Origin of the sequence: Actinoplanes sp. TBRC 11911, from assembly GCF_012933445.1 — a bacterium.
Lineage (GTDB): Bacteria > Actinomycetota > Actinomycetes > Mycobacteriales > Micromonosporaceae > Actinoplanes.
Window position 1 is genome coordinate 56,417 of the sequence record NZ_JABBNC010000001.1, and the last position, 115,343, is coordinate 171,759.

The window sequence follows — 115,343 nt, forward strand, 5'->3', positions numbered from 1 at the left end:
AGGCGTTCCTCGACGAGCAGGCGGCCCAGTGCGGTTACTGCGTCACCGGCATCGTCATGTCCGCGGCGGCCCTGCTCGACCGCGAGCCGCATCCCGACGAGCGCCGGGTGGCCGAGGCACTGGACCGGCACCTGTGCCGGTGCGGATCGCAGCAGCGGATGGTGCGCGCGATCGTGAAGGCGGGCCGCGATGGCTGAGCCACGCAACGACCCGAGCGCACACCCCCGCCATGGCAGCCCGGCCCCGGCGGACCCGAGCGCGGAGCCACGCACGGACCCGAGCGCGGAGCCACGCACGAAAACCAGCGCGGAGTCACGCACGGACCTGCCCAAGGACCTCGCGGCCAACCCGATCCTGTCCCGCTGGATCCGCGTCCAGCCGGACGGCGTGATCGACGTCCAGGTCGGCAAGGTCGAGCTCGGCCAGGGCATCGTCACCGCCCTGGCGCAGATCGCCGCGGACGAGCTCGGCGTCGGCATGGACGCCGTCCGCATGGTGCCGGCCGGGCCGGGCGGACCGGACGAGGGCATGACCGCCGGCAGCATGTCGATCATGGATTCGGGCTCGGCGCTACGCGTCGCGGCCGCGAACGTCCGGGCCCTCTTCGAGGCTGCCGCGGGCACTGCCGATTTCTCGTACGCGGAATGGGCCGATCGCGTCGACCTCAACGTGTGCGCCCTGGCGGACGTCCCGCTGCGCTCCGAGGCGGTGCTGGTCGGGCAGGACGTCGCGCGGCTCGACCTGCCCGACAAGATCTTCGGACGGCCGCGCTACATCCAGGACATGCGACTACCCGGGCAGCTGTTCGGGCGGGTGGTGCGGCCGCCGTCGCGCGGCGCCCGGCTGCTCTCGGTGACCGGCGACCTGGCCGACGGCGTGTCCGTGGTGCGCGACGGCTCCTTCCTGGGGCTGGTGGGGGCCGACGAGGCGCGGGTGGTCCGATGCGCCGAATCGTTTCGCCGCGGGTCGCGCTGGGCCGAGCACGACTCCCTGCCCGACGAGAAGGAGCTGGACAAATTCCTGCGCGCCGGGCCGCACGAGACGATCGAGGTGATCGACGACGCGGCCGAAACGCACGGCGGCGACCGGTTGGTGCGGGCGACCTACAGCCGGCCGTTCGTCGCGCACGCCTCGATGGCGCCGAGCTGCGGGGTCGCGGTCTGGCGTGGCCCGGCCGAGGTCGACGTCTGGTCGCACAGCCAGGGTGTCTTCCCGCTCGGGCGGGCGATCGCGGCCGCCCTGGGCCTCGACCCGGCCGGGGTGCGGGTCGAGCACGCCGAGAGCGCAGGCTGCTACGGGCACAACGCCGCCGACGACGCCGCGTTCGACGCGGTGCTGCTCGCACGGGCCGTCCCGGGTACGCCGGTGCAGGTGCTCTGGAGCCGGCAGGACGAGTTGTCGTGGGCCCCGTTCGGGTCGGCGATGACCGCGGACGTCGCCGCCACGCTGTCCGCCGACGGCCGGCTCACGTCGTGGCACTATGACGTCTACAGCCAGGGGCACACGGCCCGGCCCGGGTACGCGGGCGGGGTGCCCGGGCTCCTCGCGGCGACCTTCCTGAAGGAGCCGGCCGACTATCCGGCCGCGGTGGATCCGTCGGCCGCCAGCGGGTACGGCGGCACGCGTAACGCGCTGCCGGGCTATGACCTGCCACGCCGCCGGATCACCGGGCATCGGCTGACCGAGTCGCCGATCCGGAGCTCCGCGATGCGGGCGCTCGGCGCGTATCTGAACGTTTTCGCCATCGAGTGCTTCATGGACGAGGCCGCCGAGCACGCCGGCCGCGACCCGCTGGAGTTCCGGCTCGCGCACCTCAGCGATCCGCGCGGCCGGCGCGTGCTCACCGCGGCTGCCGAGGCGGCCGGCTGGGGAAGCCCGCAACCCGAGGGAGTCGGTCTGGGGCTGGGGTACGCCCGGTACAAGGGCCGAGGTGGCTACTGCGCGGTGGTGGCCGAGGTGGAGGCGGAGTCCGAGGTGCGGCTGCGCCGGCTCACCATCGCGGTCGACGTGGGCCGGGTGGTCAATCCGGACGGCGTCCGCAACCAGATCGAGGGCGGCGCCCTGCAGTCGGCGAGCTGGACGCTGGTCGAGCGGGTCCGCTTCGATCGGCGCCAGGTCACGAGCGACACCTGGGAGACCTATCCGATCTTGCGCTTCTCCCAGGTCCCGCGCGTCGACGTCACCGTGCTGGACGGCGGCGGCGAGAAATCGGTCGGCGCCGGGGAGGCCGCTCAGGGCCCGACGGCGGCCGCGATCGGCAACGGCCTCGCGGCCGCGATCGGCGTGCGCGTGCGGGATCTCCCCTTGACGAGCGAGGCGGTAATCACGGCGATAGAACGCGACAACTGACTACCAACTGCGGTTGGTGGTCGGGTTAGACATGCCCGTCGACCCGCGGGCGCGGATCGCGCCGCGGCGGCCCGTAGGCGATCGGCGACCTGGGCTACGGGTCGTGGCTGCCCCTGGCTGGAGACCGCCGGGAAAATCTTCACCGTTCCCGGCGCGGCCCGCCCCAGCCCAACCCGGTGCGACCCGGTGCGGCCCGGTGCGACCCGGTGCGGCCCGGTGCGGCCCGGTGCGGCCCGGTGGCCCGCGACCTGACCGCCTCTCCCGTTCCGCGAACGAGCGTTCGTTTCTCATCGAGCCGAACACCGCGGTGCAGGCCTGGGTGGGACGGCGCATTCGCGGTGCCGAACGGAGCTAAACGTTCACGGGACATCATATACACCTTTTCACCCGGCTTGGACCGCTTCAATGTCCACATCGGTCGGCTGCGCGCGATCGGATTTCCGGACCTTGGAGAGTTGTGGTTCATATATGGGCGTAACTCTCCAAGGTCTCGAAATCGCCCGGCCAGCAGCCCGCCCAAAAGCCGCTAACCCGGGTAAAACCACTGTCCTATTCGAACGTCCATCCCGGTATGCAGGAATCCGCGACCGCATACTGAGAGCGCGGCCGGACGCGGACACCATTCGCCAGCACCCGCGCGACCGCCGAGAGCGCGGGCGTACCTTATCAGTATTTATCGGATATCGGGCGCGCGCCGCTGGGCCTCCCGCGTTGCTCGCCGGCCCCGGCACCGCGCTGCCAACGAGCGCACGGCCCGACCTCGCGCAGCACCTCGAGCGCGACCGGCACTCCCCTGAGCCGTGGCCCGGCGACATGTCTCGGCCGGGCGGTGCAGAATCCAAGAATTACTCGTCTGGCTGGTCCTGCCGGTCTCGCTATCCGTGCCGGGCTGGCAAGAGCGCGGACGCGAATGGCACCCGGTCGCGGCCGAGGTCCGGTCGTACGGCGTCCGGCCGCGCCACCAAGGCGACCAAGGCCACGAAGACGACCGGAACCCGTACGCGCCGAAGCTGATTCACGTTCAGGTCGCGGTGCGCGGGGTCCTGCGGACCGTCGAATCACCAGTCGACGGCGATGTACTTCGACTCCAAATAGTCCAGCATTCCCTCGTGGCCGCCCTCCCGCCCGAGCCCGCTCTGCTTGACCCCGCCGAACGGCGCGGCCGGGTCGCTGACCAAACCCCGGTTCAAGCCCACCATGCCGGCCTCGAGAGCCTCGCTCACCCGCAGGCCGCGGGCCAGGTCGCCGGTGTAGACGTACGCCACCAGGCCGAACTCGGTGTCGTTGGCGAGCCGTACGGCCTCGTCCTCGGCGGTGAACGTGACGATCGGCGCCACCGGCCCGAAGATCTCCGAACGGAGGATCGCGGCGTCCGGAGCCACCCCGGTCAACACAGTCGGCGGGTAGTAGTAACCCGGGCCGGGCAGCCGCGTGCCACCGGTGACCACGACGGCCCCGCCGGCCAGGGCCGAACGGACCAGCCCGTCCACCTTCGCCACCGTGTCCTCGTTGACCAGCGGCCCGACCTGCGTGTCCGCGGAGACACCGGGCCCGACGCGCAACTCTGCCATCCGCGACGACAACCGTGACGCGAACTCGCCTGCGACCGACGCGTGCACGTAAAACCGATTGGCCGCCGTGCACGCCTCCCCCGCGTTCCGCATCTTCGCCACCATCGCACCCTCAAGAGCCGCGTCCAGATCGGCATCCTCGAACACGAGGAACGGCGCGTTGCCCCCAAGCTCCATCGACGTATTCACCACGTTGTCCGCCGCCGAGGCCAGCAACACCCGGCCCACTTCGGTCGACCCGGTGAACGACACCTTCCGCACCCGCGGATCGTGCAGCATCGCCGACACGACGGCCCCGGAACGCCGCGAGGGCAGCACATTCACCACCCCGTCCGGCACCCCGGCCTCGGCCAGCAGCGCCGCCATCGCCAGCGCGGTCAACGGCGTGTCGCTGGCCGGCTTCAGCACCATCGTGCATCCCGCCGCCAGCGCCGGCCCGATCTTCCGGGTGGCCATCGCGGCCGGGAAGTTCCACGGCGTCACCAGCACACAGACGCCGACGGGCTGCCGCACCACCAGGATGCGGTTCGCCCCCGACGGAGCGGTGCCGACCGTGCCCGACCCGCGCACCGCCTCCTCCGAATACCACCGGAAGAACTCCGCGGCGTAGGCCACCTCGCCGAGCGCGTCCGCATACGCCTTGCCGTTCTCCAGGCTGATCAGTTGCGCGAACGCGGAGGCCCGGGAAGTCATCAGCTCGAACGCCGCCCGGAGAATCGCCGATCGCGCGCGCGGCGACGTGGCTGCCCACGAGGCAGCCGCCGCCGACGCCGAGTCCACCGCGGCGAGAGCGTCGGCGACCGAGCCGTCCGAAACCGAGGTGATCACGCCCCCGGTGGACGGGTCGATCACGTCGAAACGGGACGCGGCGGCCACCCATTTGCCACCGATGAATAGGTCAGTGTCCACAAACCACTCCTCAGTACGGGTTCGCCACTACCAGGTCCTGCGCCGGGAACAGCGTCAGAATGCGCGGCCCTTCCGGCGTCACCACGACCTCTTCCTCGATCCGCGCCGCCGAGAACCCGTCACTGGCCGGGCAATACGTCTCCAGCGCGAACACCATCCCCACCTGCAACTCCACCGGCGCGGTCATGCTGTTGAGCCGCGAGATGATCGGCCGTTCGTGCAGCCCCAGCCCGAGCCCGTGGCCGAATTGGAGTCCGAAGGCGGCCATCTCGTTCTCGAAACCGAATTCCGGCGCCGTGGGCCACACCGCCGCGATCTCGTCGGTACCCACCCCGGGCCGGACGGCCGCGATCGCCGCGTCCATCCATTCCCGGGCTTTCCCGTACGCCGACCGTTGCGCCTCGGTCGACCGCCCCACCCCGAGCGTGCGGTAATAGCAGGTCCGATACCCGTTGTAGGAATGGATGATGTCGAAGAACGCCTGATCCCCCGGCCGGATGATGCGATCGGAGAAATTGTGCGGGTGCGGATTGCACCGCTCCCCGGACACCGCGTTGATGGCTTCGACCTGGTCCGAACCCATGTCGTAGAGGCGCTTGTTGGCCAGCGCCACGATCTCGTTCTCCCGGATCCCGGGCTTGAGCACCTCGACGATGTCCTGGTACACCCCGTCGACCATCGCCGCCGCCTGGTTCAGCAGCATGATCTCGTCCGGCGACTTGATCAGCCGGGCGTCGAGCATGAGCTGCTGGCAGTCGACGACCCGCAGGCCCTGGCGCTGCATCTCGAACAGGAACGGCGGCTCCACGATGTCCACGCCGACCGGCTGATCGGCCACCCCGGCGTCGACGAGCATGCCCTTGATCTCGCGGACGGCGGACTCCATGAGCCCGGCGGACGGCGCGATCGCCCCGCGCATCCCGAGCATCCCGGCCCGGCAGTCGTCCGGGTCGAGCCACGGCGCGTACAGCTTGTGGTGCCGCGCCGCCGAGCCGAAGTCCCACAGCGTCGGCTTCGCGGAGCGGGTGAGCAGCGCGTACCGGGTCATCTTGTCGCCCAGCGCACCACCGATCCAGGTCTGCGTGGTGTAGCGGATGTTGTAGAAGTCGAACAGCAGGAACGCCCCGCACTCCGATCCGGCCAGCGCTTTCTGGGCGCGTTCCAGCCGGTAGCGCCGCAGCCGGTCGAAGTCGACCCGCTCCTCGTAGTCGACGCCCATGTGCCCCGGCGCCGCGAGAGGCCGGCTCATGAGCCCAGCCCGTCGTCGACGAAGACGTCGGACGGCTTCAGCGTCAGCCCGGCGGCCGCCGCCTGCTGGTCGAGCAGGATCGCGAAGTCCTCGCTCACCCGCCCGGACGCGACCGCCTGGTTCACCAGCTGGGCGGTCAGCCCGGCCAGCGGCATCGGCACGTTCAGTTCGTGCCCGGCCGCCAGCCCGAGGTCGAAGTCCTTCTGCAGCAGCACCGGGGTGAAGGTGGGCGTGTAGTCGAGGTGCACGAAGGCCGGCGATTTGTACCGGGTGAACATCGACCCCATCACGCTGTCGTTGAGGAACTCCAGGAACGCGGCCCGCGACACGCCGCCCCGCTCGGCCAGCACGGTGATCTCGGCCAGGCACTGGGTGACCACGCCGAGCATCAGGTTGTGGCAGATCTTCACGAGCCGCGAGACATCACCCTCCCCCACGTACGTCACCGAGCGCCCGATGTGCCGCAGCAGGTACTCGACACGCTCGAACGCGGAAACCGGCCCGGACACCGCGATGCTCAGCTTCCCGGCCGTGACCACCTTGCCGTTCCCGCTGACCGGAGCGGCCAGGAACGGCACGCCGCGCAGCAGGCACTCGGCCCGGACCAGCGCCGACCCCTCGGTCGAGACGGTCGAGCAGTCCACCACCACGCCCGGCAGCCGGGCCGGGTCGGCGAGCAGCCCGTCCTCGCCGAGGAGCACCGCCTGCAGGTCCGCCTCGGTGGCCACCATCGTGAACACCACGTCCCGATCGCGCAGGTCGGCCAGCGAGTCGGCGACCGAGCAGCCGTGCTCGACGGTGGCGAGGGCCTTGGACCTGGTCCGGTTCCAGACGGCCGGGGGCGCACCGGCGCGGGCCAGCCGGGTCGCCATCGCGGCGCCCATCCGGCCGGCGCCGATCCAGCCGACGGTCAGTTCGTTGTCTGGCATGTGATCTCCCAGGAAGTTCAGGTGGCAGGGGTGGGCGAGGGCGTGGTGCCGCCCAGGTACAAGGAGGCCATCTCCGGGTGGTCGCGGACCTCGGCCGCGGTGCCGGTGAGCCGCACCTTGCCGCCCTCCATCACCACGCCGTGGGTGGCCAGGCCGAGCCCGAGCCGGACGTTCTGTTCGACCAGCAGCACGGTCGTACCGCCGGAGTTGAGGCTCTGGATGAGCGCCGCCACCGCGGCCAGCGACCGCGGGTCCAGCCCCAGCGACGGTTCGTCGAGCAGCAGCAGCTTCGGGTCGAGCATCAGGCAGCGGGCGATCTCCACCATCCGCCGCTGCCCGCCGGACAGGTTGCCGGCGTGGTCCGAGGCGCGTTCCGCGACGAGCGGGATCCGCGCGACCACCGCGTCGTACCGGGCGGCGAGCAGCTTGCGGTCGCGCCGGATCAGATAGCCGCCGAGCAGCACGTTCTCGCGCACCGACATGCCGGGGAACAGCGCCTGCGACTGCGGCACCTGGGTGATGCCCAGCTTGAGGATCTCCTCCGGGGCCAGGCCGTCGGTGCGCACGCCGTCCATCTCGATCGAGCCGGTGCCGCACCGCAGCAGGCCGCTGATCACCCGCAGCACCGTCGACTTGCCCGCGCCGTTGGGCCCGACGATGCACGTCACCGTCGACTCCGGACAGTGCAGGTCGACCCCTTGCAGCACGTTCCCGCCCCCGTACCCGGCGGTGACGTCGCTAAGCGTGAGCATCGAGGCTCCTCTCCACCGCTGTCGCGCCGGGCCGCCAGTCGTCGCCCAGGTACGCGTCGAGCACCACCTGATCCGAGCGGATCCGCGACGGCGGGCCGGACGCGATGCACGTGCCCCGGGCGAACACGTAGATCGGGTCGCACAGCTCCAGCACCAGCGGGATGTTGTGCTCGACCACCAGGAACGTGACGCCGGCGCGGTTCAGCTCGCGGATCACCGACGTGATGCGCCCGACCAGCGACGGGTTGACCCCGCCGGCCGGTTCGTCGAGCAGGATCAGCTGCGGCTCCAGCATCAGGACCTGTGCCAGTTCCACGAGCTTTTGCTGCCCGTACGACAAAGCCCCGGCCTTCTGTGCGGCAAAGGCACCCAGCCCGACGACGTCGAGAAGATCGCGGGCACGGGATGCCTCGGCGCCACTGACCGCGTCCGCGAACATCGTGCGCAGCTTGCCGTCGGGCAGCGGCGCGACCACGTTCTGCAGCACCGTCATGTCCTTGAACAGCCGCGTCACCTGGAACGTGCGGCCCAGCCCGAGGTGGCCGCGCGACCACGGCGGCAGCTTCTCGATCGGCTTGCCGGCGAACGCGATCGTGCCCGCGTCGGCCTGCATGTTGCCGGTGATCAGGTTGAACAGGGTGGTCTTGCCGGATCCGTTGGGCCCGATCAGCGCGGTGATCGATCCGCGCTCGACGGTGAGGTCGGCACCGTCCACCGCGGTCAGCCCGCCGAACCGCTTGGTCACGCCGCGCACCTCGAGCAGCGGCCCGGCCCCGGACGGCGACGGGACACGCTCGCGGACCGTGATGGTGTGCGCGAGCGCCCCGGCCTGGTCGGTGTATTCCGTCGAGACCGGGTGCCGCTTGCGCCACCACCCCTGGAACGTCGGCAACAGCCCGGCCGGCAGGAACAACACGACCGCGACCAGGATCAGGCCGAGGATCAGCACCCGGGTCTGGGTGTTCCCGCCGTAGACGGTGGCGCCCTCGTTGACGAGCGAGATGATGAACGCGCCCAGCACCGGCCCGTACAGCGTGCCGCGGCCGCCGACCAGCGCCGACAGCACGATCAGCACGCTGCCCAGGATGGCGAACGCGCCGACCGGATTGAGGAACGTCTGGTAGTACGCGTAGACGCCGCCCGCCACACCGATGAAGAAACTGCTGCAGGCGTACGCAAGGATCTTGAAGATGGTGGTGTTGACGCCGATCGCCGCGGCCTTGCCCTCGTCCTCGCGGATCGCGATCAGGCCGGTGCCGAACTTGGTTCGAGCGATCCAGCCGCTGAACAGCACGGTCAGCGCCAGCAGGAAAAGGAACGCGTAGTAGAACGGGATGTTCTGGAAGTCGGCGTTCCAGAACGGCAGCTCCAGCGTGATGCCGTCGGAGCCGTTGGTCAGGCCGGACAGGTTGATCGCCAGGATCTGCGCGGACAGCAGCAGCGCGATGGTGATGATGACGAAGGCGTGCCCGCGCGTGCGCAGCACCACCGAGCCGGCCAGCACCGCGACCACGACCGCGGTGACGCCGCCGATCGGTGCCACCCATAGCGGGTTCAGGCCGGTGTGCAACGCGATGATCGCCGCGGTGTAGGAGCCGAGGCCGAGAAACATACTGTGGCCCAGCGAGACATAACCGGCATATCCGGAAATAATGTTCCAGCTCGACGCCTGAATGGCCAGCAGGAACATCATCAGGAGGACGGCTTGCGGATAGGGCTGCCACGGGTTGATCAACGGGTAGAGAGCAAGGGCGAGAAAGACCACGCCCGCGATCAGATGGGGCCGGGACAAGAACCTCATGCCGCGTCCTCCCGCAACCGAGCGCCGAACAGACCCTGCGGCCGGACCAGCAGCACCGCCATGATCACCAGGTAGAAGACCAGCGTGGACCACTGCAGGCCGCCGTACGTCGCGGTCAGCGTCTCGGCCAGCCCGAGCACCAGGGCGCCGACCAGCGCGCCCGGCAGGCTGCCCATGCCGCCCAGCACCACGATGCCGAGCAGCCGGGAGATCCAGTCGTAGTGCGACGCCGGGAAGAACGGGTAGAGCACCGACAGGATCGAACCGCCCACGCCCGCGCTGGCGCTGCCGAGCGCGAAGGCCAGCGCGGCCGTGGATGTCGCCCCGATGCCGACCAGCGCGGCCGCCGACGGGTTCTGCGAGGTGGCGCGGATGGCCCGGCCGGTCCAGGTGCGGGTGAGCACGAGATACAGCACGCCGAGCACGGCGACGGCGGCGAGGAACCCGTACACCTGGGCCTTGGGCAGCAGGATGTCGCCCACCCGGAAGCTCTCCTCGAAGTACGAGGGTGTGGCCGACTTGAACCGGTTGCCGGTCACCACGTTGAGAAAGCCCTCGATGACCAGCGCGATGCCGAAGGTCAGCAGCACCGACATCGACGGCGCCTGCCCGCGGATCCGCACGACGACGAACCGGTAGAGCACCCAGCCGAGAGCGCCCATCAGCGGCGTGGTGATGAACGCGGCGAGGATCGGGTCGATCCCGATCGCCCGCCACATCCACCAGGTGAACGTCGCGACCAGGATGAGGAACGCACCCTGGGCGATGTTGATGATGCGCAGCACCCCGAAGATCAGGGTCAGGCCGGAGGCCATCAGCGCGTAGATGCCGCCGATCAGGACCCCGAGGGTTACCGCCTGGACGAACTGGGCCATGTCACTTCCAGCCGGGCTTGGGGTTGACGACCGTGTCCGAGGTGGCCGCCGCGGCCGGGGCGACGATCTGGGCCTTGCCGGACTGCCACTGCCCGAGCAGGAACTCGCCCTTCGGCTCGCCGGTCGCCTCCCAGCTCAACGGTCCGAGAATGGTCTGCACAGAGTTGGCGTGCAGCCAGTCACGGATCTTGGGCTGGTCGATCGAGCCGACCTTGGTGACCGCCTCCTGCAGGACCTCGGCTGCCGCGTACGCGTCGGCGGCGTCCTCGGCCGGGTCGGCGTTCTGGAACATCGCCTTGTAGCCGCTGACGAAGTCGGTGTTGCGCGGTGTCTTGGCGTCCGGGTGCCAGCTCACCGTGTAGAAGATGCCCTCGGTGCTGGCCTCACCGACGCCGGAGCTGTACTGGCCGGCGTTGCTCGGCGCCGAGGTCTGGAACAGCATCTTCGGCGAATACTGCAGCTGCTTGAGCGAGCGGACCAGACCGACGCCGTCCTCGAAGACCGCGCCCTGGGCGATCAGGTCGGGCTTCTTGGCGGCCATCTGCGACGCGATGGACTGGAAGTTCGTGGTGTCCGGCGGATAGACCGAGGAGTAGACGGTCTGCACGCCGAGCGCCTCGAGCTGCTTCTGCATGCTCTCGATCACCGGCTTGGTGAACGGGTCGTCCTGGGTCGGATAGGCGGCCGTCTTGGGCTGCTGGTCGGCCGGCAGCGACTTGATCCAGTTGACGAACACGTCGGCCTGGTGCGGCGCGGTCGCCTGCTGGGCGAAGAACAGGTACTTGAAGCCGCGGGTGAACATGTTCGGCGCGCCGCCGGCCGGCTCGACGAAGACATAGTTGTTCTTCTCGGCGACGGCCGACGCGGCGTAGTTGAGCAGCGACGAGAAGGTGCCCAGGACCAGGTCGACCTTGTCCTGCGTGATCAGCTTGGTGTAGTCGGTGACGACGGTGTCCTGGCTGCTGGCGTCGTCGACGATCTTGAGTTGGACCGGGCGGCCGAGCAGCCCGCCGGCCTTGTTGATCTGGTCGGCCCACACCTCGTACCCGCGTCGGGCCTCGGTGCCGGGCTGGGAGAAATCGCCGGTCAGCGGCAGCGAGATGCCGATGACCAGGGGTTTATCGCTGGGCTGTTCCGCGGCCTTCTCGGACGGGCGGGACCCGCAGGCCGCCAGGCCGAGGCTGAGCGCGGTAGCGATGCAAGCGGCTAAGACGGAACGTCGATTGATCATCAAGGCCCTCCAAGTGGAAGCCGAGGCCGCAATCGTTTGCGATGCAAGGATGTATGGATCGTCACATGTGTGTCAATGGTGCTAACCCAAGCTGCTCGCAGCGTCGAAATCAAGACTTGCGGTTATGCAATCGGTTGCGGCTATGCTGCCGTCATGGCTGACACCGTCCGACTCGGAGCGTTCACGCCGTCGGTGCTGCTGCGGGTCGCGCGCCGCCTCGGATACCTGGACGGCGAGGTCACCGAGGAGCTCGTGCCCTCCTCGCCGGCGCAGTTCCGGGCGCTCTTCGACGGCGCCTACGACGCGGTGCTGACCAGCCCCGACAACGTGCTCGCGTACCGGTACAGCCCGATCAACCCGCTCGGCCGCCTCGGCGACATCGAGATGATCACCGCAATCGATCGCGGCATGGGCCTGGCGCTCTACAGCGCCCGCTTCGATCTCCACGGGATGACGTTCGGCGTCGACGTCCCCGGTTCGGGCTTCGCGTTTGCCATGTACGCCTTGGCCCAGCACCTCGGCCTGCACCGCGACGACTATCGGGTGGTCGCGCTGGGCTCCACGCCGAAGCGCCTGCGCGCGCTGCTCGCCGGGGAGTGCGACGCGACCATGCTGAACGCGGGCAACGAACTGCACGCCGAGGCGGCCGGCTTTCGGGCGGTGGCCAAGGTGGCGGACGTGTGCACGCCGTATCTGGGCACGGTCCTGGCCGCCCTCGACCCGGCGCCGGTCGCGTGGCTCGGCCGGGCGCTCACCGCCACGGCCGCCGAGATCGTCGCCGGCCGGCACGACGCGATCGTCCTCGCCGAGGCGGGCGCCGCGCTGGGCCTCGACGAGCCGCTGGCGGTCCGTTATCTGGACCGGTTACGCGATCCGGACGAGGGCCTCGTGCCGACCGGCGTCGTCGACCGGGCCGCGCTCGAGACCCTCGTCGGCCTGCGCCGCCGGTTCGGGCCGGCGCTGGACGGCGACCCGCTCGCCGCGGCCCTGACGTGAGCCGGAGGCTGTTGCAGGCGACCACGTTCGTCAGCACGATGGACCGGTTCGCCATGCCCCCGATGTTGATCGTGATGGCGCACTCGCTGGGCGTGCCGCTGGCGTCGGTGGTGCACACGGCGAGCGTTTACTTCCTGGCGTACGGGCTGATGCAACCTGTCTGGGGCATCGTCTCGGACCGGCTCGGGCGGGTCCGCACGCTCCGGATCACTCTGGCCGTGGCGGCCCTGGCGACCGCCGCGTCGGCCGCGGTGAGCACGGTGACCCAGCTCGGCGTCGCCCGCGCCCTGGCCGGGGCCGCGTTCAGCGCCGCCATCCCGGCGAGCCTGATCTACGTGGGTGACACCGTGCCCGGTCCGCGGCGGCAGACCGAGGTCACCAACCTCATGATCGGCGTCGCGATCGGCACGGCAGTCGCGTCCGCCGGGGCCGGGGCGCTGGCCCAGCTGATCAGCTGGCGGGTCGCGTTCGTGGTGTCCGGGATCTGCGCGCTGGTGCTGGTCGTCCTGCTCCGCGAGCTTCCGGAGCCGGCCGGCGCCCGGCCCGCCGAGCACCCCCTGGCCCCCGTCGGTCGCGTGCTTCGGTCCGGCCCGGCGCTGCTGGTCCTGGTGCTCGCCTTCGTCGAGGGCGGCGTGGTGCTGGGCGCGATCACCCTGCTGCCGCCGGCCGTGCAGTCGACCGGGGTGAGCGCCGCGGTGGCCGGTGCGGTCACCGCGGTGTACGGGGTGGCGGTGCTGATCTTCGCCCGGACCGCCGGGGCGTTGTCGCGCCGGTGGCCGACGTGGCGGCTGATCGCCATCGGCGCGCTCGCGATCGTCGCGGCCTGCACGCTCGCCGCGTTCTCGCAACGCCCGTGGGTGGCGATCGGCGTGGCCACGCTGATCGGCCTGGCCTGGGCCGCCATGCACTCCTCGCTGCAGACCTGGGCGACCGAGGTGCTGCCGTCCGCCCGCGCGACCGTCGTCTCCGGGTTCGCCGGCTGCTTGTTCGCCGGTTCCGCGCTGTCCGCGGCGCTGATCGCCGGGCCGGCCGAGGCGGGGCGCTACGGGATCGCGTTCGCCGCGCTGGCCGTCGCCGCGGCACCGCTCGGCGTCGTCGCCACCGCGACCCGGGCGCGGTGGCACCCCGCGCCCATCAGCCAGGGGGCACTATGAGCGCGCCCGTCAACCACGGGAACGCCACGAGCGCGCCCGCCAACCAGGAGCACGCCATCAGCGCGCCCGTCGACCGGGGGATGCCATGAGCGGGCCTAAAATCGTGCGCATGACCACCCCGACGCTCCGGGACGTCGCGCAGCTGGCCGGGGTGCATCCCGCGACCGCCTCGCGGGCGCTCAATCCGCAGACCCGGCCGTTGGTGAACGCGGAGACCGCCCGGAAGGTGCTGCGTGCCGCCGAGTCGATCGGCTATCAGCCCAACCCGATCGCGCGCAGCCTCAAGACGGCGCGCAGCGCCACCGTCGGGCTGGTCATCCCGGACCTCACCAACCCGCTGTTCCCGCCGATCGTGCGCGGCATCGAGGACGTGCTCACCACCGCGGGGTACAACGCCTGGATCGTGAACACCGATAACGATCCGGGGCGCGAGGAGCGACAGGTCGAGTCGTTGCGCTCGCGGCAGGTCGAGGGACTGATCGTGGCGACGGCCCGTCGTGATCATCCGTTGCTGCTCCGGCTGCATCGTCAGGGCGTACGGCTGGTGCTGGTGAATCGTCGGGTGGACGGCCTGGAGCTGCCGTCGGTGACCGCCGACGACGATGCCGGCATTGCCATGGCGGTGGCGCATCTGGCGTCGCTGGGGCACACGAAGATCGCTCATCTGGCCGGGCCGCAGCAGACGTCGACCGGGGTGAGCCGGGCGCGGGCGTTCCGGCACGCGCTGCTCGATCAGGGACTGGCCGACGATCCGCGGCTGACCGTCGAGTGTGGCTACTGGTCGGAGGCCGAGGGGGCGCAGGCGTTGCGCCGGCTGCTCGACTCGGGTGCTGAGTTCACCGCGATCGTGGCCGGCAACGACCTGATCGCGCTGGGCTGCTACGACGTCTTCGCCGAGCGCGGGATGACCTGCCCGGACGACATGAGCGTGGTCGGCTTCAACGAGATGCCGTTCCTGGACAAGATGCGCCCGCCGCTGACCACGGTGGCGATCCCGCACTACGAGATCGGGGTGGAGGCGGCCCGGCTGCTGCTGGACACCATCGAGGAGCCGGACCGGCATCCGCGCTCGGTGCTGCTGGCGCCGTCCTTGGTGGTGCGGGCCTCCACCGCGCCGCCCCGCTGAACGAGGAACGGGCGGGCACCGAAGTGCCCGCCCGCCCAGGAAATCCGGCTACTTGCCGCCCTCGACGCCCAGGGCGTCGAACTGGTACTGGCCGTAGGCGTTCTCGACGAAGACGTTCGTCAGCCGCGGGTTGCGGTAGTTGAGCGCCTTGTCGAACACGAAGGGCAGGAAGTACGCGCCCTCCATGATCTTGTGGTTGATCTGGCTGTAGTCGGCCGCGGCCTTCGCCGGGTCGGTCTGGTTCTGCGCGTCGTCGAACAGCGCGTCGATAGACGGGTCCCTGATGATCGAACGGTTGTAGTTACCGCTCTGCTGGATGTTGCGGCTGTCGGCGATCGCCTTCAGGAAGCCGGAACCCGTCGGGTAGTCGGCGCCCCACGCGGTGATCAGCAGGCCGTAGCCCTTCTTGCTCACGTTGTTCGGCGAGCCGGCGACCGCGGTGTCCTGCGAACCGTCGTACTGGTCGATCGTCGCGTTGATGCCGACCTGCTTGAACGCGGCCTGCAGCGCGGTGGCCGAGGCGACCTCGGTGGGCCGGTTGTTGCGGACCGCGATCTTGAGGTCGAAGCCGGTCGGGTGGCCGCACTTGGCCAGTTCCTGCTTGGCCAGGTCGATCTGCGGCTTGCCCTGACGCAGGTTGTACGGGTCGTAGCTGGCGTCCGAGCCCTGGATGTTCAGCGGCAGCATGTTGCCGGCCAGGTCACCGGCGGCCAGCGGACCACCGCGAGCCGTCTGGACCGTGGTCGGGTCCATGGCGTACAGAAGCGCCTTGCGGCAGTCGATGTTGTCGAGCGGCTTGGTCGTGGACACGATGTCGGCGAACCGCATGAAGCCGGTCGTCATCGCGTCCGCGTTCGCCTTCAGCGTCGGGTCCGTGAGGATCTTGGTACGCGCCGCGGCCTGCACACCGGTCTGACCGGCGTCGACGTCCGCGGTGCCCGCGACGAGGCGGTCGTCCAGGTCGTTCTGGTTCGTGGTGATGGTCAGCACGACCTGGTCCGGCAGAGCCTTGCGGATCGGGTCGCTCGCCTGGTCCCAGTTCGGGTTGCGCGTCAGCGTGTAGGTCTTTCCGATCTGTACCGCGGACGCGTCCTTGAACATGTACGGGCCCGAGGAGGCCGGGTCCAGGTTGTACTTCTGGCCGGTGTCCCGCTTCTGCGGCACCGGGGCGGCGCTCGGCATCGCCAGCAGGTAGAGGAAGTCCGAGTTGGGCGCCGGCAGCTTGAAGACGATGGTGCTGTCGTCCGGCGTCTGGATGGACTTGAGGCCCAGCTTGTTCGGGTCCTTGTCCTTGTACGGGCCGGGGTAGTTCTGGCCCTCGTCGAGCAGCCCCATCAGGTAGGTCGGGCCGCCCGCGAGGGTGTCCTGCGCCCACTCGCGCTCGATGCCGTACTTGACGTCCTGGGCGGTGATCGGCGTGCCGTCGTCCCACTTCAGACCCGAGCGCAGCTTGAACGTGTAGGTCTTCTTGTCCGCGCTGATCTCCGGCGCCGCGGACGCCAGGTCGGGCTGCAGCTGCAGACCGGCCTCGCCCGGCGCGTCCGGGTAGGCCATCAGCGTGCGGTTGTAAAGCCGCATGGTGTTCCAGACGAAGGAGTAGTACGAGCTCGCCGGGTCGAGCGAGTCGACGTCCTGCGATGACCAGAGGTTGAGCGTGCCGCCCTTGGCCGTGCTGGGGTTCACGATGCCCGTGGTCGCGGCGTTGAATGCGCCCTTGCCGCCCGACGAGCTGCCGCTCGAGCCGTTGGAGCCACCGCACGCGGCGGTGGTCAGCCCGAGCGCGATGGCGACGCCGGCGCTCGCCATCACCCTTGTCTTGCTTGGCAACCTGTTCTCCTACCTATTAATACAGCGGGACCGTTCGGGCCCTTGGAAGACGCGGTAAGTCACCGCTCCCCGAAGGCGGCTCGTCGTCGAGCTTTCGGGTGGATCAGGCGGCCTCAGCCGCGGTTATTTATGGAAGCAAATTGCGTCGTGTGGCAAGCGATAAACATGGTTGAATAGAGGCGTCGGTCACGTCGTCGTCAATCATCGATATAACGGCATCGGGACGACGTCGGCCCTGGTGCGAAGCAATTTGGGAGAGCACTCTAGCGTGTCGTGACGTAGGGTTCGCCACACCCCCAGCACGATCCACGAAGCCTAGAGCCGTTTGTATAAACAGACGACAACAATTCGTGCACGAAAGAAGCGATCCGTTGCGGGCGCAGTCGATCATGCGGCGATTCATTGCGTCCCGACCAGGATATGAGAATAACTTCCTCGATCGAGTCTCAGATCTCAGTGATCTCGGTCTCCGAATAACACAATCTTGTTGCCCGGGACACATTTGTCAGCGCGATGGATCCATCACGACGCGCGGATCGAGACCCAGATCACGCATTATCGTGCGGGCCGCGTTGCGACCTGGGCGGCCGCTGACGCTTCCGCCGGGGTGGCTGGTCGAGCCGGTGAGGTAGAGACCCGGGATCGAGGTGGCGTAGTCGGGCCAGCCCACGAGCCAGTCGCCGTTCAGCTGGAACTCGCCGCCGTGGCACGACCCGCCGAGGTTGTGCACATTGTGCGCGGCGACGTCCACCGGCGATTCCGCCCGCATCGCGAGGATGTCGACCTCGCCGACCCGCTCGCGCACCCGGTCGACGATCCGCTCGGCGTACTCGTGCTTGGCCTCGCCCCAGGACCGCCCGTCGGCCCGCTCCCAGGGTGCCACCGTGAGGATCTTGAAGGTGCCGTGGCCGTCCGGCGCACGCCCCGGATCGACCACCGTCTGGTTCACCACGAGCAGCCAGGGGTCGGTCGCGTCGGTCTCGCCGCGGGCGAACGCGTCCAGCTGCCGCGCCAGCCCGTCGGTCCCGCCGAGACCGACGGCCGCCGCGCGGGTCGGGAGGTCGCGCTGGAGGGCCGCGTGCACCGCGAACACGCTGAGGCCGGGCCGCCAGGCGGATCGCGCCGTGGCGATGTCCGGGGGTTCGTCGGAGAGCATCGCCCCGAGTTGGGCCAGGTGGCTGCCGGCGACGATGGCGCGGTGGGCTTTGATCACGCGGCGGGTTTGGTGGGCTTTGATGTGCACGGCGACCGCTCGCCCGTCTCGCACCTCGATGTGCTCCACCACGGCGTCGCACTCGACCGTTCCCCCGCGCGCCCGCAGCAGCCGGATCAACGCGTCCGGCAACGCACCCGACCCGCCGATCGGGGTGGACCAGCCATACCGCAGACGCCCGGCCGTGATCGACGCGGGCAGCACGCCGGTCCCCTTCCGCCGCGGGTCCTGAATGGTGGCAAACGACAACCACATCATCAGATCCCGTACGCCCGGATGCCCGAACCGTTCGTGGATCACGTCCCAGGCCGACCGCGCCCGCAGCTCCCGATACGCGCCGGCGGCCGCCGAGTCACCGAGCTCCAATCCGGACGACCAGCGCCCGTGCACCGCCGCCAGCCCGCCGTGCCACTCCTCGACCAGCTTCCGGAACGCGGCCGCGTCCGCCGCCGACCACCGTCCGATCTCGTCGGCCGTGGCATCGAGGTCCTTCCGCACCGTGATCGTCGCGCCGTCCGCCCGCGGCAGCACCACCGCCGGATCCGTATGCACGTACCGCAGGCCCCACCGTTCCTTGAGCCCGAGCTCATCGTCCGCAAGCAGCGGGTTCGACTGAATCAAAACGTGCGCCGACGAACACGAGTCATGCGCGAACCCCGGCAGCGTCAGCTCCTCGGTGATCGTGTTCCCGCCGGGCCGCCGGGCGGCCTCCAGCACGACGACCCGCAGGCCGGCCTCGGCCAGGTACGCGGCACAGACCAGCCCGTTGTGCCCCGCACCGACGACCACGACATCAGCTTCCTCGGCCCCCGCCATGGCGCCATGATGCGTCCCGCCGCCTCCGCAGGCAACACACACCGTGCACGCCACTCGCCACCGCCTCCATCCGGGCCGCGTGCCGGGAGAGCCGGCTGCTGACGCCGCCGCCCTCCGGTCAAGACCCAGCGGCCTTCGCGCGGGCCCGGCCTGCTCAGTCGCCACCATCGCCGGTCTTTTATCACCTTTGCCCGCATTCCACAGCTCCTCTTCGGGCCGTCCAGAGCCGTTTTTCGAGACCTTGGAGAGTTATGGCTCGTATATGGGCGTAACTCTCCAAGGTCTACAAATCAGTCAGAAAATGGTGGCCACAAAAGCGGTATTACGGACTAATCGACCGTCCTTTTCGGACCCTCGTCCACGATACGGCCAGTTGGTATCGGATAGTGAGACAGCTGCAGGTGGCTGGACGGAAGGCGTTCGTTTTCCGGCGTTGTTGGCGCCGGGCGTGGGGAGCCCGCTCACTACAGGGTGTGGAAGCCGGAGCGCCAGGACGGGAACTGCGGGGTCCACGCCAAGTCGAGGCGGGCATGCAGATTCGAGGCGCCCCGGGCCCAGCCCTGCCGTTCGGGCGAGCTCGACGCCGGCTCCGGCACGCCGACCGAGCGGCAGAACTCGGGAACCCAGGCGGTGCCCGGCGCGGGCTCGTCGTCGCAGATGTTGACCGCGCCGGTCGGCCAGGACAGCGCCTCCACCGCCGCGGCGGCCGCGTCGTCCACGTGCACGAAGCTGAAGACGTCGCCGGTGGCGGGCAACTCGCCGGCCTGGGCCAGCCGGGCCATCCGGGCGCCACGCGCATACCAGGTGCCCGGCCCGTAGAGCCGCCCGTACCGCAGCACGACCCACTCCGGCGCCGCCCGTACGGCTTCCTCCAACGCCATGATCGCGGCGACGTTCGCCGACCGCGGTGGGAGCGCCTCGGTGTCGAACGGCGTCTCCTCGGTGGCGGGAGCTTTGCCCGGCTCGTACGCCCAGGAGTGGCTCTGCGCGATCACCCGAGCGACGCCCGCGGCCACGGCAGCGTCCATCAGGTGCGGCGTGCCCTCCCTGCGCAGCTCCGAGTTGCCCGAAATGTCACTCTCGCTCAGGTCCGTCACCTGGTGGAAAAGCACGTCGGGCCGCGCGTTCAGCACCGCCGAGCGGACCGCGTCGGCGTCTCTGATGTCGGCCGACACCGCATCGCCGCCGGCGCGCCGGACCGCTGCCGCGTCACCCGGATCGCGGACTAAACCGGTGACCTGGTGGCCCTGCTCGATGAGAAGCGGCACCATTCGCCGGCCGATGACGCCGGACGCCCCGGCGAGGAAGATACGCATGGCGGTAGATCCTTTCGACCCGATCAACGGTATGCCGGACTCCCCGCGCCCCCGAAAAAGGGCCAGGATGAGGGCGTGACCGGACCGGAGTTATCCCTGCTCGACACCAACGGCATCCTGCGGCAGCCGGGGGTCCGGCCGCGGCGGACCAGCGCCGGTCTCGGCTGGCCCGGCCTCTACGTGTCCACGCAGCGCGAGCAACCGTACCGGGCCGCGTTCGACGGCGCCCGCAGCCACCTGCTGATCCTGCACCTCAACGGCCCGGTCCGGGTGCGCCGCGGGCATCTGGGGCTGACCTCGTCGCGTACGGTGCCGCCCGGTGGTTTCTTCGTGCACCCGGCCGGCAAAGACCTGACCGTGGAGCTCGGCGGCGTGCTCGACACGGTGCATGTCTACCTGTCCGACGAGTTGCTTCAGCAAGCACACGACGGGCCGCCGCTGGTGCCGGCCGAGGAGCTGGGCGCCGTCGACCCGCTGCTGGAACAACTGGTGCTCACGCTCGACGGGGTGTTACGGCGCTGGGAGCCGTCCGCGCGAACGTATCTGGATCAGATCACCGGACTGGTCGCCGGTCAGCTCGCACTGCGCCACAGCACGCGAGGGTCCCGCGACGACCCGGAGCCACGCGTCGCCGGGCTGAGCAGCCGGCAGCTCATGGGCGTACGGGAACTGCTGGAGCAACGCCTGGCCGAGCCGGTCCCGCTGGCCGACATGGCCGCGGTGGCCGGGTTGAGCGTGAGCCAGTTCTGCCGGCAGTTCAAGGCGCGGATGGGTGTGGCGCCGCATCAATATCTGTTGCGCCTGCGGGTCGACACGGCGTGCCGGCTGCTGCGCGATCGCACGACGCCGATCGCGGAGGTCGCCACCCGTTGCGGCTTCTCGCATCAGGAGCACCTGACCCGGGTGATGCGCCGCCAGCTCGGCACCACACCGGCGGCGGTCCGGCGCGACACGTAAGAAGTTCGTGTCCCCCGGACAGCACGATCGTGCAGGAAGTGCTCCCGGCATCGGTCCGATACTCGGTCGAGATTCACCGAGCGCGCGTTCCGACCGGCGGAGGACAACGCATGAACGATGTGGAAACCGATGTGCTGATCGTCGGCAGTGGACCGGCCGGAGGCGCGGCGGCCCTGCTGCTCAGCACGTACGGCGTGGCGAACATCGTGGTCACCAAGTACAGCCGGCTGGCGGACACGCCCCGCGCGCACATCACCAACCAGCGCACCATGGAGGTGCTGCGCGACGCCGGCGTCGAGGACGAGGTGGTCGCGCTGGCCACCCCGCAGGAGCTGATGGGCGAGACACCGTTCTGTACCAGCCTGGCCGGCGAGGAACTGGGCCGATTACGCACGTGGCACACGCATCCGAGCCGGCGGGCAGACCACGACCTGGCGTCCCCGTCGTCCATGTGCGACATGCCGCAGCACCTGATGGAACCGGTGCTCATCAACGGGGCGATCGCGCGCGGCACCCACATGCGGTACGACACCGAGTACCTGTCGCTGGACCAGGATGAGGACGGCGTCACCGCCACGGTCCGGGACCGGCTGCTGGGCATCGAGTACCGCATCCGCGCGAAGTATCTGATCGGCGCCGACGGCGGGCGCAGCAAGGTGGCCGAGGACATCGGTCTGCCGATGGTCGGTCAGATGGGCGTGGCCGGCAGCATCAACATCGTCTTCGAGGCCGACCTGAGCCGCTACGTCGCGCACCGGCCCAGCACCCTGTACTGGGTGCTGCAGACCGGTTCCGAGGTCGGCGGCATCGGGATGGGCCTGGTCCGCTGCGTGCGGCCATGGCACGAATGGCTGATCGTCTGGGGCTACGACATCAACGGCGAACCGCCGGACCTGACCGAGGAGTACGCCCGGCAGGTCGCCCACCACCTCATCGGCGACCCGTCGATCCCGGTCACCATCAAGTCGTCGTCGGCGTGGACGGTCAACCACATGTACGCCGAGCGGTACCACGTGGGCCGGGTGTTCTGCGCTGGCGACGCGGTGCATCGGCATCCGCCGTCCAACGGGCTCGGCTCGAATACGTCCATTCAGGACGCCTACAACCTGGCGTGGAAGCTGAAGATGGTGCTGTCCGGGGTGGCCGGGCCTGGTCTGCTCGAGACATACCACGATGAGCGGGCGCCGATCGGCAAACAGATCGTGGATCGGGCGAACAAGAGCATCGGCGAGACCTCGCGGTTCTTCTCGGCGCTCGGCCTGTTGTCCACATCGGATACGGAGCAGATGCGCACGAACATGGCGGCGCGCAAGCTGCCCGGCGACGAGGCGGAGAAGCAGCGGCAGTTGTTGCGCGAGGCGGTCGAGTTCAAGAACTACGAGTTCAACACGCACGGTGTCGAGCTGAATCAGCGCTACGAGTCGGCGGCGGTGGTGCCGGACGGTACGCCGGCGCCGAGTTATTCGCGGGACGCGGAGCTGTACCACCAGGCGACCAGTTATCCAGGTGCGAAGGTGCCGCACGCCTGGGTGAGCCGTGGCAAGACCAAACTGTCCACTCTGGATATCGGCGGGCACGGCCGGTTCACGCTTCTCACCGGTCCGGGTGGCGAGGCGTGGCAGAACGCGGCGGACGCGGTCGGGGATGCTTTCGGCGTCGAGATCTCCGCGGTGACGATCGGCCCCGGGTGCGACTACGAAGATATTTACGGTGACTGGGCGAAATTACAGGAAATTTCGGATAGTGGCTGCCTGCTGCTGCGGCCGGACAACCACGTGGGGTTCCGCGCCGACGTCGTGCACGCCGAGCCGGAAAAGGCACTGGCGGCCGCGTTGGGACAGATCCTGGCACGCGAACACCGCGCGGGCAGCGAGGCCTTTTGAGAGTGTGGCCCGCGAATCCTGGCGCGCGCGGCGAGCAGCCTTTTGAGTGTGTGCCCCGCGAATCCTGGCGCGCGCGGCGACGCCCTTTGAGTGTGTCCCGGCGCGTTCCCCCACGCGCCGGGACACATTTCAGCGCTGCCACCTGATCCCCGCAGGCGCCCCCACCAGCGCTGGCCTCGAAGCGTGGCCCGGCACCCCCCTTGCGTGCCGGGACACGCCGCGAGTTGGGGTTCGCTTTGACGAGCGTCCCGCCCACGCTCACCGCGAACCACTTGCGCCCGTCAACGTCGCCGTCGCCCGCTGCCGACACCTTGGACCGCGCCGCACCGGCACCCGCCGTAACGGTCGTTTCGCCGAGCAATACCGGCCAGATGGCGAGGCAAAAAGTCGCGCACGCGCTGTCCCATTCTTGTCATCGGTAAATGCGCCGAGCACACCCAATTAATAACGTCCAGGCGGAACTGTTGCCAGAGGCCGCAACGCCGCCGACGGCACCCGCTCCGACCAGCTCAGACATCCTTCTGGGAAGCCGCATCGTTTTCTCCCCCGTCGTTCGTCAACAGCTCACACACGTACGGCCGAAAGAATGCGTTCAGCGTGTGAGCGGCGTCACCTCAGCCGAATCGATCGGGCCTTTCCCACCGATGTCGCAAAAGGCGGGGTCCACAGTGGGCTGCCGCGATGGCGGACAATTGACCGGTGACCTTCCCGATCGACGGCTACCTGCGGCGGCTCGGCCTGACCCGGCCCGCCGAACCCAGCCTCCCGGCCCTGCGCGCCCTGCATCGCGCGCACGCCGAGCGAATCCCGTACGAGTGCCTGGAAATTTGGCTCGGCCGCCCCACCACGATCGACCCGGCGGAGTCGGCGGCCCGGATCCTGCGCGGCCGCGGCGGCTACTGCTACCACCTCAACGGCGCCTTCTCCGCGCTGCTGCGCGCCCTCGGATACCAGGTCAGCCGGCACGTCGGCGGCGTACAGGGCAATCCGGAACGCCGGGCCGGCGCCGATGCCAGCCACCTGGTCCTCACCGTGTCCGGCCTGCCGTCACCCGAGGCGCCGCACGGCGAGTGGCTCGTCGACCTCGGCATGGGCGACGGCCTGTACGAACCTCTGCCGCTCACCCCGGGCACCTACGATCAAGGCCCTTTCCGGTACGCCTTGCGGCCCTCCGGCACCGAGCCCGGCGGATGGCGGTTCGACCACGACCCGCGCGGCTCGTTCCTCGGCATGGACTTCCGTGGCGAGGCGACCGAGATGACCGCGTTCGAGGAGCGGCACCACCACCTGTCGACGTCGCCGGAGTCGGGTTTCGTGCGCACGCTGGCGCTCTCCCGGCGGGACGCGGGCGGCGCGGACATCATGCGCGGCCTGGTGCTGACGCGCGTCGGGGACACGGAATCTCGTACGGTCATTGAAGAAGAGCGCGACTATTTCGCAGCGTTGGCCGACGTCTTCGGCATCACCCTCACCGCCGCCGAGCGCGATCACCTCTGGCCGCGCCTTCGTGCCGCACACGAGCGGTGGGTCACAGGATGACCGTCGATGCGGTGGCGGCGGCCGTGCGCACCGCCTCGACCGCGGCGGCCTGGGCGACCGCGTCGGCCCGGCCGAACGCGGGCTCGGCACCGGTCTCGATGGCCTGCGAGACGGTCTCGAACTCGATGCGGTAGGGGTCGCCCGGCCTCGCGGGCACCGACTCGGTCACGCCGTCGCGGACCAGGTCGAGACGGCCCGGACGGCACAGCCACGGATCCGGGACGGTGATCCGCCCGGCGGTGCCGACGATTTCCAGCTCGTCGCGGCGCGGATAGTCGAGGGCCACGTCGAACTGGGCCAAGGCGTTGCCGGGCAGGGTGAACGTGGCGGCAAGGCGCAGGTCGGCGCCGTCCGCGCCGGGGACGGTGTCGGTCACCCGGGCGGCCGACACCGACACCGGCTGGCCGCCGAACAGGCGGATCGCGCTGATGCAATAGCAGCCGAGGTCGAGCGAGGCGCCGCCGCCGAGCCGCCCGGTCCGGCGGATGTCACCCGGCTCGACGCTGACGCTGAGCGCGGCCCGGACGAAGGCGACCTCGCCGATCGCCCCGTCGGCGATCAGCCGCTGGGCGAGCAGGGTCTGCGGGTGATGGCGCCACATCAGGCCTTCGAAGCAGCGGCGGCCGTTGTCATCGGCGGCGTCGAAGCACGCGGAGGCCTCGGCGGCGGTCATCGCGAAGGGTTTCTCGCACAGCACGTGCTTGCCGGCGTTGAGGGCCCGGACGGTCCACTCGGTGTGCAAGGCGATCGGCAGCGGCACGTACACGGCGTCGACCTCGTCGCAGGCCAGCAGGTCGTCATAGGTTCCGAAGCTGCGGGGCACGCCGAGCGAACCGGCATACCGGGCGGCCTTGGCGGCATCGCGGCCGGCGACGGCGACGAACGAGGCAGCGGTCGAGCCCTTGATGGCGGCGGCGACCTCGCGGCCGATCGAAGCGGTCGACAGCATCCCCCAGCGCACGCCCATCAGAAGGTCCCGATCGCGCCCAGGGCGACCATGACGAAGACCAGCAGGTCGGTCCAGGTCGCGACCGTCTCGTCCCGGTTCTTGCCGCGCTTGGCGACGTGGCGGATCAGCGTCTGCAGGAGGACTATCACTGGGTACACGGCTGGCCGCCTTCACTATGTGAACCGACCTTCGTAAGGTAAAGCCTTGCGCTCGGCACGTCACGCCTGGGCGGTCAACGGGCTCAATGCGGGTAGGTCTTGAACTCTGGGCCCAAGGCCAGGCCGGCCGAGCACGGGAGCTCGCCGGGGGACAGCTGGGTGTGGGAGGGGCGCCAGAGCTGGACGTCCTTCGTGGTGATGCGGATGATGATGCAGTCGTACTGGGTGGCGCGCAGGGCGACGCCGACCCTGTTGTTCTGGGTGATGACGTCCTGGTGGATTGCTGGGTCCAGGTGCAGGGCAGCCAGTGCCGCGCGGACGGCGGGCTCGTGGGGGCCCGCGGCGCGCAGGGCTGGGGGTAGGCGGTTGTCTACGCCGTCCAGGGATGGGTCCTTGGTGATCTGCAGCGGGGTGGTTGGGGGGCAGGTGATGTCGTTGTCGCGGTCGTCTGTTTCGGGGCCCAGCTGCAGGCGGAAGCAGATCGGGGCGTCGCGTTCGGTGATGAGCGAGCCGTCGGCGCCTCTCTCGGTGCCGTGGCCCGTTACCTTCAGCACCAAGGTGACGCCGCTCTGCCAGTGCGTCTGGCCGGTAACCGAGAGAACCGCGATGCCGGGCTGCTGGCCGGCGGTGTGCACGTAGTCGTCGGCCTTGTACAGGTGGTCGTAGGCGAACTGCTGGAGCAGGGCGTCTACCTTCTTCGACGCGTCCGATGCCGCGGTGACGTGCAGTTCCGTCGGCGGCTCAGCTAGGACGGCATGCTGGATGTAGCGCTTTGCCGCCACCGTGGCGACGCCGAGCGCGCCGACGCCGAGCACCGCCGTCGCGGCGTACACCATCCATTGAGTTCTTCTCCGCACGCGCGGCATTATGCCGCTCGCGTCCCGGTCAGCCGCGGCGCAGGACCTCGGCCGCGGTGGCCATGGCGCGCATCTTGCCGGTGGCGGACTCCCACGGGAGGTACTTCATGCCGCAGTCCGTGGCGATCACGACGTTCTCGGGGGCGACGTGGGGTAACGCGCGGCGGACGCGCTCGACGACGGTGTCGGTGGACTCCACGGCGGGGTCGGACAGGTCGATGACGCCGAGCATGATGGTCTTGCCGGTCAGGTGTTTCAGCACCGACGTGTCCAGATGGGACTGGGCCGTCTCGATCGAGATCTGGTCGCAGGTGCAGTCGGCCAGTTCGGGCAGGAACGAGTAACCCGACGGGCGGTCGTGGATGATCGCGGCGTAGCCGAAACACAGGTGCACGGCGGTCGTGCCGGACACGCCGGCCAGGGCCCGATTCAGGGCATCGACCCCGTACGCGCGTGCCGGTTCCGGCCGTGCCTGCAAATACGGCTCGTCGAGTTGCACGATGTCCGCGCCGGCCGCGAAAAGGTCACGTACCTCCGCGTTGACGGCTTCCGCGTAGGCGTACGCGAGGGTCCGCGGGTTTGCGTAGTGGTCGTCCTGAGCCTGCTGCGACATGGTGAACGGGCCCGGCACCGTGACCTTGATGGTGCGGTCGGTGTGCTCGCGCAGGAAGCGGACGTCGGCCACCTGCACCGGACGCGGCCGGCTCACCTCGCCGACCACGCGGGGAACGGGATTCGGATGCCCGCTGCGGTCCAGCGCCTCGCCCGGATTGTCCAGGTCGAGCCCCACCAGCGCGGTCGCGAAGTGGTTCGAATAGCTCTCCCGCCGGATCTCGCCGTCGGTCACGATGTCGAGCCCGGCGTCCTCCTGCGCCCGGATCGCGAGCAGCGTCGCGTCGTCCTGCGCGCGCGCCAGATGCTCCGGCGCGGGCCGCCACAGCTCTCGCGCCCGCACCCGCGGCGGGAACCGGCCGGCGAGCTTGGCGCGGTCGATCAGCCACTCGGGTTGCGGAAAGCTGCCCACGAGCGTGGTCGGAAACAACGGAAGTGCCGGCATGACAGTCCTCCCGAGGCCGGAGCGGTCACCGTCGCGCCCTCAAGATAAGCCATAGACGCATCAGAGACGCGAAGGTTCAACGGCGTGAGAACCGTTTACCTCCCCGTCCGCGCCTGAACCCGCCCTTGGCTGGTCCGTTTATCAGATCGGATACCAATGCGCGCTGCGCGCGATCGGGAAAGGGGCTGGCTCGATGGGCACGGCCTGGACTGCCAACAGTGATGCATCGGAAAATCGGCTGACGTCCGAGGAGCGGGCGTTTTTCGAAGACCTCGTCTTCAAGGCCTCGACCGTTCAGCGTCAGGTCGACCACGACCTGGTCCACGAGAAAAGCACGACCCTCAGCGAGTACACGACCCTGCAACGGCTGTCCGAGACGCACGGCGGCCGTCTTCGCATGAACGAACTGGCCGCCGCCACCAACCTGTCATTAAGCCGGATCAGCCGGATCGTCGAGAAACTGGAACGCCAGGGCCTGGTCTCCCGCGAGCAGGCCGCCGACGACCGGCGCGGATGGAACGCCGTCCTCTCCCCCGCCGGGCGAGCACACCTGCGGCAAAGCGATTACTCGTACGCGGCGAGCGTGCGCCGCAATTTCCTCGACCATCTGGACCTGCGCCAGTTGCGGGCCCTGTCCGAGCTCGTAGACCGCATCCCGGAGCTGACCGAGCCGCGCGGCGTGGTGAGCCCGGACGACGACGTACCGGAGCGGTCTTTTCCGGAGAGCAAGACGCACCTGCTGCTGGTGCGCAAGTCGCCGGACGCACTGCCGGCGGCCCGCGGCCGCACCAAGCGGCGCCGCGAGCGAAACGGCCGTTAGGCGCAACGGCCGGTAAGCCCCCTACCGGCCGAGCCGCTTCACCACGTAGCGCGCGTCCCCGGCCATCCCGCTCAGATAGCCGGACCCCACGGTGTTCTGCCGGGGCAGCCCGACGAAGCCGAGCCCGGGAAGCGCGTCCGACACACCCCGGCGCTGCCGGGGCCACCCGTCCGGCCCGACCGCCCGGCCGTCCAGCCACCCGAAATCGGGCCGGAATCCGGTGCACCAGATGACGTTCGCGACGTCCAGGACACGCCCGTCCGCCAGCAGCGGCTTGCCGTCGCGGACACCCACCATCTCGGGCGCCCGGCCCACCCCCGCCACGCGCAACGTGGCCTCGGACTGCCGGACCAGTGGCGCCCCGTGTGCGCCGAACGCCCGGCGCACCCGCTTGCCGAGCGCCCCGGACGGGATGCGCCGCTGGTAGACCAGCCGGCGGAACGCCGGGCTGCTCATCAGGGCGAGCGGCAGCTGCCCGGTCGCCGGACCGGCCAGCCACACGTCACGGTCCAGGGCGAGCGAGGCCGAGATGTCGGCACCGGACGGTCCCGCGCCGACGACCAGCACCGGGCCGGACTTCAGGTCGGCCTCGTCGTGGTACTGGCCGGAGTGCACCTGCCGTACGTGGCCGCCCAGTTCGTCGGCGAAGGACGGAATGTTCGGCGCGCCGTGCGCACCGGTCGCCACGATGACGCGATCGGCCGAGATCGAGAAGTTGTCGCCGGTCAGCCGATGCGCGCCGGCGCCCGTCAGGTGGTGTTCCCGCACGGCCGCGTTCAGCCGGATCGGGAAGTCGCACCGCCGGGCGTACCGCTCCAGATAGTCGGCCACCTGGTCCTTGTCCGGATAGTCCGAGTCCGGCATCGGCATCGGCAGGTCCGGCAGGGCACAGAAGCGGGCCGGCGTGAACAGGCGCAGCCCGCTGTATCGGTGCCGCCACGAATCGCCGATCCGGTAGCCCGATTCCAAGATGATGAACCGCCGGCCGAGAGAGCTCAGGTAGCGGCCCGCGGCCAGTCCGGCTGCGCCGGCGCCGACCACGGCGAATTCCACGTGCTCCCCCGTCGGCGGGGATATCCCCGCTGTCACGATCAACAAAACGGAAAGTTCGCGGCCGGGTTCATTCGTGTGAGCCACTTCCCATCCGGTGCCGCAGCGACCGTAACGCGTAATGGGCCCGGGATTTCACCGTCCCGACCGGCACGCCGAGCAGTTTCGCGGTTTCCCCGGGGGTGCGGCCCCGCCAATACAATTCGGCGAGAACGGTTCGATGATCTTCGCTCAGGGAATTGACCGCGTCGCGGATCGATTCCAGCGCGACCACCGTCTCGACGGTGTCCTCGGCCGGTGGCGGCGTCGTCATCTCGAGCAGATTCACCTCGTACGGATGTGAACTCCGCGCCCGCAGCTTGTCGATCGCGGCGTTGCGGGCGACGGTGAACATCCAGCGCCGGGCGCGATCCGTTTCGAACGGCACGCTCTCCAGGTTCCGCCAGGCCCGGATCATCGTCTCCTGCAGAAGATCCTCGGCGGCTTCCCGATCGCCGTAGGTGTAGCGCAGCAGAAATCGCCGCAGCATCACCGAGTGTTCCGCCTGAAGGCCCCGCAACCGCGCGGCCGCAGTATCCGTGGTCATTTGCCGACTCCCTCCACGCGCCGACGCTAAGTCGCACCGGTGGCGATCGAGTGGGCCGCGAGTGGAGACCGAGTGGAAATCGAGTGGGGCCGCCCGGGGGTCGGACCCGGCTTTTTTCTAGACGTAACCGGGGCTCTGCTGTTCACCGGCGAAGCGAATATCTCAAATATGTTGCCGTCGATTAGGACCGCGCTATCTTGGGCGGCGCTGTGAATCACACAATGGATTCGATCGAGGTCGCGCGGCCGGTCCCGCCACCGTTGCGGATGGCGGTGATGGGACCGGTTCGTGCCTGGCGCGGCGACGAGGAGCTCAACCTCGGGCCGCGTCAGCAACGGCAGGTTCTAGGGCTGCTGATGGCCCGCGCCGGCCGGTACGTCACGATCGGCGAGCTGGTCGATCTGCTCTGGGGGCGGTCCGCGCCGGCCAGCGGCACGAACAGCGTGCACCGCTTCATCGGTTCGCTGCGCCGCATCCTCGAACCCGACCTGGCGCCCCGCTCGGACGGGCGCTGGATCGTGCGGCGCGACGCCGCGTACCGGCTGATCGCCCCGGAGAGCAGCCTCGACCTGCTGGAGTTCCGGCGGCTCGCGGACGAGGCGCGCGAGGCCGAGAACCTCGGTTTCGGCGAGGTGGCGATCGCACGCTACATCGAGGCGCTGCGGCAGTCGCGGGGCCGGTGCGCGGACGACGGCACCGGCGAAACCCGGCGGCACGCCGCGTTCGTGGCGGTCGACGAGGAATACGCGGCGGTGGCCCGCGATGCGGCGCGAGCGGCGGTCAACCTCAACGGCGTCGGTCCGCTGCTGCCGCCGATCCGGCGCGCGGCCGAGATGAATCCGCTCGACGAGGCATTGCAGGCCCGCATGATGCTGCTGCTGGCCGCCGACGGCCGGCAGGCCGACGCGTTCGCGCTCTTCCAGGAGGTGCGCGAGGCGCTGTCCCGCGAACTCGGCGTCGACCCGGGACCGGAATTACGGCACGCCTACGACGAGGTGCTCAAGCCCCGCGAGCAGCCGGCGCTCGCCGGCGCCACGGCTGCCACGGTAAGTCCCGCCCAGCTGCCGCGCGACCTGCCGTCGTTCACCGGGCGCCGGGAGCAGCTGAACGAGCTCACCACGCTGCTGACCCGCGCGGAACGCGACGGGGTGATGCCGATCGTCGCGATCGACGGCATGCCCGGCGTCGGCAAGTCCACTTTGGCCATTCATTGGGCGTACGAGATCGCCGGCCGTTTCCCGGACGGGCAGCTCTATCTGGACCTGCGCGGGCACGACCTCGTCGCGGAGCCGATGAGCACCGCCGAGGCGCTGCGCTCGTTGCTGGCCACGGTGGGCATCGAGTCGGTACCCGCCGATCCGGGCGTGCAGGCCGCGCTGCTGCGCAGTCATCTCGCGGGCCGGCGGCTGGTGATGCTGCTGGACAACGCCGAGTCCGACGCGCAGGTGCGCGGGCTGCTGCCGGGCGGTGTGTCCTGCCTGGTCGTCGTGACGAGCCGGGTACGGCTGGCGGCGCTGAACGCGCGCGACGGGGCGGAGCTGGTCACGCTGGAGCCGCTGTCACCGGCCGAGGCCCGGTCGTTGCTCACCCGCCGGCTGTCCGCGGCGTTCGACGACCAGAATCTGGCGCTGGACGAGCTGGTCGAGCTCACCGGGCGGCTGCCGTCCGCGCTCGCCGCGCTGAGCTCGTACATTCTGGCCTGCCCGCAACCGAGTTTCGACTCGGTCCTGGCCGACCTGCGCGGCCGCGACAACGCGCTGGACCTGTTCGGCGAGCAGGGGGTGCTGGACGTCCGGGAGTCGTTCGCGACGTCCTACCGGCGGCTCAGCGAGCCGGCCGCCCGCCTGTTCCGGCTGCTGCCGCAGACGGCCGGGCCGGACGTCGCGCACGCGGCTACCGCCAGCCTGGCCGGCCTTCCGCTGTCCCGGGTACGCCCGTTGCTCGTCGAACTGGATCGCTCACATCTGCTTCGCACGTCGCGAGTCTCCCGGCTCTCGCTGCACCCGCTGGTTCGCCGGTACGCCTCGGAGCTGTCCACGGCCGGCGACAGCGCCGCCGATCGGCTGGCCGCCCGGCAGCGCCTGTTCCAGCACTACCGGCACACCGCCCACGCCGCCTGCGCCGCGCTACGCCCGCTGCTGCCCGCGATCGACCCCGGCCGGGTGCCCGCCGACGTGACGGTTCCGTCGGTCACCGCACACCGCGAGGCGCTCGCCTGGTTCCGGGCCGAGATCGCCGTCTTGGAGGACCTCGTCGAGCGGTCCGCGGACTTCGGCGCCGGGGCGGGCGGATGGCAGCTGGCCACCACGCTGATCCCGTATTACCAGCGCGACGGCCGGGCGCCCGCCTGGCTCGCCACCATGCGCCACGGGCTGCGCGCGGCGGAACAACTCGGCGACCGCGCCGGGCAGGCCCACCTGTATCGCGGGCTGGCCGCCGCGTACAGCCGGCTCGGCGATCAGGGCCGGGCCCGCGACGACCTGCGCCGGGCCCAGCGGTTGTTCGCCGAGCTCGGGCTGACCGCCGACCAGGCGTACGTGCACCACGGCATGGCCGACGTCCTGGCGGCCACCGGCCGATACCCCGAGGCGATCGCCGAGTTCGAGCGCGGGCGGGCCTTGTTCCGCGCGGCCGGCCACCGCAAGGGCGTCGCGGCGGTGCTGACCGGCATCGCGTCCTGCCGCACCCACCTCGGCGAGCACGAGGCGGCGGCCCGGCTTTTCGAGCAGGCGATCGCCCTCTACCTGCGCCTCGGGGACGACAACGGGCTCGCCGACGACATGCGGGGGCTGGGCGATCTGTGGCGTGGGATCGGCGACAACGGCACCGCCGCGGACTATCTGCGGCGCGCCGTCGAGCTGTACCGGGAGGTGGGCGATCGCGCGGGTCAGGCGCAGTCGCTGGTCTCGTTGGGGGACGCCCGCTCGGCGTCCGGGAATCCTCGTGATGCCGTCCCGGCCTGGCGCGACGCGCTCGACATCCTCGACGACCTGCGGCTGCCGGCCGCGGTCGCCGTCCAGGACCGGCTGCGCTCGGTGTGAGCGCGGCGAGTTTGAACAAACGCCCCCGTACTCCGTCTCTTCGTAGAGACGCCCGAACGGGTGGCCGGAGGGAAATGGCCATGAATGCCGAGACCGTGATCGTCGATGTGGTCTCCCGGAACACGATCATCCGGGGCGGGCTCATGCGGGTGCTGGCCGAGGCGCCCGGCATCGCCGCGCGGCACGAGCTGGACAGCCTCGCCGCGCTGCGCTCGGAGCCGGAGCCGCCGGACATCGCCCTGGTCGACCTGTACGAGACCGAGCCCACCGACCTGCGGGCGTATCTGCCGGACGGATGCCGGGCCGTGGCGCTCTATCCGCCGGAGCACCCGCCGAGCCTGACGGCCGCGCTACGCGGTGGCGCGCACGCCCTGCTCACCCGCCGGACGACGACCGGAGAGCTGCTCGCGGCCATCGAGACGGTGCGCCACGGCGGCATCCACATCTGCGCCGAGCTCGCCCGCGAGATCATCGGACGCGACCATCCGGCGACCGCCGAGCGCGGGTCCGAGCTGACCCCGCGCGAGATCGAGACGCTGCAGTGGGTGGCTCTCGGCCTGACACACACGCAGGTGGGCCGGCGCCTGGGGCTGACCGAGTCGACGGTCAGCACGTACATCCGCCGGATCCGGACCAAGCTGCACGCGTCCAACAAGGCCGACCTCACCCGCCGCGCGATCGAGCTGGGATATGTGTCGCCCCGCTGAGCCACGGCGGATTCGCGACTACGCGGGGGAGGCGGTTCGCGGCGCCGCGCGGACCGTGCACGTGCCCGGCGAGTTCCGCTACGACGAGGCCCGCCGCACCCGGTCGCCCGGCACGGATCTGCGCCCGGCCGCGGTGGCCTTTCCGGACAGTCTGGCCGAGGTCAGTTCCCTCGTTCGCGCCGCCGCCGAGGCCGGCCTGCGGGTGGCCCCGATCGGGACCGGGCACAACGTCTTCCCGCTCGGCGATCTGAGCGAGACGGTGCTGCTGCGGACGTCGCGGCTGGCGGAGGTCAAGGTTTATCCCGAGGCGGGCCGCGTCCGGGCCGAGGCGGGGGCGCTGTGGCTGCCGGTGACCGAGGAGGCCGCTCGGCACGGGCTGGCCGCCCTGCACGGCTCGCCGGTCCAAGGGGTGGCCGGACATCAGCTCGGGGGCGGCATCAGCTGGTACGGGCGGCGGCATGGTCTGGCGGTCAATCACATCACCGCGGTCGAGCTGATCCTGGCCGACGGCACCTACGTGCGGACCGACGCGGACAACGAACCCGACCTGTTCTGGGCGGTGCGGGGCGGCGGGGCCAATTTCGGGGTGGTGACCGCGATCGAGTTCGAGCTGATCGAGCTGGCGACGGCGTACGCGGGAATGTTGGTCTGGGATCTGGTCTCCGCGCGGGAGGTCCTCCCCCGATGGCTGGCCTGGAGCACGCAGGCGCCGGAGGACGTCACGACGGCCTACCGCCACGTGCGTTTCCCGGTGGAGCCGGGGGTGAGCGAGCCGTTGCGCGGGCGGGATCTGGTCATCGTGGACGGCGCGGTCCTGGGCGACGACGAGCGGGCCGAGCGGATTCTCGCGCCGCTTCGCGAGTTGCGGCCGGAGCGGGACACCTTCGCCCGGATGCCGGTGCCGGCCGTGCGCGGCATCCGCCCGGATTCGGCCGGCCGGCGTTCCGTCCTGCTCGGTGACCTGCCGCCGGAGGCCGCCGCGGAGTTTGTCGAGGCGGCCGGGCCGCACACGAACGTCGACGCCGGACTGCGGCAGCTCGGCGGCGCCCTGGGCCGGGCGGTGGACGGCGGCGGCGCGCTCACCCACCTCGACGCGGCATACGAGTTGCGCACCGACGAGGGTGGGATCCTGGCGTCGCTGGATGCCTACCGCCGCGGGCGGCCGGTGGACGAGGTCACCCGGCGGCGGCTGACCGAGCTGCGCACCTTGTACGACCCCGCGGGTGTCCTGCAGGCCGGCGACGAGATCCCGGTCAGCCGGTGCGGGTAGCGGCGGCGAGCTCGCGGCGCGAGCTGATGCCCAGCTTGGCGAACACCTTGCGCAAATGCCATTCCACCGTACGCGGGCTCAGGAACAGCGCGGCGCCGATCTCGGCGTTGGTGCGCCCGGCCACGGCGAGGCGCGCGATCTGCGTCTCCTGAGCGGTGAGCTGGTCGAAGGTGGCACGGCCCCGGCGGCGGACCGTCTCGCCGGCCGCGAGCAGTTCCCGGGCCGCGCGTTCGGCGAACCCCTGGGCGCCCATCACGGTGAACGACTCGTGCGCCTGCAGCAGCACCGTGCGGGCCGCACCCCGGCGGTTCTCCCGTCGCAGCCACTCGCCGTAGAGCAGGCGCGCCCGGGCCAGCTGGGAGTGGATCCGGGTCTGCGCGAGCCGCTCGACCCCCTCCCGGTAGTTGTCCTCGGCATGCCGCGCCGGACCGGTCAGCGCGTCGGCGATCGCCTGCGTGCCCAGCGCCCAGTCGGTGCCCGCCACCGTGGTGCGTTCGCGCAGCCGCTCGGCCGCCTCCGCCGCGGCCGCGGTGTCGCCGGAGCGCGCGGCGGCCTCGACCAGTTCGCCGAGGGCCCAGTTGAACACGCCCACGTCCTCGTACTCGCAGGCCCGCCGGGCGGCCTCCAGGGCCACCGAATACTGGCCGAGGCCGGCCGAGAGCACGGCCTGCGCGTGGGCGGCCAGGGCCAGCAACCGGCCCTCGCCGCGCTGGTGGGCGTCGGCGACGGTCGCCTCGACCAGGTCGGCGACGGCCGTCGCGTCGCCCTGATGGGCGACCAGGGTCAGCAACGTGGACGGATGCGGCGCCACCCCGGTCGTGCGCCGCAGGGCGTCCGCCTCGTCGAGCAGTCCCGCGGCGTCCGCCATCCGGCCGGCGTGCAGCAGCGCGCCCGCCCGGTACACCAGAGCGGTCGGCAGCAGCGACAGAGCACCGGTCGTGCGGGCGAAGCCGACCGCCTGCTCGGTGAGCCGGTGCCACGCCGCGTCGTCCCAGACGTGGTGCGCGACCGGCGACGCGATCCACAGCAGGCGCGAGTCGTGGTCCATCCGCACCTCGCTCAGCGCGCGCCGGAGCAGCGGCACGGACTGCCGGTATCCGTCCAGATGCCAGGCGGTGACGCCGCGCAGGAGCAGGCAGGCCGGGTCGTCGCTGTCCGGTAGCTCACGGGCGGCCGTGGTGGCCCGGCGCATCAGATCGCCGCCGAGCCGCCCGGCGTGCACCGCCACCCCGATCGCCGACAGGTATGTCTCCCGGGCGGCGTCCGTGTCCAGGGTTTCGAGCCGTTTCGCGGTCGCCAGCAACGGTTCCGCCGCGGCCGTGCCCGGTTGCACCGCGAACGTCACGCGGGCCCGCAGGCGCTCCACCTCGGCGCGCTCCCGCGGCCCGAGCGGGCCGAGCTCGGCGGCCGCGAGCAGATTGGGGACCAGGGCCGGGAAACCGGCGTCGAGCCGGATGCGGGCGGCCGCGAGGGCACGGCCGGCGCGGCGTTTGGAGTCCGGCGTGAGCTCGGCGGCGCGCTCCAGGAACGACGCCGCGGCGAAGCAGCCGCCGCGTTCGGCGGCGCGGCCGGCGGAGCGTTCGAGTTCGCTCGCGACCTCTTCGTCCGGCACCACCGCGGCGTGCGCGCGGTGCCAGGCGTGCAGGTCCGGTTCGGCGGCCGGGTCGCGGACGTCGGCCAGCGCGCGGTGGACCAGGCGCAGATCGGCCGGGGCGGCCGAGCGCCACGTCGCCGAGCGCACCAGCGGATGCCGGAACCGGACGCGGGTGCCGACCTCGACGAGGTCGGCGGCCTCCGCGGCGGCGACCGCGGCCGGGCCCACGCCGAGCCGCTCCAGCGCGCGCCACAGCAGCGGCACGTCGCCGACCGGTTCGACGGCGGCGGTGAGCAGCAGCAGGCGGGTGTCGGCCGGGAGCGCCGCGATGCGCCGCTGGAAACCCTGCTCGACCAGACCGACCACCGAGGCGGTGCCGGCCGCGCCGAAGCCGAAGGCGAGCTCGGTCGGGGACAGTCCACGCGGCAGTTCGAGCAGTGCCAGCGGGTTGCCGCGGGTCTCCGCGACGATCCGGTCCCGGACGCGGGCGTCCACCGGGCCGGTCAGCACCGATTCGAGCAGCGCCCGCGCGTCGGCGTCCGGCAGGCCGTCGACGCGCATCTCGGGCAGGCCGAGCATGAGCTGGTCGCCGGCCGGGCAGCGGGACGCCAGGATGAGCCCGACCGACTCGGCGTCGAGCCGGCGCGCGACGAAGGTGAGGATGACCTCGGACATCCGGTCGAGCCACTGCAGGTCGTCGATCACGCACACGAGCGGCTGCTCGGCGGCCGCCTCGGCGAACAGGCTGAGGACCGCGAGCCCGACGAGGAGATGGTCCGGCGGGCTGCCCTTGCTGAGCCCGAACGCGGTCGCGAGGGCCTCGCGCTGTGGCTCCGGCAGCGCGCTCAGATGGCCGAGCAGCGGTGCGCAGAGCTGTTGCAGCGCCGAATAGGTGATCTCGGATTCGACCTCGACGCCGGAGGCCCGGGTCAGGCGCGCGGGAGCGGATCGGGCGGCCGCGTAGTCCAGCAGGGCGGTCTTGCCGGAGCCGGCCTCGCCGCGCAGCACCAGCACCCGGCTGCGCCCGTCCCGGACATCGCTCAGCAGGCGATCGAGCGTGTCCTTCTCCTGCTGCCGCCCGCGAAGGGCCCGTCCGCCGGTGCGTGGCACGTCATCCTCCCAGCTAGAAGGCTACCCGGCGCCGACGGACGGGCCGGTCGCTACTTGAGCTCGGGCGCGCCGGCGTCGGAGAGCCAGGTCTTCTCCAGCACCGTCAGCGTGCCGTCCTGGCTGAGCTGATCGACCGCCTGGCTGACACACGCGGTGAGCGCCGAGCCCTTGTCCAGGACCAGGCCGAACTGCTCGGGCGCGCCCACCTGCGGAAGCTGCCCGACGATCACGCCGTCCTTGATCTCCGCGGCGGTCATGAAGAACCCGGTCGGCAGGTCCACCACCCCGGCGTCGACGGTGCCGTTGGCCAGCGCGGCCTTCAGGTCGTCGTTGTTGTTGAACACCTGCGGCTTCGCGCTCGGCTTGAGCACGTCGGTGATCTCCTGGTAGCTCGTGGTCCCGACCTGCGCGCCGATCTTGGCGGTGCGCAGATCGGCGATCGACTTGGCGCCCGCGGCCTTCGAACCCTTCGTGGTGATCACGACCTGCCGGACCGAGTAGTACGGCGCGGAGAAGTCGACAGCGTTGCGCCGCTCCGGCGTGATCGAGAATTCGTTGATGTCGAAATCGAAATTCTTCGGACCCGGCGCGATCGCGTTGTTGAACGTGACCGAGGTCCACATCACGCTTTCCCGGGCATAACCCAATCGCTGCGCGACCTGGTACGCCACCGCGGACTCGAAACCCTTGCCGTCGCTGGGGTCATTGTTGTCGAACCAGGGCGGATAGGCCGGCTTGTCGGTACCTATGGTGAGTTTTCCCGCCGTTTTCGTGGGCAGCGATCCGGGCGCGCATGCGGCCGCGGCGGCGGACGTGTTCCCGCTGTTCGGCGGGCTGTCGTCGCTCGTCGCGCAGGCCGCGACGGAGCCGATCAGCAGAGCCGCGAGCACCACGGCCGGGAGGGTATTTCGGGTGAACATGATCGGCAGCATAGGGATTGGCGGCGCGAACAAAAGATCCCGCTTCGGAGACCCCAAGGTTAGGCGAAAACACAAACAACAGTCCCGCACGGACAGTGGCGACGCGACCTTCGCCACGATTTCCTTGTCAGCGGCAGTCCGTCTCCGTACCGTTTCCGGCGACCGCGACCCGCCGACAGCGAGAGGTAACCAAAGGCATGGACCTCGGACTCGCCCGTCGCGTCTTCATCCTCGATGGAGATTCGAGCGGCCTCGGCTTCGCCACCGCGCGCGAACTCGTCGGCGAAGGCGCCCGGGTGGTGATCTCGGACCGCGGCGAGGCCGGCGTCGCGGCCGCGGTGGACCGGCTCGGCGGCCCGGAGCACGCCGCCGGGGTAGCCGGCGACCTGGCCGATCAGGACATGCCGCGTCAGCTCGCCGGCCTCGCGATCCGGCGGTTCGGGCGGCTCGACGGCGCGTTGCTCTCGGTGAGCGGGCGCGAGCGGTGGAAACCGGCGCTCGGGGCGGCGCGTGCCCTCGCCGACGACTTCGGTAACGACGGCGCGATAGCGATGTCGCTTCCGGCCGGCCCTTGTCCGCGCCTGAGCGGGGTGGCCGTCGAGATCGCCGGCGAATTCGCGGCGCGGCAGGTCCGGTTCCTGGGCCTGATTCCCGGCCGGATGAGTCCGATGCCGGCCGCGGAGACGAGCCGGATCCCGTTGCGGCGCGGGGGCCGGCCGAGCGAATTCGCCCGGGTCGCGGCGTTCGCGCTCTCCCCCGCCGCCAGCACCCTGACCGGCGTCATCATCCCGGTCGACGGCGGCGCCTCGTCCGCCACATAGTGCGGTGCCCGACCCGACAGTGTGCCCGCCGTCACCGCGTGAGCTGGGCAAAGGCGCCAGGGCACGGGCTTCGAGCACCAGTGACGACTACTGGGGCCAGCCGCCCCCGCCCGCAACGATGCTGGTCTCCGCGACGACGTCCCCGTTCTAGGAGGTCAGAAATGCCGGAAACCGCCCACGGACCGATGGCCGGGAGCGTCCTCGCGGCCGTACGAGGCTGACGCGGTGCCATGCCAGAGCTTCGGTTGAGCATCCTGGGCCCCTTGCGGGCCCAGTCCGGCGACCACGACCTACCGCTCGGCGGACGCCAGCAACGACTGCTGCTGGCGCTGCTGCTCGCGCGCGCCGGAGCGGTGGTCAGCCTCCCCGAGCTGATCGACGCCCTGTGGGACGGCGAGCCGCCGTTGAGCGCGGCCAACAGCATCCATCGTGCGGTCGGCCAGTTGCGCCGCCTCATTCAGCCCGGCCTCGCGGTGCGCGCGGCCGGTGACCGGCTGGTCCGCCACGCCTCCGGTTACCGGCTGCGGCTGGACGAGGAGATGTCCGACCTGCTCCGCTTCCGGGCACTGGCCCGCCGCGCGGCGACGGCGCCGGACGCCGAGGCGGTGGATCTGTTCGGCTCGGCTCTCGCGCTGTGGACCGGGCCGCCGGGCGCCGGGCTCGAGTCACCCACCCGGACCCATCCGATCTTCGTGGCCCTCGACGCGGAGCTGGCCCGCACGGCGCTGCAGGCGGCCGACGTGGCGTTGCGCTCCGGGGACGCCGCCCGGGTGCTGCCCGCGCTGCTGCGGATCAGCGGCTGGCGTCCGCTGGACGAGTCGCTGCAAGCGCGGGTCGTCCTCGCGCTCGCGGCGCAGGGGCGGCAGGCGGAGGCGCTCGACCGGTTCCGCACGGTCCGCCGGCGGCTGCGCGACGAGCTGGGCCTGGATCCCGGCGCGGAGCTGCGCCAGGCGCAGGATCGGGTGCTGCGGCAAAGCGTCGGCACCGAGCCGGAGCCGGGCATCGTCGTCCCGGCGGCACCCTCGCGGCTGCCCGGCGACCACCCGTTCTTCAGCGGACGCGTCGAGCTGATCGCGCGCGCCGAGGCGCTGATCGCCGAGGACCGCCGGCAGGGCCGGGCCACCACGCTGGCGTTCGACGGCATGCCCGGGGTCGGCAAGACCACCCTCGCGGTGCACCTGGCACACCGGCTCGCGGACGACTACCCGGACGGGCAGCTGTACATCGACCTGCGCGGCTACGCGGCCCAGGGACCGCCGATGACCGCGCTCGAGGCGTTGCACAGCATGCTGAGCTCGCTGGGGGTGCAGCGCGCGGACCGGCCGGACGAGCTGAACGCGGCGGCCGGGCTGTACCGCGGGCTGATCGCCGGTCGCCGGATGCTCGTCGTGCTGGACAACGGCTTCGACTACGCGCAGATCCGGAACCTGCTGCCGGCCACGCCACAGAGCCTGACCCTGGTGACCGGCCGCGCGCGGATCAACCCGCTGATCATCGGAGGTGCGCGGCCGCTGGAGGTCCCGTTGCCGCCGGTCGCGGAGATCTGGGAGGGCATGCGGAAATGGCTCGGCCCGGACCGGGTCGAGGCGGAGCCGGAGAGCGTCGGCCACATCATCGAGCGGTGCGGCCGGCATCCGCTGGCGATGGCCATGGTGGTCGCCCGCGCGATCGCGATGCCGGAGGTCCCGCTGCGTCAGATCGTCGAGGACATGGCGCTCAACCGCGGGATCTACCAGTTCGGCGACGGCACCGAGAACGACCTCACGTCGGTCTTCTCGTGGTCGTACCGGGCGCTGACGCCGGCCGCGGCCCGCCTCTTCCGGCTGATCCCGTTGTCCACCGACCCGGAGATATCGCCGGAGGCCGCGGCCGCTCTGGCCGGCGTCGACCGGCACGCGGCGGCCGCGCTGCTGCGCGAGCTGAGCGCCCAGATGCTCACCCAGGTACGCGCCGGGCACCACCAGATGCACGACCTCCTTCGCCGGTACGCCGCGGAGCTCAGCAACAGCATCGACTCGGCACCGGAACGGGCGGCCGCGGCGGCGCGATTATCGAGTTGCCGGCACGACCCGGTGCTCAGTCCGGCCGTCTGAAAACGGGCCCGGCAAATGCAATTCCGCCCTGTGTCCGCGGCCTCATTGAAAGCCGCGTCACAGCGTCCTGAAATAGTCGTTCGGCGACGTCAAAGGGGCTGCACGGAGCGTGCCCCTGGCGTCACACCGCGCACTCCAGTCGGGTGCCACAAGGGTTTCGCCTGGCCCGGCCGGAATCGAATCGACGGGCCAAACCTGAGTTACCGCCGGAGACCCATTCAGCCTCCATCCGGAATCCACGCGATATCCCTAATGTGCGACACAGGGGGGCTTGCCACGCCGTACTCGAACGGCAGATGCCTCGAAATTGTTGGTTTTGCAGTCCGGCCCGATCGTGCCGCCGCCGGGGGGAAGCGCGGCAAGGGGGGCGATCGGTCCGGGGGAAGGCATCAGCATGACAATTCCATCCGTTGCCCCGGTGGGCGACCCGCAGGCACGAATGGCCGCGTTGCACTCGGCCCATTCCTCGACGCTTTTGAACTTCCTGCACGCGCTCACCGGCGAGCGGCACACCGCGGAGGACCTGCTGCAGGAGACGATGATCCGCACGTGGCGCAGCATCGAAACCGTGCCGGACGAATACGAGAACGCGCGCCGCTGGCTGTTCAAGGTGGCGCGCCGGGTCACGATCGACGCGTTCCGCATGCGGCAGAGCCGGCCGATCGAGACGCACCTGCTGGACTACTACGTAACCCACTTCTCGGCCGCCGACGACACCACCGAGACGGTGGTGGCAGTGGACTCGCTGCTCCGCGCGGTGCACGACCTCAGCGAGTCGCACAAGACGGTGATCGCCGAACTGTATTTCGCGGGGCGTTCCACGCTGGAGACCGCGGACCGGCTCGGCGTCCCGATCGGCACGGTCAAGTCCCGCGCGCACTACGCGCTACGCACGCTCCGTGAGGCGGTGACCGCCCCGGCCTGAGCCAGCACATCAGCACGGTCGGCGCCGGGCGTCGTCCCGGTCACCGACCGGAACGCCCGGCGCAACTGGGTCTCGCTCGCGAACCCGCAGGCGGCGGCGAGGCCGGTGACGCCGTTCGCGGGCCGGGCGCGGATCAGCCGGCGGGCCTCGGCGACCCGGATCCGGCGCAGCTCATCGGCCAGTGAGAGCGGCTCGCCGGCGAACAGCCGGAAGAGCTGCCGCCGGGACAGATGACAGGCGTGCGCCACGCTTTCCGCGTCCAGGTACGGATCGCGGAAGGCGTGGCGCAGGTAGTCCAGGACGCGTTCGCGGTCGAGTGCCGGGGTGGGCCGGCCAGCCCCGGCGGCCAGGTCGAGCGCGGCGTCGAAAAGGCTGAGCGCCTGGCTGCCGAGCGGCGCCGGGTCGTGCCCGGCCAGCGCCCGGAAGAAGGCGACGATCGCCGACGCCGGGCTCTGGTCGCCGACCAGCACGGCGGTCCCGCGCCGCAGCACCCGTTCGTCGACCCGGGTGCGGGGCACCTGCACGACGATCTGCTCGAAGCCCTCGCCACAGGTCAGGCCGAAGGGCCGAGTGCTGTCCGCGAAGACCAGGTCGCCGGGGTTCAGCAGCGCGGTGCGGCCGTCCTGCACCAGCGTGCAGCGACCGGCGACCTGGATCGTCGCCAGCGTGAAACCCTGCTCGGCGTCATCGATCAGCGTCTCGGTGCGCCGCACCCGCTGCGCGGACGCGCGCACCCGGGTGATCTGCAGGTCGAAGCCACCCCGCGGGTCCAGGTCGGCGTGGAACGGCTCGGCGCCGAGCGGCGTGGCGGACAACGGCACGAAGGTCTCGTTGATCGCTTCCCGATACACCGGGAACGCGCTCGTGCGAAGGGCCATGACCCAAATCATGCGTCGGCGAGCAGGCTCCGCACAGTGCTCACGACCGTGGCCGGCGCCGGAAGCGCGGGGTTGTCGACCAGGGTGCCGGAGTGGACGTCGTAGCGTTTCGCCCATTCGGGTTCGACCACGTGGTAGCCGTCCGCGCGCAATTGGTCGATGTTTCGCGCGATGGCAGGTTTCGCCCACATGCCGGCGCTCATCACCGGGAAGAAGACCACCGGACAGGTTGCGGCCAGGATCACACCGGCCAGCAGGTTCGGTGCCGCCCCGGTCGCGGCCGCGGCCAGCATGTTCGCGGTCGTCGGCAGCACGATCACGATGTCGTGGGTGGCGGCGAGCGCGTTCTGGTTGTCGGTCGGCCAGCGGGCCGGGTCGTCGCCGGTCACCACCCGGTTGGCCAGCAGCCCTACGGTCTGCGCGGGCAGGAACCGCTGCGCCGAGTGGGTCATCACGACCGTGAGCGAGGAGGCCAGTTCCTGGTGCAGGGCGGCCAGGTAGGGCGGCAGCGTGGTCACCGACATGGAACCGGACGCGCCGAGGAGCAAACGTTTCTTCGCGGGATCTGTCATGCCCCGACGATGGCTCCCCGGAACCCGGGTTTCCACACGATGAGTGCCCGGACGGGAACGACGAGTGCCAATCGGTGGGGGACGTGATGTGAACGGCACCGGAGATCGCCTCCGGCGGTGAACTCGGCGCCGCGGCAGCCGTCAGCTAATACGCCTTATCAGGTGCGTTCACGTTAATGGGGAGACGGTCATGACTCATCTTATCGGGCAGATCACTGACGACGCGCCGCTGCTGGTGGTCGCTTTCGAGGAGGAAGCCAAGTATCTCGGCACCGATCACCCGATGCTGATCACCGGGGTCGGCAAGGTCAACGCCGCGATCAGCCTCACGCAGGCGCTCGCGAGCAGCGGGTCCAAGCCGTCACTGATCGTCAACGTCGGCACCGCGGGCGGGCTGCGCGACGGCGACAACCAGAGCGGGCTGCACGTCGTATCCGAGGTGATCCAGCACGACCTCGACACCGGGCTGCTCGAGTCGCTGACCGGCGAGATCTACGGCGCGCCGATCACCTTGTCCGATCGCGACGGGGTCACGCTGGCCACCGGCGACACGTTCGTCTCCGACTCCGCGGTGCGCGAGAAGCTCGCGCAGCGGGCCACGCTGGTCGACATGGAGGGCTACGCGGTGGCCGCGGCCGCGGGCGCGTTCGGCATCCCGATCCGCATGGTCAAGCACGTCAGCGACAGCGCCGACGAGAGTGCCACCTCGACGTGGCGGTCCGCATTGGAGCACTCGGCACGGCAGCTGGCGGACTGGGTACACGCGAACATCGGGTGATCGCAAACACGGTTCGATACCTGAACTGAAGCGGACCCGATTTCGTCTGTGCAACGCGGGAGGTCCGATCTCCGGAGCTTGAGGTGCTGTTGGGGCATCGCGGCATCCCGGCCACGCCGTCTGCGACGCGTGGCGGTCTTGTCCGGCTCGGCCGTCGATCCTTCGGGCCGGACAAGACCCCGGCACCTTTCTCCTGGAGGACGACCGAATTTTGATCGACTTCGCGGCCCGGATCATCGCCGCGGCCCTGCGGTGCGCCGGCTTCGTCTACTGGCATTCCTGGCGCCGCCGGCGGGGGTGACCTTCGCCTAGGGAGTAAGTCCTAACCGTGGTGGTAGGCGGTGAGTGATCTGGTCACGGTGTAGTTCCGGTGGTACGGCGCTGTAGCGATTCGTTCGCGGCTGGGCGGTCCCGCTCTGCGGGACATCGCGGTCACATCGTGGATTTTTGTGAACCTTGGAGAGTTGCGCCCACATACGAGCCATAACTCTCCAAGGTTCACATTCGGCCGGAACAATCTGCCGGGCGAAAGCCTCGTTACGTGACAAAAGTATTCTCTACAATGGACGCGAGTCTCACATTGCGGACGGTGGGTCCACGATGTGGGCATTGGGTCTCAGCAGGCGGTCGCCCGTCTCACGGAATGGAAGCGCCGCGCAGCCACGCGCCGAGCCCGCCTATTCAGCGGCCCAGCCGATCCGACAATCTCGGGAAATGTCGGATATGCGGGATCGGTGGCGGGGCTGGCGAACGGACGGCGATCAGATCGCTGACTCGCCTACGGCCACTGACTCGCCTACGGCCACCGACTCGGCTGAGGACCTACTCGCCTAGTGCCACTTCTGGTTCGAGGTGCCGCCGCACTCCCACAACTGCAGCTTCGTGCCGCTGGCGGTGCCCTCGTCGACGGGCGTCCACACACCGGTTGCTGCGGGTCAGGTCGTGGGCGGGGTTGAGGACGAAGTGCTGGGACGCGCTGCCGTCGCAGTTCTGCAGCACGATCCAGGTGCCGTTGGTGAGTGAGCCGTTCTGCGCGGTCATGCACCGCTGGAAGGCGCGCACCGTGCCGTCGTCGTAGAAGGTCCACTGCTGGTTCCGGTCACCGGGGGTGCAGGTCCAGATCTGCAGGCGGGGGATGTCGGCGTAGTCACCGTCGGTGACGTCGATGCAACGGTTGCTGCCGTAGCCGATGATCGTGGTCGCGTCGCCCTGCGGGCTGGGACTGGGATCCGGCTCCTCCTGCTGCTGTTTCACCTGCTGACCGGCGGCCTTGGTCGGGCGCGTGGTGGTGGTTCCCTCCCGGACGCCACCCGCACCGGCCGGGGCCACGGGGGCGCCCGCCTCTCCGGGCTCCCCCGGCAGTCCCGGGGCGCCAGGGGCTCCAGGCACCCCCGGCGCCCCGGGCACGTCGCGCTGAACGGGCTTACCCGAGGCCGGCGGCGCGGACGCCGCCGGTAACGGCGTGCCACGACCGGGAGCCGGCGCGGTCGCGTCGGTGGTGTGCCGGCCGCCGCCGCTCAGCAGCACGCTGGCGCCGACTGTGATGCCGGCGACCACGACCGCGACGAGCACGGCGAGCAACGCCTTGCCGGCCGGGCCGCGCAGGAGGCGCCGGGGTGCGGGCTCACCCACCGGGAACCGCTGCGGCATCAAGCACCCCCTGGTACGCGAGTTCGTCGGACTTCGTATCTAGGCACACGCGCCCACCAGCCCGGAAGGTCTCCGTTCGGGGACGCCAGCGCGATGTCAGCCGCGTATCAGCGGCATGTGCGCCCGATGTCAGCGGCGCCCGTCAGTGTCTGTCCCCGAGGGCCGCACCCGGCCCGACACGGAGGGGACATCATGACGGATCTTGTGGTGCGTGCGGAGGGACTCCGCAAGCGGTTCGGGAAGACGCAGGCACTCGACGGGGTGGATCTGGCCATGCGGCGCGGCACCGTGCTCGGCGTGCTGGGCCCGAACGGCGCCGGCAAGACCACCGCGGTGCGGGTGCTCGCCACCCTGTTGCGCCCGGACGCCGGGACCGCCGAGGTGGCCGGCATCGACGTGCTGCGCCAGCCGCAGCGGGTGCGCCGGCGGATCGGGCTCACCGGCCAGTACGCCTCGGTCGACGAGGACCTGACCGGCACCCAGAACCTGGTGCTCATCGGCCAGCTGCTCGACCTCACGACGAAGGACGCCAAGCGGCGCGCGGCCGAGCTGCTCGACTGGTTCGACCTGTCCGAGGCCGCCGGACGCCCGGCCAAGACGTATTCGGGTGGCATGCGCCGCCGCCTCGACCTGGCCGCGAGCCTGGTCGGGCACCCCGAGGTCATCTTCCTGGACGAGCCGACCACCGGTCTCGACCCGGCCAAGCGCGAGGACATGTGGGGCGTCGTGCGCACCCAGGTCACGCAGGGTGCCAGCGTGCTGCTCACCACGCAGTACCTGGACGAGGCGGACGCGCTCGCCGACGAGATCGTGGTGATCAACCAGGGTCGCGTCATCGCGCACGACACCCCCGACGGGCTCAAGCGCCGCGTCGGCGGACTGACCTTGCGGGTACGCCCGACCGACCCCGCCCGGGTGCCGGACGCGATGCGGGTGCTCGACAAGGTGGCGGCCCCGGGCACCGCCGCCTCGGCCGACGGCTCGGCGGGCTCCCGGCCGGGCGCCGTCTCGGTGCCGGTGATCGGCGACATCGCCCTCGACGACGCGGTCCCCGCGCTGCGGCAGGCCGGCATCGAGGTCACCGAACTGGGGCTGCACCTGCCCAGCCTGGACGAGGTTTTCCACGCCCTGACCGAGACCAAGACGATGGAGGAAGCACTCTCATGACCACACTCGACATCCCGGTCTCCGCTATCGGCCCCGACATCGACCGGCCCCGGGGCGGCGCCCTGGCTGCGCTCGTGCGACACAGCGTGGCGTTAGCCCGACGCAGCCTGATCAAAACGGTTCGCACGCCCGAGGCCCTGATCGACGTGACGCTGCAGCCGGTGATCTTCCTGCTGCTGTTCACCTACCTGTTCGGCGGCGCCATCGCGGGCGGCGACCGGCACGCGTACCTGCAGTTCCTGCTGCCCGGCATGCTCGCCCAGTCGCTCGCGATGGGCGGCATCGCGCTGGGGCAGAACCTCAACGCCGACATCCAGAAGGGCGTCTTCGACCGTTTCCGGTCGCTGCCGGTGGCCCGGTCGGCGCCGCTGGTCGGCGCGGTCGCCGCGGACGTCGTGCGCTATCTCACCGTGTGCGTCGTGATGCTCGCGTTCGGCACCGTAATGGGCTTCCGGGTGGAGACCGGCTTCCTGCCGGCGGTCGCGGCGGTCGCCCTGTCCATCGGCTTCGGCCTGTGCTTCTGCTGGATCTCGGTCTGGGTCGGCATGCTGGTGCGCACGCCCGGCGCCGTGCAGGGCGTGATGTTCCTGCTGGTCTTCCCGCTGTCGTTCGGCAGCAACGTGTTCGTCGCGACCAACACGCTGCCCGGCTGGTTGCAGGCGTTCGTGCACGTCAACCCGATCACGCCGCTGGTGGGCTCCATCCGTGGCCTGCTCGTGGGTGGTCCGGTCGCCGGGCACCTGGTGGTGACGCTGGCCTGGATGGCCGGTCTGCTGGTGGTCTTCGTGCCGCTGGCGCTGCGCGCCTACGCCCGCCGCGCCTAGGCGGACCGCCTTCAGTCCGCTTCTGGGTGGTGGGCGGGGCGGTTGGATGGAAGCTGGGGGCGCAGCCGGGGGTCGATCTGGGCCGAGGCCGCCTTGCTGTCGAGCTGCCAACCCGTTTGGTACGCCTCGGCGCTGGCGTCCTCGCCCAGCGCGTCCCGGCTGCGTCCGAGCATCTCTTTGATCCGCAGGTCACTGAGGTCGTGGGTGCCACGCAGCCGGGCCGCGGCGCCGAGCAGGAAGGCGACGTCGCGGTGCCGGCCGTGCGCCTGGGCGACGGCGGCCGCGGCCACCGCCACCATCGACATGATCGGCATGTCCCGGGTCTCCACCGCGGCCGCGTAGGCCGCGGCCAGCGCGTCCTCGGCGCGGGCCGGATCACCCCGCTTCAGGCTCAGCCAGGACCACGCGGCGTGGACCAGGGCCCGGCCGTGGTCACCGCCGAACGGGACGCCGCTGGTCATCCCGGCGTCGGCGCGGCGCAGCAGCTCCTCGGCGCGGTCCAGCTCGCCGACCTGCAGCAGCACGGTCGCCTCCATGGCGCTGACCAGCACGTCCATCTCCGGTGACGATGCCCGCAGCGACCGGTCGCGGGCCGTTTCGAGCACGGCGAGCGCCTGGTCCTCGTCGCCGCGCCGCATGTGCAGGTCGATCCAGCGCATATCGATGAAGATCTCGTCGCCGAGGCTCAGCGACCCGAACTCGCGGGCGTTCGCGCGAGCCTCGTTCAGGTCGCCCAGCGCCCCGTCGAGGTCGCCGTCGTACTGGCGCATCAGGGCCCGCATCGGCAGCGCGGTGGCCACGCCCCAGCGGTCGCCGGCCCGGGTGAAGCAGTCCAGCGCGGCGTCCACGTCGAGGCGTACCTGGTCGAGGTTGCCTTCGTTCTCGAAGACCTGGGCCCGGAACATGTGCGCCAGCCCGGACAGCCACACGTCCGGACCCTCGATGAGGCGATCGATGATGACCAGCGCCCGCTCGACCTCGCGCGGGAAGAACAGCGACACCGCGGCCAGGGCACTCCCGAAGGCGGGCAACGCCGAGTACGTGAGCAGCCGTTCGGCACGCTCCCGCAGCTGGGCCTCGCTCGCCTGCACCGCCTCGACGGCCGCCGCGGACCGCGAGCCGATCTGGTTGAGCAGCAGCACCGCCTCGGCGCTGTCGCGCACCGGCGTCCGCTCCGCGCCGGGCAGCGCGAGCACCTCACCCAGCCAGTAGGTGGCCTCCTGATGGCGGCCGAACATCTGCCAGTACCAGGAGAGATTCATGCCCAGCGTGATCGCGCCGACACCGTCACCCGAGTCGCAGAGGTGGCGTAGCGCCGCGAGCGCGTTGTCGTACTCGGCGGCCATCTCGCGCAGGGCGTCGAGCTGGCCGGCGCCGCGCAGCTGCGGATCACGGCGGGCCACCAGCCGCGCCAGGTGGTGCGCGGCGAGGTCGCGTACGGCGTTCAGCTCACCGCGCTCGGCCAGGCGCTCGATGCCGTACTCGCGCAGGGTCTCCAGCATCCGGTACCGGCCGGGCTCGGGCGAGAGCTGCAGCAACGACTTGTCGACCAGCGCGGCGAGCAGGTCAGCGATCTCGGCGGCCGGCACGTCGGTGCCGCCGCAGACCGCGGTGGCCGAGGCCGGCGTCACGCCGCCGGGCAGGACCGAGACACGTTCCGCAACCGTACGCTCGTGCGGGCCGAGCAGCTCCCAGCTCCACGCGATGACCGCCCGCAGCGTCCGGTGCCGTGGCAACGCCGTCCGGCTCCCGGTGGTGAGCAGCCGGAACCGGTCGGACAGCCCGGCCGCGAGATCGGCGAGCGTCAGCGTCCGCAGCCGGGCCGCGGCCAGTTCCAGGGCCAGCGGCATGCCGTCCAGACCGCGCACCACCTGCAGCACGTCGCCCAGCGTCCGATCGTCCACATCGAACCCGGGACGCACGGCCGCGGCCCGCTCGGTGAACAGCCGCACCGAGGCCGTCCGGCGGGCCTGCACCACGCCGTCGTCCACCGAGGGCAACGCGAGCGAGCCCAGCGGCACCAGCGACTCGCCGTCGACGGCCAGCGGCTCGCGGCTGGTGGCGAGCACGCGCAGCCCGGAGCAGCGCCGCAGAAGAGCCTCGACCACGTACGCCACCGCGTCGATCAGATGCTCGCAGTTGTCCACCAGCAGCAGGCTCTCCCGGCCGCTGAGCTGGTCGGCGAGCACGTCGAGCTCGTCGTCGCCGACCCGCATCCGCCCCTCGAACAGCGCCGACCCGCGCAGCCCGATGTCGGCCAGCACCGCACCGGCCACCTTCGACGACTCGGTCACCGCGGACAGGTCGATCAGCCAGGTGCCGTCGCGGTACTCGTGGCGATGCCGGCGGCCGGCCTCCAGCGCGATCCGGGTCTTGCCCGCCCCGCCCGGCCCGACGACGGTGACCAGCCGTCCGGCGGCCAGCAGCGTGTCGATGCGGGCGAGGTCGTCGTCGCGGCCGATGAAGCTGGTGAGGCTGGCGGGCAGGTTGCCGGTGCTCGGGGCCGGCTCGGCGGGCGCGGGCTCGGCGCGCAGCAGTCGCGTGTGCCGTTCGCGCAACGCGGCGCCCGGGTCGGCGCCGAGGCGGTCGGCGAGCTCCTCGCGGACCCGTTCGTAGAGGTCGAGGGCCTCGGCCTGCCGGCCCTGCGCGGCGAGCGCGTCCATCAGCAGCGCGGCCACCCGCTCGTCGGCCGGCTGCTCGGCGAGCAGCGCGGTCAGCCGGGTGCCGGCCGCGGCCGCGTCGCCCAGGGCCAGCTCGGCCTCGGCCAGGTCGGCGCCGGCGTCGGTCGCGACGCGGGCCAGGCGGGCGGCCACCGCGGGCGCCACCGCCGCGATCGTGTCGGCCATCGCGGCGCTCGTGTCCGCCGTCGCCGCGCTCGTGCCGGCCGCCGCCCACAAGGCCACGGCCTCGGCGAGTAACGCCGCCGCGGATCGGGCGTCGCCGGTGCGCAGCCGCTCCCGGCCGTCGGCGGCCAGCCGTTCGAAGCGCAGCGCGTCCACCGCGTCGTCGGTCACGTCGAGCCGGTAGCCGCCCTCGACCTGCACGACGGCGTCCGCCGCGCCGAGGAGTTTGCGCAGGCGGGACACCAGCGATTGCAGCGCGTTAACCGGGGACCCGAGGTCTTCCTCGGGCCACAGCGCGTCGATCAGCACCCCGGGCGGGACCGCGCGGCCGCCGGCCAGCGCGAGCCGGGTGAGCAGGCCGCGGAGCCGGGCCCCGGGCAGCGGCACGGCGGTGTCGCCACGGCACACCGCGAAGGTGCCGAGCAGCGTCACGCGCAGCCGCGCTGCCGAACCCCCGTCGCCACCCACGCGTCGATCCTCTCGCGCCGCGTCCACCGCGCCCCAACCGCCCCCGCGTATCCACTGTGACGCACCACACCGTACGAGCAACGTGGTCTTATTGTGGTCCAGCAGACGCCGGGCCAGCCCATCCGCGCAGCTCGCCGACCCCGCGCGAAGACTGGCTTTCATGACTGCACCGCCGGACACCCCCTTTCGTCTTCGATCGGTGGCCGTGTCCGCGTACGGGCCGTCGCTGCTGTACGGATTCTCGCAAGGCGTCATCGCGCCGGTGATCGCGATCAGCGCCATCGATCGCGGCGCCTCGGTCGCGGTGGCCGGGCTGGTGGTCTCACTGATGGGCATCGGCTCGATCGTGTCGAACATCCCGGCCGGCGTGCTGACCACCCGGTTCGGCGAACGCCGCTCGATGGTCGGGGCGGCCCTGTTCAGCGCCGCCGGCATCGCGCTCTGCCTGGGGAACATCGGCCTGCTGCCGTTCTCCGCCGGGGTGCTCGCGATGGGCATGGCCGCCGCCGTCTTCCAGCTGGCCCGGCAGTCGTACCTGACCGAGGTGGTGCCGCTGGCGATGCGCGCGCGGGCCATGTCCACGCTCGGCGGCGTCCAGCGGATCGGCGCGTTCACCGGCCCGTTCGCGGGTGCCGCCATCATCAAGCTGGCCGGGCTGAACAGCGCATATGTGGTCTCGCTCGGCGCGATCCTGGGCGCCGGGTTCATCGCGTACGCGGTCCCGGACCTCGCCGAGCGCGCCAGCGTGCCGAGCGGGACCAAGGGCGTGGTCTCCACCTGGTCGATCACCCGCGACCATTGGCGGACCCTCGTGACGCTCGGCACCGGGGTGCTGCTGCTGTCCGCGATCCGGCAGACCCGGCAGGTCGTGGTGCCGCTCTGGTCCCAGCACATCCACCTGGCGCCCACCACGGCGTCGGTGCTGTTCGGGGTGTCCGGGGCGGTCGAGACGCTGGTCTTCTACCCGGCCGGCCTGGTCATGGACCGGTGGGGCCGGCGGGCCGTGGCGGTGCCGTGCACGCTGGTGATGGGGCTGGCGTTCATCCTGGTGCCGCTGACCCACGCGGCCCTGACCCTGGGCGCCGTGGCGATGGTGATCGGCGTCGGCAACGGCATCGGCTCCGGCATCGTGAACACGCTGGGCGCCGACGCGGCCCCGGTGCTGGGCCGGCCGACGTTCCTGGGGGTGTGGCGCGAGCTGTCCGACGGCGGCTCCGCGATCGGCCCGGTGATCCTCTCCGCGGTGACCGGCCTGGGCGGACTGGGCCTCGGTGTCGTCGTCTCGGGCGTGGTGGGGCTGGCGGCGGCCGCCGTGCTGTTCCGCTTCGTCCCCAGACGCGTGCGCCCCGAGCCGGTGCCGGCCGCGTAACGCCTCAGATTCTCTGCGGACCGGCCGATGGACAGACACGTGTGCTGTCCGGCGCGAGATGTGGAGAACCGATGAGGTCGTGGCGCCCGCTGCTCTTCTACGTGCCGGCCGGGTTGATCGTCATGGTCACGATGGCGCGGCTGGTGCTCACCGCGGGCCACGCGCGGGTCGAGGACGTCGCCGGGCCGGCCATCCTGCTGTTCGACCTCACGGCTCTGGTGCTCGCCCTCGTCGTGCGACGGCGTCCCGGCATCGATCATCGGACCCGGGGAGCCTGGACCTGGTTCGCTCTCAGCCGGGCGCTGAGCATCCTGGCGGGGATCTGTTTCAAGCTGTTCCCGTGGGAGTCCTTCCCGGCGCCGGGTGACGTGCTGCACCTGTCCTCGGGGATGGTGCTGCTGGTGAGCCTGCTCATGTTCGGGCGCCGCGAGGACGGGCGGCTGGAACGCCAGAAGCTGGCCCTCGACGTCGGTGCCGTGGTGGTGGCCGGCGGGATGCTGATGTGGTACCTCAGCGTCGGACCCGCTCTGGCCGCCGACAATCTGGCCGGCGACGCGGTGGCGGGTGCCGTGGCGTACCCGGTCGGGGATCTTCTGGTGCTGTTCGCCGTGGCGCTGGTGATTCGCCGGGGAGTCGACGCGGGCGTACGGAAGTCGATGTATCTGATCGCGGCCGGCATGCTGTTCGAGATCGTCGGCAACTCGTACCTCGGTTATCTGCGCACCCACGTGGGCTGGGTCGACCGGTCCGGCTGGCAGATGGCGTGCTACGTGGTCAGCCATTGCGGGCTCGCGGCCGCCGCGTTCGAGCAGCTGCGCCGTTCCTCGGCGGCCGCCTCGCCGGTACGCGCCGACCGGCCGGTGAGCCGCATGCCGTACCTGGGCATCGGCCTGTGCGTGGGCCTGCTGATCGTGGCGGTGCTGCGCGAGGACCATGCCTACCCGTGGGCCGGGCTGGTGATCGGCGCCGTCGTGATCAACGTGATCGGCTCGCTGCGGCAGGCCGCGGCGCTGCGCGAGAACCACGAGCTGGCCATCACCGACCCGCTGACCGGCCTGGTCAACCGTGCCCGGCTGCACGAGTCACTGGGCCGCGCCCTGGCCCGGGGGCAGCGCTCCGGGCAGCGGGTCGCCGTGCTGCTGGCCGACCTCAACGGGTTCAAGGAGGTCAACGACACCCTCGGGCACGCCGCGGGCGACCGGCTGCTCAAGGAGTTCGCGGCGATGATGCGCCGGGCGGTGCTGGGTGCCGACGTGGTGGGCCGGCTCGGCGGCGACGAGTTCGCGGTGGTGCTCAACGACATCGGCTCGGCCGCGAACGCGGCGGCCGTGGTCAAGCGGCTGCGCGCCGAGATGCAACTGCCGATCATGGTGGGCGACGTGGTGGTGCAGATCGACGCCGCGATCGGGTTCACCCTGTCCGAGCCCGGCGAGCACGACGTGGACGAGGTCCTGCGGCGCGCGGACGAGGAAATGTACCGGATCAAGCGGGCCGGCAAGACCCCGGAGGTGTCCTGTGCCGCGCCGGCGCTCTGCCCTCACTGCGGCGTGTCGCCGGCGCTCTGACGCTGCCGCGCGCGGTGCGCCCGCACCGATGCCTGTGAGCCGCAGGTGGAGCTGCAGAAACGCCCGGCGCGGTTCCGGGTGCGGTCGACGAAGCCGAGGTGGCAGGGCGGGTTGGCGCACGCCTTGACGCGATCCCACGCGCCGCTGAGCCCGAGCTCGGTGATCGCGGCCAGCACACCGCCGAGCACGCCGGGGACACCGCGCGACTCGGAGCCGACCCGCACCCCGCCGGCCGTGACGACCGTGGTCAGCGGATAGCGCGAGCCGGCCTGGCCCAGATAGCGCTCGGCGCTCGCCACGCTGGCGTCGTCGGCCTCGGGCGTGCCGGCGTGCGCCAGCATCACGGACACCAGGGCGTCGCGCAGCTCGCGTGCGGCGGCCGCGTCGGCGTCGGTCACGACGGTCTCGCCGCCCAGCAGCCCGTGCGCGGCCGCCCACTCGGCGAGATCGGCGCCGGTGCCGAACTGTTCGACGCGCCCGCCGGCGTCCGCCCGGGTGTTCACGAAATTCAGCAGGGTCTCGGTGCTTTGCGTCACCGAACCAGCGTAGCTCATAACTTTTTCTCGTACATCCCCTTGAGATGTAGCGAGCTAACTGCTTAAGGTCACTACATGACAAACACCTGGTTCATCACCGGCGCTTCCGCCGGCATCGGCCGCGAACTCGTCCGCCAGGCTCTCGAGGCCGGCGAGAACGTCACCGCCATCGCTCGCAACACCGCCGGGCTTTCGAATTCCGGCCGGCTGCTGGCGATCAGCGCCGACGTGACCGACGAGGCCGCCGTGCGCGACGCCGTCGCGCAGACCGTGGCCCGCTTCGGCCGCATCGACTACGTGGCCAACAACGCCGGCTACGGGCTGGTCGGCGCGGTCGAGGAGGCCACCGACGCGAAGGCGCGGGCAATCTTCGACACCAACGTCTTCGGCGTGCTGAACGTGCTCCGGGCGACCCTCCCGGTGCTGCGCGAGCAGCGGTCCGGGCGAATTCTGCAGGGGTCGTCGTTCCTCGGTCAGACCGCCGCGCCCGGCGTGGGCTTCGTGTCCGCCACCAAGTACGCCGTGGAGGGGCTGTCCGACGCCTTGGCCCTCGAGACGGCACCGCTGGGCATCAAGGTCACCCTGATCCAGCCCGGTGTGACCGCGACGTCGTTCTTCACCAACCTGGACGCCCCCGCGTCCACACTGGACGACTACGACCAGACCGTGCGCGCGCCGCAGCCGGCGGTCGCCGCGGCCCCGGTCGAGCGGGTCGTGGCCGCCATCCGGGAGGTGGCGGTCAGCGAGAACCCGCCACGGCGCCTCGCCCTCGGCACCGCCTTCGGCGAGGCGATGCGCACCGCCCTGACCGACCGCCTGGCCGACCTGGACACCTGGGCGAAGACGACCAGCAGTGTCGACGCCTGATCGCTTGACACCTGTCAGACTGAGCCTAGTCTGACAGGTGTCAAGCCGGCACGGTGCCGGCGGAGAGGGACCGTCATGAGCCTGACCATTCCGGAGATCGCCACCGACGACCCACGATGGACCCGGCAGGGCGCCATCTACGTGCCCGCCGACGGGGGCGTGACCAGGTGGGTCGCCGGTGATGTCTACTCGACCAAGGTGTCCGGCGCGGACACCGCCGGGGCGTTCTCGTTCATCGAGGCCTCGGTGCCGGCCGGGGCCGGGCCCGTTGCGCACACGCACAACAGCAACGACGAGGCGTTCTACTTATTATCGGGCGAGCTCGAGTTCCTCGACGGCGACCGCACCTTCGTCGCCCGCCCCGGCGATTTCGTCTACGTGCCGCGCAACACCCGGCACCGCTTCAAGAACATCGGCTCGCACACCGCGAAGATGGTCTTCATGTTCACGCCGGCCGGCCCCGAGCGGGGCTTCGAGATCGTCGGCGAACCGGCCCGGCCCGGCGTTCAGGCGCCACCGATGGGGATGCCCACGCCGGAGCAGATGGACGAGATGATGCGGCCGGAGTCCAAGGTGGACACCATCATGATGCCGGAGAGCTGAGCCGCGGCAGCAACCCGTCGAGGACCAGGCGGGCGAGATCCTCGGCGCGGGCGGCGCGCTCGGCCGGGGTCACCTCGCCGGTGCCGGACAGGCGGCGGGCCAGCGGCTCGTGGGTCAGCGCCAGAGCCGGCCCGGTGATGGCGAAGAAGACCGTCTCCGGCGGGACGTCCGGAAGCAGCCGGACCAGTAGCGGCCGCCACAGTTCGAAGACCGGGCCGATGAAATGCTCGGTCAGGTAATCCAGACGATCGGAGTCGCGGCCGGACTCGTCGGCGATGATGCGGTTCATGACGTAGAGGTCGGCCGCGTCCCGGTAGAGTTCGGCCACGATGTGGCGCAGCCGCTGCTCGTCGGTGTGGGCGGCGTCCGCGACCATCGACTCCATACGAGCCATTCGCGGGCGCATCGCCTCGTCGATCACCGCGCGCCAGAAGCCGGCCTTCGAGGCGTACCGGTCGTTGATGAAGTTGTGGCTGACCTCGAGGCGTTTCGCGAGCTCACGCACCGAGGTCGCGTCGTAGCCCAGTTCGGCGAACGCGTCCAGGCCGTGCGCGAGCACCTCGGACTCGGGAAGGCCGACGGGCGCGTTGCGGTGGCGGGCGGTCATCCCGTCAGTGTGCACCAGGTGGTGATCCCGGTCGCAAGGCCGCGCTGAGTTCGCTTTGCGATGTCACATGGCGCGCGTCCACCGCGTCATACCCGGGCTTGCGCATTTCGCACACCGGAAAGAGACAGGAACAATAATGATCTGGACTGCCGGATTCCGCACCGCCGTGATCGACCCACGGGAAAAGCTCCAGTTCGGTGAGCCACGAGGCTTCGCCGATCAGACCGTGAGCCAATTGCTGCAGATGGCCGGCGGCGGAGACGCCTTCCGGGTGCGGCTGACGAACCGCTACGGCCGGACTCCGCTGGTGATCGGCGCCGCGACGGTCCGTACCGCTCATCAACGCACGCCCCTGCCCCTGACCTTCGACGGTGCCGCGCGGTTCGTCATCGCCGCGGGTGCCGAGGCCGTCTCCGACCCGGTCGATGTGCCGGTCGCGGCCGGGAGCGACATCGTCCTCAATCTGTATTTCCCGGAGCGAACCGATCTGGCGACCTATTCGCACCGGCCGGCCGAGATCGCGCGGATCGTGGCCGGCGATCAGACCGCCGCGCGCCCGTTCGCCGGGATCGAACGGGCGGAGGCCCGGTATTTCGTCTCGGGTGTCGATGTACCGGCCCCGGACCACCGCATGATCGGCGCCGCGTTCGGCGACTCCTGGTTCGAGGGCGTCGGCACCACGCCGGGCGCGAAGCAGCGCTCGGTCGATTTCCTCAACCGGCGCCTGCGCAACGGATGGATCGTCAACCTCGGCATCTCCGGGAACCGCCTGCTGCGCGACGGCGTGGGAGAAGCCGCGCTGGCGCGGTTCGAGCGCGAGGTTCTCTCGATACCCGCGCTGACCCACGTCCTGGTCAGCTTCGGCATCAACGACCTGATCCTGCCCGACATGCTCGGGGAGCCCGCGGTGTCCGCCGGCGACCTCATCGCCGGCTACATCGAACTGGCCGAGCGCGCGCACCTGGCCGGACTGCGGATTCTGGTGTCCACCATCGGCCCGTTCGCCGGCTACACCCCCGAGACACGGATGCCGGAGCTCCTCGCGGTCCGCCGCGAGGTCAACGACTGGATCCGCACCGCGCGGTACTTCGACGGCGTCTTCGATGTGGCGCGGGCGGTCGCCGATCCCCGGTTTCCCGACTACATCCACCGCGACCTGGACTCCGGTGACGGCCTGCACCTCAACGAGGTCGGCACCGAGGTCATGGCCGACACCGTCGACATCCGCGATCTCACGCTGTGAACGAAGGGGCAGCGGTTCGTGTCCGAACCGCTGCCCCCCGGGTTGTTGCTGCTTTACAGGTCAGCCGCGCCGGCCGCGGTGGCCTCCTGCACGGCCGCGGTACGGCGCGAGTCGGCCTTCGACTCGTCGTCGCGGTCGACCGTGGAACGGGCCATCGACTTGGCCGCCGCCCGGGCCGCCGCCGGCGCCGGGTCGTTGGTCACGCCGCGGCGGATCCGGTTGTTGTCGGCGATCTGCGCGACCGGGTTGTTCCCGGTCGCGGTCAGCGTGCCGTCGATGATGTTGTCGTCGACGGTGACGCCGCCCGTGGTGCTGGTGATGCTGACGTCCTTGCCGAAGAAGCCGCCCGAAGCACACGAGTCGAGCGAGCCGTTCGGGCCGAGCTGGACGCCGCCGAGGTTGCCGGCGAACGTCGTCTTGCCGCGCACCGAGCTGCCGCAGAGCACGCTGCCGTTCGCGCTGTTCAGCACCGACACCGTGCCGTCCACGAACGAGTCGTGCAAGTCGGTGTAGTAGGTGCCATTTGTCGTCAGATTTCCGGAAATCTCGGTGTTTGCGTCCAGCCGCACCTCACCGGCCTGCGCGTTCACCGTCCCGGTGATCGACGTGCCCTCGACGAACAGGAAGCTGTCGATGGCCGTCGTCCCCTTCGCCCGGACGGTGACGTTGCCGCTGTCCGCGTCCTTCAGGTAGACCCCGTACCCGCCGGCCGCCAGCACCACGGGCCCGCCGATGGTGGTTTCCGACGCGTCCAGGTAACCGTTGCCGGCCACGTTCACCGAACCGGCCAGGTTGCCGCCGGTGATGACCAGGTTCCCGCCGTTGGCGACGCTGACGTTGCCGGTGACGATCGTGCCTTCGAGGGAGCAGGACTCCCCCGCCGGGACGTACAGGTCGTTCGGCACGGTGACCGCGCCGCCGGTGCCGATGCAGTAGGTGACGAGGGCGGCACTGGCCGGGGCGGCGGCGAGACCGGCGGTGACGAGTCCGGCGGCCAGCGCTAACGAAATGGCGGTCCGTCTGGGCATCTCTATTCTCCCTAGCTTGCTCATGAGCCGATGTCCGATCGGGCGGCCGCGCGGACGATGTCCCCCTGCTGCCGCTTGGTCAGCGTGCCGCCGGTCACCAGTGGCGCGGTGACCGACTCGACGTGCCGCACGAACGCGGCGTGGTCCGCGTACGAGCCGTTCTCGTCGACGAGATCGTTGATGGTGCAGCCGTTGCCGGTCTCCTTGTTCGGCACCTTCGTGTCGCTGCCGCCGATGACGACGGTGGCGCGGGTGTCGCCGCCCGGGCATTCGTCCGAGCCCGAGGCCACGATGGTGAAGGTGACCGCTTCCTCGGCCGACTTGTTGCCGGCCGCGTCGGTGGCCCGGAACTTCACCGTGTGCGCCCCGGTGGCACGTACGACAACCGGTGCGGTGTAAGCCGTCCAGGCACCGCCGTCGACCGCGTACTCGACGGAGGTGACCGCCGATTCGCTGTCGGTCGCGGTCACCCGGACGGTGGCCACGCCGACGTAGGCGCCGTTGGTGTCCCGGTCACCCGCGACCGTCGCGGTGACGGTGGGCGGCGTGGTGTCCGGCGTCCGCGGCGCCACCACGACGAACGAGGACGTCTGCTGGGCCGAGGTGTTGCCGGCGACATCGGTCGCCCGATACCGCAGCGTGTGGTTCCCGACCGAGCTGATGACAACCGGATTCCCGTACGCCGTGAACGCCGCACCGTCCAACGAGTACTCCACCCGGGCCACCCCGGATTCGCTGTCGGTCGCGGTCAGCGTCGCCGTCGCCGTGCCGACGAAGTTGCCGCTGCCGTCGCGGTCCCCGGTGATCTGCGCGGTCACCGTCGGCGCCGTGGTGTCCGCCGTCTGCGGCGCCACGATGACGAAGTGGGCCATCTGCTCGGCGGACGTGTTCCCGGCGACATCGGTCGCGCGGTAATGCAGCATGTGCATCCCGACCGAGCTGATGACAACCGGATTCCCGTACGCCGTGAACGCCGCACCGTCCAACGAGTACTCCACCCGGGCCACCCCGGATTCGCTGTCGGTCGCGGTCAGCGTCGCCGTCGCCGTGCCGATGTAGTTCCCGTCGCCGTCCCGGTCGCCGGCGAGCTGCGCCGTCACCGTCGGAGGCGTGACGTCCTCGTCCGGCTCCGGCTCGACCACCCGGAACTGCACCGAACCCACCGCGGACGTGTTGCCCGCGTGGTCCGTGGCCCGGAACTGGACACTGTGGTCACCGAGCGCGGTCACCACCACCGGGTTCGTGTACGGCTCGAATCCGGTGTCGTCGATCTGGTATTCGACGGTGTCGACGCCCGAGCCGGTGTCCGTGGCGGTCACCGTCACGGTCGCCGACCCGACGTAGTTGCCGGCGCCGTCCCGGGTGCCGGCCGCCGACCCGGTCACCGCCGGCGGGGTGGTGTCGGCCGGGCCGCCGCCGTCGGTGACGGTCAGCTCGCCGACCATGGCGCTGTGCCCCGGCATCGAGCAGAAGAAGCGGTACTTGCCCGGCGTCAGCGTCACCGTCGCCGTCTGCAGCCCGCCGGTGGGGTCGAACGGACTGGCCAGCAGGTTCAGGTTGACGTCGTGGTTGTAGCCCTCGGTCGAGGTGTCGAAGGTCAGGGTGTGCGGCATCCCGGTGGTGTTCCCGGTCGCCGCGCTGTTCTCGAAGACGATGGTCGCCGCGCCGGCCACGGCCGTGGTCGTGACCGACTTGTAGCGGGTGATGTCACCGTCCGCGGTCCAGTTGAGGACCTGGGCGGCGGCCCGCGCCGGCGCGGCCTGCGCCGGCGGGGCACCAAAACCCGCGACCATCGTCAGCAGCGCTACGGCGAGCACTGCCTTGAGGCGTACGGGAAATCTCATAGAGCACGCACCCGGATGTCGCGGAATTCGACGATGTCGGTGTCGCTGTGGTTCTGCAGGCCGATCAGGCCCTCGGCGAACTGCCGCAGGTCGGTCGGCGGGTCACCGGCGCGCGAGGACTGCTTGCCGGGGGTGTTGTCGAACTCCTTGATGACCGTGCCGTTGCGGATCAGCGTGTAGTGCTGGCCGACGACCCGGATCTCGTAGTCGTTCCACACGTTCTTCGCGGTCACCTGCGCCTGCGCGAGGGTGTTCGGCGAGAAGTTGTAGATCGAGCCGGTCTTCTGCGGCTCGGACCCCTCACCGTCGTAGATCTGGATCTCGTGTCCACAGTAGATGGCCACCCAGGCTTGCGAGGTGCGCGCCGATCCGACCGTCCCGCAACTGCCCGCGGGCCGTTGGTCCAGCGGGATGCGCGGGTCGGGGAACCGGGTGAAGACTCCGCTGTTGCCGCGGGCGGTCCCGGGGGCGACGTCCTTGAATTGCAGCTTCAGCGAGAAGTCCTTGAAGGGCTTGGTGTAGTAGAGCATCCCGAGCCCGCCGCTCGGCCGCAGCGTGCCGTCGGCGGTGAGGCTGAACTGCCCGCTCGGCGCCTGTGCCCAGTCGGTCAGCGATTCCGGCGTGCCGTTGAAGATCGACACGTAGCCGGTGTGCCCGGCCCGGCCGATCGGCGAGCTCGCCGCGACCCGGGTCAGCGTGCCGGCCTCCCGGCTGTTGATCTTGCCGTCCTTCTGCAGGTTGCCCGCCACCGTGGTGACGTGCCGGACGAACGCGTCGTGCGTGTCCCACTGCGCCTCGTCGGTGATCAGGTCGTCGATGGTGCAGCCCAGGCCGAGGTCACGGTTCGCGAGCCCGGTGTCGGTCTCGTCGAAGCGTACGGTCGGCGACGGGTCGGTGGTGGCACAGCCCGCGGCGATCGGCTTCTGCACTGTCTCCTTGACCCCACCCGCGTAGGTGATGGTCAGCGAGGCCGCGTAGTTGCCCACCGAGGTGTAGGTGTGCCGGGGGTTCGCCTCGGTCGAGGTGGTCCCGTCACCGAAGTTCCACTCGTACGCCAGCCCGCCGGACTTGGCCGCGGAGAAGGCGAAGGTGAGCGGCTGGTCCTGCACCGCCACGGCGTTCGCGGTCGGGGCCGGCGTCGCCGGGCCACCCTGGTAGGTGATGCGGATCAGCTTCTGGTTGGAGCTCAGGCTGAAGAAGCCGCCCGCGTAGTCCAACATGTACAGTGCGCCGTCCGGGCCGAACTTCGCGTCCATCCAGGCCTGCAGCTGGTTGCTGCCGCTGCCGGACGGGATGATGGACCGCAGCGACTCGCCGAACGCCGGCGGCTGCTGCGTCGGCACGCCGGCCGGGTCGACCGTCACCGCGACGCGGTTCGCCGCGTTCGACTCGTCACCGATGAACCACTTGTTGTTCCAGTACTCCGGCCACGCGACGGTGCTCTTCGGGTCGACCAGGTCCTTGTGGTAGGTCGGGCCGGACATGATGGCCTGGCCGCCGCCGCGGAAGTACGGCTGCGTGTAGGTGGCCTCGGACGCCTTGTAGCTGGGCAGGCCGCTGCCGTCGGTGCGGGTCGGGAAGACCGGGCCGCCGCCGTCCGGCGAGAACCAGATCATGTTGTTCTTGATCGGCGGCAGGTCCACCAGGCCGGTGTTGCGCGGCGAGTTGTTCTGCGGGTGGTCGCAGTCGTACCAGCCGGTCAGCACCGTGGCGTCGGTGTTGCTGCGGTCGCGGTACGGCTGCTTGTTGCCCATGCAGTACGGCCAGCCGTGGTTACCGGCCTCGGTGATGATGGTGGCGGTCTCGTACTTCGCCGGGCCCAGCTCCGGGTTCGGCGACGAGGCGTCCGGGCCCACCCAGCCGGCGGTCAGCCACTGGGTCTTCGGGTCGATCGCGAGGCGGGCGATGTTGCGCACGCCCATCACGTAGATCTCCGGGCGGGTCTTCTCGGTTCCCGGCGGGAACAGGTTGCCCTGCGGGATCGTGTACGTGCCGTCCGCCTCCGGGTGGATGCGGATGATCTTGCCGGCCAGGTCGTTCGTGTTGCCGGCCGTACGACGAGCGTCCTGGAACGACGTCCCCATGTATTCCTGGGTCCAGTTGTTCCCGGAGTAACCGCTCGAACCCTCGGACGAGTTGTTGTCGCCGGAGCCGACGTACAGGTTGCCCTTGGCGTCGAACGTCATGCCGCCGCCGGCGTGGCAGCAGCTGTGGATCTGCACCGGCCACTTCAGCAGGTCCTTGCGGGTGCCCTGGTCGATGGTCCGGTTCACCTTGTCGTAGGTGAGCCGCGAGATGGTGCGGTAGCCGATCCGCTTGTCCCGGTCGATCGACTCGTGCGGCATCCAGTACACGTAGAGCCAGCCGTTGTCGGCGAACTTCGGGTCCGGCACGATGCCGAGCAGGCCCTCCTCGTTCTTGACCAGCTCGGAGCCGCTGCCCCGGTTACCCATCACCGGCAGCGTGGTGAGCAGCTTGGCCGTCTTGGTCACCGGGTCCCAGTTGTGGATGGTGCCGCAGCCCAGGCCCACGTTCGGGTTGCTCCAGTCGACGACCGGCCCGGTCGGGCAGGCGGCCTTGCCGACGTAGAAGACGGTGCCGTCCGGGGTGATCGTCATGCCGTGCGGCTCGCCGATCTGGTCGAGCTGACCGGTCTGGTTGGTGGTGGTCAGGCGCTCCACCTTGTAGTTCGAGGCGATGCTGGCCTGGCAGTCGCCGCGGGTGATGCCGGTGGTCCAGGCCAGCGCGCCGCTGAGGTGCTTGCGGAACGAGTCCTCGCCGTAGCTGCCGTCGGTGTGTCCCATGCCGGTGTAGAAGGACCGGCCGCCGTCGTAGTCACGGCACCAGGAGATCGGGTGGAACGGACCGTTCGCGGTCACGCCCGCGTCGTAGTGGCGCTCCTCGACCTGCGCGACCGTGTGTACGGTGCCGACCGGGTTCGGGGCCCAGTTGTTCCAGCGGTCCTCGCGAGTCACCGTCAGCGGCAGGTCCTTCGTGGCCGGATGCTGCCGGTCGAGGATGTCGACCACGGCGCGGTTCACCGCGGGCGGCGGGGGCTCCTCGGTGCTGCCGGTGAACAGCCGCACGTCGGCGAGCTGCAGCAGCGGCTCACCGGCGTTGGCCGTGACGTTCAGCCGATAGTAGCGGTACGACCCGGGGGTCGTCACGTCGAAGCGGCGGATCTGGAAGCGCTCGGGGAAGTCCTGCCCGGTGCGGGTGTCGACGGTCGTCCAGGACTGGTTGTCGGCCGAGCCTTCCAGCCGCCAGGCAGTCGGGTCGCGACCCTCGAAGTCGTTGGCCGAGGTGAGCGCGTAGCCGGTGACCGTGGTGGCGGCGTTGAGCTGGAACACCACGTTGGCGGCCGGCGTACGGGAGAGCCATTTGGTGTTGGCGTCGCCGTCGGTGAGCTTCGTGCGGATCTCGTTCGGCGGGTTCTCGCTGCTCGCGCTGATCGCGGTGGCCGGCTCGGACACCGGGATGGCGCCGGCCGGGCGGGTGCCGATCAGCCCGGTGAACCAGGTCGAGTCGAGCTGCGCCTTGGCCGCGTCGCCGATGCCGAGGAAGCCGTTGCCCGCCTTGACGAAGCCCTGCAGCGCGGCCTCCTGGCCGCTGGTCAGCGTGACCCCGTCGGCCGACAGGAAGACCACCGCACGATACGCCGCCAGGCCGCTCGTGCTGAAGACTGCCGGATCGGTGCTGGCCGTGACCGTGATGCCCTCGGCCTGGCCCAGGTCCTTGATGGTCTGGGTGGCCTTGGCGACCGGGTCCTGCTGGGCGGTCGCGGTGCCGGAGAAGACCAGCACCTTCAGGGGAACCGCGGCGGCGGCCTGCGCCTTGGCGGGTGCCGCGGGCGCGGCGGTCATCGGCGCGAGGCCGATGGCGAGGGCCGTGGTGATCGCCACGGCGCCGATTCTGCGTAACCGTCTCACTGCTGCTGGATCTCTTGGCCTCATGAGCCAGTTCCTCCGTGTGCGTGGGGGTTTGCGGAAGCGGTGGTCTTGGCGGCGGCCTGGTGCTGGTGGCCGCGGAACCGGTCGATCGCGTCCTGGGCGCCCGGGGGCAGGCTGCCGTCCGCGTTGCGGACCACGAACAGCCCGGACATGCCGGTGTCGGAGTGCAGCTGGACGTGGCAGTGGTACATCCACACGCCCGGCCCGACGCCCTCGCCGGCCAGCACCTGGAAGCCGAACGAGCTGCCCGGGTTGAGGTCCTTGTTGTCGATGACCAGGCTCGGGTCCGACGGGCCCTCGAGCATGCCGGTGCGGTTGTCCGCCCAGCGGTGCGCGTGCAGGTGGAAGGTGTGGAAATTGTTGCCGTGACCGACGGCGAGCCACTCCACCCGCTGGCCCAGGTTCGCCTCGAAGATCGGCGTGTCCGGGGCGACCTTGTGGTTGATCATCATTTCCATAAACACGACGGTGAACTGCTTGTCCGGCAGGATGTCGCCGCGCCGCCGGACGATCAGCCCGCCGTAGAGGCCTTTGTTCAGGCCGCCGGTGCCGTGGTCGGTGCCGTTCGCGTGGTCGTGGTAGTGCCAGTAGCCGGCGCTGCCCGGCATGAACCGGCGGCCCGCGGTCGCGGTCATCTCGTGCGAGCGCCAGACGTACGTGCGGGTCTGGCCCGGCTCGTTGAACGAGGCGTTGAGCGGCGCCCCGTCCGAGTCGGTGCTGTAGTCGACCCCGTGCGGGTGGATGGACAGGCGCTGGGTGGTCGTGTTGACCAGGGTGATCTCGAGGGTGTCGCCCTCGTACATCTCCAGCAGCGGGCCGGGGATGGTCGCGGCGCCGGGTGCCAGGCCGTATCCGATCAGGCCGCCCGGCAACGACTCCGCGTAGATGGTGAGCTTCTTGACGACCCCGGCGGCAGCTCGTGCCGGTTGGGGTTTGGTCGCGGCCGCTACCGTGGCGGCGCCGGCGGCGAGGCTGATCGCACCGCCGGCGAGTAAGTAGCGACGTGGGAGCTGTTTTTTGACAACGTTGTCTTCCATGCACGTCCTTCACGGTCGGCAGTGGTTGAGGGGTTGCCGGGGCAGGCGCCTACTACGGATGGGCGTCGCCGCACCCGCGTGTCCGGTGCTGACTTTGGTCGGAGCGATCAAAACTTCGGTGGGATGTGACGAACTTATGACTCACATCGACGAAAGTAAAGATATCAATGAGAAAAGTGGGCTGACCTGCGCGGCCCCTTGCCGCATTAGTCGCCATCTCCGGCCCATGTCACATTTTTCGGTCGTGTCCCGTCAGTCGTGCGCAGATCTTGGCGAGCGACACGGAGTCACGAAAAATGCGTATTTATGATTACGTCATCGTCGGCGGCGGCACCGCGGGAAGCGTGCTCGCGTCCCGGCTGTCCGAGAATCCCTCGGCGAGCGTCCTGCTGATCGAAGCCGGCCCGGCGGACGGGCCCGAGGCGATGCACGACCCGGCACGGTGGCTGGACCTGCAGGGCAGCGGCATCGACTGGTCGTTCGAGACCGTTCCGCAGCCCGGATCCGGCGGATCGCGGATCGCCTACCCCCGGGGCAAGGTTCTCGGCGGGTCGAGCGCCATCAACGCGATGGTCCACCTCCGGGGGCATCACAGCAGCTACGACGCCTGGGCCGCGGCCGGGGCGGCCGGCTGGGGATACACCGATCTGCTGCCCTTCCTGATGCGCAGCGAGACCACCGCCGGACGTGACCCGGAGGTCCGCGGGACGTCCGGGCCCATGCGACTCATCCAGCTGGAGCCCGGACCGGACGCCACGCTGATGCGGGACATCCGGGAGGCCACCCACGCGGCCGGCTTCCCGCTCACCGACGACCCCAACGGCCGGCAGCAGGAAGGTGCGGGCTGGCTGGACATGACCATCCACGACGGCCGTCGCCAGAGCGCCGCCGACGCGTACCTGGAACCGAATCTCGCCCGTCGCAACCTGACGCTGCTCAGCGACGCGCTGGTCACCCGCCTGGACATCACCGAGGGCCGATGCCGGGGCGTCCATTACGTACGCCACGGCGAGCCGGGCTACGTGGCCGCCGAGTCCGAGGTGGTGCTCGCCGCGGGGGCGATCGGCTCGCCGCAGCTGCTCATGGTCTCGGGGGTGGGCCCGGCACGGCAGCTGCGGCCGCTGGACATCGACGTGGTGGCCGACCTGCCCGGTGTCGGCGCGAACCTGCAGGACCACCCGATGACGAGCGTGCTCTTCCAGGCCTCGGAGGCCGCGCTGCCGACCGTGCGGGGCGGATACGCCGCGATGGTCGCGCTGCTGCACTCGGGCGCCGGCTCCGGCGGCCCGGACATCCAGCTCGCCGCGCAGAACATCCGGTACACGTCGAGTGCGCTCGATGCGCCGGCCGACGCGTACACGATCTCGGTTTCGGTGGTGACCCCGGACAGCCGTGGTTCGGTGCGCCTGGCGGCCTCGGACCTCACCGTGCCGCCGCTGATCGACCCCGGCTACCTCACCGAAGAGCGCGACGTCCGGCGGATCCTGGCCGGCGTCGAGATCGCCCGGACCATCGGCGCCGACTCGTCGCTGAAACGCTGGAACGACGGGGAGCTCTTCCCCGGGGCGGCGCGGGATCCCCGGAGCCTGGCCGACTACGTCCGGCGCAGCCTGCAGACGTTTTATCACCCGGTGGGGACCTGCCGGATCGGGGTGGACGCCGGGGCGGTCGTCGACGTCGAGCTGCGGGTCCGCGGGGTGGCCGGGCTGCGCGTCGCGGATGCCTCGGTGATGCCGTCCATCGTGTCCGCCAACACCAACGCGGCAGTGCTGGCCATCGCCGAGCGGGCGGCCGAGCTGATCGGCTGAGGGCGGCTCTTTGCTTGTTTGACTCCATACGGTTTGATTGACGCGCGTCTCGCTGTCGCTGATGGATCACGGATGGTGGTGCTGTGCGGGTGGGGTCCTGGATGCGCCGAAGAGATCACAACGTGTTCTTCAACGTGTTCTCGCTGCTGCTGTGCGGCCTGCTCGCCGGGGTCGTCGTGGCCGGCGCCGTGTTCCCGTTCGCCGCCATGTCCGGGCTCGCGTCGAAAGCCGGCAACGACGCTTTCGCGAGCCTGCCCAGCGAGCTCAAGGAATTCAGTTCACCCCAGGTCACCCGGGTGTACGGCGCGGACCGCAAGACGCAGATCGCCCAGTTCTACGACGAGTTCCGCAGTGACGTCCCGTTCCGGGAGATCTCACCGTACATGCGCGACGCCATCGTGGCCGCCGAGGACCGCGAGTTCTACAAGCACAACGGCGTCGATCTCAAAGGCGTGGCGCGCGCCCTGGTCAACAACAACGGCAGCAAGTCGAAACAGGGCGCGTCCACGATCACCATGCAGTGGGTGCGGATGTCGCTGGCGTACTCGTCGACCAGGCCGCAAGAGGTCGTCGACGCCACCAAGGACACCGCGAAACGCAAGCTCACCGAGATGAAATACGCGCTGCAGGTGGAGAAGGAGCTGACGAAAGAGCAGATCCTGGAGCGCTATCTGAACATCGCGCCGTTCGGCAAGGGCACGTACGGAATTTTCGCGGCGAGTCAGGTCTACTTCAACAAAAAGCCGAAGGACCTCACCATCGGGCAGGCCGCGATGCTGGCGGGCATCGTCCGGGCGCCGTCCGCGTACGACCCGACCACCCCGAACGGGTACAAGGAGCTGCTGCAACGCCGGAACGCGTACGTGATCACGGGCATGTCGGAACTCGGCATGATCACCCCGGCCCAGGCGGCGAAGGCGCAGAAAGAGCCCATTCCGCGCCAGGTCAAGCCGACCGGCAACGGCTGCGTCTCGGTGGCCGTCAACGACTGGGGCTTCTTCTGCGACTATTTCTACCGCTGGTGGATCGGCCGGGAAGAATTCGGTTCGTCGACGTTCGACCGTGGGCGGCTGCTGAAGGGCGGCGGTTACTCGATCGTCACGACGCTCGACCTCAACGCGCAGAAAGCGGCCCGTAAGCGGGTCAACCAGCAGATCTCCGACCAGAACAAGAACGCTATCCTGCTGGCCGCCGTCGAGCCCGGCACCGGCAAGGTGCGATTACTGGCGACGAACCGCCGGTACAAGCTGGACAACATCAGCAAGCCGCAGAACAAAATCAACTCGGATCCGTCGAAGGCGCGCAAGGGCATCCGCGGCTCGTACCCGAACACGACGAACCCGCTGATGTCCGGTGGCGGGGACATCACGGGTTATCAGGCCGGCTCGGTGATGAAGATGTTCACCATGGTGGCGGCGCTGGAGCAGGGCTATCCACTGGCGTACACGATAAAAGCCGAAAATCGGTATAAGTCGAAATATATCATTGAGAGTTCAAACGACTCGGCCTGTCCCGGCACGCATTTCTGGTGCCCGAGCAACTCGGGCGGCGGCAGCGCGGGCGTCTACAACATGTGGACCGGTTTCGGTAAGTCGATCAACACGTTCTTCGTGCCGCTGGAGGAACGGGTCGGCGCCGAGAACGCGGTGTCGGTCGCCAAGCGCTTCGGCATCCAGTTCCGCTCGCCGGAGGACGCCAAGCTGGCCGCCGACGGCAACTCGCATCAGTGGGGCGCGTTCACGCTCGGCGTCTCGGCGACCACCCCGCTCGACATGGCCAACGCGTACGCGACGCTGGCCGGCGACGGCATGTACTGCCAGCCCACCCCGATCGAGCAGATCACCACCCGCGACGGCGGCAAACTCGACATCGGCAAGCCCCATTGCGTACGCGCGACCAGCGTCGACGTGGCGCGCACGGCACTCGATGCGACCCGCTGCCCGGTCGGCGATTCGGCCCAGCTCGGCAACTGCGGGGGCAGCACCGCGGCGATCGTGCGCGACGTGGTGGACCACCCGGTGTTCGGCAAGACCGGCACCACCGACAACGACCGCACGGCGGCGCTGATCGCGGGCACCACCTCGCTGGTGGTGGCCGGCTACGAGGTCAACCCGGACTACCAGAACCACCGCGACCACATGCGGCACGACCTGGTCAACCCGGCCGTGTACCGCACGCTGGCCGACTACATGAAGGGCAAGCCGAGCGTCCAGTTCAAGAGGCCGGAGAGCCGCAAGCTGGCGTACGGCGACCAGCGCTCGATCCCGGACGTTGAGTGCGTCCCGATCAGCCGGGCCTTGAACCGCCTGGAGAACGCCGGCTTCTCCCCCGTCGTCGGCAACGACGTCGACTCGACCTGCCCGGCCGGCACCGCCGCGGGCACCGACCCGAGCGGCCGCACCGTCAAGAACGGCGTCGTCGTCATCGAGGTGAGCAACGGCCGCGCGAACCGCCCGGGCCCCGGCACCCCACCCATCATCGACTTCCCGGGCCGCCCGCCCCGGCGCTGACCGAAGGACGCTCCATGAGCACGCACGACGCGACGCCATCGCAGCCCGCGCCGCCCGCCCCGGCGCTGACGAAAGAACGCTCAATGACCACGCACGACGCGACGCCATGGCAGCCCGGCTCAGCTGCCTGAGCACCGACCTGCCGCAGAGCCCTGCGGAGCTGGGTCGGTTCATGAGCAACCTGACCTTCGAGCCCGCGCCGTCGGCCGAGGAAGCGGCGGCGCTGTTCGAGACGCTGCCACCGCCCGGCGCCGACATCGTCGTGGTGTCGCCCGCGGGGGCGCGCGTTCTCACTGCGTGAATATCTCAACCACATCGTGGACTTTTTCTGAACCTTGGAGACTTTTGCCCACATACGAGCCATAACTCTCCAAGGTTCACATCTGGCCGCAAATCCTACTGGGCAAAAGCCGCGCTACGTGACAAAACAATGCTCCACAATGGAGGTCGGTCCCACATTGTGGACGGCGGTCCAAGATGTGGTCGCCGGTCTCAGTATGCGGTCGCGAGTCCCACCTAATGGAAGCGCCGCGCGTGACGCGACCGCCGTTCGGCCGCGAAGCGGTCAGCCGTCGCCGCTCCCGGCAGTCGGCGCGCCCCCACGCGGCCTAGCGATCGGCCCGCGCATGCCGGTCACCGGAAATGTCGGATATGTGTGGCGTGAAGTGCACCGATGACTTAGCTGGCCGGTGCTTCCACACCGCCCGCGCAACGGGACCGGTCGCCGCCCACCGCCGAGGCCACCGCGAACCCGGCCGCAATCATCGTTTGACCGAGTACCGGAAAGGTCAGCACGATCCGTGGAAGTGCGATAGCCCGGGTCATCGCTGAATCTTCCGGCGTCCTGGTGCTCAATCGCTCCGGCTTGCGTTCTGCCCGGCCATTCCGCCCACCAAAGAGGACGATTCTCACGGTGATTCACGGGCGGCCGGGAGGGCGAGTTATACCTCGATTGATTCGCCTGGCTAATGAACTCGGCGGGCCACCGAGTCGTCGCGTTCGGCTGGCCTGTTCTTCGGTACGGTCTGCTCCTGTACGGTGACCTGAAGTGCTCGATGCCTGGTGAGGCGGCATCGCAGCGGCGTCACCGGGGAGGATCCATGACCAGCGGGCAGCTGCCGTTCCTCCTGATGACGCTGGCCTTCCTGCTCACATTCGTGACGACGCGGGTGATCACCCGGCTGATTCGGGCCGGGCGCGGTCCGTTTCGTAACAATGTTTCCGGCGGTGTGCATATTCACCACGCGGTGCCCGGCATCATCCTGACCCTGATCGGGGCTTATCTGTCGGTCGCGGTCAACGGCAGCCGCCCGTTCAGCGAGATTTCCGGCGTATTGATCGGTGTGGGGTCGTCATTGATTCTTGACGAGTTTGCACTGATTCTGCATCTGCAGGACGTGTACTGGTCGCCGCAGGGGCAGCTGTCCGTGCAACTGGTCGCGCTCGCGCTCAGCGGGATGGGCCTGGTCCTGCTCGGCATGAACCCGTTCTCGGCCAACGCCGAGCCCGGCGCCGGGCCGATCGCCATCGCGATCTCCACCGTCATCCACATCACGGTGCTGCTGATCTGCGTCCGCAAGGGCAAGTATTCGACGGCGGTGATCGGCGTCTTCGTCCCGCTGGTGGCCTGGGTCGGCGCGATCCGCCTGGCCCGCCCGAAGTCGATCTGGGCCGACCGCCGCTACTCGGGAGCGAAGCTGGAGAAGGCCGAGCGGCGGGCCGACGGCTTCGACGCCCGCTTCGGCCGCTGGGGCCTGAGCGTCGCCGACTGGGTGGCCGGGGCCCCGTCCCTGCCCAACCCGGAGCGGCCGCCGGCCGTCACCGCCGCGGTGGCCCCCGCCCCCGCTTCCGCCGTGGCCCCCGGCTCGGCCGCCGCCGTGGCCCAAGGTTCGGCCTCCCCCGTGACCGCCGGCCCGGCCGCCGCCGCAACGCCCGACGCCGCCGCCGTGGCCCAAGGCTCGGCCTCCGCCGCGACCCCCGACGCCGTCGCCGTGGCCCAAGGCTCGGCCTCCGCCGCGACCCCCGACGCCGTCGCCGTGGCCCAAGGCTCGGCCTCCGCCGCGACCCCCGGCGCCGCCACAGCCAAAGGCTCCGCCGTCGTGCCCGAGCAGGCCGTCGCATCGGACCGGCTGGTCGACCAGCCACAGCGCCCCGCGCGATAGAGCCACCCACCCCACCCGACGCGCAACCCCTCCATCATGGAGTGATTTGCGCACGTTCTCACGCTCGGTGACGTATGCACACGTCCGGGCCATGTTCACGTTAACCGTCGCAGCGGGATCGGTCGATCGGCCGATTGGTATTGATCTATTCATGTGCTTACGGTCCGCAGCGTACTCGTTATCCGGACCGCACTCGGACACCCGAGCCGGTCACGTCTGAGTCGTACGCCGAGTGTCCACAGGCGCCGACGCAGGCTCCTTCCGCCACGCCGTGGCGGCGTGGCGTCCAGCCCAAAAGGAAACGAGGCAACGTGAGATCAACAAAAGCATTCGTCCGCGCCGGGGTCGTTCTCGTCCTCGGCCTCGGTCTTGGCCTCGCCGGAGCGTCGTCCTCACAGGCGGGCGGTGCCAAACCGTCCATCACCAAGGAGGCGTTCGGCAGCGTCGGCGGCAAGGCGGTCGACCGATACACGCTGACCAACGGCAAGTTCCGCGTGCGCATCCTCACCTACGGCGGCATCCTGCAGACCGTCGAGACGCCGGACAAGCACGGCAAGCTCGCGAACATCACGCTGGGCTTCCCCACCCTCGCCGGGTACGTGGACTCGGGCAACTCGCCGTACTTCGGCGCGCTGATCGGCCGGTACGGCAACCGGATCGCGAAGGGCCAGTTCACGCTGGACGGTGTCAAGTACCAGCTCAACATCAACAACGACCCGAACAGCCTGCACGGCGGCAACGTCGGCTTCGACAAGCGCGTGTGGAGCGCCACCCCGATCACCGGCAAGGACAGCGTCGGACTGAAGCTCACCTATGTCAGCCCGAACGGCGAGGAGAACTACCCGGGCACGCTGACGACCACCGTCACGTACACGGTGACCAGCAAGGCGGGCATCCGGATCGACTACCACGCGACCACCGACAAGGCGACGATCCTCAACCTCACCAACCACGCCTACTGGAACCTCGGCGGTGAGGGCACCGGCACGATCGACGACCACAAACTGCAGCTCAAGGCCTCGAAGTACACCCCTGTCGACTCGACGCTGATCCCGACCGGCGCGATCGACCGGGTGGCCGGCACCCCGATGGACTTCACCAGGCCCACCGCGATCGGCGCGCGTAACCGGAGCAACTTCCAGCAGATCGTGTTCGGCCGCGGATACGACCACAACTGGGTTCTGGACCGGCACGGCAACGGGCTCGAGCTCGCCGCCCGGCTCTCGGACGCCGACAGCGGCCGCACGCTGGACATCTACACCACCGAGCCGGGGATCCAGTTCTACGGCGGCAACTTCCTCGACGGCACCTTGTACGGCACGAGCGGCAAGTCGTACCGCCAGGGTGACGGTCTCGCGCTCGAGACGCAGCACTTCCCGGACTCGCCCAACCACGCCAACTTCCCGTCCACCGTGCTGCGGCCCGGGCAGGTGTTCCGCTCCACGACGATCTACCAGTTCGGGGAGGGATGACATGTCCAAAGTTCACCCGAAGGTCGAGGAGGCCGTCGAAACGCTGAACATGAATGCGGTGTCCCGGCGGCGGCTGCTGTCCGGCACCGGGATGTTCAGCGCCTCGCTGGCCGCCGGAGCCCTGCTCAGCGCATGCAGCGACAACGACAAGTCGACCAGCTCCAGCGCGATCGGTAACTTCCCGGAGACGCCCAAGTGGAAGTTCTCGTTCGTCAACCACGTCACCACCAACCCCTTCTTCACCCCCACGCAGTACGGGATGGAGGACGCCGCGACATTGCTCGGGATCGAGAAGCCGCAGTGGACGGGCTCACAGAACTCGATCGTCGCCGAGATGGTGAACGCGACCAATACGGCAATCAGCGCCAAGGTCGACGGCCTCGCCATCGCAGTCGTCGACAAGGACGCCTTCAACGCGCCGGTCAATCAGGCCCTCGACGCAGGCATTCCGGTGGTGTCCTACAACGCCGACGGAGCACGTGGTGACCCGGGGACGAACCGATTGGCGTACATCGGCCAGGGTCTTTATGAATCTGGCTATTCACTCGGGCAGCGGGCACTGGAGCTCGTGTCCTCGGGTGAGGTGCCCGGCTTTATCGCGACGCCGGGCGCGCTCAACATTCAGCCCCGCATCGACGGCTGCGCGCAGGCCTTCAAGGACTCCGGCAAACCGATCACGTTCACGCCGGTCGCCACGAACGCCGACGTCACCAAGGGCCTCTCGATCATTGACGCGTACGCCGTGGGGCACCCCAACGTCGCCGGCATGCTGGCCGTGGACGCGGGTTCCACGTCCGCCGTCGGGCAAACCGTCAAGAAGTACAACATGCGCTCCAAGAGCCTCAAAGTGGCCGGCGGATTCGACCTGATCCCGGAGTCGCTGGCTGGCGTCAAGGAGGGCAACCTCGACTACACGATCGATCAGCAGCCGTACCTGCAGGGCTTCCTACCGGTGCTCTATCTGTACTTCTACAAGTTGTCGGGCGGGCTGCTGTTCCCGAGTGAGACGAACACCGGTCTACTCTTCGTGACCAAGGACAACGTGGATCCGTATCAGAACACCAAGTCGCGGTACGAAGGGTCGACGACCGACAAGGTTCTCGTGCCCAAGACTGGTCCGATCGCGCATGGCTGACACGGCGTCGCGTACGGAAAAACCAGCGGAGGAAGCCACCTCGGGCAAGGTTTCGGCCCTCGGCCGGACCCTGCTCGACGGCTTCCTCCGCCGCCGCGAGGCGAGCGTGCTGCTGGTGGCCATCGGTTTGATGCTGTATTTCCGCGCGTCGACCGATGCCTTCCTCAGCCGCGACAACATTGTGAACATCGCCCAGGCAACGGCGCCCACCGCGATCGTCGCGGTGGGCATCGTTCTGCTGCTGGTCAGCGGCGAGATCGACCTGTCGGTGGGCATCGTGGCCGCGTTCGCCCCGTTCCTGCTGCATTTCGCGATCGACTTCTACTCGGTGCCGGTGCTGCTGGCATTCCCGCTGGCGATCGCCCTGGCCGCGTGCATCGGGCTGATCAACGGCTTGATCGTCACGAAGTTGCACGTGCCGTCGTTCGTGGTCACGCTCGGCACCTTCTTCGCGATCCAGGGCCTGCTGCTGATCACCTCGCACGCCTACCCGGTGCCGATTCCGGAGGAGATGAAGGGCCGGTTCCAGACGTGGATCGGCGCTGGTCCGTGGGCGAGCATCACGTGGGCGCTGATCATCGTGGCGATCTTCCACGTCGTCCTCACCCGGATGCGCTGGGGCTTGCACACGATCTCGGTGGGCGGTAACCCGGTGGGCGCCACCGAGGCGGGCATCCGGGCATCGCGCATCAAGATCGGGAACTTCATGATCACGTCGGCGCTGGGCGGCCTGGTCGGGATCATGGAAGCCGCCCGGATCAACACCATCGACCCGAACATCGGCGGCGGCACCACGCTGACCTTCTACGCCATCTCGGCGGCGGTCATCGGCGGCACCGCACTCGCCGGCGGCTCCGGCACGATCATCGGGGCGTTCCTGGGCGCGCTGGTGCTGGCCGAACTGCAGAACGGCTTCAACCTCATCGGCTACAGCGCCAACACGATCTACCTGATCCTCGGGCTGGCGATCCTGGTCTCGATGATCGCGAACCAGTATTTGTCGCGCCTGCGGAGGGCGGGAAGAACATGACTACGCCTGGTTTGACGACGCCTGCTTTGCGCGTCGCCGGCATCGCCAAGCGGTTCGGCGCCCTCACCGCGCTGCGCGAGATCAACCTGGAAGTGGGCAAGGGCGAGGTGCTGGGGCTGATCGGCGACAACGGCGCCGGCAAGTCCACCCTCATCAAGATCATCTGCGGCTACCACCGGCCGGACGCTGGGCAGATCTTCGTCAACGGCGACGAAGTCGTGCTCCGCAGCGTCGATCACGCGCGCTCGCTCGGCATCGACACCGTCTATCAAGACCTCGCCCTGGTCAACGAACTGTCCGTCTACCACAACATGTTTCTCAACCGCGAGCTCGTACGCTGGCCGCTCCTGAGCAACCGCACCATGCGCCGCCGCGCCGAGGAGCACTTGAAGGACATGGGGGTGGATCTTCCGGACGTGACCGTGGAGGTCGCGAAGCTCTCCGGCGGCCAGCGGCAGGCGATCGCGGTGGCCCGGTCGGTCTACTCGGACGCCAAGGTGCTGCTGCTCGACGAGCCGCTGGCCGCGATGGGCGCCAAAGAGGGCACCATGATCCTGGACCTGATCCGGGATCTGAAGGAGCGCGGCGAGGTGTCGGTGATCATCATCGCCCACAACTACGCGCAGGTGCTCGACGTGTGCGACCGGGTGAACCTGCTGCAACACGGCGAGATCACGTTCGACAAGCGCTCCCGCGACACGTCCTTGGAGGAGCTGACCGAGCTGGTGGTGGCGGAGTATCGGGGTGGCCGCCGCCGGCGCCACAAGTAACGGCGGCGCGACAGCCAGGGGCAGCGACTCCGCCAGCGGACGCGGCCGAGCAGGTTTGTCCCGTTTCGAACACCCTCCGGCGCAGGCGATGACCCTCAGCCACCCGGCCATCCGCCGTTCGGGGCGTCTGGTGTAGACCTTGGAGAGTTGTGGTCGATATGTGGGCGCAACTCTCCAAGGTCTCGATTCTTAGGCTTGGTCACGGCCGCCAAAGGCCGTGAAGTGGTACAAATGCTTTGTCCAGTGTGGAGGCTCGTCCACGATGCGGGTTGCCCCTCTCACAGTGCGGGATGCTTAGCCGGATCGGCGGGCGAAAAGCGGCGAAAGTCCAGAGTGCGTCGGCGGATTCGTTCTCGACTGGGCGGGTTCATCGAAGAAGGTGATCACTCGGCTCGCGTAGAGTAGCTGAGCGTGACCACCGTGGTCGGTGTGGACGGTGCCGGTCGTACGCACCGGCTACGCCAGCTCGCCACGGCCGCGAACGGGCCGGCGATCTGGTTTGCCGGAGCCCTCCCGCCGGCACCCCACGAAGATCAACTGACCATCGTGGACGACGCGCACCGCCTGGACGCGGCGACGCTGCGGCAGCTGACCGCGGCCGCCCACGGCGGGGTGCCGATGGCGATCTCCCGGCGGCCCACGATCGACCGGGCCGAGCTGGCCGATCTCGACGCGGCCGTCGCGACGGGCGGGGTGGAGTTTCTGGCCCCGCTCGACCACGACGGGGTCGCCGTGCTGGTGGCCACGGTGACCGGCCGGCCGGTGTCCCCGGAGATCGCCGCGGAGGTGCTGGCGGCGTCGGCGGGCATGCCCGCGGTGGCGGCCGCCCTCGCGACCGCACCGCCCGGTGTCACCCCGCCCGCCCTGCTGGCCCGGGTGCAGCGGCGCTTCGCGGTGCTCGACCAGGGCGTGGTCACCACCGCCCGGGTGCTGGCGTTGCGGCTCGACCTGGGCGACCATGTGCTCGCGGGGGCCGCGGGGCTCGAAATTGACGCGCTGGCCGCCGCGCTGCGGACGCTGCACGACGAAGGACTGCTGGTCGACGACCGGATGATCCCGGCGGTCGCCGACGCGGTGCTGCACGAGTTACCGGCCGCTTCGCGGCGACGCGTCCACGACGCGGTGGCCGGTGCTCTAATGGCGACCGGTGCCGATCCGGTTGTCGCGGCCGGCCAGCTCCGGGCCGCCCGGGCCGCGACGCCGGCGGCCGGGGCGGTCTACCGGGCGGCCGGCGAGCGGCTGCGCTTCGCCGACCCGACGGCCGCCGCCGGCTGGTTCGACGACGCGTCGGACGCGGGTGCCGACCCAGCATCGTTGATCGCGGGCCGGGCCGAGGCGAGCGCGCTTCTCGGCCTGCCGGTCGACGCGGACTCCCCCGGCGACGCCCGAATGACACTGGTGGCCGGGGCAGTCGCGGCGCATCAGGGCCGTGCGGCGCGGGCGGCCGAACTGCTGCTGGGCGCCGCCGCGCCGGGACCGATGCTCGCGGTCCCCTCCCTGGTAGGCGTCGGCCAGGCCGACCGGGCGAGCGAGGTTGTCCGAGCCGGGCAAGGGACACATCCGGCGGCGCTGGTCCGGTTCGCTGAGGGGGCGCTGGCGTCCGCGCAGCCGGCGGTTGCCCTGCCGCTGCTGATCGAGGCGGCCGAGGTGGTCGAGCGCGCGAACCCCGCACTCGTTCTGCCGGACACCCCGCACGCGGTCGCCGCCGTCGTCGCGGTCGCCGCCGGGGACGTCGCCTCGGCGGAGCACCTACTCACCCGCGCGCTGGCGACCCGGATCGGCGGGCCGGTCGCCGAGGAACGGCATCGGCTGCTGCTGGCGTGGGCACGGATGCGGGCCGGGCGCTATGACACCGCGCTGCACGAGCTGCGGACTCCGATCACCGCGGAGGCGCCCGGACGCGAGCGGCTGCTGCGGGCGGCGCTGGCGGCCGGTATCGCCCGCCGCCGCGGCGACATCGCCGGGTTGCGGGAGGCCTGGTCCGGCGTGGAGCCGCTGCTCGCTCGCCGGACCGTCGATCTCTGGCAGGTTGAGGCGATCGAGGAGCTGGCGGTGGCCGCCGCCCGGCTGCGCCGGTCCGCCCGGGTCGAGCCGGTGCTCGATCTGTTGGACGGGATCATCGCGGGGCTGGGCCGGCCGGTCACCTGGTCGGTGTCGCTGCACTGGATCCGCCTGCACATGGCGATCGGCACCGAGGACACCGACGCCGCGGGCGAGGTAGCCGGGAGGCTGGCCGAGATCGTCAAGCCGCAGGCCGGGACTGTGGGGCCGGCCGAGGCGGCCGGATCGCCCGCCGAGGTGACGGAGCGGCCGGCCGCGCAGTGGGCCGCCGCCGCGCAGTGGGCCGCCGTGCTCGACGGACGCGTCGAGCCGGAGGCGGTGCTCAGCGCCACCGAGGACCTGCACGCCGCCGAGCTGCCCTGGGAGGCCTCGCGGCTCGCCGGGCAGGCGGCGATCCGGACCGGCGATCCCACCGCCGCCCGCCGGCTGCTGGAGCGGGCCCGGGAGCTGTCCGACCCGGACGAGACGGCGGCCGCCGGTGGGCTGTCCGAACGCGAGGTGACGGTGGCCCGGCTCGTGCTGGGTGGCAGCACCCACCGGGAGATCGGCGCGCAGCTCTACATCGCGCCCAAGACGGTCGAGCACCACGTCGCCCGGATCCGCGGCAAGCTGGGCGCGAGCACGCGCGCCGAGCTGCTGGCGATGCTCCGCGAAATGTTCGGCGACTGATATGCGACACGAGGCTGGGGATCCCCTATCGCAGCCCGTATACCACGGGGGACACCCCGATGCCCGCACCGGGCGGTGGGTCGCACGCTGGTGCTACGTCCGGGTGAGGAACGGGACGCATGCCTAGCGAGGAGTAGATCATGACCACCGACGCAACCCAGCTTCTGAAAGATTTCGTACTCAACCTGCTCACCGACCGCGAGTTCGCCAGCCGGTACGCGGAAGACCCCAACGGGACGCTGACCGCGCAGGGCGTCACCGACGTCGACCTGTCCGCGGTGGACGTGCCGGCCGTCGTCAGCGAGGCCGCCGATGAGCCCGGCGTCTCGGACGAGGCGCGCGGCGCGTTGGAGAGCTACACCAGCGGCAGCGGCGGCGGCTCGTCGAGCGGCTCGGCCAGCGGTGGCAGCGGCACGGCACCTCCCCCGCCCGCCGCGTCGTCCTCGGCCGGTACGCAGTCGGTCGACCACGTCGTCCAGCACCTCAACTACGTCACGTACGCCACGTACGAGGGCGACGACTACATCACCCAGAACCTGGACGTCAGCTTCACCAGCGTCACCGACAACAGCCTGGACGTCGACGTGGACACCGTCTTCGGTGACGTGGACGTGGACGCGACGAACATCAGCGCCTCGGGCGACGGCGCGGTGGCGGGCGGCGGCGACGTGACCGCGGCGACCGGCGACGGCGCGCTGGCCGGTGAGGACATCAACGTGGCGACCGGCGAGGGCTCGGTGGCGGGCGACAACGCCACGGCCGCGACCGGCGACGGCTCGGTGACCAGCACCGGTGACGGTGACGTGAACGCCGCGACCGGCGACTTCTCCAGCGTCGTCGACGGCGACGTGACCACGCTCAGCGGCGACGGCTCGCTGCTCGTGGACGGCGACAACTTCGGTCAGGCCAACACCGGGCAGGGTGCCGTGCAGGTCGGCGACGACCTCTCCGGCGCGGTCAACACCGGCGTCAACACCGGCATCGTGGCCGACGAGCTGGACGACGCGGTGGTCGGCGACGGCAACCAGACCGCGCAGGTCGACGGCGACGTCGACGAGTCGGTCTTCAACTTCGGGGGCGGCGACGTGGCGAACCTGCCGGACGCCGAGATCACCGACAGCGCGGTCAGCTTCGGTGGCGGGGACGCCGCGAACGCCTCGAACAACGTCGCCGGCGACGGCTCGGCGATCTCCGCGGGCGGCAACGCGACCGGCAGCTTCTCCGACGACGACACGACGATCAACGACAACGACACGACCACCACCACGACCATCAGCGACAACGACACGACCACCACCGTCAACGACAACGACACCTCCATCAGCGACGACGACACCACGATCAGCGACGACGACACCACGGTGACCACGGTGTCCGACGACGACACCACCACCTCGATCAGCGACGACGACACCTCCATCACCGACATCGACACCACGACGGTCTCGGACGACGACACCACCGTCACCGACGTCGAGAGCGGCGACGACTCCAGCGTCATCGCCGGCTGAAGCCGAAAGCGGCATGGCAGCGGGCCGGACCAGGCCCGCTGCGTGGCGGCACCGATCGGAGGGGAGAGCCGTGACCGACGTCGTCCCGGCCGCGAAGGCGGTCGCCGTGGTGGAGCTGGGCCTGCGCGCTTGTACGGCGTACGACCGGCCGGACGCCGCCGCCCGCCTGACCGCCGCCCGCACCGCCCTGGCCGACCCGGTCCTGCACGTGGTCGTGGCCGGCGAGTTCAAGCAGGGCAAGAGCTCGCTGGTCAACGCCCTGGTCGGCGCCACGGTCTGCCCGGTCGACGACGACGTCGCCACCGCCATCCCGACCTACGTACGCCACGGCGAGCAACCGGAGGCGGCCCTGCTCGGCGAGCCCGAGTCAACCCCTCAAAAGATCCAGATTGCTGATGTACGCCGGTACGTCGTCGAAGGCAGCGAAAGCCGGCCGGAGATCACCGGTGTGGAGGTCCGCATCCCGCGCAAGATCCTCGCCGGTGGACTGGTCCTGGTGGACACTCCCGGGGTCGGCGGACTGTCCTCGCCGCACGCCGCCGCGAGCCTGGCCGCGGTGTCCATGGCCGACGCGGTGATCTTCGTGACCGGCGCCGCGCAGGAGCTCACCCGCAGCGAGGTCGACTTCCTGCAGCGGGCGCGGTCGCTGTGCCCGGTGGTGGTCTGCGTCCTCACCAAGACCGACTTCTACCCGTCCTGGCGGCAGATCCGCGACCTCAACGAGCAGCACCTCACCACGCACTGCCCGGTCCCGCTGATGCCGGTCTCGTCGACGCTGCGCTCGCGCGCGGTCAAGGCCGGCGACACCGGCCTGAACACCGAGTCCGGCTTCACCCACCTGGTCAAGTTCCTCAACGACCAGGTCGGCGGCTCGGCGGCCGACCGTCTGGCCGCCGACGCCGCCGCCGAGGTGCTCGCGCTCTGCGACCAGCTCGACGCCCATTTCGAGGCGGAACGCACGGCGCTCGCCGACCCGGAGGCGGCCGAGCGGGTGGTCCGTGATCTCACCGACGTGAAGGCCCGCGTGGACGCGCTCAAGAGCGCCGCGGCCAAGTGGAACCTGACGCTCGCCGACGGCATCGCGGACCTGACCGCCGACATCGACCACGACCTGCGCGCCCGGATCCGCACGATCATCGCCGAGGCGGACACCACCATCGAGGACTCCGACCCGGCCGACACCTGGCCGGAGATGGAACCGTGGCTGCAGGCGCGGGTGGCCGAGGAGCTGCTGGACAACTACGACCTGCTACGGCGGCGGTCGGGTGAGCTGAGCGAACGCGTGGGCCGGCATTTCCTGGAGGCGTCGAGCGCGCTGACCGCCCGGCTCGCGGTGCACGACCCGACGCCGCTCGCCGCCGTCGACGACTTCCAGCACAAGATCGACCTGAAACGGATGCGGCTGGCCAAGCAGGCGATGGTGGCGTTGAAGAACGCGTACGGGGGCGCGCTCATGTTCATCATCCTGGGCAGCCTGGTCGGCGTCTCGCTGGGACCGATCGGCATCGGCATCGGCCTCGTGATGGGCCATCGCGGCCTCCGCGAGGAGAAGAAGCGCCAGGTGCAGAAGCGGCGCGCGGAGGCGCGCAACGCGATCCGGCGCTACTGCGACGAGGTCACCTTCGCGGCGAGCAAGGACTCGCGGGACACGCTGCGCCGGGTGCAGCGGCAGCTCCGCGACCACTACAGCGGGCTGGCCGAGGAGCTGAACCGGACCAACGCGCAGGCCCTCGCCAGCGCCTCGGAGGCGGCGAAACGCACCCAACAGGACCGCCAGCAGCGGTTGAAGGACGTCGACGCGGAGCTGACCCGGGTGCGCCAGCTGCGGCAGCGCGCCCTGGAGGTGATCGGATGAGCCTGATCGACCGCACCCGGACCGTCCTCGACCGGGGCAACGCCGTGTACCGGGGTACCGCGTTCGCGGCCCGGCTCACCGCGATCCGCGAACGCCTGGACGCGCCGCTGCGCGTGGCCGTCGCCGGCCGGGTCAAGGCCGGCAAGTCCACCCTGCTCAACGCGCTCGTCGGGGAACGGCTGGCACCGACCGACGCGGGCGAGTGCACCCGCATCGTGACCTGGTACCAGGACGGCCACACGTATCAGGTGGAGGCCACCCCGAAGGAGGGCCGGCCGCGGCCGCTGCGGTTCACCCGCGAGGACGGGGTCATCGACATCGACCTGGGCGGGCTCAGCGCGGACGAGGTCACCCAGCTCGTGGTCACCTGGCCGGCCCGCTCGCTGCGCACGGTCACGCTGATCGACACCCCCGGCATCGGGTCGCTGTCCGAACAGGCCGTACAGCGTACATGGGGGCTTCTCGTCCCGGACGACGAGGAGACACCGGCCGACGCCGTCGTCTACCTGCTGCGCCACCTGCACGTCGGCGACGTCGAGTTCCTGCGGGCGTTCCACGACACCGAGGTGTCCCGGCCCAGCCCGGTGAACGCGATCGGGGTGCTGTCGCGCGCCGACGAGATCGGGGCGGGCCGGCTCGACTCGATGGCCTCGGCCCGCCGGATCGCGGCCCGGCTCGGCACCGACGCGAACGTGCGGCGGCTGGTCCAGTCGGTGGTTCCGGTGGCCGGTCTGCTCGCCGAGACCGCGGTGACGCTGACCGAGGTCGAGGTCGCGCAGCTGCGCCGGGTCGCCGACCTGCCGGTGCGGCAGGCCGAGGACCTGCTGCTGTCCGCGGACCGCTTCGCGCACGCGATGCCCGAGCTCGGCCTGACCGCGCTGGAACGCGAGGCGCTGCTGAACCGCTTCGGCCTGTTCGGGGTGCGGCTGACCAGCACGCTGCTGCGCCGCGAGGTGGCCACCACCGCCACCGACCTGTCCCGCGAACTCGGCTACCGCAGCGGGCTCAACGACCTGCGCGAGATCATCGGGTCGCTGTTCCTGGAACGCCGGGACGTGCTCAAGAGCCGCTCGGCGTTGCTGGCGCTCGCCGAGACCGCCCGTACGTGCGTACGGCCGGGAAGTGAAGGAATCTCGGCCGCCGTGGAAGAGATCATGGCGTCGGCGCACCCGTTCAACGAGTTGCGGGTGCTGTCCAGCGTGCGGGCCGGCTGGATCACCGGCAAGGCGGACACCGTGGCCGAGCTGGAACGGGTGATCGGCGGGTCGGGCAGCGCGCCCAGCGAACGGCTGCGGCTGGCGCCGGACGCGAGTGACGCCGAGCTGACCGCGGCCGCCGGTGCGGCGCTTGCCCGGTGGCAGCGGCGGGCGGAGAGCCCGATGACCCCGTACGAGATGGCGGTGGCGGCCCGCGTGGCCGTGCGTTCCTGCGAGGGCATGCTGGCCGGGCTGGAGCGGTCGCGATGACCCGGTCAGCCGATGTCGTCGATGTCCGGCTCGTCGTCATCGTCGTCGAAATCGTCCGCGGCCAGCGTGGCCTCCGCGCCGATGTCGTCGGTCGTGGCGTCATCCAGATCGCTCGGGTCGAGGCCGTCCCCGTCGTCGTCGGTCACGGCGGTCTCGGTGACGGGCAGCGAGCCGGCATCCGGATAGGCGTCGTGCGCCGCGTCGGTGCCGCCGCCGGCGTCCGCACCCGCCCCGAAATCGACGTCGAGGTCGAACCCCGGACCGGCGTCGAGAGCGGCGTGCCCGTCGGGCGCGATGTCGTCCAGGTCGCCGGCGTCGTCCCCGGCCGGCGCCGTCACCAGCAGGTCGAGCCAGCCCTCGTCGGCGGTCGTCTCGTCCGCCCCGACCGCGCTGTGCGCCGTCACGAAGGGCGCCAGATGCTCGGCGACCTCCACCGGCGCGGTGTCGGCGAAGTTGACCACCGCCTCGGCCACGAGGTCGTCCGGCAGGCCGGCGTGGCCGTGCCCGTCGAGCAGCTCGCGCGGGTCACCGCCGGCGCTTCCGGCGCCGGTCAGGTCGGCGAACACCTCGCGAAGGGGACGAGCGGATTCCATGTCCCCACCTTAGAAGCGCCCGCGCCCGCCCGGCTGGGGGAAAACCCCCTTTCCACACCTATCGATGGAGCGACCCGATGTACACACTCGGCATAGACATGGGTACGACGTTCACCGCCGCGGCCACCTGGCGCGACGGGCACGCCGAGATCGTCCCGCTAGGCAGCCGGAGCGCCGCGATCCCGTCGGTGGTGCTGCTGCGCGAGGACGAGACGTTCCTGACCGGGGAGGCGGCCAACCGGCGTGGACTGACCGAGCCGCACCGGGTCGCCCGCGAGTTCAAGCGCCGGGTCGGCGACACCACACCGATCCTGGTCGGTGGCGTTCCGCAGTCGGCCGAGGCGCTGATGTCCCGGTTGCTGCGCGCGGTGGCCGACCAGGTGATCGACCGGGAGGGCGGACCACCGCCGGTCACGTGCGTGTCGCATCCGGCGAACTGGGGGGCGTACAAAATAGATCTGTTGCGCCAGGCGGTGCGGATGGCCGACCTCGAGGGCTCGGTGATCTACACGACCGAGCCGGAGGCGGCGGCGGTGAGTTACGCGCAGCAGCAGCGCATCGAGCCGGGCGCCGTCGTCGCCGTGTACGACCTGGGCGGCGGCACGTTCGACGCGGCGGTGCTGCGCAAGACCGCGACCGGCTTCGACATCCTGGGCCGGCCGGAGGGGATCGAACGCCTTGGTGGCATCGACTTCGACGCGGCAGTGTTCCACCACGTCCGCAGCGCGCTGGCCGGCCAGCTGAAGGAGCTCGACGAGGACGACCCCGGGGCGATCGCCGCGGTGGCCCGGCTGCGCGAGGAATGCGTGCAGGCCAAGGAGGCGCTGTCGGCGGACACCGACACGACGATCCCGGTGCTGCTGCCCAACCTGGTGACCGAGGTGCGGCTCACCCGCTCCGAGCTGGAGGCGATGGTGCGGCCGGCCTTGTACGGGTCGGTGGAGGCGTTGAAGCGGGCGATCCGGTCGGCCGGGACCGCGCCGGACGAGCTGCATTCGGTGCTGCTGGTCGGCGGGTCGTCGCGGATGCCGATCGTCGCGCAGATGGTGACGTCGGAGTTCGGGCGGCCGGTGGCGGTGGACGCGCATCCGAAGCACGCGGTCGCCCTGGGTGGTGCGTGGCTGGCGAGTGGGGCGTCGAGCACCGGGACGGTTTCGGGCCGGGCGGTGGCACCGGCTCCCCCGGCGGCCTCTCGGCCGGAACCGGCCTCCCCGAAGGCTCGGCCGGCGCCGCCGATCAAGGCCGGTGTGGCCGCGGTGCCGACCAGCCCGGCGGCACCCCGGCCGGTCAGCCCGGCCCCGGCCCGGCCGACCAGCCCGGCGCCAGCCGGTCCGTCCTCGTCGTGGGCCACCAGCGTGCTGTCCGCCGGGGCCGCCTCGCCGCCACAGGCCGGCCGGGCCTCGCCGCCGGCACCACCCACGCGAGGCCGCCGCGGCAAGCGACGGCTGCTCATCGGCGCCGGCCTCGGGCTCGCGCTGCTGCTGGCCGCCGGCGGCGTGGCGTACGCGCAGTACGGCCGCGACGACGGCAAGAAGAACATCCCCGCCGCCGCCATCCAGCCCAGCGTTAAACCCAGCCCGACGCTGCCCGCCGACGAACAGTGCACCGACGAGATCAAGAGCAACCGCCGCTGGGTGTGCCTCACCTCGGCGGTGCTGGCCGACGGCAAACTCACCATCAACTACAACGTGGATTACGACGGCTCGACCCCGGACGTCGACGCCGGCTACCACCTGCACATCTACGGCGGCGACGGGAAGTATCCGCCGGATCACCTGATGGGCTCGCACGCCCCGAAGAGTTAGCAGGGCGAATGGTACGTCGAGGACCGCCGTCCCTCCATTCTGGACACCGACGACCGGCGTTTCGTCCGGGCCATCGGCGACGCCCCGAAGGTGTGCGCCCGGATCGCGGTCGCCGGGCACGGCCTGGTCCCGGACGCGAACAAGACTTACAAGACCGGCAACTGCGTGCCCATCACCAGAAAGTAGGTGGCGGGGCTCAGGACACCAGGACGATCACGAACGGCACCAGCGCGAGCACCGCCGCCGCGGGCCAGACCGCGTTCGCCGCGCCGGGCGGGAGGCGCCGCCGGAACGGCACGTTGACCAGGGCGAACAACCCGCCGAGCACGCCCAGGGTGACGACCACGATGCCGGTGGCCGAGGCGGCCCGGCCGTCGCCGACCTCGAACATGTCCGGGCGGCCGAACACCAGCTTGGAGCCGAGGCCGAGGGGCAGGATCGCGCAGACGCCGATCAGCACGTTCGCGACCGCCCACATCAGGGTGCCCATCCATCTCGCCACCCGCAGACGGTATCCCAGCGGCGGTTATCCCAGCTCGGCGGTCCGTGCCGCGGCGAGGAAGGCGCGGATCAGCCCGGGGTCCTTCACGCCCCGGCTGGCCTCGACGCCGCTGGAGACGTCCAGGCCCCACGGGTGCAGCGCGGCCACCGCGGCGCCGACGTTGCCCGGGTTCAGGCCGCCCGCCAGCAGCCACCGGCCGTCGATCGCCCCGGCCAGATCGGTCCACTCCCACGCCGTACCGGAGCCGGGTTTGGGGGAATCGACCAGCAGGAGATCCTCGCCGTGCGAGCCGGTGCGCAGGTCACCGGCCGGGGAGGTCGCCCGGATCAGCGGCAGGCCCAGGTCACCGAGCGCGTCGAAATGCGACGCCGGCTCGTCGCCGTGGAGCTGGATGGCCCGGACGCCGGACTCCGCGACGGCCGAGCGCACCTGCTCGACCGGTTCGCCGCGGAAGACCCCGACCGTCAGGACACCCGGCGGCACGTCGTCGACCAGGCGGCGGACCTCGGCCGGAGCGATCTGGCGGGGGCTCGGCGTCAGGATGAACCCCACCGCGTCCGCGCCGGAGCCGACCGCGGTGGCGACGTCCGGACGGGTGCGCAGGCCACAGACCTTCACGAACAGGTGCGGCTGGTCGAAATCGGTCACCACCCTATCTTTCCCGGTACGGCGTACGAGGCGCGGTGATTTTTACGACGTGTGAGCCACGATCCGCGCTGGGTGTCCATCGCGCCGCGTCCGGCGGCTCGCCGCGCGCACCCCGCGACGGCTTAGCTCGACGCGTCGGGAAATCGACCCGGAGAACCAGCGCCGGCGATGCTGCGCAGGGGGCAGCATCGCCGGCACTGTGAGCCGAAACAGTGGTCGCCCGGCGGCCGTGCACGGCACCATGGCGCGGTGAACGGCCCCTTCGTCATCGGGGCGAGCCCCCAGGCCCGCCTCACCTCGATCGAGGACGTGCTGGACCGCTCGGTGCCGGCCTTCTACCCGCACACCCTCGATCAGCTGGTCGCCGCGCAACGGTTCTCGACCGACTGCCGGTTTCTGCGGGCCGGGCCGATCACGGTCGTCGACGCGACGGTCCGCGCCGACATCCGGATGGACTTCGCCGAGGGGCGCAACGGGTACCACGCCAACGTCGCGCTGTCCGGCGGCCTCCGGTCCCGGCACCGCGGCGTCGACCTCTTGACCACCGCCGAGACCGCCACGTTCTACCGGCCGAGCGGCGAGACGTCGGTCACGCACTGGACGGCCGGCACGCGGATCCTCGCGGTGAAAATGGATCTCGGCGCCGTCGAGCGGATCCTGCGAGACACGGTTCGCGGCCCGGTCGCCGACCGGTGGACCCCATCCGTCGACGTGCGCGGCGGTCCCGGCCGTAGCTGGGTGCGAATGCTGCGGCACCTGACGACGGAACTCGCCGACCCGGACAGCGTGCTGCATCAGCCGATGGCCGCGATGCCGTTCGTCGAGGCGGTCCTCAGCGGATTCCTCATGGTTGCCAGCCCCGCCTTCCGGCAAACTCTCGACCGGCCCGCGGAACCGGCTCGCCCGGCCGCCGTGCGCGACGCCACCGACATCATCGACGCCGAGGCGCACCGGCCGCTGACCACGGCCGAGCTCGCCCGCCGCTGCCACGTCAGCGTCCGCACGCTTCAGGAGGGCTTCCAGCGCCACCTCGGCATCGCGCCGATGGCCTACCTGCGTTCGGTACGCCTCGACCGGGCACACGCCGAACTACGCGCCGCCGATCCCGCCCGCGACACGGTGGGCGCGATCGCCCGCCGGTGGGGCTTCACCAACCTCACCCGCTTCGCGAACCAGCACCGCAAGGCGTACGGGCAATATCCGCACGAGACCTTGAGGATCGCTTAGCGCAGCGGACCTCAAGTCGCTGATCCGTCGGAAAGCGCCCGCAGCCGCCCGTCGAGCGCCTTGCGGATCTCGTCCGCGGCACCGGGTCCGAGCGCGACCCGCAGCGGCGGCCGGGCGGCGTCCGCGGTCCCGATGATCGCCTCGGCCAGCTCCCGGGTGCCGAGCATCAGGTGCGGCGGCAGGTCCGTCAACTGCCGGACCACATCCCCCACCTCCGGGTACGCCGCCCCGGGCGCCACGATGTCGCCCTCGGCCATGAATCGCGTCCGGACCGCGCCGGGCTCCATGATCGAGAAGGTGATCCCGTACGGGGCGAGTTCCAGCGCCAGCGCCTCGGTGACCGCGCCGACCGCGTGCTTCGTGGCGGCCAGCAGCCCGGTTCCCGGATACGACATATGCCCAAATATCGATGACATCTGAACCACGTGTCCGGAACGCTGCGCGCGCAGGACGGGCAGCACCGCACGCAGCACGTTCAGGACGCCGAAGAAGTTCGTGTCGAAATTCTCGTGGGCCTTCTTGTCGCTGATCTCCTCGATCGGCCCGAGCAGCGCGTACCCGGCCGCGTTGACCACCACGTCGATCCCGCCGAACGCCCCCGTGGTGCGTTCGACGGCCTCGGACAGTGCGGCCTCGTCGCGGACGTCGGCCGGCAACGCCAGAGCCTGTCCGCGGAAGCCTATCGAGAGCTGGCGCAGCGCCATGGTGCTCCGGCTCATCGCCGCGACGCGGTCGCCGCGTTCCAGGGCGGCCACGGCCACGGCCTGACCGACTCCGGACGACGCGCCGGTGACCAGCCACGTCCGGGTGTGTGTCGTTTCCTCCATCGAGCGATTTCCTTCCTGCTGATCTGTGTCCGGCCCCACTGCGCATCGGCGGTGATGACGGGCAGCATGGGGGCCGGGCTGACGAGGGGGAATGCGATGGCCATCTGGGACATCGCCGATCAACCGGCGCGGGACCAGTTCGGGTACTGGCACGACGTCATCTGCGAGGTGTTCATCCCGATGACGCCGCAGCGGCTGGCACCGGGTGACGGGTTCGGCGGCCGGGTGGAGGCGCGTCCGGCGGGCGCGGTGACCCGGACGGATGTCCGGTCCGAGCCGCAGCGCACCATCCACGGGCCACGCGAGGTGGACCGTTCCGACGGGGATTTCTACTTCGTCAATCTGGTGCTGGACGGTCGTTGCCACATGAGCCAGAACGGCCGCGAGTCGACGGCGTCGGCCGGTCAGCTCGCCGTGGTGGACACGACCGAGCCGTACTACCTGGATTTCGACCAGCGGTGGCGGATGATGACGTTCCGCCTGCCGCACACGTCGCTAAGTTCCCGGCTCGCCCATCCGCGGCAGGGCACCGTGACGCCGATCGACGCGTCCGCCGGGCTCGGCGGGATCGCCGCGGCCATGATGCACGCGTGGTGGGAGATCGATCAGCCGCAGCCCACGTCGGTGGCAGGCGAGCTGGAGCAGGCCTTCGCCTCGGTGGTCTCGGCCGCGATGGGCAGCCACGATCAGAGCGCTTCGGTACGCGACGCCGTGCGATCGCAGGTCCTGAGTTACGTCGCCGCGCACCTCGGCGACCCCGCGCTCTCGGTCGTCACGGTGTGCCGGCGCTTCGCCATCTCGCCCCGGTCGCTGCACAACCTCTTCGACGGCCGGCCGAACACGTTCGCCGGCACGATCCGCGAGATGCGCCTGCAGCGGTGTGCCCGGCTGCTGACCGATCCGGCCAACCGGCTGACGATCACCGAGATAGCGCTCCGCCACGGATTCACCGACTCGACGACGTTCAGCCGGGCGTTCCGCCGCCGCTTCGGCATGGCGCCGCGCGACATGCGCGCCTAGACACATGTTTGTTGGCATGAGCGAATACTCACGCCCGGCGGGTCCGTGCGTCTTGACCGTGGCTGCAGGCTTTCCCGGCAATCCGTGCATCAAGCAAGGATCATGGACGCTTCCCGCCACATCCGGGTGATCACCTCGGCGGCGGGATCCGTGGTCGCCAGCGCCGCGCTCTGGCCGGCGAAGTAGTTCTCGGCCTCGATGCCGGGCGCGTTCCCGGCGCGCCACCGGCCGACCAGGCCGAGCTGGTCCGGGAAACGGGCCGGCCGGGGCGCCTCGGGCCGCTGCCACTCCCGCAGGAAGGCGGTGGACACGGCGCGTGCGGTGCGTCCCGTGTACGCCCGGGTCACCGTCACCGCCTCGGGCCCGGCACCGGCCAGCGCCGCCGACCAGTTCGCCGAGATGCCCGCTTCCGGCGTCCGCAGCAGCGCGGTGCCGACCTGAACGGCGCTGGCCCCCAACGCGAGCGCGGCGGCCACGCCCCGCCCGTCGCCGATGCCCCCGGCCGCCACGACCGGAACGCGCAGGTGGTCCGCGATGTGCGGCACGAGCGCGAACAGTGTGCTGTCCAGGCCGGCGGTCACGTCCTGATCGAAGCAGCCGCGATGGCCGCCGGCCTCGGTTCCCTGCGCCACGACCGCGTCGGCGCCCGCCTCCTGGGCGGCGAGCGCCTCCGGCAACGTGGTGGCGCAGGCGAACCAGGCGATGCCCGCGTCGTGCAGCCGGCGCACGTAGCCGGCGTCGAAGATCCCCATGATCGAGGAGACGACGGTGGGGCGGGCCGCCAGCATCGCCTCGAGCTGCGCGCGGTAGTCCGGTCGCGGCCGGTCCGGTGGCGTGCCCGGCACACCGAAGCGGGCCAGGAACGCCTCGGCGAGCGCGCGTCGTTCGTCGTCGGGGGACCCGGGCTCCTCGGGCACCCAGATGTTGAGCTGAACCGGCCCCGCCGACCCGAACTCCGTCATCCACTGGGCGATGCGCTCCGGCGGGTCGCGAAGGACCCCGCGTCCGCCCATGGCACCGGCGGAAGCGGCGGCCCGGGCCAGCGCCGGCGGCGACGATCCGGCCATCGGCGCCTGCAGGATCGGAACGCTCAGGCCGTACGTCGCGCAGAACTCGCCGACACGGTCACGAACAGTCATGATGGCACCCCCCGGACACCAGCATCCGGTATGTGGGCGGCAACCTGCCAGCCGCCGTCCGCGCCCGGGTGGGCGACGAACGTCCCGCCCAGGGCCAGAACGCGCTCACGCAGCCCGATCAGGCCGCGGCCCGTGCCGGGCAACGGCGGGTTCGGCGGGGCGGGTGGCGGGTCGTTGTCGACGCGTACGGTCAAGGACCGATCGTGCGACGCGGCCTGGACGCGCACGCGGACCTCGGCGCCCGGGGCATGGCGCAGCGCGTTCGTCAGGCTCTCCTGGACCACCCGGACCGCGGCGTGCGCCACCTCGCGGGCGAGCCCGTCGCGGGAGCCCTCCAGCCGGCAGGTGACCCGCAGGCCGCTGCGCGCGGCCTGCGCCACGATGTCGTCGATGATCGCCAGGTCGGGGCTGGCCACCTCGGTGCCGGCCAGCAGGTCGATCAGCCGGTGCAGGTCGGCCTGACCCTGCCGGGCCGACGACGCGATCGCCACCAGCGACTCGGTCGCGGCCGGACCGGCCAGGCGTTGCCCGGCGGCGGCCTGGACCACCATCACGCTGAGCGCGTGGCCGACGATGTCGTGCAGCTCGGAGGCGATGCGAGCGCGTTCGTTGCGGACCGCCACCTCGGCGAAGAGTTTCCGCTCCCGGTCCAGCTCGCGGCCGCGTTCGGCCAGCTCCTCGGCGGTCTGCCGGCGCAGCCGCAACGCCGTCCCGGCCAGGAAACCGGGCAACGTCAGCACGATCAGGCCGGGGCTGTCCTCCCCGGTGCGGGCGTACAACACAGCGAGGTAGCCGACGTACGCGGCGGCGGCGAGCCACGCCGCCCGGCCGCCGAAGCGGTCCGCGAGCAGGGCCGCGTAGCCCAGCAGCGCGAGCAGGACGAAGTCGCTCGGGTCCGGCCCGAGAAACAGCGGGACGAGAAGCAGCGCGGGCCCGATGAGCAGCGCCGCGAGCGGGAACCGGCGCCATCCCGCGACGGCCGCGGCCCCGGCGGCGGTGCACAGCATGCCCACCCACTCGCCCGGTCCGTCCGGCCGCGCCGGAATCACCGCCGCGGCCACGGCGGCCACGACGACGAGGAGCTCGGGGATCAGGCGTCGCACGTCAGACCCCGGTCAGCACCGGAAGGTGAGCCACCACCCGGGCCCGGCCGCGCGCCGTCCGCACGGTCAGGGATCCGGCGTGCAGCCGCGCGCGTTCGCGGGCCCGGCCGATCGCCTCGCGCAGGTCGACCCGGCGGCCCGCCGGTCCCGCCACGCGGATCTCCAGCTCGGCGTCGCCGAAGGTCACCGTCACGTCCACCGCCGCCGTCTCGTCGCGGGCGAACGCGGTGATCAGGTGCTCGACGATCCGGTACGCGGACAGTTCCACACTCGCCGGAAGCATCCGCGGCTCGCCGGACACCCGCAGCGCCGACGCGGACCGCAGATGCCGGGTGAGCAGCGCGTCCAGATGCGCGACCGACGGCACCGGCGCCAGCGACACCTCGCCGCCGCGCAGCAGCCCGACGATCTCGCGCATGTCCGCGAGCGTGCGGCGGCTGTCCTCCTCCAGCGTGGTCAGCGCCGCCCTGGTCGCCGCCGGATCGGTGATCGCCGCGCTGTCCTCGGCCGCGCGCGCCAACTGCCCGAGCCGCTGGTCGAGGAGCTGCTCCAGCCGAGCGGACAACCGCAGCCGGTCGTCGGTCACGTCCAGCGCCGCCCGTTCGTCGCGCAGGCGCCGCAGGTCCTCGTTGCGCTGCCGGAGATCCCGCGTCATCGCCGAGTGATGCGCCAGCACCCGCGCGATCCCGAACAGCACGCCGCACAACACCAGCGCCACCGGCAGCAGCTCGACGCCGGCCGCCGTGTCGCGGACCAGCACCAGCGCGGTCAGCACACCAGAGGCGAAAACCGCGATTGCCCGTACGCGTGTGCGCTCCGCCAGCCCGCTCAGAAAGGCGAGGGTGAACGACAGTGGCAGCCCCGAACCGCAGCGGACCACGGCGCCGAAGGCCACCACGTGCACGGCCATCGCCGTACCGGAAAGCAGAATGACGCCGACCGGCAGGCGCCGCCACCACAGCACCGGCAGCGCGGTCGCGACGAAGACCGGGACCATCAGCCACGAGTGCGAGTCGATCCGGGTGGTGGGGTCGTCACTGAGGACGTTCATGATTCCCAGTAGCGACCCCAGGCCGCAGAGCACCGCGGTCAGGACGGCGTCGACGGGACGGATCCCGCGCAGGAGCCCCATGGCGACCTCCCGGTTAGGCGTACGACTTGGCCGGTTCGATGACGTCCGCGCGGGTGCCGGACCGTTTGCGCAGGCCGGCACCGATCCCCCAGGCCACGGCCGCCATCAGTGCCGTGACGCCGATGATGCCTAATCCTGCGGCCGAATCCCGGACCAGGACAATCGCCTGGACGGCCACGGCGGCCGCCAGCCCCAGCACGGACATCCAGCCCTTGGTGAGTTTTCCGGAGGCGTACGCGAGGGCGAAGGAAAGCGGCAGGCCGGCGCCGCAGCGGACGGTCCAGCCGAACGCGAGCACGTGAATCCCCAGAGCCGCCAAGGTCACCGCGTAGACCACGAGCATGTTGCGCCGCCGCCAGAGAATGGGCAGCGTGGCCGCGGCGAACACGGGGACCATGAGCCACGACCGGGAATCCATCCGCAGGCCCGGATCCGGATCGCTGATGATGTCGGCGACCATCAGAACGACGCCGAGAGCGGTCAGTGATGCGGCGAGAACGACATCGCCTTTGCGAACTGTATTCATGCTGTTGAGGCTAGGAATGGGGGCGGGGCCGGGTCGTCCTCATCGCGGGGCATCTTCCCCGAACGGCGTACTCCGCGAGGATTACCGCGGTAGTCACAATGAGCGGGTGGCCGAACCCATCCGTGTGCTCGTGGTCGACGACCAGCAGCTCCTGCGCGCCGGTTTCCGCGTGATCCTCAACGCCGAGCCGGACATCGACGTGGTCGGCGAGGCGGGTGACGGGCAGGTGGCGCTCGATCTCGTCCGGTCGCGGCGGCCGGACGTGGTGCTGATGGACATCCGGATGCCGGGGATGGACGGGCTGAGCGCGACCGAGCGGATGACGGCGCTGCCGGATCCGCCCCGGGTTGTCGTGCTGACCACGTTCGACCAGAACGAATACGTGGTCCGCGCGCTGCGGGCCGGCGCCTACGGATTCCTGCTCAAGGACGCGCCGACGTCCCGGCTGATCACGGCGGTGCGGGCGGCGGCAGCCGGGGACGCGTTGATCGAGCCGTCGATCAACGCGGCGGCTGATCGAACGATTCGCGGTCGAGCCGTTGGAGAATCCCGACGCCGTACGCCTGCTGACCGATCGCGAGCGGGAGGTGCTCCGGCTCATCGCCCGCGGCCTGTCCAACGCCGAGATCGCCGCCTCGCTCGTGGTGGCGGAGAACACCGCGAAGACCCACGTCGCTCGCATTCTCACGAAACTCGGGGTGCGTGATCGCGTCCAGGCGGTGGTCCTGGCGTACGAATCGGGGTTCGTGACCCGCGGACGCTGAACGCGGGTTGTCCGGGGCTGACATCATCCAGCCGGTGAAGCTGGTCCTGCTCGCCGTTCCGCTGGTGCTCGCCGGGTGCGGTGGCCCGTTCCCCGAGCGGCCACCGGTCATCGTGAGGCCAACCAGCGCGGCTTCGGTACCGCCGGCGACCGCCGCGCCCACCTGCCCGCCGGCGGGTGTGCGGCTCGAGATGGGCGCCGGGGACGCGGCGTCCGGGCTGCGCGTTCTCGGCATCGAACTGGTCAACTGCGGGCACGCTGAGTATCGCCTCGACGGATATCCGGTGGTGCGTCCGCTCGACGAGCATCGGGCGGTCGCCGACGTGCAGGTGCTGGACGGCATCGCGCAGGTCACCCACGCCATTCCCCCGTTGGAGCGGGCGCCGTCGCCGGTGGTGCTGGCGCCCGGTCAACGGGCCGAGGCGTTCGTGGTCTGGCGCAACACGTACACGGACACCACCCACCCGCCGGTGACCGTCCCGTTGCTGGCGGTCGCGCCCCGGGCCGGGGCACCGTCCGAGGTGCTCACCCCCACCGGTGGGGCGCTCGATCTGGGCAGCACCGGCCGGTTCGGGGTGAGCCCGTGGCAGCCCTCCTCAACGCCGGCTTCGCCCTCCACTTTGCCCTCCGCACCTTCCGCCGGCCCGGACGTCTGAGTGGTGTCGCGGAACACTGTGGCCGGGTCGCGGTGAACGAGTTGGATCTTCGCGCGTTATCCGACGCGAATGCTTTCGAACGCGGAAGGGAACCACCTTGCTGAAACGTCGAATGCTGGCCGTGGCGGTCGCCGTCGCGGCCGCCGCGGCCGTGTTGATCCCCGGCGCGGCGTCGGCCTCGCCGCCGCACATCGGGTCCTATGTCGCCCTCGGCGACTCGTACGCGGCCGGTGGTGGCGCGCCGCCGTACACCGATCCGACCTGCCTGCGGAGCAACAATTCCTACCCGGCGTTGCTCGCCGCCGCCAAGCACGTCAAGAGCTTCCAGTTCAACGCCTGCAGCGTCGCGGCGACACAGGACGTGCTGACCAGCCAATTGACCGGGCTGAATCGCAACACCGATCTGGTCACCATCACGATCGGCGGTAACGACCTGAACTTCACGCCGGGTATCGGGGCCTGCATGCAGGGTACCGACGCGGACTGCCAGGCCATCGTCGCCACCGCCGAGAAGGTCACCAAGACGGAGCTGCCGGGCCGGCTCGCGACCGTCTACCGCACGGTCCGCGCCCGCGCGCCGCACGCCTCCGTGGTCGTGGCCGGCTACGCCCGGTTCTTCGAGACCACGGCCGAGTGCCCGGCCGTGCCGCCGGCCAGCCTGGTCAAGCGGCGCGCGATCAACGGGGCCGTCGACACGCTGGACCGGACGATCGCCCTCGCGGCCGTTCGGGCCGGGTTCCGCTTCGCCGACGTCCGGCCGGAGTTCGCGGGGCACGGCCTGTGCGGGCCGAACCCGTGGCTGACCGGCCTGACCGACCCCACCCCGTTCCACCCGACCGCGACCGGCTACCGCGCCGGCTACCTCCCGGCCGTCCTGTTCCGCTGACGACCCGGCCGCGGCCCGCTCCCCCGATGCGGGAGCGGGCCGCGGTCGTCCGCCGTTTTCGGGCGGCAGGCCGCAGTCGTCCGCCGTTTTCGGGCGGCGAGCCGCGGTCGTCCGCCGTTTTCGGGCGGCGAGCCGCGGTCGTCCGCCGTTTTCGGGCGGCGAGCCGCAGTCGTCCGCCGTTTTCGGGCGGCGGGCCGCAGTCGTCCGCCGTTTTCGGGCGGCGGGCCGCAGTCGTCCCCGTCTGCGGGCGGCGAGCCGCAGTCGTTCCCACAGTGGATGGCGTTGGAGGCCGCAGCCGGAATCGAACCGGCGTACGCCGCTTTGCAGGCGGCTCCCTGACCACTCGGGCATGCGGCCATGTGGTAAAACGCCGGTCTGCCGCCATTCAGCGCGCGCGGCGGTAGTGCATGGCCACCGCGCCGTTGCGGAGCGGCTCTGCCGAGACCAGCTCGAGCCGGCGCGTCGCGGGCAGCCCACCCTGGTACAGCGTGGGGCCGTGGCCGGCGATCCGGGGATGGACGAGCAGCCGATACTCGTCGATCAGCTCCAGCCGGTCCAGCTCGGTCGCGAGCTTGCCGCTTCCGAGCAGGACCTCGGCCGGGGTCGCGTCCTTGAGCTTCTGCACGCCGTCGCGCAAATCGCCGCCGACGTGGTGGCTGTTGACCCACGGGAAATCCGTGCGCGTCGACGACACCACATACTTGGGCTTGGCCTCCAGCTTGACCGCCCACTCACGCATCGCCGCCGGCGCCTCCACGTCGCCGCGAGCGATGGCCGGCCAGGAGCTCTCCATCATCTCGTAGGTGACGCGCCCCCACAGCATCGCCCCGGCGTCGTCCATGAGCCGGGTGAAGTGGGCGTGCGTCTCGTCATCGGCGACCCCCTCCCGATGATCGACGCAACCGTCCAGGGTGACGTTGAGGCTGAACGTAAGAAATCCCATGCCCCGCGACTCTAACGCCACGAGAGCTCTTTCGCGTCAGGCTCCGAATCCCCGTCGCCGCCGCTCCCGAGCCAGGCGGCGGATCTCGATCCCGCGCGTGCCAAGCCCCCGCAACCGGCGCCGCACCCCCCAACCGGCACTGCGCGACCGGCAACCGGCGCCGCACCCCCAACCGGCACTGCGCGACCGGCAACTGGCACCGCGCCAACCGCCACTGGCGACCCGCAGCACTACGCGCCCCGCAGCAGGGTCCGCGACTCGCAGCAGGGTCCGCGACTCGCAGCAGGGTCCGCGACTCGCAGCCCGCCACCGACCCACTGCCGCAACCGGCGCCACCACCGGCATCGGCCGCCGAGGTGGCCAACGAGCGGAACGTGTCTCCAGGTCGACGCGCCTCGTCCGTCCATCCCACTATGCGGCGACCCCGACCACATTCTGGGATTTCTGTAGACCTTGGAGACTTACGCCCACATGCGAGCCCGAACTCTCCAAGGTCTACAAAACGTCGGCAAAAGCGGCCGAACAAAGTGCGTGAATGCGGAGAAAATATCCTCCACAGTGGATATGCGTCTCATATACTGGACGCGCTGCCACGATGTGGTCGCCAGTCCCATACAGCGGAACTATTCAGCTGTTTCTCGCGCCGCTGACCCTCCGATGCGTTGGCCTTCCGTGGCGGACCTGTGAGGGCCGCCGCTGTGGGGAGCTGGGACGGTCCGGCCGTGGCGGGTGCCCACACCCACTGTGGGTCCGCCGCGGTGTGGGGAACCACAGCGTCCCCGCCGTCGCGACTCCCCACACGCGGGTCAGAGTGGCCACGGTGTGGGCAACCACAGCGTCCCCGCCGTCGCGACTCCCCACACGTGGGTAAGAGTAGCCGCGGTGTGGGGAACCACAGCCTCCCCACCGTCGCAACTCCCCACACGCGGGTGAGAGTGGCCACGGCGTGGGCAACCACAGCCTCCCCGCCATCGCAACTCCCCACACGCGGGTGAGAGTGGCCGCGGTGCGGGCAACCACAGCCTCCCCGGCGTCGCTACTGCCCACACCCGGGTGGGGGGCGCCCGCTGTGGGGAGCTGGAACCTGCCCGGGCCTGGCGGCGCCGCCTCGCACGGGGACTCCCGGCCGACGGAACCAGCTGAACAGTTACATACAGCGGACACGGATCCCACATGATGGCCTCGTTGAGCGGCGGCGGGCGCCATGCTGACACAACCCGGTCGGCGGCGCGGCATGGCCCGTCCCGGGTCGCTCGACGACTGGGCCGGGCGGGCGAGAACCTTGCACTCCGCGGCATGGCCCGTCCCGGGTCACCGCTCCGCGATCGCGGCCGCCGGGCGAGGTGCCCGCACCAGGGGTCGAACCTGGGACCTTCCCCGTGTGAAAGGGACGCTCTTCCGCTGAGCCATGCGGGCTTCGTACGCCGCCGGGGAATCGAACCCCGAACCCACTGATTAAGAGTCAGTTGCTCTACCAATTGAGCTAACGGCGCATGTGTGTGTTCCGTCGGGCCGGCCGGATTTGAACCGGCGTCCTCTCGCTCCCGAAGCGAGCGCGCTGACCAAGCTGCGCCACGGCCCGTGACGTGTCGCCGGGTGGGTTCGAACCACCGGCCTCCGCCTTATCAGGGCGGCGCTCCGACCTGCTGAGCTACGGCGACGTCGCTGCGGGCGGAGGATTCGAACCTCCAACTGCTGCCGGATTGCACCAGCCCGCAAAGGACCGGCCGGCGAGATGACGGTCTCGCCGGCCGGCTTCGGCGCGGTGTTCAGATGGACCAGCGCCGGCGGGTAACGTGCGAGCGGTTGGCCGGCATCGAACCGGCGACCGAAAACGTGGCATGGTGGCGGGCCGTTTCGCCATTCACTGTGGACTTGTCAAAGAGCGCGAAATGAGAAACGCCGCCGTTCCCGGACTGGGGGGCGGCGGCGTGTGCTTCGCTAGCGCTGCCTAGCTACACGCCACCTCTCGGCAGGCACGATGAATGGCCGCCGCACCGCACTGCTGCGGCTCGATCGCGGGCTGGCGCTTCATCCGTCTCTCCTGACCGGTCGTGTTCGTTGTGCTGCCTACGGTAGGGAAACCCGCCGGGCCGGGCAACGCAATTAACGGCCGTGACGCGCGCCATATCCCGCGACCGGCAGTGCGCCACCTCACACCCGGCACCTGACCTGGGTAAATGCGATTATTGACACATGCCTACTGTGCGCCCGGCAAGTCCTTTCGCCGGTACGGTGCCGTCGTGTCCGATACAGAACAGGGCCTCCTAGCTGGGCGTTACCGGCTGGTAAGCCTCCTCGGCGAGGGCGGGATGGGCCGCGTCTGGGAGGCTCGCGACGAGCTTCTCGGTCGCGACGTCGCCATCAAAGAGATCTCGCCGGACGGGCTGAGCGCCGCCGAGCTGGGCGACCTCCGGGAGCGCGCGATCCGCGAGGCACGCGCCATCGCGAAGGTCAGCCACCGCAACGTCGTGCGCATCTTCGACGTGTTCGACCACGAGGGCGCGCCCTGGATCGTCATGGAGCTGATCCGGTCGCGGTCGCTGCTCGACGTGGTCAACGAAGAGGGCCCGATGCAGCCGGAGCGGGCCGCCCACATCGGCCTCGAGGTTCTGGGCGCGCTGCAGGCCGCACACCGGGCGGGCATCCTGCACCGCGACGTGAAGCCGGCCAACGTGCTGCTCGCGCACGACGGCCGGGTGGTGCTGACCGACTTCGGGCTGGCCTCGGTGGCCGGCGATTCCGGGATGACCCGCACCGGCGTGGTGCTGGGCTCGCCGTCGTACCTGGCGCCGGAGCGCGCTCTCGACGAACCCGCCCGCCCCGGGTCGGACCTCTGGTCGCTGGGCGCCACGCTGTTCGCCGCGGTGGAGGGCCGCCCGCCGTACGTGAAATCGTCCCCGATGGCCACGCTCGCCTCGCTGATGGTGGATCCGGCGCCGGTGCCGCAGCGGGCCGGGGTGCTGCGGCCCGCTTTGGAGGCGTTGCTGCAGAAGGATCCGTCGGATCGCGTCTACGCCGACGAGGCCGAGCAGTTGCTGCGCGCCGCGGCCAATTCGGTGCCGGCGGCGGCCCAGCCGAGGCAGCAGCAGCCGAGGATCGTCGAAACCCCGAAGACCAGCGAAAAACCCAAGGCACCGGCCCCGTACGCCCAGACGCCGCCGAACTCTGCGCAGAATGCGGCGCCACCCACCCGGCCGACACAAGCCGGAGGCCCGCACGCACCAGCCGGAGGACCGCCCACCCCAGCGCCCCGGCCCGCTCAAACGCCTCCCGCGCAGGGCGGAACGCCGCCCCCCACGCCGGGCAAACCGCGACGCGGCCTTATCGTCTCCGTCGTCATCGCCATCGTGCTGGCGGTGGCGATCGCCGTCGTGCTGTTCATCCGGGGCTCGCAAGACCCGGACGCGGCCGCGGCCACCGAAGCGACGACACTGACCGACACCAACACCACGCCCGGCCTGGAGTGGTCCGCACCCGCACCACCCGCGGCAGCATCCGCCGGCGCCAAGCCGTCCGTCTCGGCGAAGCCCACCAAGACCCCGTCGCGCTCGACCACGCCGAGCACCCCCACGCGGTCGTTAGCCACGAAGGCACCCGTTCCGCCCAAGGCCACCAAGACAACACCGCCGGTGGTGCACGTGACGTTCGAGGGCGAGTCGTACACCATCAACAACGGCACCGAGAACTCGTTCCCGTCGACGGCGAGCGGCGGCCAGACGGTGGGCCACACCGGAACCGGCGATTGGGTCGGTTACGCCAACCGTTCCCTGGCCGGCGTCCACAACGTCGGTTTCCGCTGCACGGCCGGAAAGGGCGGCACCAGCGTCCAGATCCGCGCCAACTCGGCGACCGGCCCGCTTCTCGGCACCGCGTTCATCCCGGAGACCCCGGATTTCGACACTTTCGAAAACGTGGCCACCAAATTGAGCGCGACCAGCTCCGGCCCGCTCTACATCGTCTTCCTGGGCCCGCAGGCGGCCGACATCGACACGGTCACGCTGTCCTCGTGAAAGCGCGGCGCGCCTAACGCGCGGGCCGCACGGCGAATTCGTTTCCGCCGGGGTCCGCCAGCTCGATCCCGGCGCCGTCGCGCTCACTCCCGAGGCGCGTGGCCCCGAGCGCGACCAACCGCGCCACCTCCGCGTCGAGGTCACCGGCGGTGAACTCGAAGCGCTGCCGGTTCCGCCCCTCTTTCGGAGCCACCGGAGGGCCGCCCCAGGCCACCTTCGTACCGCCGTACGGGGACTGGATCGCGGTTTCCTCGTTCTCGTCCCAGACCAGTGGCCAGCCCAGCGCCCGGCTCCAGAAGAGGCCCACGTCCCGGGTGCCCTCGCAGGCCAGCTCGCCGAGGAAGCCGCACCCGGCGAGGAACTTGTTGCCCGGCTCGATGACGCAGAATTCGTTGCCCTCGGGGTCGGCCAGCACGATGTGCCCCTCCTCGGGACGCTGCCCGACGTCGAGGTGAGCGCCGCCGAGCTCCAGCGCCTTGGCCACCGTGCCCTGCTGGTCGAAGAGGCTGGCGCTGGTCAGGTGAAGGTGGACGCGGTTACGCACCGTCTTCGCCGTATCGCTGGACACGAACCGCAGGCTGACCTCGCCGGGCAGAAACACGCCCTCGGCGACCTCCCGCCCGAGCAGGCCGGCCCAGAACCGGGCCACGCGAACCGCATCGTGCGCGTCGAAGGTCACCGTGAGCGATGGCATCACCGCACAATAGACACGCCCGGGCCCGCCAACAAGCAAAAGCGCCCGGCCCGACGAAGCATCGGGCCGGGCGCGTCGAGCTGGCTACGCCACGAAACGGGAACGGCGCCGGCGTCCGATCACGAACGCCGCACCGCCGGCGAGCAGAATCGCCACGCCGACGGCTGCCGCGGTCGCGGTCGCGGAGCCGGTCACCGGCAGTCCACCGCCCTCGCCGCCGTCCTCGCCGCCACCCGCGCCGGCGGACGGAGCGGGGGTCGCCGAAGCGGTCGTCGTGGCGCTGGGCGTGCCGGTCGGCGCCGATGTCGGCGCGGACGTCGATGCCGACGGGGACGGCGACGCGCAGTCAAGCGCACGTGCGTCGTACACGCCTTCGTTCAGGTACGCCAGAAAAACATCGACGGTCCCGGTGTCGAGCGCCTTCTGCGTGGCCGCTTTCACGTTCGGACCCGCGCCCGTCAACGTCTGCAACACCGTGATCCGCAGAGCGATCTTCCAGGCGCTCTCCACGTCCGCCTTGAGGAACTTGCGCAGATCATCCGCGCTGCCGTCCAGTTTCACCTGAATCGCTTGCGCCAAGGTGGGCAACGATTCGGTGTTGGCCACGGACAGGATCTGGTTGGCCAGGATTCGCACCTCGGTGTCGGTGGCGGTGTCCAGATCGATTTTGACAAGGTCGCGAATATCCTTGTACACCTTGCGTTCGACCGTTTGGCACTGTGCGTTCAGCCCGGTCGTTTCGGTTTGCGCCATCGCCGGCGCCGCCGGAATCAGAAAGGCCAGTGCCACTACGGCGCCGGCCAGGATCTTCCCTCGCATGTGGGTTTCCTCCCCCGCTAAAGATCAAGCGCGGGGATACTACCCTCCCTAGAATGGCCGCGTGGGACGCGCCGACCTTCACATGCACACGAACCTCGGAGACGGCTGGGTAAGCCCGGCCCGGGTCGTCCGGGAAGCCGGAAACCGGGGGCTGGACGTCATCGCGGTGACCGACCACGACCACCTCGAGGGGGCCAAGCGGGTCGAAGAGTTACTCGACGCGCAGTGTCCAGGCGTACGGCTCATCAAGGGTGTTGAGGTTTCCACCCGCAGCGGGCACCTGCTCGGGCTCTTCGTCACGAAAGCGCCGCGGCCGATGCGGTCGGTCGAGGAGAGCATCGACGCCATCAAGGAGCAGGGCGGCCTCGTCGTGGTGCCGCATCCGCTGGGGCGGCTGGTGCCGAGCCTGAGCCGCCGCCGGATCGACCAGCTGCGCGACAACGGATATGAGATCGACGGGATCGAAATCTACAATCCCAGCCCGGCCAACGCCTCGCAGCGCAAGACGGTGCTCGAGGCCAACGCCGGCTGGGGGCTGGCCGCGATCGGCTCCAGCGACGCGCATTTCTGGCAGCACATCGGCGCCGGCTACACGCTTTTCCCGGGCGCGACGGAGGACGAGCTGCGCGCGGCGATCGAGGGCCGGACAACGCAGGCGGGCGGGCAGGACGAACCCACCCCGCGGCTCAACCCGGGCGCCTACGTCGCGCAGTGCGCCTGGAGCTGGTTCGTGGACCCGCCCCGCCGGATGATGCGGCGGCGTCGCGAGGCGAGTCAGGCGGCGGCGACCAGCGACGAAGGCCAGAACCGCCGGAACATGAACCACTGAGTCGGGGTCTGCCGCACGATTTCCTCCTGACAGTCCACCATGTACTGCGTCAGGCGCCGCACCTCCTGTCGTCGGTCCACATCGGAGCGGGGAAACATCGGCGGGAACACCCGGATGCGATACCCACCGCTGGGCGCGTGCCAGAAATATCCCGGCACCACCGCGGCCCCCGACTTGACCGCCATCGTCGCGGCGCCGGCCGGCACATAGGCGGTGTGCCCGAAGAACGTCACCTCCACGCCGTGCCGCGCGCTCACCGGCCGGTCGATGACGATCGCCACCACCCGGCCGTCGGCGAGCTCCTGCACGGCCCGGCGCGGGGCGCTCAGCGCCGGGATGATGTCCACCCCGTTGTCGCGCCGGTGCCCCTGCAGCAGGTTGTCCAGACGCGGATCCTTGAACGTGTCGGCGACGGCGGACAGGCGTACGTGCTGGGCGGCGATCGCCCCGGCCAGATCCCAGCTACCGAAATGACCGGTGGTGACGATCGCGCCCTTGCCCGGCCCCAGCGCGGACGCCAAGCCCTCGCGCCACGTCATCCCCTCGGTGAGATCCTCCGTATGCGCGTCAATGTCCACAATGTTCAGATAGGGAAGACAAATCAATTGCGCGGCCGTACGCCCGTAGTTGCTCCACGACCGCAACGCCGCGCGGCGTACGGCAATATGATTGTCCGGAAGTCCGAGGACCTTGGCCATGTTCTCCTGGGTGGCGAGTCGTTTGGACCGCCACCCGAGATAGCTGGCCGACGTCACCGTGGAGGCCACGGCGTGCCGTACCCGAGGCGGTGTCCGGCCCGCCACGGCAATACCCGAGTGGGCCAGCCAATACATTGACGACACGGGCTGAACCTAGCCCCGGAAAGCGCGCGACCAGCAGGCATGCCACCTGAAATCTCGGTGGCGTGACCCTTAACAGCGGGCTCAATCCGGCAATGGTGTGGCCGACGAGAAGACATTTGCCGGGTCGAATTGCTGCTTCACTTCGCGAAGCCGTGCCGCGTTGTCCCCATAGGCGTGCGCCACCTGGTCGTGATCCTCCGCGACCAGCAGGTTCGGATAGCCGCCGGGCAGCGCGTAGGCGGCCAGTGCCCCGGAGGTCTTGTCCGCCCAGGCGCGATGCGGCGCGCCGTCCTCGCCGGGCTCCCATGCCGGGATGATCTGGAACATGTAGTGGTTGCTCCGTAGGCCGAACGCGGTCGACGTCAGCGGCACCCGCGCGGCGGCCCCGTGGAAGTACTGCCAGGTGATGACCGAGAACGGGGACGGCCGCGTGTCCCCGGCCGCGACCAGCGCGGATATCGCGCCCGGCGGCAGCGAGGCCAGCCAGCGGGTGCGGGCCGTGTTGTGCCGGCCGTTGACCACCTGCGCGTCGGCCATCTTGGTCAGCTCCGCGTACGGCACCGGGCCGATCTGGTTGACCACCGGATGGCCCAGCTCCTGGATCTTCGCGATCTCGGCGGCCTCGGCCGCGGCCTCGCCGAACCACGTGGGTGAGACCACCAGGACGGTGCCGCCCTGCGGGCTGGGCACGATACCGCCGGTCACCCCCAGGTCGTCCGGGGCGGCGGCGAGCACCTCGTCGAGGCCCTGCAGGACCTGCGCGGCCTCGTTCCACGGGAAGATGATCGGCCCGGACACCACGGTCCGCACCGGGTGCAACCGGACCCGCATCGAGGTTACGACCCCGAAGTTGCCACCGCCGCCGCGTACCGCCCAGAACAGGTCCGCGTTCTGCGTCTCGTCGGCGGTCACCAGCCGTCCGTCGGCCAGCACCACCTCGGCGCCGAGCATGTTGTCCAGGGCCAGCCCGTACCGGGTGCTCATCACCCCGTACCCGCCGCCGAGCGTCAGCCCGGTCAGCCCGACCTGAGCGACGATGCCGGTCACCGCGGCGAGCCCGTGCTCGGCCGCGGCCACGGTGAGGTCACCGGCCTGCGCACCGCCCTGCACGGTCGCGACCTCGGCGGCGGCGTCCACCTCGACGCCGCGCATCCGGGTCAGGTCGATGACCAGACCGTTGTGACGCAGGGAACGCCCGGCCCAGTCGTGCCCGCCGCCGCGCACCGACAGCGGCACGTCATGCTTGTTTGCGGCGCGCACGGCCGCCTGCACATCCGACGCGGTCTCACACAACGCGAAGAGCGCCGGTTGTACGTTGACCGCGCCGTTCCAGATGTTCCCGGCCTCGGCGAACCCGTCGTCGTCGCGGGTGAGAACCTTGCCGCTCATCTCGGCGCGCAGCTCACCGGCCATCGTCAGATCCATGACTTATCCCCTCGATTCGATGATGTCGAGAAAAGGCCGACGGCGGTGACCCGCCGCGGCCCCGGGTAATAAGCCGTCCAGGATCCGCATACCTCCCTACAACGTCGGCCGGGCAGGGCGGTTCGCGCTTGTGTCCGGCAAGACACCGCCAGACGCGGGCGCAAGAAGTCGCAACGCCCGAGCATTCAGTCTCCGCCCGCCGGGATGCAGGTTTAGCCCGGCACAAAAGGGGGGTCTCATGCAGACATCGTTCACCATCGACAGCGTTCGCGCGCCGGACGCCGCCATCGTGCGGCATCGGCGGGAGGGGGCGTGGCGTACCGGAAGCTTTCTGGACGACCTCTGGACGTGGCGCGACCGGACACCGGACGCCCCGGCGATCGTGGCCTACCGATCCGGCGGCGAGCGAGTGCGGCTGTCCTACGCCGAATACGCCGACCGGGTGGACCGCTTCGCCGCCGGTCTCGCCGGCCTCGGCGCCGGCCCCGGCACCGTGGTCGCGCTCCAGCTGCCCAACTGGTGGGAGGCGAACGCGTTGCTGCTGGCCGCGTTCCGGGTCGGAGCCGTGGTGGCACCGCTCGTCCCCACGCTCAGCGCGCGCGAGACGGAACGGATCCTGCACCGGGTGGGCGCCGCCATCTGCGTGATCCCGGACGAGTGGGACGGCACCGACTACGCCGCACGCCTGGCCGAGATGGCGCCCCGGCTACCGCGGCTGCGGCACCGGGTGGTGCTGGGCGAGCCGCGACGTCCGGGCGAGGTCGGCTTCACCGATCACTTCGTGCGGCCGAACCGGCGCCCGAAGCCGAGCGAGGCCGGTGCCGACCCGGATCGCGCGGCGGTGGTGCTGTTCACCTCCGGCACGACCGGTGCACCCAAGGGGGCGGTGCATTCGTTGAACACGGTGTACGCGCTCGCCGCCGAGTACGTACGGGTCTGGCGTTTCGGCCCGGCCGACAGTTTCTACACCCCGCACTGGTCGTTGCACCTGGCCGGCATGGTGACCGGTGGCATCTACGCACTGCTCGCCGGCGGCACCGCGGTGCTGACCGACGCCTGGGCACCCGGGACGGCCGCCACCGTGCTTGCCACCGAGGCGGTCACCTACCTCGGCGCGGCCCCGGTCTTCCTGACCGCGTTGATGGCCGAACTGCGGTTGCGCGGCCGCACGCTGCCCAGCCTGCGCACGGTGTGCACGTTCGGCACCACCGTGCCGCCCCAGCTCGTCACCGAGGTGGCCGAAACCTTGGGGGTGACGCTCGGCACGGCGTGGGGCATGACCGAGGCCGGCTACCTCTTCACCCGCCCGGACGATCCGGCCGGCTGGGCGGCGCGCAGCATCGGCCGCCCGAACACCGGCACCGAGATTCAGCTCCGGACGATGGAGGACCAGCTGGGACACCTGGTGATCCGGGGTGCCGGCGTCTGCCTGGCCACGCTGGACCGGGACCGCGACACCATCGACCTCGTCGGCGGCGACTGGTACGAGACGGGTGACCTGGCGGTGCCGGACGGCCGGGGTGGCGTACGGCTGATGGGTCGTCTCGCGGACCGGATCGGCGACGGTTTCATGGTGCCGGCCACCGATGTGGAGGCGGCGTTGCGCGGGCACCCCGCCGTGTCCGACGTGGCGCTGGTCGGCGTGCCCGGACCGGGCGGCGTGGAGCAGGTGTGCGCGGTGATCGTGCCGGACGGGAAGCCACCCGAGCTGGACGAGCTCCGCGCCTACCTGACCGGGCTCGGCATGACCGAGTGGTATCAGCCCACCCGGTCGGTCATCCGGATGCACCTGCCCTACAACGCCTCCGGCAAAGTGAACAAGGCGGTGCTGCGCGCCGACGTCACGACCGGCTAGCGAGCAGGCCGGGGATGCCGGCCACGCCGTCGAGCAGATGGGTCGGCCCGGCCGCGCCGAGCGTGGTGTCCGGGACGTGGCCGGTGCGGACCGCCACCACGACGGCCGCGCCGGCGTTCCGGCCGGACTCGACGTCGCGGACGGTGTCGCCGGCGACCAGCACCCGCCGCACGTCGCGGACGCCGGTCGCCTCCATCGCGTGGAAAACCATGAACGGCGCCGGCCGCCCGGCCATCACGTCGTCGATGCAGACGACGGCATCGACCACTGTGGAGTCCCAGCCGAGCGAGCCCAGCAGCGACGCGGTCGTCTCCCGGTCGAACCCGGTGGTGAGCGCCACCTTCACGCCCGACGAACGCAGCCGCTCGATGGCCTGCGGCACACCGTCGAACGCGACCGGCGGCTCGGCCCGGTACGCGGCGGCGAGCCGGGCGCGGAAGTCGGCGAACGCGGCGTCCACCACCGGGTCGCTCGCGTCGGCGCCGGCGGCGGTCAGCAGCGCCTGGATGGCCTCGCGCTTGCTCGCGCCCATCCACTGCTCGATCTGCTGCGGGGACGGGTCTCCGCCGGCCGCCCGGACCGTTTCGGCGAGCACGCGGTACACGGTGCCGCCCTCGTTCACGGTGGTGCCGGCGACGTCGAAAACGGCGAGCTCGATCATCAGATGGACCTCTCGGGTCGGGGCCGGACGGTGGCGTGCCACGTCCGGCCGAACAGCGGGCGCCCCTCGGGCGCGTTGTCGATGGTGAAGGTGACCCGATCGGGCCGGTAGCGGTCGTCGGAGAACTCGAACGCGTCGCCCGCCTTGGTGTAGGCGATGCGCACCTCACGCAACAACGGGTCGCCGATCGCGACGCCGAGCAGGTCCCGGTCGTGCGCGTCGGCCGGCACCGCGTCGATGCTGTGCCGGGCCACGCCGACCTGCAGGCCCTGGCCGATCAGGTGCTCGTAGATGGACCCGTCGTCCGGGTCGTGGTCGAACAACAGGGAGCCCCACGAGCGTACGAAAGTCGTTCGTTCCACCATGACCGGCTCACCGCCCAGCAGGCGCTGGCGCAGCAGCTGCACCACCGGCTCGCCGGGCTCGATGTCGAGGTGCGCGGCGAGTTCCGCGGTCGCCTTCCGGCGGGCGATCTCCACCGTGTGCTGGCCCGGCGGCAGGCCCAGCATCGCGGCCCAGCGGGAGAACGAGACGAACGAGTCGAACGGCGGCGCGAGCTCCCGCCGCTGCACGGTCGGGCGCTTGCCGCGGCCGCCGGAGATGAGGCCCTCGGCGCGCAGTGTCGCGAGCGCCTGGCGGACCGGTCCGCGGGAGCCGCGCCACCGCGTGCATAACTCCGCCTCGGACGGGACCGCCGCGCCCACGGCCAGCGCCCCGGACAGGATCCGGGCCCGCAGATCGGCGGCGACACGCTCATGCAGGGGGGCTTCCATGAAAGTTGACAATACATGTCGGGCACGCCCCGAATCGTGCTGCTGGCGAACGCAAGGTGAACCCTTGGCGGCGTGCCTTGACCCCTGGATTTCGGCGAGCGAACCATACTTGTCATGACAAGTCCGCGGCGGAACGAAGACGTGCTCATCGTCGGTGCCGGCATCGTGGGGCTCGGCCACGCGATGCACGCGCTGGCCCGGGGTGCGAGCGTCACCGTGGTCGAACGTAACCCGCGCGCGCTGGGCGCCTCGGTGCGTAACTTCGGCCACGGCTGCGTGACCGCTCAGGACGGCGACGCCCTGCGGTACGCGATGGCGGCCCGCCGGCACTGGCTGCGCGCGGCCGGGCAGGCCGGGTTCTGGATCCGCGACGCGGGAACCGTTGTGGTGGCACGCAACGACGACGAGTACGCGGTACTCGAGGACTTCCACGCCGCGCGCGGCGACGACGTCGTGCTGCTGGACGCCGCCGCCGTCAGCGCGAAAGTCCCGGTGGCCGAAGGCGTCGTCGGCGGTGCCTGGCTGCCGCTCGATCTGCGCGTCGATCCCCGCGAGGCGGTCGCGTCCATCGCGGCGTGGCTGGCCGGGCAGGGCGTCCGGTTTCTCTGGTCCACTTCGGTGCACGGCATCGAGGGCGACGTCGTGCGCACCAGCCGCGGCGACGTGACCGCCGACAAGATCGTCGTAGCCGTGGGGCACGACATAGACCGCCTTTATCCCGAAATTTCGGACAGATTCTCCGTACGCCGGTGCATGCTGCACATGCTCGAGCTCGACGGCCCGGAAAGGACCGTCGACCCGGCGGTGCTGACCGGCTGGTCCCTGCTGCGCTACGACGGCTTCGCGGTCAGCCCCGCACTCAAGCAAGTAAAAGACCGCCTCGACCCGGCCGGACTCGAAGCCGGCCTCAACCTGATGTTCACCCAGCGCCCGTCCGGAGAAATCGTCTTCGGCGACACCCACGACTACGGCGAGTTCGTCTCGCCGTTCCGCGCCGAAACGCGTGACGAACTCCTGCTGGGGCAGGCACGCGAGCTCTTCGGCATCCCGGCGCCGCGCGTCCGTGCCCGATGGCGCGGCGTCTACGCCTCCGCCCCCGAGAACTTCCTCATCGACTCCCCCGCCCCGAACATCCGCGTCGTGTCGGTCACCTCCGGCATCGGCATGACCACCGGGTTCGGCCTCGCCGAGCAGGTCATCGACGGCCTGTTCGTCTGACACATCGTGGAAAGGTTTTCCGTCATGACGATCCGACGCCTCGCCGGCGCCCTCGTCGCCGCCGTCACCGTCGCCGGCACGCTCGCCGCGTGCGGCGGCACCGATTCCGGCTCAACTTCCGCCTCCGCGGCCGGCGCTACCGGCGGGTCGGTCACCGTCTACAGCGCCGACGGCCTGGCCGACTGGTACAAACCGCAGTTCGCCGCGTTCACGCAGAGCACCGGCATCAAGGTGAACTACGTCGAGGCCGGCTCCGGCGAGGTGGTGAGCCGCATCGAGAAGGAGCGCTCCAACCCGCAGGCCGACGTACTGGTCACACTGCCGCCGTTCATCCAGCAGGCGGACAAGGACGGCATGCTGGGCGACCTCGGCGTGGACACCACCACGATCCCGGCCGCGGACAAGGCGGCCAACAACCACTGGACCGCCGTGGTGAACAACTATTCGTGCTTCATCGTCAACAACAAGGTCACCCCGCCGAAGACCTGGGCCGACCTGCTCTCCGCGGTCTACAAGGGCAAGCTGCAGTACTCGACCCCGGGACAGGCCGGCGACGGCACCGCGGTGCTCGTTCTGCTGCAGCACGAGATGGGCAAGGACGCCGCCCTGGCGTACCTGAAGAAGTTGCAGGCCAACAACGTGGGCCCGTCCTCGTCGACCGGAAAGCTGCAGCCGCAGGTCTCCTCCGGGTCGCTCACCGTGGCGAACGGCGACCTGCAGATGAACCTGACCTCGATCTCGACCGACAAGTCGGCGTTCAAGGTGTTCTTCCCGGCCGACGGCACCAAACAACCGGAAACCCTTGCCCTCCCGTACGACATGGGTCTGACCAGCAACGCCCCGCACGCGGACAACGGCAAGAAGCTGATGAACTTCCTGCTGTCCCCGGACGCGCAGAAGGCCGCCTCGTCGGTGGCGTTCGGCATCCCGGTCCGCTCCGACGTCACGCCGACCGACGCCAATTACAACTCGGTGCAGGCCGCCGTCAAGGGCGTGCAGATCTACCACCCCGACTGGGACGCGGTGCTCGCGGACCTCGACAAGGACGTGGCCGCCTACACCAGCGCGACCGCGAGCTGAGATGTCCGAGGCCATCCGCTTCGACAACGTCCGCGTCGACTACGGACGCACGCGGGCCCTCGCCGACTTCAGCCTTAGCGTCGGCGCGGGCGAGACGGTGGCGCTGCTCGGACCGTCCGGATCCGGCAAGTCGACGGCGCTCAAGGCCCTCGCGGGCTTCGAGCGGCCGTCGGCGGGCCGGGTCCACCTGGCCGGGCGGGACGTCACCGACCTACCGCCCTACGAACGCGGGCTGGGCGTGGTCGTCCAGCAGTACGCCCTCTTCCCGCACATGCGCGTGGCGGACAACGTGGCTTTCGGCCTGAAAGCGCGCCGCACCGCCAAAGCCATCGTCAAGGACCGGGTCGCCGAGGTCCTCACGATGGTCGGGATGGCCGAGTTCGCCCACCGCTACCCGGCCGAGCTGTCCGGCGGCCAGCAGCAGCGCGTCGCCATCGCGCGGGCGCTGGCCCCCGCGCCCGAGGTGCTGCTGCTCGACGAGCCGTTGTCGGCGCTCGACGCGAAGCTGCGCCAGGACATGATCGGCGAGCTGCAGCGGCTGCGCGCGGACCTGCCCGGGATCGCCATGCTGTACGTCACCCACGATCAGGTCGAGGCGCTGAGCCTGGCGGACCGCATCGTGGTGATGCGCGACGGCCGGATCGTCGACAGCGGTCCGGCGGCCGGCCTTTACCGCACGCCGCCGTCGCCGTTCACCGCCTCGTTCCTCGGCGACGCCAACCTGGTGCCGACCGTCGTGGTGGAGACCGACGTCGTCCAGGCCGGCGATTTGACCGTACGCCTCGACACCGGCCCGTTCACGGCCGGTGACCCGACGCTGCTCTGTCTGCGGCCGCACGAGATCGAGGTCGGTCCCGGCTGGACCGGCCGGCTCAGCGCGGTGCAGTGGCGCGGCGCCAGTTACCGGCTCGCGGTGGAGGTCGACGGCGTCGGTCCGATCCGCCTCGACGTCTCCTCGACCCGCGCGTTGCCCGAGGTCGGCCAGCAGATCTCCATCGCCCCGGCCAGCGGCGCCGGGGTTCTGGTCCCGTCATGACCGCCGCCGTCGAGGCGGTCCTTCCCGCCGACGCCGCCCGGCCGCGCACCAGGCGAGCGCGGCTGGGCGGCGTCAGCCTCATCGGCCCGCTCGCCGTCCTGGGCCTGCTGTTCATCTATCCCTTGGTGACCGTCGTCGAGCAGTCCTTCGAGGACCGGCTCGGCCGGCCCGCCGGCGCGGTCGCCTGGCACACCGTCCTGGCCTCCGCCGAGTTCCGCACCGGCCTGCTCACCACCGTCGAGATCGCGGCCGGCGCGACCGTCGGCTGTGTCGTGATCGGCACCTTCATCGCGATCGTGCTGGCCTTCGTCCCGTTCCCCGGCTCCGCCGCGGTCGCCCGGCTGACCACGGTGATCCTGGCCTTCCCGTCGTTCTTCATCGCGCTGTCGTTCGCCGTCCTCTACGGGCGGGTGGGCGTGCTCAGCTCGATCGTGCAAAGCGTCACCGGGCATTCCGAGGCGCTGGGCGGTTTCATCCACACCCGCTGGGCCGTGCTGCTCGCCGAGATCACCTTCTACACCCCGTTCGTCATCCGCCCGGTGCTCGCGGCCGCCCAGCAGATGCAGACCGAGCAGCTGCGCGTCGCGGCGAGCCTCGGCGCCCGGCCCTGGACGGTGGTGCGGCGCGTGCTGCTGCCCGAGTTGCTGCCGTCGATCGTGGCCGGCGCCGGCCTGTGCCTGATGCTGACGCTCAACGAGTTCGGCATCATCCTGTTCATCGGCGCCAAGGGCGTGCTGACGCTGCCGGTGCTCATCTACACCAAGGGCATCGTCGCCTTCGACTACCCGTCCGCGGCGGTGCTGGCGTGCGTGCAGGTCGCCCTGTCGATGCTGCTCTACCTGCTGGGCCGGCTGCTCGTCGCGCGGATCGGAGGCCGTCGTGCTGGTCTGGACTAACCGCGGGCGGCGTACGGTCGTCGCGGTTTTCGCCGTGGTGGTGCTGGTGCTTCTGGTCGCGCCGCTGCTGGTCGTGCTCGTCGCGGCGTTCTCCGGCACCTGGAACGGGGTGCTGCCGGGCTCGCTGACCGCCGCACACCTGCGCGACGCGCTGGCGGCCGACAACCTCGCGAGCCTGTCCACCAGCATCCAGACCGCGGTGCTGGCCGGGCTGGTCGCGGTGGTCACCGGCACGTGGGCGGCGATCGCGGCCGACCGGCTGCCCGGCCGGCTGCGCACGGTCGCCGACGCGCTCTTCCACCTGCCGGTGGCGGTGCCCAGCGTGGTGCTGGGCTTCGGCATGCTGGTCGCGTTCAGCCATCGCCCGTTCCTGCTGAACGGCACCCGGTGGATCGTCATCGCCGCGCAGACCATGCTGGTGTTCGCGTTCGCCTACAGTGCCGTGTCGGCGGCCATGCGGCGGCTCGACCGGCAGCTGCTCGACGTGGCCGGGAGCCTCGGCGCGCGGCCGTCGCGGGTGCTGATCCGGGTGACGCTGCCGCTGCTGCTTCCGTCGATCACCGCGGCCGCCGCGCTGTCGGTGGCGCTGTGCATGGGCGAGCTGGGCGCCACCGTCATGGTGTATCCGCCGAGCTGGCGCACGCTGCCGGTGACCGTGTTCGGGCTCTCCGACCGCGGCGACGTGTTCGGCGCCAGCGCGGAC

The 115,343-nt window shown here is 70.6% G+C and carries 91 protein-coding genes, 5 tRNA genes and 1 pseudogene (2 of these 97 running past the window's edge); 49 read left to right on the forward strand and 48 right to left on the reverse strand.

Annotated features, from left to right (window positions below; genetic code table 11):
- Together HH310_RS00270 and HH310_RS00275 are read left to right on the forward strand one after the other, a co-directional pair.
- Positions 1 to 197 carry the 3' portion of a (2Fe-2S)-binding protein gene (locus tag HH310_RS00270; protein WP_169173311.1) on the forward strand. The gene continues 247 nt to the left of window position 1, outside the view, so the window shows 197 of its 444 coding nt (coding positions 248-444); the start codon falls outside the window, past its left edge; its stop codon occupies positions 195 to 197.
- On the forward strand, positions 190 to 2,349 hold the full coding sequence (locus HH310_RS00275) for a molybdopterin cofactor-binding domain-containing protein (protein ID WP_169173312.1): 2,160 nt from the start codon (positions 190 to 192) through the stop codon (positions 2,347 to 2,349). Before HH310_RS00270 ends, HH310_RS00275 begins: the two co-directional genes overlap by 8 nt.
- Before the next feature lie 1,058 nt (positions 2,350 to 3,407).
- Here HH310_RS00275 and HH310_RS00280 read toward each other — a convergent pair.
- Genes HH310_RS00280 through HH310_RS00310 form a run of 7 tightly spaced genes read right to left on the reverse strand, consistent with a single transcriptional unit; the run spans position 3,408 to position 11,666 of the window.
- Positions 3,408 to 4,829: an NAD-dependent succinate-semialdehyde dehydrogenase gene (locus tag HH310_RS00280; RefSeq protein WP_169173313.1), complete on the reverse strand. Its 1,422-nt coding sequence runs from the start codon at positions 4,827 to 4,829 to the stop codon at positions 3,408 to 3,410.
- Between the two features lie 10 nt (positions 4,830 to 4,839).
- The gene (locus HH310_RS00285) at positions 4,840 to 6,078 is read right to left on the reverse strand and encodes a Xaa-Pro peptidase family protein (RefSeq protein WP_169173314.1); all 1,239 of its coding nucleotides are present in this window, start codon (positions 6,076 to 6,078) and stop codon (positions 4,840 to 4,842) included.
- Positions 6,075 to 7,007, reverse strand: a complete 933-nt coding sequence (locus tag HH310_RS00290) for an NAD(P)-dependent oxidoreductase (RefSeq protein ID WP_169173315.1) — start codon at positions 7,005 to 7,007, stop codon at positions 6,075 to 6,077. Before HH310_RS00290 ends, HH310_RS00285 begins: the two co-directional genes overlap by 4 nt.
- A gap of 17 nt (positions 7,008 to 7,024) precedes the next feature.
- The gene (locus tag HH310_RS00295; RefSeq protein ID WP_169173316.1) at positions 7,025 to 7,759 is read right to left on the reverse strand and encodes an ABC transporter ATP-binding protein; all 735 of its coding nucleotides are present in this window, start codon (positions 7,757 to 7,759) and stop codon (positions 7,025 to 7,027) included.
- Positions 7,746 to 9,560 (reverse strand): ABC transporter permease subunit, encoded by a 1,815-nt coding sequence (locus HH310_RS00300; RefSeq protein ID WP_248293545.1) that lies wholly within the window; start codon positions 9,558 to 9,560, stop codon positions 7,746 to 7,748. The genes HH310_RS00295 and HH310_RS00300 overlap by 14 nt, the downstream gene beginning before the upstream one ends.
- Entirely contained in the window at positions 9,557 to 10,435 is an 879-nt protein-coding gene (locus HH310_RS00305; RefSeq protein ID WP_169173317.1) for a branched-chain amino acid ABC transporter permease, read from the reverse strand. Before HH310_RS00305 ends, HH310_RS00300 begins: the two co-directional genes overlap by 4 nt.
- Before the next feature lies 1 nt (position 10,436).
- Entirely contained in the window at positions 10,437 to 11,666 is a 1,230-nt protein-coding gene (locus HH310_RS00310) for an amino acid ABC transporter substrate-binding protein (RefSeq protein ID WP_169173318.1), read from the reverse strand.
- A 153-nt stretch (positions 11,667 to 11,819) separates the two neighbouring features.
- On the opposite strand from HH310_RS00310, the gene HH310_RS00315 reads away from it, so the two are divergent.
- From HH310_RS00315 to HH310_RS00325, 3 genes are all read left to right on the forward strand, one after another.
- Entirely contained in the window at positions 11,820 to 12,662 is an 843-nt protein-coding gene (locus HH310_RS00315; RefSeq protein ID WP_169173319.1) for a hypothetical protein, read from the forward strand.
- Positions 12,659 to 13,816, forward strand: a complete 1,158-nt coding sequence (locus HH310_RS00320; RefSeq protein ID WP_169173320.1) for an MFS transporter — start codon at positions 12,659 to 12,661, stop codon at positions 13,814 to 13,816. The genes HH310_RS00315 and HH310_RS00320 overlap by 4 nt, the downstream gene beginning before the upstream one ends.
- Before the next feature lie 109 nt (positions 13,817 to 13,925).
- On the forward strand, positions 13,926 to 14,942 hold the full coding sequence (locus HH310_RS00325; RefSeq protein ID WP_169173321.1) for a LacI family DNA-binding transcriptional regulator: 1,017 nt from the start codon (positions 13,926 to 13,928) through the stop codon (positions 14,940 to 14,942).
- Positions 14,943 to 14,990: 48 nt separating this feature from the next.
- Here HH310_RS00325 and HH310_RS00330 read toward each other — a convergent pair whose 3' ends face one another.
- From HH310_RS00330 to HH310_RS00340, 3 genes are all read right to left on the reverse strand, one after another.
- The gene (locus tag HH310_RS00330; protein WP_248293546.1) at positions 14,991 to 16,769 is read right to left on the reverse strand and encodes an ABC transporter substrate-binding protein; all 1,779 of its coding nucleotides are present in this window, start codon (positions 16,767 to 16,769) and stop codon (positions 14,991 to 14,993) included.
- Between the two features lie 505 nt (positions 16,770 to 17,274).
- Positions 17,275 to 18,798, reverse strand: a complete 1,524-nt coding sequence (locus tag HH310_RS00335; RefSeq protein ID WP_169173322.1) for an NAD(P)/FAD-dependent oxidoreductase — start codon at positions 18,796 to 18,798, stop codon at positions 17,275 to 17,277.
- A gap of 464 nt (positions 18,799 to 19,262) precedes the next feature.
- Positions 19,263 to 20,114 (reverse strand): NAD(P)-dependent oxidoreductase, encoded by an 852-nt coding sequence (locus HH310_RS00340; RefSeq protein WP_169173323.1) that lies wholly within the window; start codon positions 20,112 to 20,114, stop codon positions 19,263 to 19,265.
- A 75-nt stretch (positions 20,115 to 20,189) separates the two neighbouring features.
- Between HH310_RS00340 and HH310_RS00345 the strand changes: the two genes are divergently transcribed.
- The 3 genes from HH310_RS00345 (at position 20,190) to HH310_RS00355 (ending at position 24,493) form a co-directional block, all read left to right on the forward strand.
- Positions 20,190 to 21,071, forward strand: a complete 882-nt coding sequence (locus HH310_RS00345; RefSeq protein ID WP_169173324.1) for an AraC family transcriptional regulator — start codon at positions 20,190 to 20,192, stop codon at positions 21,069 to 21,071.
- A gap of 110 nt (positions 21,072 to 21,181) precedes the next feature.
- Positions 21,182 to 22,954: an FAD-dependent monooxygenase gene (locus HH310_RS00350; protein ID WP_169173325.1), complete on the forward strand. Its 1,773-nt coding sequence runs from the start codon at positions 21,182 to 21,184 to the stop codon at positions 22,952 to 22,954.
- Between the two features lie 699 nt (positions 22,955 to 23,653).
- Positions 23,654 to 24,493: an arylamine N-acetyltransferase gene (locus HH310_RS00355; RefSeq protein ID WP_169173326.1), complete on the forward strand. Its 840-nt coding sequence runs from the start codon at positions 23,654 to 23,656 to the stop codon at positions 24,491 to 24,493.
- Here HH310_RS00355 and HH310_RS00360 read toward each other — a convergent pair.
- The 4 genes from HH310_RS00360 to HH310_RS00375 form a co-directional block, all read right to left on the reverse strand.
- A complete protein-coding gene (locus HH310_RS00360) occupies positions 24,483 to 25,460 on the reverse strand; it encodes a Gfo/Idh/MocA family protein (RefSeq protein WP_211191591.1) in 978 nt (325 codons plus the stop codon). The two genes, HH310_RS00355 and HH310_RS00360, sit on opposite strands and share 11 nt — an antisense overlap.
- Positions 25,460 to 25,600, reverse strand: a complete 141-nt coding sequence (locus tag HH310_RS00365) for a hypothetical protein (RefSeq protein ID WP_169173327.1) — start codon at positions 25,598 to 25,600, stop codon at positions 25,460 to 25,462. Before HH310_RS00365 ends, HH310_RS00360 begins: the two co-directional genes overlap by 1 nt.
- Before the next feature lie 83 nt (positions 25,601 to 25,683).
- Complete coding sequence (locus HH310_RS00370) at positions 25,684 to 26,457, reverse strand: hypothetical protein (protein ID WP_169173328.1); 774 nt, start codon at positions 26,455 to 26,457, stop codon at positions 25,684 to 25,686.
- Between the two features lie 28 nt (positions 26,458 to 26,485).
- Positions 26,486 to 27,514 carry a uroporphyrinogen decarboxylase family protein gene (locus HH310_RS00375; RefSeq protein WP_169173329.1) on the reverse strand — a complete coding sequence of 343 codons (1,029 nt, stop codon included), beginning with the start codon at positions 27,512 to 27,514 and terminating at the stop codon, positions 26,486 to 26,488.
- Between the two features lie 193 nt (positions 27,515 to 27,707).
- Between HH310_RS00375 and HH310_RS00380 the strand changes: the two genes are divergently transcribed.
- Entirely contained in the window at positions 27,708 to 28,334 is a 627-nt protein-coding gene (locus HH310_RS00380; RefSeq protein ID WP_169173330.1) for a MarR family winged helix-turn-helix transcriptional regulator, read from the forward strand.
- Positions 28,335 to 28,355: 21 nt separating this feature from the next.
- Here the strand turns inward: HH310_RS00380 and HH310_RS00385 are convergent, their stop codons facing one another.
- Both HH310_RS00385 and HH310_RS00390 read right to left on the reverse strand, forming a co-directional pair.
- Positions 28,356 to 29,387 carry an NAD(P)/FAD-dependent oxidoreductase gene (locus HH310_RS00385; protein ID WP_169173331.1) on the reverse strand — a complete coding sequence of 344 codons (1,032 nt, stop codon included), beginning with the start codon at positions 29,385 to 29,387 and terminating at the stop codon, positions 28,356 to 28,358.
- A 67-nt stretch (positions 29,388 to 29,454) separates the two neighbouring features.
- The gene (locus tag HH310_RS00390; RefSeq protein WP_169173332.1) at positions 29,455 to 29,970 is read right to left on the reverse strand and encodes a sigma-70 family RNA polymerase sigma factor; all 516 of its coding nucleotides are present in this window, start codon (positions 29,968 to 29,970) and stop codon (positions 29,455 to 29,457) included.
- Between the two features lie 221 nt (positions 29,971 to 30,191).
- On the opposite strand from HH310_RS00390, the gene HH310_RS00395 reads away from it, so the two are divergent.
- The 3 genes from HH310_RS00395 to HH310_RS00405 all read left to right on the forward strand — a co-directional run bounded on the left by HH310_RS00395 (position 30,192) and on the right by HH310_RS00405 (position 34,988).
- The gene (locus HH310_RS00395) at positions 30,192 to 33,011 is read left to right on the forward strand and encodes a tetratricopeptide repeat protein (protein ID WP_169173333.1); all 2,820 of its coding nucleotides are present in this window, start codon (positions 30,192 to 30,194) and stop codon (positions 33,009 to 33,011) included.
- Between the two features lie 80 nt (positions 33,012 to 33,091).
- A complete protein-coding gene (locus tag HH310_RS00400) occupies positions 33,092 to 33,718 on the forward strand; it encodes a response regulator transcription factor (RefSeq protein WP_169173334.1) in 627 nt (208 codons plus the stop codon).
- Positions 33,702 to 34,988 carry an FAD-binding oxidoreductase gene (locus HH310_RS00405; protein ID WP_169173335.1) on the forward strand — a complete coding sequence of 429 codons (1,287 nt, stop codon included), beginning with the start codon at positions 33,702 to 33,704 and terminating at the stop codon, positions 34,986 to 34,988. Before HH310_RS00400 ends, HH310_RS00405 begins: the two co-directional genes overlap by 17 nt.
- Here HH310_RS00405 and HH310_RS00410 read toward each other — a convergent pair.
- Together HH310_RS00410 and HH310_RS00415 are read right to left on the reverse strand one after the other, a co-directional pair.
- Positions 34,972 to 37,692, reverse strand: coding sequence for an AAA family ATPase (locus HH310_RS00410; protein WP_169173336.1), 2,721 nt, complete (start codon positions 37,690 to 37,692; stop codon positions 34,972 to 34,974). The genes HH310_RS00405 and HH310_RS00410 overlap by 17 nt on opposite strands.
- A 50-nt stretch (positions 37,693 to 37,742) precedes the next feature.
- Positions 37,743 to 38,612, reverse strand: a complete 870-nt coding sequence (locus HH310_RS00415) for an ABC transporter substrate-binding protein (protein ID WP_211191592.1) — start codon at positions 38,610 to 38,612, stop codon at positions 37,743 to 37,745.
- Between the two features lie 197 nt (positions 38,613 to 38,809).
- Here HH310_RS00415 and HH310_RS00420 point away from each other — a divergent pair, with 197 nt between their 5' ends.
- From HH310_RS00420 to HH310_RS00430, 3 genes are all read left to right on the forward strand, one after another.
- Positions 38,810 to 39,433, forward strand: coding sequence for an SDR family oxidoreductase (locus tag HH310_RS00420; RefSeq protein WP_169173338.1), 624 nt, complete (start codon positions 38,810 to 38,812; stop codon positions 39,431 to 39,433).
- Positions 39,434 to 39,663: 230 nt separating this feature from the next.
- The gene (locus tag HH310_RS00425) at positions 39,664 to 41,526 is read left to right on the forward strand and encodes a BTAD domain-containing putative transcriptional regulator (protein WP_169173339.1); all 1,863 of its coding nucleotides are present in this window, start codon (positions 39,664 to 39,666) and stop codon (positions 41,524 to 41,526) included.
- A gap of 394 nt (positions 41,527 to 41,920) precedes the next feature.
- The gene (locus HH310_RS00430; protein WP_248293547.1) at positions 41,921 to 42,451 is read left to right on the forward strand and encodes a sigma-70 family RNA polymerase sigma factor; all 531 of its coding nucleotides are present in this window, start codon (positions 41,921 to 41,923) and stop codon (positions 42,449 to 42,451) included.
- Here HH310_RS00430 and HH310_RS00435 read toward each other — a convergent pair.
- Together HH310_RS00435 and HH310_RS00440 are read right to left on the reverse strand one after the other, a co-directional pair.
- Positions 42,406 to 43,329: a helix-turn-helix domain-containing protein gene (locus HH310_RS00435; RefSeq protein ID WP_169173340.1), complete on the reverse strand. Its 924-nt coding sequence runs from the start codon at positions 43,327 to 43,329 to the stop codon at positions 42,406 to 42,408. The two genes, HH310_RS00430 and HH310_RS00435, sit on opposite strands and share 46 nt — an antisense overlap.
- An 8-nt stretch (positions 43,330 to 43,337) precedes the next feature.
- On the reverse strand, positions 43,338 to 43,901 hold the full coding sequence (locus HH310_RS00440) for a flavoprotein (protein ID WP_169173341.1): 564 nt from the start codon (positions 43,899 to 43,901) through the stop codon (positions 43,338 to 43,340).
- Positions 43,902 to 44,091: 190 nt separating this feature from the next.
- Here HH310_RS00440 and HH310_RS00445 point away from each other — a divergent pair, with 190 nt between their 5' ends.
- Positions 44,092 to 44,679 (forward strand): nucleosidase, encoded by a 588-nt coding sequence (locus HH310_RS00445; protein WP_169173342.1) that lies wholly within the window; start codon positions 44,092 to 44,094, stop codon positions 44,677 to 44,679.
- 822 nt (positions 44,680 to 45,501) lie between these two features.
- Here the strand turns inward: HH310_RS00445 and HH310_RS00450 are convergent.
- Positions 45,502 to 46,329 (reverse strand): RICIN domain-containing protein, encoded by an 828-nt coding sequence (locus HH310_RS00450; protein ID WP_169173343.1) that lies wholly within the window; start codon positions 46,327 to 46,329, stop codon positions 45,502 to 45,504.
- A gap of 192 nt (positions 46,330 to 46,521) precedes the next feature.
- On the opposite strand from HH310_RS00450, the gene HH310_RS00455 reads away from it, so the two are divergent.
- On the forward strand, positions 46,522 to 47,496 hold the full coding sequence (locus HH310_RS00455) for an ATP-binding cassette domain-containing protein (protein ID WP_169173344.1): 975 nt from the start codon (positions 46,522 to 46,524) through the stop codon (positions 47,494 to 47,496).
- Entirely contained in the window at positions 47,493 to 48,320 is an 828-nt protein-coding gene (locus HH310_RS00460) for an ABC transporter permease (protein WP_169173345.1), read from the forward strand. The genes HH310_RS00455 and HH310_RS00460 overlap by 4 nt, the downstream gene beginning before the upstream one ends.
- A gap of 11 nt (positions 48,321 to 48,331) precedes the next feature.
- Here HH310_RS00460 and HH310_RS00465 read toward each other — a convergent pair whose 3' ends face one another.
- The gene (locus tag HH310_RS00465) at positions 48,332 to 51,631 is read right to left on the reverse strand and encodes a BTAD domain-containing putative transcriptional regulator (protein ID WP_312033726.1); all 3,300 of its coding nucleotides are present in this window, start codon (positions 51,629 to 51,631) and stop codon (positions 48,332 to 48,334) included.
- Positions 51,632 to 51,791: 160 nt separating this feature from the next.
- On the opposite strand from HH310_RS00465, the gene HH310_RS00470 reads away from it, so the two are divergent.
- Positions 51,792 to 53,000: an MFS transporter gene (locus HH310_RS00470; RefSeq protein WP_169173347.1), complete on the forward strand. Its 1,209-nt coding sequence runs from the start codon at positions 51,792 to 51,794 to the stop codon at positions 52,998 to 53,000.
- Positions 53,001 to 53,071: 71 nt separating this feature from the next.
- Positions 53,072 to 54,565, forward strand: coding sequence for a GGDEF domain-containing protein (locus HH310_RS00475; RefSeq protein ID WP_169173348.1), 1,494 nt, complete (start codon positions 53,072 to 53,074; stop codon positions 54,563 to 54,565).
- Here HH310_RS00475 and HH310_RS00480 read toward each other — a convergent pair.
- A complete protein-coding gene (locus tag HH310_RS00480) occupies positions 54,538 to 55,101 on the reverse strand; it encodes a CGNR zinc finger domain-containing protein (RefSeq protein WP_312033728.1) in 564 nt (187 codons plus the stop codon). The genes HH310_RS00475 and HH310_RS00480 overlap by 28 nt on opposite strands.
- A 75-nt stretch (positions 55,102 to 55,176) precedes the next feature.
- Between HH310_RS00480 and HH310_RS00485 the strand changes: the two genes are divergently transcribed.
- Positions 55,177 to 55,968 (forward strand): SDR family NAD(P)-dependent oxidoreductase, encoded by a 792-nt coding sequence (locus HH310_RS00485; RefSeq protein ID WP_169173350.1) that lies wholly within the window; start codon positions 55,177 to 55,179, stop codon positions 55,966 to 55,968.
- A 75-nt stretch (positions 55,969 to 56,043) separates the two neighbouring features.
- Positions 56,044 to 56,571 (forward strand): cupin domain-containing protein, encoded by a 528-nt coding sequence (locus tag HH310_RS00490; RefSeq protein WP_169173351.1) that lies wholly within the window; start codon positions 56,044 to 56,046, stop codon positions 56,569 to 56,571.
- Here HH310_RS00490 and HH310_RS00495 read toward each other — a convergent pair.
- Complete coding sequence (locus HH310_RS00495; protein WP_169173352.1) at positions 56,552 to 57,178, reverse strand: TetR/AcrR family transcriptional regulator; 627 nt, start codon at positions 57,176 to 57,178, stop codon at positions 56,552 to 56,554. The genes HH310_RS00490 and HH310_RS00495 overlap by 20 nt on opposite strands.
- Before the next feature lie 136 nt (positions 57,179 to 57,314).
- On the opposite strand from HH310_RS00495, the gene HH310_RS00500 reads away from it, so the two are divergent.
- On the forward strand, positions 57,315 to 58,421 hold the full coding sequence (locus HH310_RS00500) for a GDSL-type esterase/lipase family protein (protein WP_169173353.1): 1,107 nt from the start codon (positions 57,315 to 57,317) through the stop codon (positions 58,419 to 58,421).
- Between the two features lie 53 nt (positions 58,422 to 58,474).
- On the opposite strand, the gene HH310_RS00505 is transcribed toward HH310_RS00500, so the two are convergent.
- From HH310_RS00505 to HH310_RS00520, 4 genes are read right to left on the reverse strand one after another with little or no spacing between them, the layout of a single operon-like run.
- Positions 58,475 to 59,449: a hypothetical protein gene (locus tag HH310_RS00505; protein WP_169173354.1), complete on the reverse strand. Its 975-nt coding sequence runs from the start codon at positions 59,447 to 59,449 to the stop codon at positions 58,475 to 58,477.
- A gap of 20 nt (positions 59,450 to 59,469) precedes the next feature.
- The gene (locus HH310_RS00510; RefSeq protein ID WP_169173355.1) at positions 59,470 to 61,293 is read right to left on the reverse strand and encodes an OmpL47-type beta-barrel domain-containing protein; all 1,824 of its coding nucleotides are present in this window, start codon (positions 61,291 to 61,293) and stop codon (positions 59,470 to 59,472) included.
- A complete protein-coding gene (locus HH310_RS00515) occupies positions 61,290 to 65,195 on the reverse strand; it encodes a ThuA domain-containing protein (protein ID WP_312033729.1) in 3,906 nt (1,301 codons plus the stop codon). The genes HH310_RS00510 and HH310_RS00515 overlap by 4 nt, the downstream gene beginning before the upstream one ends.
- Positions 65,196 to 65,242: 47 nt before the next feature.
- Complete coding sequence (locus HH310_RS00520; protein WP_169173357.1) at positions 65,243 to 66,280, reverse strand: multicopper oxidase domain-containing protein; 1,038 nt, start codon at positions 66,278 to 66,280, stop codon at positions 65,243 to 65,245.
- 296 nt (positions 66,281 to 66,576) lie between these two features.
- Here HH310_RS00520 and HH310_RS00525 point away from each other — a divergent pair, with 296 nt between their 5' ends.
- The 12 genes from HH310_RS00525 (at position 66,577) to HH310_RS00575 (ending at position 84,729) form a co-directional block, all read left to right on the forward strand.
- The gene (locus HH310_RS00525) at positions 66,577 to 68,088 is read left to right on the forward strand and encodes a GMC family oxidoreductase (RefSeq protein WP_169173358.1); all 1,512 of its coding nucleotides are present in this window, start codon (positions 66,577 to 66,579) and stop codon (positions 68,086 to 68,088) included.
- Positions 68,089 to 68,189: 101 nt separating this feature from the next.
- A complete protein-coding gene (locus tag HH310_RS00530) occupies positions 68,190 to 70,598 on the forward strand; it encodes a transglycosylase domain-containing protein (protein ID WP_169173359.1) in 2,409 nt (802 codons plus the stop codon).
- 172 nt (positions 70,599 to 70,770) lie between these two features.
- On the forward strand, positions 70,771 to 70,899 hold the full coding sequence (locus HH310_RS44635; protein ID WP_282438357.1) for a hypothetical protein: 129 nt from the start codon (positions 70,771 to 70,773) through the stop codon (positions 70,897 to 70,899).
- 799 nt (positions 70,900 to 71,698) lie between these two features.
- Positions 71,699 to 72,760: a hypothetical protein gene (locus HH310_RS43055; RefSeq protein WP_211191593.1), complete on the forward strand. Its 1,062-nt coding sequence runs from the start codon at positions 71,699 to 71,701 to the stop codon at positions 72,758 to 72,760.
- A gap of 311 nt (positions 72,761 to 73,071) precedes the next feature.
- Positions 73,072 to 74,232 carry an aldose epimerase family protein gene (locus HH310_RS00540; RefSeq protein WP_169173360.1) on the forward strand — a complete coding sequence of 387 codons (1,161 nt, stop codon included), beginning with the start codon at positions 73,072 to 73,074 and terminating at the stop codon, positions 74,230 to 74,232.
- 1 nt (position 74,233) lies between these two features.
- On the forward strand, positions 74,234 to 75,367 hold the full coding sequence (locus HH310_RS00545) for a sugar ABC transporter substrate-binding protein (protein WP_169173361.1): 1,134 nt from the start codon (positions 74,234 to 74,236) through the stop codon (positions 75,365 to 75,367).
- Positions 75,360 to 76,397: an ABC transporter permease gene (locus HH310_RS00550; RefSeq protein WP_169173362.1), complete on the forward strand. Its 1,038-nt coding sequence runs from the start codon at positions 75,360 to 75,362 to the stop codon at positions 76,395 to 76,397. The genes HH310_RS00545 and HH310_RS00550 overlap by 8 nt, the downstream gene beginning before the upstream one ends.
- Positions 76,394 to 77,167, forward strand: a complete 774-nt coding sequence (locus HH310_RS00555) for an ATP-binding cassette domain-containing protein (RefSeq protein WP_211191594.1) — start codon at positions 76,394 to 76,396, stop codon at positions 77,165 to 77,167. Before HH310_RS00550 ends, HH310_RS00555 begins: the two co-directional genes overlap by 4 nt.
- A 405-nt stretch (positions 77,168 to 77,572) precedes the next feature.
- Positions 77,573 to 79,897 (forward strand): helix-turn-helix transcriptional regulator, encoded by a 2,325-nt coding sequence (locus HH310_RS00560; protein WP_169173785.1) that lies wholly within the window; start codon positions 77,573 to 77,575, stop codon positions 79,895 to 79,897.
- A gap of 140 nt (positions 79,898 to 80,037) precedes the next feature.
- On the forward strand, positions 80,038 to 81,408 hold the full coding sequence (locus HH310_RS00565; protein WP_169173363.1) for a hypothetical protein: 1,371 nt from the start codon (positions 80,038 to 80,040) through the stop codon (positions 81,406 to 81,408).
- Positions 81,409 to 81,421: 13 nt separating this feature from the next.
- Positions 81,422 to 83,263: a dynamin family protein gene (locus HH310_RS00570; RefSeq protein ID WP_169173364.1), complete on the forward strand. Its 1,842-nt coding sequence runs from the start codon at positions 81,422 to 81,424 to the stop codon at positions 83,261 to 83,263.
- Complete coding sequence (locus HH310_RS00575; RefSeq protein WP_169173365.1) at positions 83,260 to 84,729, forward strand: dynamin family protein; 1,470 nt, start codon at positions 83,260 to 83,262, stop codon at positions 84,727 to 84,729. The genes HH310_RS00570 and HH310_RS00575 overlap by 4 nt, the downstream gene beginning before the upstream one ends.
- A gap of 5 nt (positions 84,730 to 84,734) precedes the next feature.
- On the opposite strand, the gene HH310_RS00580 is transcribed toward HH310_RS00575, so the two are convergent.
- Positions 84,735 to 85,322, reverse strand: a complete 588-nt coding sequence (locus tag HH310_RS00580; protein WP_169173366.1) for a hypothetical protein — start codon at positions 85,320 to 85,322, stop codon at positions 84,735 to 84,737.
- Positions 85,323 to 85,399: 77 nt separating this feature from the next.
- On the opposite strand from HH310_RS00580, the gene HH310_RS44640 reads away from it, so the two are divergent.
- The gene (locus tag HH310_RS44640) at positions 85,400 to 87,127 is read left to right on the forward strand and encodes an Hsp70 family protein (protein ID WP_169173367.1); all 1,728 of its coding nucleotides are present in this window, start codon (positions 85,400 to 85,402) and stop codon (positions 87,125 to 87,127) included.
- A 196-nt stretch (positions 87,128 to 87,323) separates the two neighbouring features.
- Here the strand turns inward: HH310_RS44640 and HH310_RS00590 are convergent, their stop codons facing one another.
- Both HH310_RS00590 and HH310_RS00595 read right to left on the reverse strand, forming a co-directional pair.
- Positions 87,324 to 87,629: a hypothetical protein gene (locus HH310_RS00590; RefSeq protein WP_169173368.1), complete on the reverse strand. Its 306-nt coding sequence runs from the start codon at positions 87,627 to 87,629 to the stop codon at positions 87,324 to 87,326.
- Between the two features lie 24 nt (positions 87,630 to 87,653).
- Positions 87,654 to 88,277 carry a phosphoribosylanthranilate isomerase gene (locus HH310_RS00595; RefSeq protein WP_312033731.1) on the reverse strand — a complete coding sequence of 208 codons (624 nt, stop codon included), beginning with the start codon at positions 88,275 to 88,277 and terminating at the stop codon, positions 87,654 to 87,656.
- 249 nt (positions 88,278 to 88,526) lie between these two features.
- On the opposite strand from HH310_RS00595, the gene HH310_RS00600 reads away from it, so the two are divergent.
- The gene (locus HH310_RS00600; RefSeq protein ID WP_169173369.1) at positions 88,527 to 89,504 is read left to right on the forward strand and encodes an AraC family transcriptional regulator; all 978 of its coding nucleotides are present in this window, start codon (positions 88,527 to 88,529) and stop codon (positions 89,502 to 89,504) included.
- An 11-nt stretch (positions 89,505 to 89,515) separates the two neighbouring features.
- Here the strand turns inward: HH310_RS00600 and HH310_RS00605 are convergent, their stop codons facing one another.
- The gene (locus HH310_RS00605) at positions 89,516 to 90,331 is read right to left on the reverse strand and encodes an SDR family oxidoreductase (RefSeq protein ID WP_169173370.1); all 816 of its coding nucleotides are present in this window, start codon (positions 90,329 to 90,331) and stop codon (positions 89,516 to 89,518) included.
- 96 nt (positions 90,332 to 90,427) lie between these two features.
- Here HH310_RS00605 and HH310_RS00610 point away from each other — a divergent pair, with 96 nt between their 5' ends.
- Positions 90,428 to 91,351, forward strand: coding sequence for a helix-turn-helix domain-containing protein (locus HH310_RS00610; RefSeq protein ID WP_169173371.1), 924 nt, complete (start codon positions 90,428 to 90,430; stop codon positions 91,349 to 91,351).
- An 89-nt stretch (positions 91,352 to 91,440) separates the two neighbouring features.
- On the opposite strand, the gene HH310_RS00615 is transcribed toward HH310_RS00610, so the two are convergent.
- The 4 genes from HH310_RS00615 to HH310_RS00630 are packed head-to-tail and all read right to left on the reverse strand — an operon-like array spanning position 91,441 to position 95,251.
- Positions 91,441 to 92,490, reverse strand: coding sequence for a nitronate monooxygenase family protein (locus HH310_RS00615; RefSeq protein WP_169173372.1), 1,050 nt, complete (start codon positions 92,488 to 92,490; stop codon positions 91,441 to 91,443).
- Positions 92,487 to 93,593, reverse strand: a complete 1,107-nt coding sequence (locus tag HH310_RS00620) for a histidine kinase (RefSeq protein WP_169173373.1) — start codon at positions 93,591 to 93,593, stop codon at positions 92,487 to 92,489. The genes HH310_RS00615 and HH310_RS00620 overlap by 4 nt, the downstream gene beginning before the upstream one ends.
- Before the next feature lies 1 nt (position 93,594).
- Complete coding sequence (locus tag HH310_RS00625; RefSeq protein ID WP_169173374.1) at positions 93,595 to 94,725, reverse strand: sensor histidine kinase; 1,131 nt, start codon at positions 94,723 to 94,725, stop codon at positions 93,595 to 93,597.
- A gap of 13 nt (positions 94,726 to 94,738) precedes the next feature.
- Positions 94,739 to 95,251, reverse strand: coding sequence for a hypothetical protein (locus HH310_RS00630; protein WP_169173375.1), 513 nt, complete (start codon positions 95,249 to 95,251; stop codon positions 94,739 to 94,741).
- 106 nt (positions 95,252 to 95,357) lie between these two features.
- Here HH310_RS00630 and HH310_RS00635 point away from each other — a divergent pair.
- The 3 genes and pseudogenes from HH310_RS00635 to HH310_RS00645 all read left to right on the forward strand — a co-directional run bounded on the left by HH310_RS00635 (position 95,358) and on the right by HH310_RS00645 (position 97,556).
- Positions 95,358 to 96,015, forward strand: a pseudogene (locus HH310_RS00635) (response regulator).
- Between the two features lie 34 nt (positions 96,016 to 96,049).
- Positions 96,050 to 96,670 carry a DUF4232 domain-containing protein gene (locus HH310_RS00640; protein ID WP_169173376.1) on the forward strand — a complete coding sequence of 207 codons (621 nt, stop codon included), beginning with the start codon at positions 96,050 to 96,052 and terminating at the stop codon, positions 96,668 to 96,670.
- A 97-nt stretch (positions 96,671 to 96,767) separates the two neighbouring features.
- Entirely contained in the window at positions 96,768 to 97,556 is a 789-nt protein-coding gene (locus tag HH310_RS00645; protein ID WP_248293549.1) for an SGNH/GDSL hydrolase family protein, read from the forward strand.
- Positions 97,557 to 97,839: 283 nt separating this feature from the next.
- Here the strand turns inward: HH310_RS00645 and HH310_RS00650 are convergent.
- From HH310_RS00650 to HH310_RS00675, 6 genes are all read right to left on the reverse strand, one after another.
- Positions 97,840 to 97,913 (reverse strand) — tRNA-Cys (locus HH310_RS00650).
- Positions 97,914 to 97,941: 28 nt separating this feature from the next.
- Positions 97,942 to 98,499: a dihydrofolate reductase family protein gene (locus HH310_RS00655; RefSeq protein WP_169173377.1), complete on the reverse strand. Its 558-nt coding sequence runs from the start codon at positions 98,497 to 98,499 to the stop codon at positions 97,942 to 97,944.
- 1,344 nt (positions 98,500 to 99,843) lie between these two features.
- Positions 99,844 to 99,915 (reverse strand) — tRNA-Val (locus HH310_RS00660).
- Positions 99,916 to 99,919: 4 nt separating this feature from the next.
- Positions 99,920 to 99,992, reverse strand: a tRNA-Lys gene (locus HH310_RS00665).
- 14 nt (positions 99,993 to 100,006) lie between these two features.
- A tRNA-Pro gene (locus HH310_RS00670) sits at positions 100,007 to 100,081 on the reverse strand.
- 5 nt (positions 100,082 to 100,086) lie between these two features.
- A tRNA-Ile gene (locus HH310_RS00675) sits at positions 100,087 to 100,160 on the reverse strand.
- Between the two features lie 582 nt (positions 100,161 to 100,742).
- Here HH310_RS00675 and HH310_RS00680 point away from each other — a divergent pair.
- A complete protein-coding gene (locus tag HH310_RS00680; RefSeq protein WP_169173378.1) occupies positions 100,743 to 102,512 on the forward strand; it encodes a protein kinase domain-containing protein in 1,770 nt (589 codons plus the stop codon).
- A gap of 13 nt (positions 102,513 to 102,525) precedes the next feature.
- Here the strand turns inward: HH310_RS00680 and HH310_RS00685 are convergent, their stop codons facing one another.
- Both HH310_RS00685 and HH310_RS00690 read right to left on the reverse strand, forming a co-directional pair.
- Positions 102,526 to 103,206 (reverse strand): VOC family protein, encoded by a 681-nt coding sequence (locus HH310_RS00685; RefSeq protein WP_169173379.1) that lies wholly within the window; start codon positions 103,204 to 103,206, stop codon positions 102,526 to 102,528.
- Positions 103,207 to 103,290: 84 nt separating this feature from the next.
- Positions 103,291 to 104,025, reverse strand: a complete 735-nt coding sequence (locus HH310_RS00690) for an LPXTG cell wall anchor domain-containing protein (RefSeq protein ID WP_169173380.1) — start codon at positions 104,023 to 104,025, stop codon at positions 103,291 to 103,293.
- 61 nt (positions 104,026 to 104,086) lie between these two features.
- Between HH310_RS00690 and HH310_RS00695 the strand changes: the two genes are divergently transcribed.
- Positions 104,087 to 104,854: a CehA/McbA family metallohydrolase gene (locus HH310_RS00695; RefSeq protein ID WP_169173381.1), complete on the forward strand. Its 768-nt coding sequence runs from the start codon at positions 104,087 to 104,089 to the stop codon at positions 104,852 to 104,854.
- Here the strand turns inward: HH310_RS00695 and HH310_RS00700 are convergent.
- Both HH310_RS00700 and HH310_RS00705 read right to left on the reverse strand, forming a co-directional pair.
- Complete coding sequence (locus HH310_RS00700) at positions 104,800 to 105,687, reverse strand: lysophospholipid acyltransferase family protein (protein ID WP_248293583.1); 888 nt, start codon at positions 105,685 to 105,687, stop codon at positions 104,800 to 104,802. The two genes, HH310_RS00695 and HH310_RS00700, sit on opposite strands and share 55 nt — an antisense overlap.
- 90 nt (positions 105,688 to 105,777) lie before the next feature.
- Positions 105,778 to 107,121: an FAD-binding oxidoreductase gene (locus HH310_RS00705; protein ID WP_169173383.1), complete on the reverse strand. Its 1,344-nt coding sequence runs from the start codon at positions 107,119 to 107,121 to the stop codon at positions 105,778 to 105,780.
- Positions 107,122 to 107,359: 238 nt separating this feature from the next.
- On the opposite strand from HH310_RS00705, the gene HH310_RS00710 reads away from it, so the two are divergent.
- On the forward strand, positions 107,360 to 108,976 hold the full coding sequence (locus HH310_RS00710) for an AMP-binding protein (protein ID WP_169173384.1): 1,617 nt from the start codon (positions 107,360 to 107,362) through the stop codon (positions 108,974 to 108,976).
- Here HH310_RS00710 and HH310_RS00715 read toward each other — a convergent pair.
- On the reverse strand, positions 108,963 to 109,637 hold the full coding sequence (locus tag HH310_RS00715) for a phosphonatase-like hydrolase (protein WP_169173385.1): 675 nt from the start codon (positions 109,635 to 109,637) through the stop codon (positions 108,963 to 108,965). The two genes, HH310_RS00710 and HH310_RS00715, sit on opposite strands and share 14 nt — an antisense overlap.
- The gene (locus HH310_RS00720) at positions 109,637 to 110,410 is read right to left on the reverse strand and encodes a GntR family transcriptional regulator (RefSeq protein WP_169173386.1); all 774 of its coding nucleotides are present in this window, start codon (positions 110,408 to 110,410) and stop codon (positions 109,637 to 109,639) included. The genes HH310_RS00715 and HH310_RS00720 overlap by 1 nt, the downstream gene beginning before the upstream one ends.
- Positions 110,411 to 110,524: 114 nt before the next feature.
- On the opposite strand from HH310_RS00720, the gene HH310_RS00725 reads away from it, so the two are divergent.
- The 5 genes in view from HH310_RS00725 to HH310_RS00745 are tightly spaced (at most 24 nt apart) and all read left to right on the forward strand, a layout consistent with a single transcriptional unit that may run on beyond the window.
- Positions 110,525 to 111,628 (forward strand): TIGR03364 family FAD-dependent oxidoreductase, encoded by a 1,104-nt coding sequence (locus tag HH310_RS00725; protein ID WP_169173387.1) that lies wholly within the window; start codon positions 110,525 to 110,527, stop codon positions 111,626 to 111,628.
- A gap of 24 nt (positions 111,629 to 111,652) precedes the next feature.
- Positions 111,653 to 112,708 (forward strand): 2-aminoethylphosphonate ABC transporter substrate-binding protein, encoded by a 1,056-nt coding sequence (locus HH310_RS00730; protein ID WP_169173388.1) that lies wholly within the window; start codon positions 111,653 to 111,655, stop codon positions 112,706 to 112,708.
- Between the two features lies 1 nt (position 112,709).
- Positions 112,710 to 113,744, forward strand: a complete 1,035-nt coding sequence (locus HH310_RS00735; RefSeq protein ID WP_169173389.1) for an ABC transporter ATP-binding protein — start codon at positions 112,710 to 112,712, stop codon at positions 113,742 to 113,744.
- Positions 113,741 to 114,640, forward strand: coding sequence for a 2-aminoethylphosphonate ABC transporter permease subunit (locus HH310_RS00740; RefSeq protein ID WP_169173390.1), 900 nt, complete (start codon positions 113,741 to 113,743; stop codon positions 114,638 to 114,640). Before HH310_RS00735 ends, HH310_RS00740 begins: the two co-directional genes overlap by 4 nt.
- On the forward strand, positions 114,624 to 115,343 hold the 5' portion of the coding sequence (locus tag HH310_RS00745; RefSeq protein WP_169173391.1) for an ABC transporter permease. Its footprint extends 75 nt past the window's final position; only the first 720 of its 795 coding nucleotides appear in the window; its start codon is at positions 114,624 to 114,626; the stop codon falls past the right edge of the window. The genes HH310_RS00740 and HH310_RS00745 overlap by 17 nt, the downstream gene beginning before the upstream one ends.

Coding starts and splice junctions, on each gene's coding strand:
- HH310_RS00625 (WP_169173374.1), bottom strand. CDS start 94,725: ATGGGGCTCCTGCGCGGGATCCGTCCCGTCGACGCCGTCCTGACCGCG.
- HH310_RS00550 (WP_169173362.1), top strand. CDS start 75,360: ATGGCTGACACGGCGTCGCGTACGGAAAAACCAGCGGAGGAAGCCACC.
- HH310_RS00555 (WP_211191594.1), top strand. CDS start 76,394: ATGACTACGCCTGGTTTGACGACGCCTGCTTTGCGCGTCGCCGGCATC.
- HH310_RS00430 (WP_248293547.1), top strand. CDS start 41,921: ATGACAATTCCATCCGTTGCCCCGGTGGGCGACCCGCAGGCACGAATG.
- HH310_RS00735 (WP_169173389.1), top strand. CDS start 112,710: ATGTCCGAGGCCATCCGCTTCGACAACGTCCGCGTCGACTACGGACGC.
- HH310_RS00275 (WP_169173312.1), top strand. CDS start 190: ATGGCTGAGCCACGCAACGACCCGAGCGCACACCCCCGCCATGGCAGC.
- HH310_RS43055 (WP_211191593.1), top strand. CDS start 71,699: ATGACCAGCGGGCAGCTGCCGTTCCTCCTGATGACGCTGGCCTTCCTG.
- HH310_RS00525 (WP_169173358.1), top strand. CDS start 66,577: ATGCGTATTTATGATTACGTCATCGTCGGCGGCGGCACCGCGGGAAGC.
- HH310_RS00485 (WP_169173350.1), top strand. CDS start 55,177: ATGACAAACACCTGGTTCATCACCGGCGCTTCCGCCGGCATCGGCCGC.
- HH310_RS00475 (WP_169173348.1), top strand. CDS start 53,072: ATGAGGTCGTGGCGCCCGCTGCTCTTCTACGTGCCGGCCGGGTTGATC.
- HH310_RS00490 (WP_169173351.1), top strand. CDS start 56,044: ATGAGCCTGACCATTCCGGAGATCGCCACCGACGACCCACGATGGACC.
- HH310_RS00425 (WP_169173339.1), top strand. CDS start 39,664: ATGCCAGAGCTTCGGTTGAGCATCCTGGGCCCCTTGCGGGCCCAGTCC.
- HH310_RS00350 (WP_169173325.1), top strand. CDS start 21,182: ATGAACGATGTGGAAACCGATGTGCTGATCGTCGGCAGTGGACCGGCC.
- HH310_RS00310 (WP_169173318.1), bottom strand. CDS start 11,666: ATGATCAATCGACGTTCCGTCTTAGCCGCTTGCATCGCTACCGCGCTC.
- HH310_RS00400 (WP_169173334.1), top strand. CDS start 33,092: ATGAATGCCGAGACCGTGATCGTCGATGTGGTCTCCCGGAACACGATC.
- HH310_RS00455 (WP_169173344.1), top strand. CDS start 46,522: ATGACGGATCTTGTGGTGCGTGCGGAGGGACTCCGCAAGCGGTTCGGG.
- HH310_RS00290 (WP_169173315.1), bottom strand. CDS start 7,007: ATGCCAGACAACGAACTGACCGTCGGCTGGATCGGCGCCGGCCGGATG.
- HH310_RS00415 (WP_211191592.1), bottom strand. CDS start 38,612: ATGTTCACCCGAAATACCCTCCCGGCCGTGGTGCTCGCGGCTCTGCTG.
- HH310_RS00420 (WP_169173338.1), top strand. CDS start 38,810: ATGGACCTCGGACTCGCCCGTCGCGTCTTCATCCTCGATGGAGATTCG.
- HH310_RS00605 (WP_169173370.1), bottom strand. CDS start 90,331: ATGGAGGAAACGACACACACCCGGACGTGGCTGGTCACCGGCGCGTCG.
- HH310_RS00715 (WP_169173385.1), bottom strand. CDS start 109,637: ATGATCGAGCTCGCCGTTTTCGACGTCGCCGGCACCACCGTGAACGAG.
- HH310_RS00690 (WP_169173380.1), bottom strand. CDS start 104,025: ATGCGAGGGAAGATCCTGGCCGGCGCCGTAGTGGCACTGGCCTTTCTG.
- HH310_RS00375 (WP_169173329.1), bottom strand. CDS start 27,514: ATGCCGGCACTTCCGTTGTTTCCGACCACGCTCGTGGGCAGCTTTCCG.
- HH310_RS00610 (WP_169173371.1), top strand. CDS start 90,428: ATGGCCATCTGGGACATCGCCGATCAACCGGCGCGGGACCAGTTCGGG.
- HH310_RS00315 (WP_169173319.1), top strand. CDS start 11,820: ATGGCTGACACCGTCCGACTCGGAGCGTTCACGCCGTCGGTGCTGCTG.
- HH310_RS00685 (WP_169173379.1), bottom strand. CDS start 103,206: ATGCCATCGCTCACGGTGACCTTCGACGCGCACGATGCGGTTCGCGTG.
- HH310_RS00390 (WP_169173332.1), bottom strand. CDS start 29,970: ATGACCACGGATACTGCGGCCGCGCGGTTGCGGGGCCTTCAGGCGGAA.
- HH310_RS00500 (WP_169173353.1), top strand. CDS start 57,315: ATGATCTGGACTGCCGGATTCCGCACCGCCGTGATCGACCCACGGGAA.
- HH310_RS00710 (WP_169173384.1), top strand. CDS start 107,360: ATGCAGACATCGTTCACCATCGACAGCGTTCGCGCGCCGGACGCCGCC.
- HH310_RS00720 (WP_169173386.1), bottom strand. CDS start 110,410: ATGGAAGCCCCCCTGCATGAGCGTGTCGCCGCCGATCTGCGGGCCCGG.
- HH310_RS00700 (WP_248293583.1), bottom strand. CDS start 105,687: ATGTATTGGCTGGCCCACTCGGGTATTGCCGTGGCGGGCCGGACACCG.
- HH310_RS00300 (WP_248293545.1), bottom strand. CDS start 9,560: ATGAGGTTCTTGTCCCGGCCCCATCTGATCGCGGGCGTGGTCTTTCTC.
- HH310_RS44635 (WP_282438357.1), top strand. CDS start 70,771: ATGAGCAACCTGACCTTCGAGCCCGCGCCGTCGGCCGAGGAAGCGGCG.
- HH310_RS00440 (WP_169173341.1), bottom strand. CDS start 43,901: ATGACAGATCCCGCGAAGAAACGTTTGCTCCTCGGCGCGTCCGGTTCC.
- HH310_RS00395 (WP_169173333.1), top strand. CDS start 30,192: ATGGATTCGATCGAGGTCGCGCGGCCGGTCCCGCCACCGTTGCGGATG.
- HH310_RS00730 (WP_169173388.1), top strand. CDS start 111,653: ATGACGATCCGACGCCTCGCCGGCGCCCTCGTCGCCGCCGTCACCGTC.
- HH310_RS00470 (WP_169173347.1), top strand. CDS start 51,792: ATGACTGCACCGCCGGACACCCCCTTTCGTCTTCGATCGGTGGCCGTG.
- HH310_RS00655 (WP_169173377.1), bottom strand. CDS start 98,499: ATGGGATTTCTTACGTTCAGCCTCAACGTCACCCTGGACGGTTGCGTC.
- HH310_RS00495 (WP_169173352.1), bottom strand. CDS start 57,178: ATGACCGCCCGCCACCGCAACGCGCCCGTCGGCCTTCCCGAGTCCGAG.
- HH310_RS00545 (WP_169173361.1), top strand. CDS start 74,234: ATGTCCAAAGTTCACCCGAAGGTCGAGGAGGCCGTCGAAACGCTGAAC.
- HH310_RS00450 (WP_169173343.1), bottom strand. CDS start 46,329: ATGCCGCAGCGGTTCCCGGTGGGTGAGCCCGCACCCCGGCGCCTCCTG.
- HH310_RS44640 (WP_169173367.1), top strand. CDS start 85,400: ATGTACACACTCGGCATAGACATGGGTACGACGTTCACCGCCGCGGCC.
- HH310_RS00435 (WP_169173340.1), bottom strand. CDS start 43,329: ATGGCCCTTCGCACGAGCGCGTTCCCGGTGTATCGGGAAGCGATCAAC.
- HH310_RS00325 (WP_169173321.1), top strand. CDS start 13,926: ATGACCACCCCGACGCTCCGGGACGTCGCGCAGCTGGCCGGGGTGCAT.
- HH310_RS00380 (WP_169173330.1), top strand. CDS start 27,708: ATGGGCACGGCCTGGACTGCCAACAGTGATGCATCGGAAAATCGGCTG.
- HH310_RS00630 (WP_169173375.1), bottom strand. CDS start 95,251: ATGAATACAGTTCGCAAAGGCGATGTCGTTCTCGCCGCATCACTGACC.
- HH310_RS00305 (WP_169173317.1), bottom strand. CDS start 10,435: ATGGCCCAGTTCGTCCAGGCGGTAACCCTCGGGGTCCTGATCGGCGGC.
- HH310_RS00510 (WP_169173355.1), bottom strand. CDS start 61,293: ATGAGATTTCCCGTACGCCTCAAGGCAGTGCTCGCCGTAGCGCTGCTG.
- HH310_RS00460 (WP_169173345.1), top strand. CDS start 47,493: ATGACCACACTCGACATCCCGGTCTCCGCTATCGGCCCCGACATCGAC.
- HH310_RS00285 (WP_169173314.1), bottom strand. CDS start 6,078: ATGAGCCGGCCTCTCGCGGCGCCGGGGCACATGGGCGTCGACTACGAG.
- HH310_RS00405 (WP_169173335.1), top strand. CDS start 33,702: ATGTGTCGCCCCGCTGAGCCACGGCGGATTCGCGACTACGCGGGGGAG.
- HH310_RS00340 (WP_169173323.1), bottom strand. CDS start 20,114: ATGCGTATCTTCCTCGCCGGGGCGTCCGGCGTCATCGGCCGGCGAATG.
- HH310_RS00725 (WP_169173387.1), top strand. CDS start 110,525: ATGACAAGTCCGCGGCGGAACGAAGACGTGCTCATCGTCGGTGCCGGC.
- HH310_RS00505 (WP_169173354.1), bottom strand. CDS start 59,449: ATGCCCAGACGGACCGCCATTTCGTTAGCGCTGGCCGCCGGACTCGTC.
- HH310_RS00705 (WP_169173383.1), bottom strand. CDS start 107,121: ATGGATCTGACGATGGCCGGTGAGCTGCGCGCCGAGATGAGCGGCAAG.
- HH310_RS00570 (WP_169173364.1), top strand. CDS start 81,422: ATGGCAGCGGGCCGGACCAGGCCCGCTGCGTGGCGGCACCGATCGGAG.
- HH310_RS00575 (WP_169173365.1), top strand. CDS start 83,260: ATGAGCCTGATCGACCGCACCCGGACCGTCCTCGACCGGGGCAACGCC.
- HH310_RS00530 (WP_169173359.1), top strand. CDS start 68,190: ATGCGCCGAAGAGATCACAACGTGTTCTTCAACGTGTTCTCGCTGCTG.
- HH310_RS00565 (WP_169173363.1), top strand. CDS start 80,038: ATGACCACCGACGCAACCCAGCTTCTGAAAGATTTCGTACTCAACCTG.
- HH310_RS00740 (WP_169173390.1), top strand. CDS start 113,741: ATGACCGCCGCCGTCGAGGCGGTCCTTCCCGCCGACGCCGCCCGGCCG.
- HH310_RS00615 (WP_169173372.1), bottom strand. CDS start 92,490: ATGACTGTTCGTGACCGTGTCGGCGAGTTCTGCGCGACGTACGGCCTG.
- HH310_RS00335 (WP_169173322.1), bottom strand. CDS start 18,798: ATGGCGGGGGCCGAGGAAGCTGATGTCGTGGTCGTCGGTGCGGGGCAC.
- HH310_RS00580 (WP_169173366.1), bottom strand. CDS start 85,322: ATGGAATCCGCTCGTCCCCTTCGCGAGGTGTTCGCCGACCTGACCGGC.
- HH310_RS00520 (WP_169173357.1), bottom strand. CDS start 66,280: ATGGAAGACAACGTTGTCAAAAAACAGCTCCCACGTCGCTACTTACTC.
- HH310_RS00445 (WP_169173342.1), top strand. CDS start 44,092: ATGACTCATCTTATCGGGCAGATCACTGACGACGCGCCGCTGCTGGTG.
- HH310_RS00360 (WP_211191591.1), bottom strand. CDS start 25,460: ATGGGCGTGCGCTGGGGGATGCTGTCGACCGCTTCGATCGGCCGCGAG.
- HH310_RS00295 (WP_169173316.1), bottom strand. CDS start 7,759: ATGCTCACGCTTAGCGACGTCACCGCCGGGTACGGGGGCGGGAACGTG.